We start from the raw sequence: 115,343 nt of genomic DNA on the forward strand, positions 1-115,343 counted from the left end.
CTTCGTGACGGCGGAGGGCGACTGGTGGCTCCTGGATGAGACGTGGATCCTCTACATCCGGTTGAGGGACTTCAACGACGTCATCCGGCTCATCCTCTTCGGCGAGCGGGATATCGGGACGCGGGTGACACTCGAAGGAGAGCAGATTCCTCCCGCGTATCGACGGGACGCCTAGCGAGCCCGTCCGAGCCTGCGCTCCAGTTCCTCGCGTCGACTCCGGCTGACCCGCAGGCGCTGGCCGGTGCTCAGCACCACCACGAGTTCCGTCGCCGAGTCGTGATGCAGCTCGCGGATGCGCTCCACGTTGACGATGACCGAGCGATGGATGCGCACGAAGCGCTCCCCGTCGAGCCGGGCCTCCAGTGACGCCAGGCTCTCGCGCAGCACGTGCTCCTTGTCGCCCACGTGCAGCGTGACGCAGTAGTCGTCCGCGCCAATCCAGTCGATGTCCGACACCGGCACGAGCACCGAGCGCGCCCCCACCTTCACCACCAGTCGGCTCGGGTGCTCGTCCTGTGGCGGAGTGTCGTCCTCCTTGGGAGGAGCGTGCCCCGTGTCCGCGAGCAGGGCCGCGAGCTTTCGTCCCAACGCCAAGGCCTCGTCCTGGCGCAGTCGTTGCCGCGCCCGGCTCAGCGCCTCGTCGAAGCGTTCGTCCGCGAAGGGCTTCACCAGGTAGTCCACCGCGTGCATGTCGAAGGCGCGCACGGCGAAGGAGTCGAACGCGGTGATGAAGATGACCGCGGGCATCCGTGTCACGCCCACCTCGCGGATGACCCCGAAGCCATCCAGCTCCGGCATCTGCACGTCGAGCAGCACCAGCGCGGGCTTCAGCGCGTGGATGGCGTCCACCGCCTCGCGCCCGTCGCGGCACTCGCCGCACACCGTCACGTCCGGATGCCGCGACAGGGCCTGCCGGAGGCCACGTCGGGCGAGCGGCTCGTCATCCACCAGGAGGACGGCGAGCTCAGCCACGCGAAATCTCCGCTCCGAAGACCATGGCCCCGCGATGCGCGCCCCCGTCCCCTGGCGCCGTGCCCATGCCAACGCTCCTTCTCGGGAGGACGCTGTGCCCAACGACGCGCGGCCGCGTTTCAGAAACGGCGTTCATGCCTCCGCTGCCCATGGGGAGGACACTGAGCTCAGCCATGCGCGGCCCCCCGCCCTGAAGGAGCGTCCTCGCGCTGGAAGGGCAGCCACACCGTGGCCACGGTCCCCACGCCCTCCGGCGCCGCCGCCACGCTGACTCGCCCCGCCGCCCCGTAGAGCTGGGACAGCCGCGCCCGGGTGTTGGACAGCCCGATACCCGGGCTTCGCTCCACATCGAAGCCGACAGGCAACCCCGGACCGTCATCCGCCACCATCAGCTCCAGCGCCTCGCCGTGGCGCCGGGCCCGGATGCACAGCGCTCCCGCCGCCGTGCGGGCCGACACACCGTGCCGGATGGCGTTCTCCACCAACGGCTGGAGCACCAGGTGCGGCACCCGCGCGTCCATCAACGCCTCGTCCACATCCCAGTCCACCCGCAGCCGGTCCTGGAAGCGCAGCCGCTGTATCTCCAGGTACCGCTCCAGCACCGACAGCTCGTCCCGGAGGGACACCTCCTGCGTCGCGCCCTGCTGGAGCAGCCGGCGCAGGATGTCCCCCAGCAGCACCAGCATCCTCGCGGCCGTGTCCTTCTCCCCATCCCGCACCAGCACGACGATGGCGTTCAGGGTGTTGAACAGGAAATGCGGATGGAGCTGCACCTGGAGCGCCTGGAGCCGGGCCTCCGCCAGCTCGACGGCGAGCGCCGCGGCCTGCCGCTCGCGCTCACGCTCACGCCGCCGGGCCGCGAGTGACTGCGCCACCCCCACCGTCGCGACGTACGTCATCGCCATCATCGGCAACCAGCCCAGCGCATAGCGCGTCAGCATCACCCCGAAGGACGCGCCTCCCATTCCCGCGCCGAAGGCCCGCTGGCACACCGTGTACACGAGCGCGAACAGCCCGCTCACGCCCAGGCACGCCAGCACGTGCCCCGCCCAGGCCCCCGCGCGGAACGGCCGCCCCAGCCGCAGCCGCCGCGTCAGCGCGAACACCCACGGCGTGGCGGGCACCCACACATACCAGCCGGGAAGCTGCGACAGGAACGCGCGCCACGGTTCTATCGGCCGGGGCGACGACAGGCTGAAGAAGTACGTCTCCAGCGCGGACAGCGTCCCCGGCACGCTCCAGACCGCGACGAGCCCCAGCGCTCGCCGCCACAGGGGGGCAGGTGTCTCTTCCATCGGCGTCACGGTGCCCCGAGTCTAGCGGAGTCGCACCGCGCCACCCATGTCCATCCACGCGAGCCAGGAGGCGGCAGCCGCGACGCACCCTCGCTTGCGAGTCGCCCGGCCGGTGCCCACTTGTCCTCCGAGGAGGACTGACACATGGGACTGGGAAGAACGAAGGCGGTGCCCACGCTGGCGGTGACGGACCTGAAGGCGGCCCGGCGCTTCTACGGCGAGGTGCTCGGGTTCGACGAGGTCAAGGAGATCTCCGAGGAGGGCGCGGCCATGTACCGCGTGGGCGGTGAGTCCTTCCTCCTCGTCTACGAGCGCTCGTCACCGTCCGGCTCCACCGCCACCGCGTGCTCCTTCGCCGTGGAGGACGTGGAGGCCACCGTGGACGAGCTGCGACAGGCGGGCGTGAAGCTCGAGGAATACGACATCCCCGAGATGGGCATCCAGACGAAGAACGGCATCGCGACCATGGGCGACTTCAAGTCGGCGTGGTTCAGGGACCCGTCGGGGAACATCCTGGCCATCGACGACTCGCTCGCCCTGATGGAGCGACGGGGACGGCAGGCGCGCACGAGCGCTCCTTCGGAAGGGCTGCACGCCTGAGCGACACCGGGCACCCCGCTAGGTCGGCAGCTTGATGCCGGACAGCCGCTGGTACAGCGCCACCGCGAAGCCGTCCGTCATCCCCGAGATGTAGTCCGTGACGCACAAGAGCCGCTGGTACATGGACAGCCGCGCGAGCGCGTCACCGATGTCCTCGCTGGTCAGCGGCTTGTCCGGCCGCTGGAACAGCTCCAGGGGCAGCAGCTGCCGCAGCTTCTTCTCCTCCCGGTTGGGCGTGTCCGTCACCACCGCCTGCGCGAACATGTCCAGCAGGCCGCCGAGCGTCTTGAAGCCGGCGCTCTCGATCTGCAGCACGCGCTCGCTCTCGTAGCCCTTGCGACGCGTCAGCTTCTTGATGGCGTCGAGCGGCCCACGGATGTCCTCTCGAGCGGAGACGAGCGGCTTCTCCCACTCGCCCTCCTCCATCTGCTCCACGTGCTCCAGGAACACGCGGACGCTCGCCTGGATGAGCACGCCAATCACCCGCGCGCGCGCCTGCGCCAGGCGCGTCTCCAGGTGCGCGGGTGGCAATCGCGTCGACTTCTCCGGGGGAGGCAGCACCTGGTCCAACAGCTCACAGGCCACATCCATCGGCACCAGCCCCAGCTTCGCGGAGTCCTCCAGGTCGATGACCGCGTAGCAGATGTCGTCCGCCGCCTCGACGAGGAAGGCCAGCGGGTGGCGGGAGAAGACGCCCTCCTCGCGCTCGGGCAGCCCCGCGGCACGGTAGGTCTCCAGCGCCAGCACGTGGTCGTCCTGGAAGTAACCGAACTTCTTCTCCGACACGCGCGCCTTGTTCGCCTCGCGTCCGCCTGGGAGCACCGACGGCCGAGGGTACTTGCTCATCGCCCCCAGCGTCGCCGCGGTGTAGCGCAGCCCGCCCCGCCGCTCGCGCGACTGGAGCCGGTTGAGGATGCGAAAGCCCTGCGCGTTGCCCTCGAAGCTCTCCAAATCCCTCCACTCCTCCGCCTTCGTGAAGGGGCTCGGCTTGCCCGCGAGCGTCTCACCCGGCTTCGCCAACCGCTGCGACACCCAATGCTGGATGGCCGCCTCGCCCGAGTGGCCGAAAGGCGGGTTGCCGATGTCGTGCGCCAGGCACGCCGCCGCGACGATGGTCCCCAGGTGCGAGGGCTCCACCTTCACCCCCTGCGACTTCAGCCCCAGCCCCGCCAGCTGTCCCAACGAGCGCCCCACACACGACGCCTCGATGCTGTGGGTCAACCGCGTGCGCGTGTAGTCGCTCGTCGACAGCGGGAAGACCTGCGTCTTGTCGTGCAGGCAACGGAACTCGCTGGAGAAGACGATGCGGTCGTAGTCGACGTCGAACGGCGTGCGCTCATCCAGCGGCAGGGACACCTCACCCGCGGGCGCCTTCTCCACCCGCGCCTCCACGGGCTTCGGCTCCGAGCCCACCCGGTGCCCCGACAAGAACCGCTGCCACCGCTCCGTCCGACTGCTGCCGCCCACTGAAAGTGCCTCGCTGCCGTCCCTTGGAGAAGGACGACGGGAGCATGCTGCTCCGCCCGTACGCGGAGGCAAGTTTCATGGGACGGGTGGGCACGGCGCCATTGTCCCACCCGGCGAGCGGACGGCGCCCGGGTCGCTCGCCGGGCCTCGTGACGCTGGACGGACGCGCGTGCCCTGGGCAGCCTGCGCCCGGTTCCCTCCTCCAGCGGAACCCAAGGAGTCTCACCGTATGAAGCTCAAGGCGTTGTGCATCGCCGTGTCGCTGTTGGCCCTCCCGGGTGTGGCCGCCGCGCAGAGCCCCTTCGACAACCTCAAGAAGGCCGCGGGTGACGCGGGCAAGTCCACCGTCGAGAAGCGCGTCAACGCCAAGCTCCTCGAGGAGGGCCAGAAGAACCAGTGCAGCTTCAAGACGGGCACCGCGGAGCTGGCCGCCGGCTGCGAGGACAAGCTCAAGAAGCTGACCAACGCCCTCATCGACGCCAAGAAGCAGCTCACCGCCGGCGGGGTGAAGAGCTACAAGTTCGAGGTCTCCGGCCACACCGACTCGACGGGCGACGCGGCGAAGAACAAGAAGCTCAGCGAGCAGCGCGCGGAGGTCATCGTCAAGGAGCTGGTCGCCCGGGGCATCCCCCGCGGTGAAATCGTCGCCGTGGGCCTCGGCTCCGACCGTCCCCTGGTGAAGCCGGACAACACCGAGGCGAAGAAGGCGAAGAACCGCCGCTACGAGCTCCAGGTCCGCCTGTAGCGCACGGACTCAGGACGACAGCCGGGCGGGTCGCGGCGCTTCGTCTTCCCCGGTCCGCGCGTGGGGGATGAAGGTCATGGCTCGCTCGGCCAGCGCGGTGATGGTCAGCGAGGGATTGACGCCCGGGTTGGCGGAGATGGCCGAGCCGTCCACCACGTACAGTCCCTCGTAGCCGAAGAGCCGGTGGCGATGGTCGATGACGCCCGTCGCCGCCGAGTCTCCCATGCAGCAGCCGCCGAGGATGTGCGCGGTCGTCGGGATGCCCAGCACCGTCTCGCTCACCATCGTCATCGGATAGCCGTCCAGCTTGTCCGCCACGCGGCGCGCCAGGTCGAACGCCTCGGGCATGTTGGACGTGGGCGCGGGGCCGGACTGCAGCCCGGTGGACAGCCCGCTCTTCAGCAGCCGACCGCGCCGCATGCGCAGGTGCCCCTCCAGCGTGCGCATGTAGAGCAGGATCAGCGTGCGCTTGGCGAAGTCCGGGACGAACCACGCCTTGAGGAAGCGCAGCGGGTGGCGCGCGAGCAGGCCCACCAGCCGCGCCATCCGACCCAGCATCGACTTGCCGGGCACCTGCGGCGCCATCAGCAGGCGGAAGAAGCCGGAGCCCTCCGAGAAGCGCACGGGCTCCAGGTGCGAGCGCTCGTCGGTGTGCAGGATGGAGCCGATGGCGATGCCCTTCGACAAGTCGTGCTCCGGGCGACCGCTCACGATGCCGATGAGCGCCTCGGAGTTGGTGCGCACGCCGTCTCCCAGCCGGTCCGACAGCCGGGGCAGTCCGTCCTTGTGCTCCTTGAGCCGCAGCAGCAGCGACAGCGAGCCCAGCACGCCTCCAGCGAAGATGACGTTCTTCGCGGTGAGGCGCAGCGTCTGTCGCCCGAAGAGGCCGGCGCCCTTCTTCGCCTCCACCTCGTAGCCACCGTTCGGCAGGGGCCGCACCCACGTGGCCTCCGTGTCCGCGTGCAGCGTCAGGCCGCGCTTCTCCGCGAGGTAGAGGTAGTTGCGGTCCAGCGTGTTCTTCGCGCCGTGGCGACAGCCGAGCATGCACCCGCCGCAGGACGTGCAGCCGGTGCGCTCGGGGCCCTCTCCGCCGAAGTACGGGTCCTTCACCGTGACGCCCGGCTCACCGAAGTACACGGCGACGGTGGACGGCTCGAAGCCCGGGCGGCCCAGCTCCTGGCCCACCTGTTCGAGCACCCGGTCCGCCACGGTGCCGCGCGGGTTGGTGGTCGCGCCGAGCATCTTGCGCGCGGTCGCGTAGTGCGGCGCCAGCTCGTCCTTCCAGGAGGCCAGGTGTCCCCACGAGGAGGCCTGGAAGAAGTCGTCCTTCGGGATGGGGAGCGTGTTGGCGTAGACGAGCGAGCCGCCTCCCACGCCCACGCCGGACAGCACCGTGACGTGGCGGAAGAAGCTCATCTGGAACAGGCCCCGCCAGCCGAGCTGGGGCATCCACATCCAGCGCTTCAGGTTCCAGTTCGTCTTCGGGAAGTCGGAGGGAGCCAGCCGCCGCCCCTTCTCCAGCATCACCACGCGGTAGCCCTTCTCGGTCAACCGCAGCGCGCTGACGCTGCCGCCGAAGCCCGAGCCGATGATGAGCCAGTCGCAGTCCATGCGTCTCCCGTCCTTCGCATTCCCCGGCATCGGCACTCGCCGAGGGCACTCTATGCGAAACACGCTGGGGAACCGCGACTCGCGAAGCACGCTGCCGCCGCCGTGGCGCCCGCTCGTCCTCCGGGCCGGCGCCACGAAGCGGGTTTTCCGGGACGCTCTCCTGCCCAGGCCCGCGTCACGGCCGTGCCACTCACCGACGCCCTGGGCCGCTCGGCGACTCCCGCCACCGTCCGAAGAGGACGTCACACGGCCCCTCCAGGGGCGCGCTACCAAGAGCACCGACGTACCGAGGACCTTGGAGGCACAGAGCCATGAAGCAGCACTTCAGAAGCGCAGTCGCGGTGGGCGCGGTCCTCGTGGGAGGCGTGCTCGCTTCCGGGAGCGCGCGTGGAACCCCCGCGAGCACGCAGGACGTGGTGGGCGCCCGACGCGCGGTGGAGCTGTATCTGGAGGGTCACGCGACGGGCCAGGTGGCCCCCTTCCGCGAGGCGATGCACGACGAGATGAAGATGTTCCTCAACCGGGACGGCGTGCTCGTGCGCAGGACGGCCGCCGAGTACCTGGCCGGCGTCAGCGGGAAGCCCGCCGACGACGAAGCGAAGCGCAAGCGCCGGCTGGTCAGCCTGGACGTCACTGGCGACGTGGGCGTGGCCAAGGTCGAGCTCGACTACCCGGGCGCCTTCATGACGGACTACCTCACCGTCATCAAGACGGACGGGGGCTGGAAGATCATCAACAAGGTCGTCCACGTCCAGAAGCGGTAGCCCCCCGCCTGCGGCTGGGCGCGCGAAGTTTGTGTTTGCCGGGATGGCTCACCACAAGAGGGGCGCGAAAGATTCCCGCGGGTCATTTCCCTCCCGGGGAAGTGGCCTCGGGCGGACGGCCTACGGTCGGCGCATGGCCCACGACGTCTTCATCACCAGCCTGGGGAAGTTCCTCCCGGGCGAGCCCATCCCCACGACCAGATGGAGGACGACCTCGGCAAGGTCCGGGGCAAGCCCTCCCGGGCCCGCGCCCGTGTCCTCGTCCAGAACGGCATCACCCAGCGCCACTACGCCCTCGACCGCGAGCAGCGCACCGTGCTGTGCAACTGGGACCTCGCGGCGAACGCCGTCCAGGATGCGCTGTCGCGCTCGCCCATCACCCTGGGAGAGATGGACCTGCTCGTCACGGCGCCCCCCAGGGCGACCGGGTACTGCCGGGCTTCGCCAGCCAGGTGCGCCGCGCGCTGGGTGGCCCCGCGTGTGAGGTGGCGTCACTGCATGGCATCTGCTCCAGCGGCATGCAGGCCCTGCGCGCGGCGGCGCTCCAGGTCGGAGGCGAAGAAGGCCGTCGTCTGCGCGAGCGAGCTGGTGAGCCGGCTGCTCAAGGCGCGCCACTACGAGGAAGTGACGGCGTACCCTCCGAGGGATGGAGGAGATACGGCGGAGCTTCTCCAACGACGACCTGGATGCCGGGCTCACCGTCTCCTTCATGTTGCGGCTGCTGGCGACGGTGGCGTTCGGGGTGCGCTCCGCGCTCGCGGCCCGGCGCTCGGCGACACCCACGGCGAACGAGACGCCCTACGTCCCCGTGACGGCGGTGGAGGGGCCCTGAGATGACGACCTGGGTGGAGGTGCCGCGACGTGGCTGGCGGCAGGCCGTCCGGGTGGCTCGGCTGATGATTGGGGTGCCGGACTCCGAGGCGTATGCGCCGCACCTGCGTGCGCATCATCCGAGCGCCCGATGATGACCTACGAGGAGTTCTTCGACGAGCGAATGGCGGCGCGCCACCGGGCGCCCCTGTCCCAGGGAGCCCGAGCGGGTCACCCGCCGTAAGGTGCGAGCACGGCGGGTGACGTAGTCCCTCACCGCCGCGCCGCCACAACGCGAGCGCGACGGGGAGCCGGTACGCCTACCGCCGCGTCGCCGTCTTGCGAGCACGACGCGCGGCGGGCGTGTTCGCCACGTACTGCCGACCTCTCCGCGAGGCCGTGCGCTTGCGGCGCTCCGTGGCCTGCTTCTGACGCGCGCTGAGCCGTGACCACGCCTTCTTCGGCAGATAGCGCGCCGTCGTCGCGCCGCGGCGCGCACGCGTGCCACCGGTGCTCGTCTGCCAGGCCTCGCGCGTCCACGTCGTGAGCGACTTCTGGCTCGTGGCCTTCCGTCCGCGATATCCACCGCCGGCCTTCACGTATTCAGCGGCCAGCAGCTGGGCCTTGCGCGCACTCCACTGTCCCGCGCGCCCGCCTCGCGTCCCCGCCATGAGGCGCTTCTTGAGGCGCTCCCTCAGCGCGGGCCGGGTGTACCGGCTGCTCGTCGAGGCACGCGCCCCGGACGCCACGCGACGCCGGGGCGTGGCGGTGGCACGTCGAGGCTTCGACATGCGCGTACGAGAAACCATCCGCTTCTTGGGCATCCCACGGGTGCGCGACGTAGCGCGCGAGCTCTTCTTGGCGACCATCCAGTCTCTCCCCCTCAGTGACTGCACTGCGCGCCTCAGTTGGGGACGGCCAGCGCACCTCGCAATCACCCTGCCTTGCCGCCTGCTCCTCGCGACGAGGGCACGTTCCCTCTCCTGCCCTCGCTCCAGCTCAATCCTTCACACCCGCCAGCGCCGCGGGGCGGAAGAGCGCGCAAGCCCGCACCGGCTGCGGCGGGTACTTCCCCGGCAACAGCGGGCACATGATGAACACCGAGGTCCGTGACTGGACGTAGCGCGGTGGCGCGGCGCAGCGATGGCAGAGGCTGTCCGGGAACGGGAGCGACTCGGGAGGGGGGGGCGTCATGGGCTCTCGACGGGAGTCTTGCCACGGCACGGCCGTCCGCGTGCGTCATGCGGGCTTCCGCCGTGCATGTCTCCCTTCATCTCACAATTCGAGGAAACAAACGCAGACCTGTCCAGACAATCCAGGTGACGAAGCCCCCTCACCCCGAGGTGAGCCGCTATAGCGCGGACTACGCGGCCAAGGCGCTGGTCGCGCAGGGCGCGGGCCAGGGCTACGACTGGGAGCAGGGCATCGACTCCGGCAAGAAGTGGGCGGACCTCAACCCCGAGCAGCAGGGCGAGCTCATCCAGGACGCGTACAAGCAGGGCTACTTCGACGGCAAGCGCCCCTTCATCGGAGAGAGCGGCAAGGACCACACCGCGTATCTCGACGAGGCGGTGAAGCAGATGCGCGCGGGCAAGGGAGACCCGAACTGGGACTTCTCCAAGGCCACGGGCAAGTGGAACGAGGTCAAGGACGCGGTGGTCGACGGCGTGAAGGACGCCGGGAAGAAGGTCTGGGACACCGTCACGGAGCCGCTCGAGCGCGTCAAGGACGGCATCCTCGACCGGCTCCCCTGGCGCTGAGGCTTACGGCACCGCGCCTGACGCGGGGCTGTCCGCCGGTGGGTTCGGTTCACGAAGCCACCGCGCGGCGGCCTGTGCGACGTCGGCCGGAATCGAGTGGCCTCCGGTGAACTCGTGGAACCGCACGTCGAAGCCCGCCGAGCGCAGCTCCGCGCCGATGCGGCGCCCCTCCTCCACGGGGATGGCCTGGTCGGCGTCGCCGTGGGCGATGAACACGCGCGGTACACCGCGAGGCTCCGCCGCGTCCACGAAGCCCGGCGCGAAGGCCACGATGCGGGAGAACACGTCACCGTTCAGGATGCCCAGCGACAACGCATAGGACGCGCCATCCGAGAACCCGGAGACGCTGACATGCTCGGGCGCCACCGCGTAGCGGGAGAAGACCCGCGCGAGCGCCATGTCGATGAAGTCCAGGTCCGCGCCGCCCGTGGCCAGCTTGTGGTCCCACGTCACGCCGCGCGACTCCGGAATCACCAGCAGGAATCCCTCCGACTCCGCGACGGGCGCCAGCGCCTGCAGCATCTGCCGCGCGTTCCCCTTCGCGCCGTGCAGCAACAGCATCAGCGGCGCGGGCTGCTCCGGACGATAGGTGCGAGGCACGTACACGAGCCCGTCACGCGCGCCTCCCAGCCCCAGCGGTTGCTCCCCGACCGCCGCGGACACGTCCGACACCGGGCCCGGACGCGAGCGCACCCGCCCATCCGTGGACACGTGGGCGATGGGCCCCGTCGCCGTGGCCTCACCCGCTGGCGCCACGCTCCGGGGCGCCACACAAGCCACGAGCCCCAGGCACATCACCACCACGAGCCCACGAAGCGAGGGCTCTCGCGGCGAGCGGACCTGAGACCTCCTCGTCGGCATCTTCACGGCGCCTCCTTCGCGGTTCCGACTCCGGGCGGAGGGGTTCCTCGAACGCGTCATCAGCAGGTCCTCGGTCAGGGGCAGCGAACACAGCGGGCGATGCTTCCCATCCAACACAGGAGCCCACGGGCTCCACGAACACTTCGTCTCTCATCCGCGGGCCGGTGAGCCACCGCGAGCCCCAGCATGCGCCCTCCGGGAGCGCGGGCCCGAGCGGTCCTTGCGCCAGGGAGGACACCCACGCGCATGGCGCGCCGCGCCTTGCCACGCCCTTCACCAGAGCGGCGCCATGTTCTCCACGTACTTGAATCCCGTGCCCGTGTTGAAGACCACCACGGACTCCTCGGGAGTCACCTGCCCGGACGCATGGAGCTTGCGCAGCGCGGCCACGCAGGCGCCGCCCTCCGGCGCCGCGAAGAGCCCCTCGGCCGAGGCCAGGTCCTTCGTCCCCTGGACGATTTCGGCCTCCGTGACGGAGACCGCCGTCCCCCCGCTCTCCTTCACCGCGCGCAGGATGAGGAAGTCGCCCAGGGCCTTGGGTACGCGAAGGCCGTGCGCATGCGTCGTCGCGCCCTGCCACATCGGCGCATCGGGCCTGCCCTCCTCGTGGGCCTTCACGATGGGCGCGCAGCCCTCCGCCTGCACCGCCACCATCCTCGGCCGCTTCGAGTCGATGAGGCCCATCGCCTCCATCTCCTCGAATGCCTTCCACATGCCGATGAGCCCGGTGCCGCCGCCCGTCGGGTACAGGATGACGTCGGGCAGCGTCCAGCCGAGCTGCTCCGCGACCTCGTAGCCCATCGTCTTCTTGCCCTCCACGCGGTAGGGCTCCTTCAACGTGGCGCACTCGTACCACCCATGCTCGCGAGCCAGCCCCGCGCACACCTTCCCCGCGTCCGTGATGAGCCCGTCCACCGTCTCGACGTGCGCGCCATAGGCCCGCGTCTCCAGGAGGAAGAGGCTCGCGATGTCGCGAGGCACGAAGACATGCGCCTCCAGGCCACCGCGCGCCGCGTACGCCGCCAGCGCACTCCCCGCGTTGCCCGCCGAGGGCAGACACACCGCCTTCGCTCCCAGCACCTTCGCCATCGACACCGCCGCCGACAGGCCGCGCGCCTTGAACGAGCCGGTGGGGTTGCCGCTCTCGTCCTTCACCCAGACCTGCTTCATCCCCAGCCGCGCCGACAGCCGGGGCGTCGCAAGCAGCGGCGTCCAGCCCTCGCCCAGGCTGAGTCGCTGAGCGGGGTCCGCCACGGGCAGCACCTCGTGGTAGCGCCACATGGAGCGCTCCCGCGTCGCCAGGGCCTCGCGGCGCAGCGTCTTCGCCGCGCGCTCCAGGTCATAGCGCGCGAACAGCGGCGCGTCGCAGGTGGTGCACAGGTTCAGCACGGCGCCCGGCGCATACGTCCGGTCGCACTTCGTACAGTCGAGTCGGAGGACGGACATGGCCCTCCGACTCTACGGCGAACCCAGGCCCGTGGCCTACCGTGCGTCCCCGGCCGTGTTCACCGGGGGCAGCCACTTGCGCAGCAGGGCGGGCGCGGTGGAGCGGTAGATGTTGTCGTGACGCAGGTCCGGTCGGGGCTCCACCTCCCACGTCAGCCCGGCGGGTGCGCTCGCCTGGAGGATGTCGTTCAGCCGCGCCACCGCCGGGACGATGTCCTCCGTCTCGTTCGCGGAGGAGACATACAGCCGCGCGCGCAGCGACGGGTGCTGCGCGAAGAACGTCCCGGCCTGCTTCACCAGCGCCTCGCCGTTCCACCAGAGGCTCGGACTCAGCGCCAGGTACGTGTCGAACAGCTCGGGCTGGAGGAAGAAGGTCTCCATGATGAACAGGCCCGCGGCCGACTCGCCGATGATGGCCCGCTCCTCGGTCACCCGATAGCGCCGGGAGATGTCGGGGAGCAGCTCGTCGCGGATGAACGCGCGGAACGCCGCCGAGCCACCCGAGACAGGGATGAGCTCCCGGTCACTCGCGAGCTCGGTGGGCCCCGTCATGTCGCGCCTGCGCACCGTGTTCTCGATGCCCACGACGATGAGCGGCCGCATCTCCCCCGCGCGGATGGCGGCGTCCACCGCGGAGGCGACGTGCGGGAAGTCCTCCTGGAGCCCACCGTCGGGCATGTACAGCACCGGGAAGCGAGCGTCCTTCGCCGTCTCGTAGCCGGGCGGCAGGTAGACGGTGATGCGCCGCTCCTCCTTCAGCACCGAGGAGGACAGGAGGTACAGCTCATGCGGCGGCACCGGCTCCGGCGCGACGGGTGGCATCCGCCGCACGGAGCAACCCGCCAGGAACAGGCTCAGCCCCACATACGCCATCCATCGTCGCGTCATCATGATGTCCCCCACCCGCTTCAATCCTGGAGTTCCAGCCACACCGGCGCGTGGTCCGAGGGCTGCTTTCCCTTGCGCGCGTCGCGGTCCGTGTCCGCCCCCGTCAGCCGGGGCACCAGCGGCGCCGACACGTAGAGGTGGTCGATGCGCAGGCCCAGGTTCTTCGGGAAGCCAAGGTTGCGGTAGTCCCACCACGAGAAGCGCTGCGTGTCGGGGTGCAGCTTGCGGTACGCGTCCGTCAGGCCGAAGGCGCGCAGGCGCTGGAGCGCGTCGCGCTCCTTGAGCGTGAAGAGCGTCTGTCCTTCCCACAGCTTCGGGTCGTAGGTGTCGATGTCCTCGGGCGCGACGTTCCAGTCACCGCCGAGCACCAGCGGCTCGTCCGGCTGGTGGCGCGTGTCCAGGTAGCGGCGCAGCCGGCCATACCACTCGAGCTTGTACTCGTACTGGGGCGAGTCCACCGACTGCCCGTTGGGCGCGTACGCGCTCACCACGCGGACGCCCTTCACCGTCGCGGCGATGAGGCGCGCGTGCGTGTCGTCCACGCCGTCCGACAGCCCCTTCACCACGTCCCGCGGCTCCTCCTTCGCCAGGATGGCCACGCCGTTGTAGGTCTTCTGCCCGTGGAGGGCCGCGTGGTAGCCGGCGTCGCGCACCGCCTCCAGCGGGAAGTCCGCCTCGGTGCACTTGAGCTCCTGCAAGCACACCACGTCCGGCTGCGCGCTCTTCAGCCACTCGAGCAAGCGCTCCTGCCGGGCCCGTACCGAGTTCACGTTCCAGGTCGCGATTTTCATCGCGGGCACCGTCGCACGGCACCCACGCCCCCGCCACGCTTTTCCCCTCCTCGTGCGGCTACGCGGCCACACCCCGTCCCATGCTCCGGGGCAAGGGCCCTGGCACGCGCATCGCAATGACTCCGGGTGGGAGGACGCCCACAGGTGTCCTCCCGGAGCGCCCTTCCCGGACGCCCCGCCTGGAGTCGAGGTCGCCATGAGCCCGAGGACGAAGAAGACCTCCCGCCGCACCCTGGGTTTCACCCTGCCGCCCACGCTCAAGAAGGCGCTGGTGCCTTCCTGCCTCGCCGCCCTGGGCCTGGCCGCGTGGACCGACGTCCCCCTGCCCGCCACGCTGCGCCCCTGGCTGGCCCTGGCCGAGCACGCGCGCACCCGCGATGCGGTCATCCCCGTGGACCTCGCGCCGGCGTTCGCCGAGGCGCCCCTGCCCATCCCGGCCACCCTCCCGGCCGCCGAGGAGCTCCCGTCCACGCCCGCGCCGCGCGTGGCGGTCGAGGACGCCCTGGCCCTGCCGCACGAGCACACCCGCCGCGTGGACCACCTGGGCCGCGCCCGCGCGCTCAGGGAGCTGGGGGATGTGTCCGGCGCGCTCACCGAGGTGCGCCGCGCCCTGCACGATGAGCCGTCCGACACGGAGGCGCTGATGACGGCGGCCCGGCTGGCGCGGCTGCAGGGCCAGTCGGAGCTGGCGCTCGCGGCCTACGCGCGGCTGGGGAGCCTGATGCCCGAGGAGGCCGGCGCGCTCATCCAGCAGGCCCGCCTGCTGGTGTCCCTGGGGCGCCACGCGGAGGCGGTGCGCGTGGGCGAGGAGGCGGTGGTGCGCGCGCCGGAGGACGCGGAGGGCTACCAGGCGCTCGGCCGGGCCCACCTGGCCTCGGGCGAGCTGTCCCCCGCCATCCTCCGCTTCCAGCAGGCGGTGCACCTGGAGCCGGAGCACGGCTACGCGCTCAACAACCTGGGCTTCGCCTACCTGCGCGCGGGAGAGGACGCGAAGGCCGCGGAGGTGCTCGCGCGGGCGGCGGAGCTGCTGCCCCACGTCGCCTACGTGCACAACAACCTGGGCGTGGCCTGGGAGCGGCTGGGCCGCAAGGAGGAGGCCCGGGGCGCGTATGCCCAGGCCACCCGGCTGTCTCCCCGCTACGTCCAGGCGCGCGTCAACGCGGACCGGATGAACCGCGTCGCCCGGGCGGACCTGGCCCCGAGCGACACCCGGACGCCGGAAGCCCTTTCACCCCTGCCCGAGCCGCATTAGTGCCTCCCCGCCTGGAGACCGACCTCCAGGCGGGCGTCGGGCCGGTTCCCGCCGCCGGCCCATCGGTCTAACGTGCGGCCCCCGTCGAGAAGCACATGACCCTGGCCCCTGTGATGCCCACTCCGCCCGAAGCCCCGCCGCCCTCCACGCCGCCGACCGCGCCCGAACCGCCCCGCCCCGGGCTGGGGGCGCGCCTCTGGAAGTGGACGAAGCGGCTCTTCATCACCGGCGTGGTGGGGCTCGTCCTGGTCCTGCTCGTGTGCGTGGGCGCGTACGTCTACTACAGCCGGGATTTGCCCTCGGTGGACGCGCTGCGCACGTACGAGCTGCCGCAGGTCACCAAGGTGACGTGCGCGGACGGCAAGGTGTGCGCCGAGTATGCCTACGAGAAGCGCACCGTGGTGCGCGTGCAGGACCTGCCTCCGCACGTGCGCGACGCATTCCTCGCCGCCGAGGACGCGGACTTCTACAAGCACGTGGGCCTGGACCCGTTCGGCATCCTCCGCGCGGCCATCAAGAACCTCATCCCCGGCAGCCGCAAGTCCGGCGCGTCCACCATCACCCAGCAGGTGGTGAAGAACCTGCTGCTGTCCCCCGAGCGCAAGCTGTCGCGCAAGATTCGCGAGTGGATCCTCACCCCGCGCGTCGAGGAGGCGCTCACCAAGGACCAGATCCTCAGCCTCTACATCAACCAGTCCTACTACGGGCAGCGCCGCTACGGCGTGGAGGAGGCCGCGCTCTATTATTTTGGCAAGCGCGCCAAGGATTTGAGCGTGGGCGAGGCGGCGGTGCTGGCGGGCACGGTGCAGATTCCCCACCGCATCAACCCGGTGACGAACATGACGCGGGCGAAGTCGCGCCAGCGCTATGTGCTGGGGCAGATGGCTGCGCAGGGCTTCGTGCCGCGCAAGGTGGTGGACGAGGAGCTGGACAAGCCCATCGTCCTGGCGCCGCGTCCGGAGCAGGCCGTGGGCCCGTACTACGCGGAGGAGATTCGCCGCACGCTCATCGAGCGCTACGGCGAGCACGCGGTGATGCAGGGGGGCCTGCGGGTGGACATCGCCATGGTGCCCAGGCTCCAGGTCGCCGCCGAGCAGGCGGTGCGCGAGGGCCTGGAGGCGGTGGACCGTCGCCAGGGCTACCGCGGTCCCAAGGGCACGCTGGAGGACGCGCAGTGGACGCGGCTTCGGGCCATGGTGCTCACCCGCATCGAGGAGGCCGGACGTCGGCAGAAGGACCAGGGCTATGTCGCGGACCTGGAGCCCCTGGCGCGCGTCACCGCGCCGGGAGAGCCCCCCAAGGAGGTGGCCACCGCGGAGGCGGACGTGGACGGCGCGGAGGAGCAGCGGCCGGAGCTGACGCCCGAGGACGAGGCGCCTCCGTCCGAGGAGGAGCTGCTGGTGCGCGCGGTGCGCCTGAAGCCGCTGGAGGAAGGGCTGCGGTTGACGGGCTACGTGACGGAGCTGGACGAGAAGCGCAACGTGGCGCGCGTGGACCTGGTGGGCCGCACCGCGGAGGTGGCCTTCCCGGGCGTGAGCTGGGCGCGGCAGAAGGGCAAGGGCTCGCCGAAGAAGATTGGCGACGTGTTCGAGAAGGGGCAGCTGGTCTTCGTGCGCGTGCTGAAGGCCCCGCCCGCGCCAGCCTTCGTGGAGGCGACGCTGGACCAGGTGCCCGTGGTTCAGGGCGGCCTCGTGGTCATCCGCCCCGACAACCGCAACGTCGTCGCGCTGGTGGGTGGGTATGACGCGGAGCGCTCGTCGTTCAACCGCGCCACGCAGGCCCGACGTCAGCCAGGCTCGTCCTTCAAGCCGTTCCTGTACGCCGCCGCGCTCGCGAGCGGACGCTACACGCCGCTCTCCAAGGTCAACGACGCCCCCGAGACCATCCGCGACCCGTACACGGGCAAGGCGTGGAGGCCGCAGAACTATGACCGCCAGTTCGAGGGGCCGATGACGCTGCGCCAGGCGCTCACGAAGTCGAAGAACACGGTGTCGGTGCGGCTCATCGAGGCGCTCACCCCGCCCACCGTCATCGACTTCGCGCGCCGGGCGGGCATCCGCTCCGCGATGCCGGAGAACCTCACGCTGGCGCTGGGCACGGGCGAGGTGACGATGCTGGAGGCGGTGAACGCGTACGCCACGCTCCAGGCCAACGGGAAGCTGGCCGAGCCGCTCATGCTGCTGCGCGTGCGGGACTCGCGCGGCAAGCTGCTGGAGGACCACCAGCCCGCGTTCGAGGAGACGCTGCCGCCGGCCGTCGCGTACCTCACCACGTCGTTGATGCGCAGCGTGGTGGAGGAAGGCACGGCCAAGGCGGTGCGCGAGCTCAACCGTCCGGCCGCGGGCAAGACGGGCACCACGCAGGAGAGCAAGGACACGTGGTTCTCCGGCTACACGGCGGACTGGGTGGCCAGCGCGTGGGTGGGCTTCGACGACAACTCGCCCTTGGGTGGCAGTGAGACGGGTGGTCGCGCCGCGCTGCCCATCTGGTTGCAGTTCATGCGCGTGGCGCACGAGGGACTTCCCGCGCGCGAGTTCGAGGTGCCTCCTGGAGTGCTCCAGGTTCGCATCGACCCCGCGACGGGGCTGCTGGCCGGCTCGTCCGTGCCGGGGCGACTGGAGCCGTTCCTCGAGGGGACGCAGCCCACCGCCGAGGCGCCGCCGCCCGGACAGGTGACGACGGATGAGTTCTTCCTCGACGACGGCAGGAAGGGTCTGTGAGCCGAACTCTCGTCCTCGCGCCGCTGCTGGCCTCGCTGGCGGCGGGCGCGGCTCCGGCCTCGGTTGGTGAGCTGGCCCCCGCCGTGCGAAGGCTGCCGCCCGAGGCTCCCGCTGCCATGTCGGTGTTCGAGGGAGCAGCCTCTGCATCTGCTGGTGGGGTCGCTACCGCCGTGGGCGCCTGGCCCGCGCTGTCCTTCGTGGCGGCGGGCGCGGCGTCTTCCTCCGCGGAGGGCACATCCGCTGTTCAGCGGCTCGCGGGTGAGCTGGCCACCGCCGTGCGGAAGCTCCCCGCCGAGGCCCCCGTGGGCCTGTACCTGTCGGGGAGCTCGGCGGAGCTGCGGCGGGCGGTGGGCAGTGTGCTCACTTCACGGCTCGCCTCGGCGAACCTCGCCCCCGTCCTGGTGGATGCGCCGAGCGCCGAGGCCGCGGAGTCCGTGGCCCGGGCGCAGGGTGCTCGCACACTGGTGCGGCTGACGCTGGATGTGGAGGCTGGCGCCCTGCGGGCTCGTGGCGATGCGCTGGGCACGTGGGTGAACTTCTGGTCGGGCCGCGTGCCGACGCGTCCGGCGAAGCCCTCGGGCGCGCTCGTCGAGTCGGTGGACGCGGACGCGGAGGTGCTCGCGCTGGCCTCGGTGGGCGCTCCCGCGACCACGCCTCCCGCCGCGGGGGCTCGGAGTGTGCGGTTGTTGGGGGCCGTGCTGGCCCGACTGGAGCAGCCCATCGCCGCGCTCGCCGCGGGCGACCTGGATGGTGACGGGCGGGATGAAATCGCGGTGCTGACGGAGGCGGAGGTCTCCGTCTTCGACGCGGACGGACGCCTGTTGGCTCGACGCGAGCTGGACGGCCTGCCCTTCTCGAATGCGCCCACGCGAGAGCCCTTCGGCGCGCTGGCGGTGCTTCCGGGGCCGCCCCGCCTCGCCGCCTGGAGCACCCGGCGGTCGCAGGGTGAGTTGCTCGTGCTCGACAAGGGGCGCGGGACGCTGCGGCCCGTGGGGACCTTGGACAGTGCCCCGCTGGGCCCCGCCGAGCGCGGGAGCTTCGTCCCCGGACAGACGGCGTTCCAGGCCGAGGTGAGGCTGGCGGACGGCAAGCCCGTGACGCTCTCCGCGCCCTTCACCACCGCCGGCTTCGCGTCCCCGAGGATGTTGTTCGTGCACCCGGATGGCACGGGCTCGCTCTATTCGCGCGCGGGGACAGCGCCCACGCGGTTGAGCGGACTGGGAGCGGGCAGCGCGCTGGGGGACCTGGATGGAGACGGCACTCCGGAGCTGCTCACCACGTCGCCCTTGTTGCAGCCCTCACCGGATGCGCTGCGGGTGCACGCGCTCAATGGCGCCGACCCCACCGTGCATGAGCCGCTGTGGCAGGGGGCGCTGCCTCCAGGGCGCGCGCTGTACGTGGTGACGGCCAACCTGGACGGCGATGCGCGTCGGGAGGTGGTGGTGGGCCTGTTGAAGCCGGATGGCACCGCTGAGCTGTTCCTCCTTCGCCAGGGTGCCCCATGACGCCGCGTCTCGCGCTCGCCAGTCTGGTCCTCCTTGGCGCCTCGCCCTCGCTCGCGGCGGGGCGGACGCGCTATGGCGGAGAGGTGCGCATGGCCCACGCGGGGCCGCCCGAGGTCGGGGAGCCGTCGCTCGCGGACACGCCGCTGGAGGCCACGTTGCTGGGCCTGCTGTCGCGCCCCGTGTGCACGGTGACGCCGGAGGGCGAGGCCCATCCCGCGCTCGCCCAGGAGATGTCGCGTCCCACGCCTCAGGTCTCGCGCCTGACGCTGCCCAACGCCGCCACGGCCGGAGCGCTGGCCCGCGCGTGGATGCGGCTGTCCAGCACGGAGGGCGCCTCGCCGTACCGTGCGCTGCTCTACCCGCTGCGGGGCGAGGGGCGACAGGTCAACGCGAGCGGCGCCACGCTGGAGCTGGCGCTGTCGTTCCCCTGGCCCGACATGGAGCGCGCGCTGTGCCATCCGGCGCTGGCCGCGCCCGTGTCTGGGACTCCGGCGGGGCCGTTCTCGTCGGCGGGGCGCGGCGCGCTCGATGCGCAGACCCGTTGGCCTCGTGGGAGGCCGTACCTGGACCGGCTGCTGCTCACGGCCACCGATGAGCGGGGGCTGGCCCGCCTGTGGTCCTCGCGACAGGTCCAGGTGGAGCTGGGCGTCTCGTCCGAGTCCGACACCGTGTCGGGCGCGATGCTGTACGCGACGTACCTGGCGTTCTCGCCCCGTCGGCTCCCCGCCGACTTCCGCCAGGCGGTGGAGAGCTCCATCGACCGCGAGGACCTCACGCGGCTGTTCGTGCATGGACCCGCTGTGCCCATGCCGCACCTGCTGCCTCCCGCGCTGATGCCGCAAGGTCCTCGCTCGCGGCCCACGGCGCCTCCCTCGGCCCCGTCTCGCAAGGTGACGCTCATCTACGACACGGCGCTCGAGGACCAGCGCGCGGTGGCCGAGCGCATCCAGGTGAAGCTGCATGAGCGGGGCTACACCGTGGCCCTGGAGCCCTTGTCGCGAGCGGCCCTGCGAGCGCGGTGGGCCAAGGGCGACTTCGAGCTGATGCTGCATGCGCTGATGCTGCCGCCCGCGCCGGGGCCCGCGCTGGCCGTGGTGCTGGACGCGGGTGGGCGCAAGGACTTGCTCGGCGTGGAGCTGCCCGCCATCGGCGCCCTGACGGACATGGCGGCGCGCGACGCGAGGGCCCGTGAGCGTGCGTTGGCGCTGGCCGCGACGCTGCCCCTGCTGCCGCTGTATGCACAGGGTCTGGGCGTGCGCGCCATGCCGGAGGTCGGCGGGCTGGTGATGGACACGCAGGGCCTGCCGACGCTCGACGGCGCGTTCCTGCTGCCCGCAGAGGGCGCCGCGGTGGGAGGGCGCCCGTGAGCGTGACGCGATGGGCTCTCCGCGCGGGTGAGCGGCGAGCCGGCGCAGCCGCCATGCGGTGGCGCATTGCCCCAGTCCACCGAGCGCGTCGCGCAGAGAGGCCATCGGTGCGCTCGGCACGACCTCCACATTGCGAAGGTGCGCGGCAACCGAGCTCCGCGGACGTGCATGGGGGCGGTCCTGCTGCCCACGGAGGGCTCCGCGATAGGACGGCATCCATGCACATGTCGCGATGCCCGAGTGGCGTGGATGAGCCACACGCTTGGAGGAGCCACTCTTGAGACTGAGGACCCGGCTGGCGCTCGCCTTCGCGCTGCTCGCGTTGGTTCCTCTCGCGGTGGTCGTCCTCCCCACGCTGTCGCGCCTGCGTGACACGCTCTCGCGCGAGCTGGATGCCCGCATGGAGGCGGCCACCCTCAGCGCGAAGGAGTCGCTGGAGCGCTCGGCCGCGACGGCCCGCCGCGCGGTGGAGGAGCTGGTCGAGAGCCCCGCCATGGAGGACCTCGCCCGCGAGGCGCGCGAGCGCCCCACCCGCGCCATCCAGGCCGGCACGGCGGAAGCGCTGATGAAGACGCGCGGCCTGACGGTGCTCGCGCTCTTCGACCGAGGAGGCACGGTGCTCTCCTCGGGCCACCTGCCCGCGCGGCGCGGAGACCCGGACCCCGTCCTCTTCGCCGTCACCCGCGAGTCGTCCCCCAAGCCCGTCCCCGTCCGCGTGGAGGTGCGCACGTCGTCGGGGCTGCGGCAGATGCCCGCGCTCGTCACCGCGCGGCCCATCGACTACGGAGACCTGCGCCTGTGGGCCGTGGGCGGCGTGCTGCTCGATGACAGCCTGGCGCAGCACCTGGCGCGACTGACGCAGGCCCAGGTCACGCTGGTCTCGGGAGAGAACGAGCTGGCGCGCGCCGGCACCGCGCTGCCACCCACCGTGGCTCGGGAGCTGCCGTTGGGGGACACGGCCACGGTGCGGCTGGTCTTCAGTCGCGCCGCAGCGCGCGAGGCCGAGGAAGGCGTCATGCGCGCGTTCGTCCTGCTCGCGGGCCTGGGCGGTGCGTTCGCGGTGCTCCTGGGACTGCTGGTGTCCCGGTGGATGACGAGGCCCGTGGAGGCACTCACGGAGGGCGCCCGCCGCGTGGCCGAGGGTGCGCTGGACGTCCAGGTGACGGCGGATGCCACGGGCGAGGTGGGCGAGCTGGTCCGGACGTTCAACCACATGACGTCCGAGCTGAAGGCCACCACGGAGCGACTGGTGGCCAGCGAGCGCATCGCCGCGTGGCAGGAGGTGGCGCGGCGGCTCGCGCATGAAATCAAGAACCCGCTCACGCCCATCCGCATGTCGCTGGAGACGTTGCTCGCCGCGCAGGAGGCACGTCATCCGCGCTTCCCGGAGCTCTTCAAGGAGAGCGCGGGCGTGGTGCTGGAGGAGGTGGACCGGCTGCGTCGCATCGTCGACGAGTTCAGCCGGTTCGCGCGGATGCCCAAGCCGCAGCTCGCGCCGGTGGACCTGTCCGAGCTGGCGCAGAGCGTGCTCGCGCTCTACGCCACGCCGCCCGAGGGCATCCAGATTCTTCCCGCCCTGCAGACGGGCGTGGTGGCGCGGGTGGACCGGGACATGCTGACGCAGGTGCTGGTCAACCTGGTGAAGAACGCCGAGGAGGCCATGGCCGGCAAGGGCGGCAACCTGCGCGTGCGCGTGAAGGGCACGGACACCGACGCGCTCATCGAGGTCGAGGACAGCGGGCCGGGCATTCCCCTCGAACACCGGGCCCGCATCTTCGAGCCGTACTTCACCACGAAAGATGGAGGCACCGGGCTCGGGCTCGCCATCGCGGCGCGCATCCTCCAGGAGCACGGCGGCAAGCTCGAGGTCGGCGGAGAGCCGGGTCAGGGCGCGCGCTTCAGCGTCGTGCTCCCCCGCGCCGAGAGCATCGGGACCGTCAGCGCCCGGTAGGCCAAGCGCCTCGAGCCACCGCCCAGCGCGCGGGCCAGGGGACACGAGCCCTCGCGCAGGCGTGGCCCTCGCGACGCACTGCATGTGTGGAACAAGGGGCGGCGAGCCTTCTGCCTCGAATCGATACGAAACGCGCGGACGTGCCTGGAGCCCAACGCACCGGACACGAGCCGCCGCGTGCCGCGGCCCCGGAAACGAACGAAGCCCGAGGCAACCTGCGCCTCGGGCTCCGACTGTCACCTCACGGTGAGCGCCGCGCTCAGTCCTTGACGGGCGTGGCCTTGAGGGCGGCCTTGCCCTCCTTGACGTAGACCTGGAAGCGCACCGTCTTGCACGCGTACTTCTGGACGAGCTGCTCCTTGTTCTTGCGCAGCTTCTGCACGAACTTGTCGTACGTCAGGCCGTCGGCCGGCTCGCCGCAGCGCTCGCGCGTGGTGACGAACTCGCGGAAGACCTCCTGGAAGTGCTGCTCCTCGGAGAGCGCCACCGCGGAGTTGCCCGAGGGCCCCGCGCCCGGCAGCGGAATCGCCGCGGGAGCCGCCCCACCCCGCGCCGGCAACGGAATCGGAGCGTCGGGAGGACGCGCGCTCGCCTGGAGCAGCTCGCGAGGAATCGCCGCGACGCGCGTCGTCTCCGGGTTCTCCGGAGACTGCGCCGCCGCCAGCGCGAACGGGTTGGCCGCCTGCTGCAGCGAGTACGCCGCCGTGGGCTGGTCCTCGAAGGCGAACGCCCCCCGACGCGGCGACGCCGGCGACAGCGACTCCCCATTGGGCTCCGGCTCGAACGGCATGGACGACGCGGAGCCGAACGGCGTCGCGGGCGGCACCGCCGGAGGAGGCGGCGTCGAGGCAGGAGGCGCCGGGAACGGGAACGGCTCCGCCTGGGCGAACGGGTCCGCCCCACCGAACGGGCTGGACGGAGCCGCCGAGGGAGGCGGCAGCGCGAACGGGTCCGCCATCGGCGCGGGCGCCGCGGGAGGAGGCGGCAGCGCGAACGGGTCCGCCCCGAACGGCTGAGCCGTCGCGGGCGCCGGCACCGCATGGGCGAACGGATCCGCCCCGAACGGCTGGGCCGCGGGAGGAGGCGGCGCGGAGGCGAACGGGTCGGGCAGCGGCCCCGGCGTCGGCACGGGAGGCAGCGGCGAGGACGCGAACGGGTCCGGCAACGGTCCCGGCGTCGGAGCCGCGGCCACCGGCTGCGGCGGGGGCGGCGTGGAATGCGCGGCGGGCATGGCCGCCGGAGCGCTCGCAGCCATCGCGGCCGACAGGCTCAGCGTGTCGGAAGAGCCCTGGACCTCGTCACCCGAGGCCCGAGCGCCGCCCATCATCGCCGCCCACACCAGCGTCAGCACCAGCAGGCACGCCAGGGCGAAGAGCGCGCTCTGCTGATAGTCCGCCAGCGCGCCCAGCACCGCCTGCGTCCCGGCCACGGAGAACACCTCCACCGAGGTCCCCTCCAGCGTGCGGCGAGAGGCCACCGCCAGCGGCGCCTGACCGCCCATGACGTCGCCGTCCGTGAGCATCGGCAGCGCGACGGGCCCCAGGCTCTTCACGGCCCCACGGCGCACCACCACGCCGTTCGTGTTCGCGGCCACCTGCGCGAGCGAGCCCTCCGCCAGGAGCTTGTCCGGCCCGAAAGCCGTCACCGAATCACCCTTCACCAGACCGAGCGCCGTGACGCCCGAGGCCTGCACCGCGGCCTCCAGCGCGCCCTCGTCGAACAGCGGCGCGCCCACCACCAGCGTCACCGCCGGCTGCACGCCGAAGTCCCCGCCCCACAACACCGGCACCGCGGCGAACACGTGGGTCGTCCCCAGCGCGTCCACCACCGTGGTGCCCGCCTTCACCAGCGCCGCGACATCCAGCTTCGCGCTGTCGGAGGAGGGCTCCCCGCCGACAACGGCGTGGAACGCCGCGTCCGGAGCGGCCAGCGCCACCACCGCGCCCTTGAGCTCCTTGGGCAGCACGGCCTCGGCGGCGGTGCGGACGGCGGAGAAGCGCTCGGCGGTCAGCGGCTGCAAGCCGGCCTTGTCGTCCTCCTTGTCCTTGTCGCGAGAAGAGGCGCCGTACTGGGGACGCGCGGGCGTCGCGGGCTTGGGCGGCTGCAGCGCGTGCACCGCGCTCGCCACGTCCGGCGTGGCGGCCAGCTTCAGCGCCAGCGCCTGGACCTCCGCGCGACGCGCATCCACGCGGCGCGCCACCTCCGTCACGCCCGAGGCGGACTGAGCCGTGGCTCCTTCCACCGCGCGCGCGCGAAGCGGTCCCGACAACATCGGGAGATGAGCAAGCCCCAGTCCGATGACCAGGAACGCGAAGAGGAGGAACTTGAGGCGGACCATCGCCGTCCTTTAGCCCATGGGTGAAGGGTTCCGCTTATAGCGTTCACCATTCGGACCCAGCAAGATTCGGACAGCGGACAACTGGGGCCCGGCCGCCTGGCCCACAGCCAGGAAGACCGGGCCCTACACCCTGATACGTGTTGCGCTAATAGGTGGGCACGTTCGCCGCCACGTCGTCGGGCAGCCCGTCCGTGCGCACCTCGCGGCGCCGCTCCACGGCCTTGCGCACGCTGCGCTCCAGCCGGTCACGCGCCGCGTCGATGGCCTGGAACAGCGTCTCCGCCGTCTCCGTGACGTGGATGGCCGCGAAGTTCGGCATGCGCACCGTCGCCCGACACTCCTTGTCCACCCCGCCCTTCGGGCCGTTGATGTCCACCAGCGAGATGTCGATCTCCGCCGCCTCGTCGTCCGCGTACCGCTCGATGTGGCTCACCAGATGTTCCTGCAGATAGTCCCTCAGGGAATCCGTCAGGGTCAGATGCACGCCCCGCATCAACACCTTCATGGCATCACCTCCGGGGCCAAAGATGGACAGTCCCCGGCGGATGGACAGCCCATTGCCCCGCGGTGAGGGGCGCTCTTCCGGCCGCCTGCCCTCCGAGCGGCGCGGCGCGGGTGGCGCGGCCTTCGCGGCGGACGTTTCCGACAGGTGCCAGGGTTACCCAGACGCATGGGTGCCGAGCAAATCAAGGTCCTCCTCGTCGAGGACGACGCAGACAGCCGGGAGCTCCTCGCGGAGCTGCTCGAGTTCGACTTCGACGTCGTCACGGCGAGTGACGGCCTGTCGGGCTGGAGGGCCTTCGAGAGCACGCATCCGGACGTGGTGGTGACGGACGAGTCCCTGCCGGGACTGACGGGCACGGAGCTGGCCCGGCGGGTGAAGGCCCGCTCCGCGCGCACGCGCGTCATCCTGGTGTCGGGCTACACGCAGGTGGATGGCGCCGAGCACTGCGACTTGATGCTGCGCAAGCCCATCGACGTGGAGCGGCTGAGCAGCGCCGTGGGCAGGTTGGGGGCGGAGGCCCGCCACTGGTCGGGCGACGACGCCCGGCAGTGAACGGAAGGATGGGCCCCAGGTGCCGCGACGGGACAGCGGCCCTACCATGTCCCTCCAGGACATCCACGGGCAGGAGGGACGGACATGAGATACTGCACCAGCTGCGGCTCGGAGTACCGGGATGACATCGAGCAATGCTCGGACTGCCCGGGCAGCCCCCGGTTGGTCGAGGCCAGCGAGATGAGCCGGCGAGGCCTGCCGCTGCCCCACGAGCTGGACCAGCGCGTCTTCGCGCGCGCGGGCACGACGGACAACCCGCTCATGGTGGAGGTCTTCACCGGGATGCTCGAGGAGCGGGACATCCCGGTGCTCGTGCGCGCGGGACGCTCGGGCGTGGTGGACAAGCTGACCACCGGGAACCTGCTCCCCTGGTGGGAGATTCTCGTGCCCGAGGAGATGCGGGAGCGCGCGGCGCTGCTCATCGAGCGGGAGCGAGCCCAGGAGGCCGCCACCAATGACGAGGCCGCGCGGGCCGCCGAGGAGGAGGAGCGGGAGACCGAGCGCTCCTCGCCCCCGCCGCCCGCCTTCTGACGTCCGTCAGGGCGAGCGCACCACCGCGCTCGCCGGAGCGCTGTCCGGCCTTCGCGCCTCGAAGAGGCTCACGCCGGTGACCTTCCACTTCGCGTAGCGCGAGTTGCGCGTGAGGAAGGTCTCCAGGTCCTCGTCCACCACGCGGTTGTAGCCGCCGCGCGAGGCGTGACGCAGGTAGGTGCGGTGCTTGCGCTGCACCACGAAGCCCAGGTGGGTGATGCGCGTGGCCTTGAGGGGCAGGTCCTCGCGCATCACCACGAGGATGGTGCCGGAGGGGATGTCGCGCGCGTGCGCCATCACCTTCTCCAGCGGAATCATGTCCAGCGCGAACGTGCCCGTCGGCTGACGCTCCCGGGGCAGCTGGAGCGACTGCGACGAGCGCGACTGCCAGGTGGTCTTCGTCAGCGTCTTCGTCACGCTGACGGTGTCCTCACCGCCGAGCGCGCGCGTCACGTCGCGCAGGAAGCCCTTGCGGATGTTGTTGGGCAGCCACTGCGCCTCCATCAGGTGGTTGCGGTCCTCGTACGAGGGCGTCCGGGCGTAGCGGATGTGCTCGAGCAGCGCGCCCACCTCCGGCTCGGAGCGCGCCAGCCCCAGCGCCATCGACTGCTCGACGAAGGTGAGGCAGTCCACCGCGTCCAGGCGGAAGGTCGGGTCGGGGTCCACGCCCGAGCCCTCGCCCAGCGGGGACAGCACGTAGGGCGTGTTGATGAAGCGCGCGCTCATCGACAGGAGCCGCTCGGAGAGGGGCGCCTCCGTCGCCTGGGCCACCAGGGCCGCGAAGCCGCTCGCGTCCAGGCCCGTCCAACCGTTGGCGCGCGCGGGCGTGGCCGTGGCCGCCTGGGCCGCGGCCGAACCGGATTCCACCAGCCGCGCGGCTCCGGGCGCGACGTCCTGCTTCGAGGAGGCCCCCGGCGCCTGGGTGAACAGCGCCGAGGCCAGCACCACCGCCCACGTCATGGCGCCACGCCCGCCCTTCGCAGGATCACCTTGCGGCGATCATCCGGGAGCTGGAGCGTCTCCAGCTCCTTCTCGTACGCCAGCTTCTCGTCGTTCTTGGCGTTCCACGACGCCAGCACCAGCCAGTCCAGCATGGACGGGTCGCCGCCCTGGTAGAGGATGCGCGCGGCGCCCGCGGCCAGCGTGCGGTCCTTGTCCTCCAGGAGCGGCTTGAGCGCGGGGCTCGCCTTCTTCGCCACCACGCCCTCGAACAGATCCAGCCCCTGGCGCCGCTTGAAGCGGTCCGAGTCGCCGAGCAGCTTGTTGGCGAAGGCGAAGCCCTCCGGGGCGCCCAGCCGGCACAGGCCGCGCGCCGCCGCGAAGCGGGTGCTCTCCGAGTCGTTCTCCAGGAACTCCTTGAGGGACTTTGCCTGCTTCGCGTCCCCGGCCTCGCCGGCGGCGGCCAGCATCGCGGCGCGCACCTCCAGCTCCTGCTCCTCCTTGGCGGCCGCCATCAGCGCCTTGCCCACCTTGGGGTTGCGCGAGGCGCCCAGCGCGCGGGCCGCGTCCCGGCGCACGCCGCTGCTCTTGTCGTTCAGCAGCGGCAGCAGCACCTGCACGTTGCGGCTCTTGAGGCGGGCCAGGCCCTGCGCGGCGTACATGCGCACCGTGCTGTCCCCGTCGCCGGCGAGCTTCACCAGCGCGGGCTCCGCCGAGCGCGTGTCCAGCCCCGCGAGCACCGCGACGAGGTTGCGGCGGACCCGCTCGTCCAGGGCGCGGCGCAGGGCCTCGGTGATGAGGTCCGCGGCGAAGGGCTCCTCGCGCAGGTAGCGCAGGCGGGAGACGGCGGCGGGCACGGCGCCGCCCTGCAGGACGGTCTGGACCACCTTCTCCGTCTCGGCCTGGCGCTCGGCGCGCTTCGCGGCGGATGCCTGGGCGGACAGGGCCAGGGGGGACACGAGCAGCGTCAAGAGCAGCAGGAGGCGGGCGGGGAGGACGGGCGGGCGCACGGGAGGGGGACGATGGCAAGCCATGCGCCGGCCGTCAAAGTCCCTGGCGCCGGGCCGCCCCCCCACCAACAGGGTCTGCCCGATTCTTGACCCCCCAAGAGGCGATTGATACGACCGATGCCTCTGTCCCTCCTCTAGAGGCGCCACGCTATGAAGAAGCTGACGGTGCTGGTGTCGGTGGCCGGGGCGCTCGCCGCATGCGGCCCCGTGAAGTCCACCGCGAACATCCTCGACGCCGAAGTCCAGATTCAGGCCGCGCGCACGGCCGGAGCCGACAAGCTGGCTCCGTACGAGTGGACCGCCGCGAACCTGTACCTCGACAAGGCGCGTGAGGAGGTTGGCTACTCCGACTACCAAGCCGGCGTGGACTTCGCGGTGAAGGCGTCGCGCTTCGCCAACGAGGCGCGCGAGAAGGCCATGTCCGTGTCGGGCAGCAGCGACACCGGCGAGAGGACCCCGAACCCGTGACGCTCCGAGTGCTCCCGATGACGCGTCCCTGTCTTGTAGCGCTCCTGTCCCTCCTGCTCGCCAGCTGCGTGAGCGGCAGCAAGATTCGCGCGGACACCCAGGTGCTCGCCGCGGACGTCGAGCGCGCCCGCCGCAGCGGCGCCTTGCGCTGCGCGCCGGTGGAGCTGGCCACCGCGGAGGCCCACCTCGACTTCGCCAAGGGCGAGTTGAGCCAGGGCAACAGCGGCCGTGCCGCCTCGCACGTGCGGCTGGCCGACACGGCGGTGGACCGGGCGCTGGAGCTGTCGAAGAGCTGCGGCCCCCGGCAGGTGCTGGTGCGCGAGCGCCCCGAGGCCCCGCAGGCGACGACGCCGACGACGCCCGAGCCCCAGAAGCCGCCCCAGGTCGTGGTCCGCATCGAGGAGACGGACAGCGACGGCGACGGCGTGCTGGACAAGGACGACCCCTGCCCCGACCAGGCCGAGGACAAGGACGGCTTCCAGGACGAGGACGGCTGCCCGGACCCGGACAACGACAACGACGGCGTGCTCGACGCCAACGACAAGTGCCCGCTGGAGCCCGGCGTGCTGGAGAACCAGGGCTGCCCCGCGCTCGCGCCGACGGACCGCGACGGCGACGGCATCAACGACAACCTGGACAAGTGCCCGGACCAGCCCGAGGACAAGGACGGCTTCCAGGACGAGGACGGCTGCCCCGACCTGGACAACGACAATGACGGGGTCGTGGACATCCAGGACAAGTGCCCCAACGAGTTCGGCCCCATCCAGAACCTGGGCTGCCCGGACCGGGACAACGACGGCGTCAACGACGGCCAGGACAAGTGCCCGGACGAGCCCGAGGACAAGGACGGCTTCCAGGACGAGGACGGCTGCCCCGACCTGGACAACGACGCCGACGGTCTGGCGGACGCCCAGGACAAGTGCCCCAACGAGGCGGGCCCGCCGGAGAACTCGGGCTGCCCGGACAAGGACACGGACAACGACGGCGTGGTGGACCGCCTGGATGCGTGCGTGGACGAGCCCGGCACCAAGGAGCAGCGCGGCTGCCCGAAGCAGTACAAGAACGTGGTCATCAAGAAGGACCGCATCGAGATCAAGAAGCAGATCCTCTTCTCCTCGGGCTCCGCGAGGATCCTCGGCAACAAGCAGAACAACGGCATCCTCGACGACGTGGCGCAGGCGCTGCGTGACGCTCCGTGGATCGCCAAGGTCCGCATCGAGGGCCACACCGACTCGCTGGGCAAGGACGAGGCGAACCTGAAGCTGTCCCAGAAGCGCGCCGACGCGGTGATGGCGCAGCTGTTGCGGCGCAACATCGACCCGGGTCGGATGGAGGCGGTGGGCTTCGGTGAGACGCGGCCCATCGGCCCGAACACCACCAAGGCGGGCCGCGCGCAGAACCGCCGCACGGAGTTCAACATCATCACGCAGTAACTTCCGCTCCACGCGGAAGCAGGCACAGCGCCTCCCGGGCTTCGTCCCGCGGAGGCGCTTGGCTTTCAGGGGTGTGTCACCGCGCGGGACGGACCGCCCCTCGCGAGGACCCAAGGCGCCTGCCGCCGCGCCTGCGTCCTGGGGCCCGTCACCGCGCGGGGCGGGCATCCCTGGTGATGACGCGGGGCCTTCCAGGCGCGGCGCCCACGGCAGGGCCCGCGCCGTCATCCCGGGCGAGCGGCTGGCTGGAGCGCCCGAGCATGAGAAGGGCCTCAAACCCGACATCGGGGCCGTCATCGGATGAGCGCGGTGGCCGCGGGGCGGGCCCCCTGTCCACAGGGCCCGATGGCCCGGGAATCAAGCCTGGTGCAAGCCAGCTCTCGCGCCGGCGGCGATATCGGAACAGGGCGGACAGCGCCGCCTCGACGCCTCCAGCTCAGTCGTCCTTGAGCAGCTCGTGGAGGACCTCGGTGGCGTACGCGCCCCGGGGCAGCTCGAAGGTGAGCCACAGGTCTTCACCTTCGGGCGTCAGCTCGGGCGAGCCCAGGCGGACGCGGTACGGCCTGCGCCCGCCCTCCGTCTCGCCGCCGCCGCGCTTGAAGTCGTCCAGCGTGACGCCCTCGCCCGCGAGCAGCCTCGCCTCCACCTCCGCCACCTCGCCCGCGGAGGCCGTCATCTTCGGGCCGAACAGCGGCCCCGCCGGGCTCACCTCGAACGCGGCGACGCGAGGCCCGTCCACCTCCGGCGCCTCACACACGAAGAGGCCACCGGTCTCCTCCTTGCGCAGCACGTCTCCCAGCAGGGCCGTGGACAAGGTGCCCGCGCGCACGCGGTCCGCGAGCGCCCGGTTGAAGATGCGCGACTGGAAGGCGGAGAGGTAGAGCTTGCGCTGGAAGCGCTCCGGCCGCTTCGGCAGCCGCTGCCCCAGCACCAGCAGGCGCCCCAGGTCCGCGTTGTCACCCGCGCGGCCGAAGCGCTGCTCGCCGAAGTAGTTGGGCACGCCGCCCGCGGACAGCCGCGTGAAGGACTCCCGCGCCGCGCCCACGTCGCGCACGCCGCGCAGGCGCAGGCGGAAGCGATTGCCCTTGAGGTGCCCGGTCCGCAGCTTGTTGCCGTGCCGGCGCGACCACAGCACCTGCACGCCCTCCAGCGCGAAGTCGCCCAGCTTGGGCTCCGCGCGCGCGGGCACCGAGATGAGCTGCCGCGTGACGGCCTGCCGGTCCTTCATGCCCGCGACCCCCACGTCGTCCTCGGACACGCCCAGCACCTGGGACAACGCGCGCACCACCTCGCGCGTGTCCCGGCCCCGCTTCTCCAGCCACAGGTAGAGGTGCTCGCCCTCGCCCGAGGGCTGATAGGCGGGGAGCTCCTCGACCTCGAAGTCCTCGGGGACCAGCTTGAAACCACCACCACAGCCGGGGACATCCGCCGTCAACCGCGGCCAATCCGAATCCGTCGTCACGAGCCCTCGAGCGTCGCCAGCAGCTTCTTCACACGACGGGCGAGGTCCTCGTCCGCGCGCGACTCCAACAGCTCACCGGCCTGGAACAACAAGAAGAACATCACGTCGCTGAGCGCCTGCTTGAAGGAGGCCAGCGGCTCGGAGCCCAGCTGCGCGTGGTGCCGCTCGAAGGACTCCATCAGCTTCGCCTCGGCCAGGCTGCCGTCCGCCTGGAAGGACAGCCCCTCCAACACCGGCGAGGACGACAGCGCCTGCCCGGACAGCGCGGCGTTGGCGGCGGCGATGAACTCGCGGTCCATGCCCTGCTTGGCCACCTCGTCGCGAATCTCCCGGAAGATGAAGTTGAACACGCGCGCCGCCGGACGCGGGTCCACCGCGGGCGCAGCGCTCGCCGCGGGCTTGCCCTGCGCGGTGCCACCCTGCCCCACCGACTGCCCCGGCGTCGGAGCGCTCCCCGTCGCGACGGCCACGGGCACCAGCAGCGGCTTGTCCGTCACCGACGCGAAGCCGCCCTCGAGCAGGCGGAAGACGACCTTGGTGATGTCGAACTCCGACAGCCGCGCCGCGTGCCCCAGCTCCAGGATGGTGCGGCGCCCGTCGACCAGCCCCAGCACCCGGTCCTCGTCCTCCTCCAGCTTGCCGTCGGAGCCGCGCTTCTTGGCCACGTACAGCCGGCCGTGGGGGATGCGCTTCCGGAAGTGCGCCATCTCGTCGATCTTCCGGATGCTGTCCATCAGCAGGCTCTGGGTGGAGAGCTGGATGGAGTGATTCGCCTTCTCATCCACCGGCTGGTCGATGAGGAAGAAGCTCCCCTCCCGGCACAGCACGATGGCGTGGAAGATCTCACTGACCTGGTGCGTGACGCACTTGAAGAGGTCATGCGCCTGCAACAGACCCTTCTCCACCAGCGCGCGGCCCACCTTGGACGGAGGCTGGCCCTTCAGCGCGGCCTCCACCTGGGGACGCTCCACGTAGCCCAGGCGCACCAGCACCTCGCCCAGCCGGTCCGCCGGGTCATCCGACGACGCGCCCCGCACCTCGCCGTCGCGGAACGTCACCGAGCGCTCGCCGCCGGGCGAGTGCACCCGGATGATGCCGCTCCAGCGCGACTGGCTGAGGAAGGCCATCAGGTCCGACAGCGGGAAGCCGCCCGCGTCGCCGGAGAGCACCACCCGGGGCGCGGGGATGCTGCCGCCCTCGCTGGGCCCCCGGGAGAAGATGAGCAGGTCCGGCGCCGTGGGCATCAGCGCGTACGTCCCCGAGCGCCCCGCCAACGGAGAGGGGCTCTGGCGATCCTCGGGGACGAGCTGCCCCGCGTCGATGCGGAACCGTTGCGTCATCTGCCGCGTCAGTCAGCCGCCCAGGCGTTCTTGTTCGTCACCCACTCCAGCTCATCCTCCATGCTGTGGGTGAGCAGCTCCTCCTGGATGAAGCTCAGGTCCAGCGCCCGGCCGTTGAAGTACACCGTCGGAGTGCCCGACAGCCCGGCCGCGCGGCCCTGGTTGCGGAAGCCCTCCAGCTCCTGCTTGTACGAGTCCGACTTGAGCACCGCCGCCAGCCGGTCCTCCTCCAACCCCAGCTTCTTCGCCAGCGCCACCAGGGCCTCCGGCTTGAGGTTGTCCTGGTTCTCGAAGAGCGCGTCGTGCATCTGCCAGAACTTGCCCTGATCTCGCGCCCACAGCGCCGCCTGGGCCGCCGGCACGGCGTTGACGTGGTTGGACAGCGGGAAGGGCAGGTAGCAGAAGCGCACCTGGGAGGCGTTCTTCTTCGCGAAGGCCTCCAGCACCGGCCGCGCCTTGGCGCAGTACGGGCACTCGAAGTCGGAGAACTCCACCACCGTCACCGGAGCGGACGCGGAGCCCATGCACATGCGCTCGTCCACCTTGAACTTCGCGCGCTGCTCGCGGAAGGCGCCGTAGTACTGGGACAGCTGGACGATGACCTCCGTGGCCGGGCTGCCCTCGGACACCATGCGCGCGGCCACCCGCGCCATGCGCTTGGCGTGGCGGCAGCCGGTGTGCGACTTCAGGCAGGCCCCCAGCGTGTGGGGGCAGCCGCAGTAGCAGAACTCATCGCTGAGGACCGTGGCCAGCTCCCGCTTGGAGGCCGCCGACAGCGAGGAGAAGTCCATGCCGGGGATGCCCAAGAGCGCCTGGGAGGGGTCCGCCGGCGGGGCCGCGGGCTCCGGGGGAGGCGCGGGGGGCCGGGCCTGGGCGGCCGGAGCGGCGGGCGCCTGGGTGGAGGCGGGCGCGGAGCCCTCCGGGTTCTTGCAACCCGAGCCGGTCAGCGCCACGGCGACCAGCAGGGGAACGACAGGCTTCCAGCAGGAGAGGAGCACGCGGCGGGTCTTAGCCACGCGCGAGGGGCTTGTAAAGCAACGCAAGCCTTGCCAAGGAGGGCCCCTTGCCCATGCCCAGAGTCCTGCTGCTGCACACCGGAGGCACGTTGGGGATGGCCGGAGGTCGGCCCTCCGCCCTGCGCCCCGCCGCCTTCTTCAAGACGCTCAAGGCCCGCGTCCCGGAGCTGTTCCAGCTCGCCGACATCGAGCTGCAGCTCTTCAGCAACCTGGACAGCTCCGAGATGCAGCCCGAGCTGTGGCAACGCATGGCCACCCACCTGCACCACCAGCTCCAGGACTTCGACGGGGCCGTGGTGACCCATGGCACGGACACGCTGGCCTACACCGCCAGCGCGCTGTCCTTCATGCTGCGCAATCCCCCCTGCCCCATCGTGCTGACGGGCTCGCAGCGGCCGCTGGGCGAGGTGCGCTCGGATGCGCGGCTCAACCTCATCGACGCGGTGCTCTCCGCGGTGAAGGGGCCGCGCGAGGTCACCATCTGCTTCGACTCGCACCTGTACCGGGGCAACCGCACGCGCAAGGTGAAGGTGTCCGAGTACGACGCCTTCGAGAGCCCCAACTGCCCGGTGCTGGGGACGCTGGGCGTGGACGCGACCTTCGAGCCGGGGCTGCGCGCCCGGGGCCCCTTCAAGCTCTACGAGAAGCTGGACCCGCGCGTCTTCATGCTCAAGGTCTATCCCGGGCTGGACCCGGCCCTGCCCCTGCAGCTGTTGCCGCACGTCCGGGGGCTGGTGCTGGAGGCGTACGGGGCGGGCAACTTCCCCATCGCGCCCGAGCTCGGACGCTCGCTCATGCCGCTGTTCGTCCAGGCGAAGGAGCGCGGCGTGCCGGTGGTGGTGGTGAGCCAGGCCCACCGCAACGGCGTGGACCTGAGCCTGTACGAGTCCGGGGCGGCGTCCCTGGCGCAGGGGGCCATCGGTGGCGCGGACATGACCCCCTCCGCGGCGCTGGTGAAGCTGATGCAGGCGCTCGCCTACCACCCCCGCTCCCCGGAGGCGCTGGCGCGGTTCATCCAGACGCCGGTGGCGGGGGAGCTGAGCGTCGGACGGAGGACAGTCGAGCCGGAGGTGCCCAGCCGGCCCCGGACGACGCGGCGGATCCACGCGGGATGAGCGATTGGGCCGCGTGGAAGCCGGCAGCATGCTTGCCGCCATGAAAAAACGGCCCATAAGATGGGTGTTGCGATGTCCGAGGAGAAAACTTCCGTCCATTCCATTTCGGACCTGCTGGGCAACGCCCAGCGGCAGAGCGCTTATTTGATTGTCATCAGCGCCAAGTCCGCGGCGGGCATCGGCCGGATGTTCAAGCTGGACCGCTCCGAGGTGGTGCTGGGGCGCAGCTCAGAGGCGCAGTTCCAGGTGGAGGACGACGGCATCTCCCGCAAGCACGCCAAGGTGGTGGCGCTCGGCGACGGGCGCTTCCAGCTGATGGACCTGGCGAGCACCAACGGCACCTACCTCAACGGCCTGAAGGTCAACGCCGCCCCGCTGTACGACGGCGACAAGATCCAGATCGGCTCCAACACCGTCCTCAAGTTCTCCATCCAGGACGAGCTGGAGGAGCAGTACCAGCGCAGCATCTACGAGTCCGCCACCCGCGACGGCCTCACCCGCGTCTACAACAAGAAGTACTTCCTGGAGACGGTGCGCAAGGAGTTCAGCTACTGCCTGCGCCACCGGGTGCCGCTGTCGCTGGTGCTCTTCGACGTGGACCACTTCAAGAAGATCAACGATGCGTACGGCCACCCGGCCGGGGACTACGTCCTGACGCGCATCGCCCAGCGGGTGACCGACACGGTGCGCACCGAGGATCTGCTCGCGCGCTACGGCGGCGAGGAGTTCGCGCTGATGCTGCGCGAGTCCGCCGAGGACCAGGCCCTGGCTTGCGCCGAGCGCTGCCGCCACGCGGTGGACAAGGCCGACTTCGTCTTTGGCGGCACGCCCATCAAGGTGACCATCAGCCTGGGCGTGGCGACGCTCCTGGACTCGGACTTCTCCCAGCCCGAGGACCTCATCGCCGCCGCGGACAAGTACCTCTACCGCGCCAAGCGCGCGGGCCGGAACCGCGCCGACGCCAAGGCCATCAGCGGCCCGTGAGTCGTCCGTCGGGCGCGGGGACGCCCCCTCGCGCCCGGGCACCGCTGACGTCGGTGCCCGAAGCCTGGCTTGCCATCGCCATCAGGCGCGGGGTTCCCGCTCTCGCCCGGACGTCTGGCCGCGCTTCTGACGTCAGTTCCCGAAGCCCAGCTTGCGCAGGCCCGCGCGGGACACGTGCTTGACGTGGGTGTCCGCGTCGCGCGCCGCCGCGTCGGAGAGCGCCGCCGCGGCATGGGGCCCGCCCAGCCTCCCCAGCGCGAGCGCCGCCGCCACGCGCACATCCGACACCGGGTCCTCGCGCAGGCACGTGGCCAGCACCTTCACATGGGCCGCGCGGCCGATGGCCTCCAGCGCCCGTGCCGCCGCGGCGCGCACCACCGGGTGCTCCGAGCCGAGCAGCTCCGCGGCCATGTCCCCCCGCGTCGACTGGCGCTGCCCCGCCACCACGTCCAGCGCGGCGGCGACCACCTCCGGCGAGCCGTCATCCAGCGCGCGCTCGGTGGCGTCCATCACCTCGGGCTTTCGCACCGACAGCGCGCCGAGCACCCGCACCGCGCCCGCCCGCACCACCGGCTGCGAGTCCTTCAGGAAAGGCGTCAGCGCGTCCAGCCGCAGGCTCTCACCCTCGCGGCAGTCGGAGAGCGACGTCAGCGCCTGGCCCCTGAGCGGCGCGGGCATGCGCGAGTCCCGGGCAGCCTCCAGGAAGAAGCTCCCGCAGCCCTTCTCCCGCTCCATGGCCTCCAGCCACGGCCGGGCCACCTCCAGGTCCTTGCCCTCGAGCCGGCGCTCGGCGGCCACGCGCAAGGACGTGCCCTCCGACTGGGCCATCCGCCGCGCCGCCGAACCCCGCACCTTGCGGTCCACGTCCGTGAGCGCGCGCTCCAGCTCCTTGCGCGCCAGCGGCCCATAGACGCCCAGGGCCAGCACCGCCGCGTCCCGCCGCTGGGGCTCGGGCGCCGTGAGCTCCGGCTGGAGCGACTCCAGCTCGCGCGAGTACACGGCGAACAGCCGGTTCACCAGCACCTCGTCCGCGGGCCGCGCCTCCTCCAGGAGCAGCCGCCCCACCGAGGAGTCCAGGCGCAGCGCCACCGCCTTGAGCGCCGAGGCGCCAATCCCATCCGTCTCCTCGGGCCGCGACGCCGTCGCGTCGAGCAGCACCCGGGCGGGCCTCCGCCCCAGGAAGGCCCCCAGGTGGGCGAGCGCGGTGCCCCGCTCGCGAGGGTCCTCCGAGTACAGCTCCACCTCCAGCGCCTGCCGGATGGCCTCCCGCCGCGCCCACACCCGCGCCGCCGCCTCCGGCCCCCGGGCCCCCGCGTCCCGCAGGAAGGTGGCCGTGGACTGCCCCGCCTCCGCCGCCGCGCGCGCCGCGGTGAGGCAGGCCGCCAGGTCCGAGGACGCGGGAGACCCCGCCACCCACTCGGCCAGCACGCGCTTCTCCGTCAGTTGCCGCGCCTTCGCGTCGGCGCGCACGGAGGCCCAGCGCACGCGCCAGTCGCCATCCTTGCGGGAGGAGGCCAGCGCCTCACGTGGGACGGGCCGGATGTTGCCCAAAGGCGCCACCCAGGAGTCCACCCGCCCGCCGGACAGGCACGAGCCGCACACCCGGGCACGCAGGGCGCGGTCCGCCACATGGCGCTGGCAGGAGTTCCAGCAGTCGGTCGTCCCGGTGCCACCACGCTGACCGGTCGCCAGCAGCACCATCAGGAGGAGGGCAGGGCTCACGCAGGCGACACTCTAGTCCAACCGCGCGCGGCTTTTCCCGCCAGCGTCCTTGCGTTTTACCGGCCACTGGGACATACCGCTCCCCCTTCGAAGTACGCACACATTGACGCATGGCGGAAGGAGGTGAACGCATGCCCGGTATCCGAGTGAAGGAGGGAGAGTCCATTGAGAGCGCCCTCAAGCGCTTCAAGAAGGCCACTGAAAAGGCCGGAATCCTTTCCGAGATCCGCAAGCGCGAGCACTACGAGAAGCCTTCCGTGAAGCGGAAGAAGAAGGCCCTCGCCGCCAAGAAGCGCGCGGTGAAGAAGGCCCGCAAGTCGTTCTAGTTGCGAGGCCGGCGTGTGAGCCGGGGCGCCCCCCAGTCAGGTGCCCTGGCTCCCGTCGTCTGAAATCCCCCGAATCCCAGCCAGCGGAGTTGCGAATATGGCCACCCTCAAGGAGCGGATCGACGCGGACCTCAAGGACGCGATGCGGTCCAAGAACGAGCTGCGCACCACCGTCATTCGGGCGATCAAGAGCGCCGTGAAGTACAAGGAAGTGGAGCCCGGTGCCTCCGCCCTCGACGACGCGGGCGTGATGAGCGTCATCACCGGCCTCATCAAGAAGGGCCGCGACTCCGCGGACCAGTTCAAGGCCGCGGGCCGGCCGGAGCTGGCGGAGAAGGAGGAGGCCGAGATCGCCGTCCTCCAGAGCTACCTGCCGCAGCAGCTCACCCCCGACGAGCTGGTCGCCGCCGTCCAGGCCGCCATCGCCGAGGTGGGCGCCAAGAGCGCCAAGGACATGGGCGCGGTGATGAAGAACCTCTCCCCCAAGCTCCAGGGCAAGGCCGAGGGTCGCGCCATCTCCGAGGCCGTCAAGGTGGAGCTCGCGAAGCTCGCCTGAAGTCCCCTGTCCCACCCCTCTGGAGGCCACCCGGCGCAGGCGGTGGCCCCCTGGGGTGGAAGGCCCGGGGTGAGCGGAAACTTGCTCCCCCGGCCCCCCGTCATTAAGTGCCTGGGCCAGCCCATGGCGTACCGCCCCTGTCCAGGGGAGGTACCCAGCGGGCCGTAGGAGCCCCAACGTGTCCCCACACCCTCACGACGCCTCGCGCCTCCGGTCCTCCGCCCTCGTGGGCGGGGAGAGCCACCGGGTTGGCGGCCGGACGGGCGACGTCAGGCCCGGCTGGCAGGATGCCGGCGGTGCGCCCGCCCTGACGCGGGCCCAGGGGTGGGCGACATGATCCCGGAGCACAAGATCCAGGAAATCCTCGAGCGGGTGGACCTGGTGGGCCTCATCTCCCGGCACGTGGAGCTGAAGAAGGCGGGCCGGGAGTGGAAGGGGCGCTGTCCCTTCCACCAGGAGAAGACACCTTCGTTCTACGTGGTGCCGGAGAAGCGCTTCTATTTCTGCCATGGCTGCCGGGCCAGCGGCGACGCGGTCTCCTTCGTCCAGCGCTACCTGGGCAAGACGTTCCTGGACGCCGTGCGGGACCTGGCGCGCGAGCTGGGCATCGACCTGGAGGCGCAGCAGGACCCCGGGATGCGGGAGCGGCAGCAGATCAAGGAGGCCACGGACCTGGCCGCCGAGCACTTCCGCTCGCTGTTGTGGCACCAGGAGGAAGGCCGCTCCGCGCGGGCCTACATCGCCAGCCGCGGGGTGTCGGATGAAACCGCGCAGGCCTTCGGGCTGGGCTGGGCGCCCCACGCGTGGAGCCTGCTCGCGGAGCGCTGCCAGAAGTCGGGCATGCTGGAGTGGGCCATGAAGGCCGGGCTCGTGCTCAAGCGCAACACGGGGGATGGCTGCTTCGACTTCTTCCGCAGCCGGCTGATGGTGCCCATCCGCGCGCCGGAGGGCAGGCCCATCGCCTTCGGTGGCCGGCTGGTGGGCGCCGACGAGGGCCCCAAGTACCTCAACTCGCGCGAGTCGCGGCTCTACAACAAGAGCGAGACGCTGTTCGGCATGGACCTGGCGCGCGACGAGCTGCGCAAGCGCAAGGCCGCCATCCTCGTCGAGGGCTACTTCGACTGCATCGGCCTGCACCAGGTGGGGGTGCGCCACGCCGTGGCGCTGTGCTCCACCAACCTCACCGCCGGCCACATGCAGCTGCTCAAGCGGGCCGAGGCGCGGGAGCTGGTGCTGCTGCTCGACGGAGACTCCGCGGGGCTCGCGGCCGTGGAGCGGCTCGCGGGCCCCCTGCTCGCCGCGGGAGCGACCGCTCGTGTGGCGCTGCTTCCGCAAGGGGATGATCCAGACACCTTCGCGCGTCGTGTGGGGCAGGACGGTGTGGAGTCGCTCATCGACGGGGCGCAATCCCTCACCACGTACCTGTTCGCCACCCTGCTCCCCCAGGGAAAGGCGGCGACGTTCGAGGAGAAGATGGCGGCTCTGGAGCGACTCAAGCCCGTGGCGGCGCAGGTGCCGGTGGGGCTGGTGCGCTCCTCGCTCTTCGCCGCCCTGGCCGAGCACTTCGGCTGGCGCGCCCCGGACGTGGAGGCCGCCCTGCGCAGCAAGGTCCCCACGCCCAAGCCCGCCTCCTCCCACCCGGGTGCCCAGGACGCCGCGCCTGCCCGCCCGCTCCCCGAGAAGCCGCCTCCGCCCATGGAGGCGCTCTACGTGGCGGCCGTGCTGAGGGAGCCCCGGCTGCTCGGCCGCGACCTCTTCCGCGTGTGTGACGAGCTGTCGCACACCGGCCTTCGAATGACGCTCATGCACGCCACCTCCGGGCGGGGCTCCAACGACGCCCTCTATGAGGCCTCCGAGGGCGTGAAGCGGGCCATCGAGACCTCCTGGCGCCAGCTCCCCTCGGAAGGACAGGAGCTGGAGCAGGCGTTCTCCACCATCTGCCAGGAGATCATGGTGCGGCGCATCAACGAGCGTCTTGCTTATATAACCCGTGCGACGGAGCAGACGCTGGGCGCGTTCGACCTCACGGAGGAGACGCGCCAGCTCCAGGCGGAGCGGGTGGAACTGCTGGCGCTCAAGAAGCGTGTCCTGGAGGAGCTCAAGCCGGCCTCCGCGGGAACAAAGGCGCCCATGCAACCGGTTTGAGTTCGCGTTTGTAAGAAACCCTGACTTTGCGGTAGATCGGCCGGCTCGCCCCAGGCCTCAAGCCCCTGAATTTCTTAAGGAGAAGTACCCGAATGCCGACGCAGAAGCCCTCGAAGGCGTCCGTGAAGCCCACCAAGAAGAAGGTGGATCCGGTGATCCGCAAGAAGAAGGCTCCGGACAGTCCCGCGGCGAAGGGCGCTGGGGTGAAGGCGGGCGAGGAGGAGAAGGAAGTCCTCGAGGCGAAGGAGGCCCCCGCCGAGGCCGTCGTCGAGAAGAAGAAGAAGAAGGGCGTCGCCGCCGTCTCGGAGGACGTGGACCCCGAGGAGGCCGCCGAGGAGGCCGCCGCCGCCGTCGAGGTGGACCCGGACGCCGTCGAGGACGACGTCGAGGAGGACCCCGTCGCCGAGCGCAAGGAGGTCAAGGACCTGCTCGCCCAGGGCCGCGAGAAGGGCTTCCTCACCTACGACGAGGTGAATGACGCGCTGCCCGCCGACATCGTGTCGTCCGATCAGATCGACGACGTGATGAGCATGTTCGGCGACAACGACATCGAGATCGTCGACGCGCAGAAGGCCGCGCAGAACAACGAGATCAAGCCCACCGTCACCGTCGAGGAGGAGAAGGAAGACGTCGACGAGGACGAGAAGGACGAAGACGACGAGCCGGGCGGCAAGTCGAACGACCCGGTGCGCCTGTACCTGCGCAAGATGGGCAGCGTCAGCCTGCTCACGCGCGAGGGCGAGGTGGAGATCGCCAAGCGCATCGAGGAGGGCGAGAAGGAGGTCCTGCGCGCCCTGCTCGCCTGCAAGGTCGCCGTCGAGGAGATCCTCGACATCGGCAACAAGCTGAAGACGGCCAAGCTGCGCGTGCGCGACGTCATCAAGGACGCTCCCGAGGAGGCCCAGTCCGAGGGTGCCGAGGAGGCTCCCGAGGAGGTCGGCGAGGGTGACGCCCCGGCGCAGCTGGCGCAGAGCGAGCTCAACAAGATCGAGCAGATCTGCAAGCAGATCGAGCGCTTCCGCAAGTTCGCCAAGGACTGCGACGTCCTCGAGGAGGAGCTCGCCTCGAAGAAGAAGCTGACCGAGGTGCGCAAGAAGGAGCTCAAGCAGGAGATGAAGGACCTCCGGACCAAGATGATGGAGGTCCTGGAGGAGATGCGGCTGAACAAGAAGCAGGTCGACCGCATCGTCCTGAATCTCAAGTCGCTCATCGAGCGCGTCGAGAAGGCCGAGGACGAGCTGCGCGACCTGGAGCGCCGCTACGGCATCTCCATGAAGGAGCTTCGCCCGCAGCTGAAGGAGTCGCGGGAGAACCCCAACATCGGCAAGAAGCTGCAGAAGCAGCTCAACCTCACGCCCGAGCAGCTCGAGGTGCTGGACCGCGACGTGCGCACCGCGGTGCGGAAGATCAAGAAGGTCGAGGAGGAGGCCAACCTCCCCGTGGATGCGCTGCGCCGCAACTACGACGCCATCCGCCTGGGCGAGAAGCGCGCCGAGCGCGCCAAGAGCGAGCTGGTGGAGGCCAACCTGCGCCTCGTCGTCTCCATCGCGAAGAAGTACACGAACCGCGGCCTGCAGTTCCTGGACCTCATCCAGGAGGGCAACATCGGCCTGATGAAGGCCGTGGACAAGTTCGAGTACAAGCGCGGCTACAAGTTCTCGACCTACGCCACCTGGTGGATTCGGCAGGCCATCACCCGCGCCATCGCGGACCAGGCCCGCACCATCCGCATCCCGGTGCACATGATCGAGACCATCAACAAGCTCATCCGCACCAGCCGCTACCTGGTGCAGGAGATTGGCCGCGAGCCGACGCCGGAGGAGATCGCGGAGAAGATGGAGCTGCCGCTCGACAAGGTCCGCAAGGTCCTCAAGATTGCGAAGGAGCCCATCTCCCTGGAGACGCCGATTGGCGAGGAGGAGGACAGCCACCTGGGCGACTTCATCGAGGACAAGAGCCTCGTGTCGCCCGCGGACGCGGTCATCAACATGAACCTGGCGGAGCAGACCCGCAAGGTGCTCGCCACGCTGACGCCGCGCGAGGAGAAGGTGCTGCGCATGCGCTTCGGCATCGGCGAGAAGAGCGACCACACGCTCGAGGAGGTCGGCCAGGACTTCGAGGTGACGCGCGAGCGCATCCGTCAGATTGAAGCCAAGGCGCTGCGCAAGCTGCGCCACCCGAGCCGCTCCAAGCGTCTGCGCTCCTTCGTGGAGAGCTGACGCGGACGACAGGCCCCAAGGCCTGAAGCAAGAAGGCCCCCGCTCCCATTCGTGGACCGGGGGCCTTCGTGTTTCTAGAGTCCCGCGCGGCATGGCGCTCTTGAGACCGAGGACGAAGACGCGGGTGAAGCAGGCGCAGACAGCGCCGAAGCGTGCGCCCTTCACGGAGGCGGTGTGGCGCACGGTGCGCTCGATTCCGCGGGGAGAGGTCCGCACCTACTCGCAGGTGGCGCTCTATGCGGGGCGGCCGGGCGCGGCGCGCGGCGTGGGGCGGGAGATGGCGATGCTGCCCACGGGGAAGGAAGTGCCCTGGTGGCGGGTGACGCGCGCGGGAGGGGTGCTCGCACCCATGGTGGCCCAGGAGCAGGCGAAGCGGCTGCGCGCCGAGGGCGTCGTGGTGGAGCAGCGAGGGCAGACGTTCCGCGTCAAACGGGACGACGACGCGACACCCAAGGCCAGACGCTGACACGGGGCCGGGTGGTGCTTGCCAGACCTGTGTGCGCGGAGTTATGCCCAGGCCCACGCGGGTTGCACACGCATGAGGGCCCTTAGCTCAGCGGTTAGAGCTGTCGGCTCATAACCGATTGGTCCCCGGTTCGAATCCGGGAGGGCCCACTCCCCTCACCTTCCGCGCGGCAGAGACGTCAGCGCGGTGGAATGCCGTCGCCATGCGCGTGGTCCACTGGCAGCCCCAGGCGCGTGTATGAGAACACCAGCGACGTCTCGATGCGGCTCACCTCCGGTCGGCTCGTGAAGGACAGGATGGTCAACCGTCTCAGGTGGTCGGTGTCCCGGCACACCACGTGGACGAGGAAGTCCGTGGTGCCGCCGAGGCAGTAGACGGCCACCGTCTCGGGCAGCGAGCGCAGGTGGTCTCCGATGTTGCCGAAGGCCTCGCCGACATGGAGGCGGAGCTGGACGGCGATGAGCGCCTGCAGGCCGAGCCCCAGCGCGTTGGCGTCCAGGTCCGCCTGATACCCCTTGATGACGCCCTCCTCCTCCAGCTTCCGCACCCGCGTGAGGCACGACGAGGGCGCGAGCCCCACCTGCGCCGCCAGCTCCTTGTTGGACAGCCGAGCATTGTTCTGGAGGGCGGTCAGAATCGCGCGATCGATTCGGTCGAGCTGGGGCATCGAGGTCTCCCGGGCGAATTCCATTCGATGGAGGGACGACAATCCGCACTCATATTCTGCCTTCATGCCCAAGAACAGAATCGGTGTGCTCGCCTTCCTCGTGGCGGGCCTGGCCTCCGCCGCCACTCCCGCCAACCCGTTGCTGGAGCCCTGGACGGGCCCCCATGGCGGAGTGCCCCCCTTCGACCGGGTGAAGGTCGAGCAGTTCGAGCCGGCGTTCGAGGTCGCGATGGAGGAGAACCGGCGCGAGCTCGCCGCCATCCTCCGCACGAAGGAGGCGCCGACCTTCGAGAACACCATCGCCGCGCTGGAGGACGCGGGGCGGACGTTCACCCGCGTCTACGAGGTCTACAGCGCCTGGTCCAAGGTGATGAACACGCCCGACTTCCAGCAGGTCGAGCGCACCCTGGCGCCCAGACTGGCGGCCTTCTGGGACGAGCAGTCGCAAGACCTCGCCCTCTTCCAGCGCGTCCAGGCCGTCCACGACTCGCCCGAGATGGCGCGGCTGACGCCCGAGCAGCGGCGCCTCGTCCAATACTACTACCGGGACTTCGCCCGCTCCGGCGCGAAGCTCGATGCTCCAGGCCGCAAGCGCATCGCCGAACTCAACCAGCGCTTCGCCGCCCTCTACACCTCCTTCCGTCAAAACGTGCTCGCCGACGAGGCGAACGCGGTGGTCATCGACGACGAGGCGCTCCTCGCGGGACTGCCGGAGTCCCTGCGCAAGGCCGGGGCCACCGAAGCCGCGGCACGCGGCCTGAAGGGCCGGTGGGTGGTGTCCAATACCCGCTCGGCCGTGGCGGACTTCCTCACGTACCTGGACGACAGGGCGCTGAGGGAGAAGGTGTGGCGCAACTACGACAGCCGGGGTGACCACGGCGACGCGCACGACAACAACGCCATCGTCCGCGAAATCCTCACCCTGCGCGCCGAGCAGGCCCGGCTGCTGGGCTTCCCGACCTACGCGCACCGGCAGCTCGAGGGGACCATGGTGGCCACACCCGAGCGCGCCATGAAGCTGCTGATGGACACGTGGGCTCCATCCGTCGCGCAGGTGCGCGCGGACGTCACCGCGATGCGAGCGCTGGCGCGGCGCTCCGGCGTGACGGAGGACCTGGCTCCGTGGGACTACCGCTACTTCGCGGAGAAGGTGCGCAAGGCGAAGTACGACTTCGACGACACCGAGGTGAAGCCCTACCTCCAGTTGGAGAAGCTGCGGGAGGGCATGTTCTGGGTGGCCGGCGAGCTGTTCGGCTACACCTTCGCGCCCGCGGCCCACGTGCCCGTCTACCACCCCGACGTGCGAGTCTTCGAGGTGAAGGAGCGCGCCAGCGGGCGTCACGTGGGGCTCCTGTACTTCGACCCCTATGCACGCCAGGGCAAGTACAACGGCGGACAGACGGACCCGTACCGTGTCCAGGAGCGGTTCCGGGGAGAAGTCACCCCCATCGTGACGAACAACCTGCCCTTCGTGAAGCCAGGGCCTGGCGAGGCGGCCCTGGTCGGCTGGCGCGACGCCCAGACGCTCTTCCACGAGTTCGGCCACGCGCTGCACGTGCTGAACTCCAACGTGTCCCATCCCTCGCTGAGCGGCGGCCGCGTGGTGCGCGACTACGGGGAGTTTTCGGGCAAATTGCTGGAGCGCTGGGTGGCGACGCCCGAGGTGCTGGGACGCTTCGCGGTACACCACGAGACAGGCAAGCCGATGCCGCCGGCCCTGCTGGCGAAAATCCAGAAGGCCGCCACGTTCAATCAGGGATTCTACCTGGTGGACTTCCTCACCTCCGCGCTGGTGGAGATGAAGCTGCACCTGGCGAAGGAACAGCCCCTGGACCCGGACGCGTTCGAGCGCGACACGCTCCGGCAGCTCGGGGCCCCGGCGGAGGTCGGCATGCGCTTCCGGATGCCGCACTTCACGCATGTCTTCGAGGGCGACTCGTACGCCGCCGGCTACTACATGTACCTCTGGGCGGACGTGCTGGCCGCCGACGCGTTCGCGGCCTTCAGACAGGCGCGGCGGCTGCACGACCCCAAGGTGGCGGCGCGGCTGCGGCAGCACGTGTTCTCCGTGGGCAACACCGTGGACCCGTTCGAGAGCTACCGCGCGTTCCGCGGCCGGGACGCCACCAGCGAGGCCCTCCTGCGCGAGCGCGGCATCCGCTGACACCCGGCGCCTCGCGCCCACGTCCCCGGAAACAATCGCGGAGGTCCCTCTTCCAGGAAGGCCCGCCGCCATCCATCTGAAGCGCTGGGGCCGGACTACCCGCCGTTCAGCCCCACCACCTGCACCGGCGTGACACGCCGGACGGTGAAGCCATCTCCCAGTCGGCCGCCATCACCACTGCCCCAGGCCCACACCGTCTCATCGGAGCGCAGCGCCAGCGAGTGCAGGCGGCTCGCCGACACCGACACCACGCCCGTCAACCCCGACACCTTCACCGGGCTGCGGCTGTCGTTCATGGACCCATTCCCCAGCTGGCCGTCGTAGCCGCTGCCCCACGCCCAGACGGTGCCATCCGAGAGCACCGCCAACGAGTGCGCGTAGCCCGCCGACACCGACACCATGCCGCTCAGCCCCGGCACGCGCACCGGCGTGTGGCGGTCCACCGTGGTGCCGTCTCCCAACTGGCCATTGGAGTTGTCACCCCAGGCCCAGACGCCGCCGCTCGCATGCACCGCCAAGGTGTGGTTGTCCCCGGCTGAGAGACGGGCATGGACCTGCAAGCCCTGCCGCGCGACGCCCAAAGGCGCCTGGGCTCCTGCCTCGGCAGGGGCCTGCCCGCACGCCATCGCCAGAATCAATCCAAGCCAGGCCACCGACAGCCGGCCGGCCCACCTGTTCGCACCGTCTCGCATCCGCCAACCCTGTCTTTGTTTCACGACACGTTGAACTGAATCGCCCAGGGCACCCACGGATTCTTGGAAATGGATGCGGCCCGAGCGGAGCCTCGTGGGCCCTGTCACCACTGGAGAACGCAGGCCGCGGAAATGTCGCGCGCGCACTCCGCGAAAGCCCATCGACCGCGCCTTCATCAACCTGTGTGAGGCGCATCTGGAGTCGTAATGGGCGGCCCCGGGCGAAAGGCGATGGCCGCCGCATCGCCACCACCATGTGTCACAGGTTCGCCCCCACCCACGAACAACAGCATCAAGGCCATGAGACCCAAGAGGCCTGCTCACGTTGTCATGGATGGGGCCATTCCGCGTGGCGGAGAGGCGGCGTCTCAGGGACCTGGGGGACAGAGCAGGTCGACCGACTTGATGCGCATCGCGCCATCCACGTTCGGGTCCTCGGTCTGCTCTCCGATGGCGAGGGTGCCATTCGACGTGAAGTTTTTCCGCGTGAGCTTCGCGACACCGTCAACCACCGGGAACGCCGCGGACTGCGTTTCGTCCGCCCACCCGATGGCCGCGCCGTCCAGGTAGGCCATCTTCGACCGCTCCACGGCGGTGCCGAACGGGGGGGTATTCCAGCGGCCGGTCATCGGGCCGACGTCCCCGCCGCAGCGTTGTGACACGGAACGCTACTCAGCCTGTGACACGCGACGCTACTCGCCGAGAAGTCAATCAACACCCATTGTGAACACCTCCTGAGACAGTCAGGCTGCATGTGCAACTCATTGACGGAGGTCACACATGTCCCCCTCGCAGTCGGGCCTGATTCGTTGCACGTCGAGGCTTTCATTGCTCGGGTTCCTCGCGACCCTGAGCGTCGTCACCTGGAGCACTCCCGCCCAGGCGCGCACGCCCGGCGGTCTCATCGGCGTCGGATATCAAGGCCACATCGGCCCACCGGAGTGGGTGGAACGGAGCTGCAAGTACACCGCGGTCTACTCCCCCTGTCACTGCCCACCCCCTACCGTCGCCAACTTCGACACCGCGAAGGGCTGCTCCAACGAGAGCCAGGAGTGGGCCAATCGGGACGCCTTGAACACCTGCATCAATCTCTGCGCGAAGGCCGCCAAGGACTCTCCGGGCGCCGATGGCGGTATCAACGGCGGCGTCCTGGGGCGCCCGGGGAGCTCGACGAAGGGCGGCATCTCGATTGACGGCGCGGGCACCGTCGCGGCCCTGGGAGCGGAGGGCTTCGTGGCGTTCATCCCCTTCCGCACGGAGCCCCTCTTCGGCACGAAGAAGGAGCAGCTGGCCGACGCGGTCGCGGAAGCCACGCGCGTCCCCTGGGTGTTCCTCGATGGCATGGGCGAGTCCATCTCGTGGGAAGACCCGCACGGCTCGGCGGCCTTCGTCCAGGCCTACTGGAACGAGCACGGCGCGCCCCGCCCCATCGGCCACTGCAAGCACTCCCTCCAGGTCTCCTGTCCGCTCGAGAGCGTGAAGCTCGGTGACAGCCTCCAGGTCTGCTCGGGGGAGAGCGAGGAGGACGCCAAGACCATCGCCGAGACGAGCTGCGCGCCCCTGCGCTACGACGCGCTGAGCCGCACCTGGAAGGCGTGGGGCCTGTTCGGCATCCCCGACGAGGGGCCGTATCGCGTGCCGACCGCCACCGTCCTCGCCGTGGGTCCCCAGAAGTTCCTCGGCTTCATGCCCGCCAGCCTGGAGGCCGTGGGCCCCTACGAGGACTGGAACAAGCTGGCGGAGGAGCTGCTGGAGCGCACGGAGGGCACCACCGTGTGGCTCGCCGGCCCGGTGAAGCACTACTCCCCCCAGGAATAGCGGCCCACCTCGGCCCGCCTCGCGGCTCCTGCGCGAGGCGGGCCCCCACACGGTGCGGCGCGGCCTGTCACGGGTTAGGAGGCTCGTACGTCCTACGCTCCAGGATGACCATGACCACGCCCCCTCCCCCGCCGACCGTCGAAGACCTGCAGCGCCACCGCCCGCGGCTGCTGGGGCTCGCCTACCGGATGCTCGGTGAACTGGCCCCCGCGGAGGACGTGGTGCAGGACGCCTTCCTGCGCTGGCACCAGGAGGGCTCGCGGGACATCCAGAGCGCGGAGGCGTGGCTGGTCACGGTGGTGAGCCGGCTCGCGATCGACCGGCTGCGCCGCGCCGCCACCGAGCGCGCCGCCTACGACGGCCCCTGGCTTCCAGAACCCGTGCTGACCGAGGTGACCACTCCGGAACAGACCGCGGAGCGCGCCTCGGACCTGTCGGTCGCGCTGCTGGTGTTGCTCGAGTCGCTGAAACCCGAGGAGCGCGTGGCCTTCCTGCTGCGCGAGGTCTTCGGCGAGGAGTATGAGACGCTGGCGCGGGTGCTGGGGCGCAACGAGCCGGCGGTGCGGCAGCTGGTCCACCGGGCACGCGAGCGGGTGCGGGAGGGCCGTCCGCGCTTCCCGTCCCCACCCGGGGTGAAGGAGCAGCTCCTGCAGCGCTTCCTCTCCGCGCTCGGCACGGGAGACCAGGCGGCGCTGGTCTCGATGCTCGCTCCAGGCGTGACGTTCACCAGTGATGGAGGCGGCAAGGCGTACGCGGCGCGCAAGCGCATCGACGGCGCCGACCGCATCATCCGGATGTTGCTCGGGCTGCGGCAGAAGCTGAGCGGCACGATGGAGCACCGCATCGTGTCGCTCAACGGGCAGCCCGCCGCGCTCACCTTCCGCGACGGGCTGCTCTTCCACGCCACGATGCTCGACGTGGATGGCGAGTACATCCGCGCCATCTACCGGGTGCTCAACCCCGACAAGCTCCAGCGGCTGGAGCGCGACGCCATTCACCTCGCGTGAGTCACGGCCCCGGGTGGTGTGCGCAAGGGCACGGCGATGCGGTTGAGCGCGTTGATGAGCGCCACCTGTGCGACCAGCGCCGCGAGTGAGGCTTCATCGAACGCCGCCCGCGCCGCGTCCCACACCGCGTCCGGTACGCCCTCGGGACCCAATCGGGTCGCAGCCTCGGTGTAGGCGAGCGCGGCCCGCTCCGCGTCGGTGAAGAGCAAGGACTCGCGCCAGACGACGACCTGGTGGAGGCGCTCGTCGGATTCCCCCAGGTGGCGCGCTTCACGCACATGCATGTCCACGCACAGGACGCAGCCGTTGTGCTGTGAGGCGCGAATCTTCACCAACTCACGGATGCTCGGAGCCAACGGGCCCTCGCGGAGCGCCGCATCCACGGCGAGGAAGGCGCGGTAGGGCGCGGGGGCAAGCCGGGCGATGTCCAAACGGGGACGCGGGTGTGACGTGTCGTTTCGAGGTGTCTGCATCGGATGGTCTCCTGATGGGTTCGCCCCAAGAGACGCGCGACCCCATTCGCCCGTGACAGCCCGCCGAACCGACGCTTCCTTCCCCCAAGGCGCCCACGCCCCCTGCCCCGCCCCGGCCCAAACGGTTGCCTGCGGCAACCACTTACACCAACCAACCCCAGCCTCGACACGCCACCCAGATTGATTGCCTCAGGCAACCACTCTCACACCCACCCTTGCCAACCCATTGAATCCATGCTTTTCTTGATATGCCTGCATCAGTGGCGGGCGCAAGCAGCACACCCTCACCTGAAAGGAAGAGCCATGTCTGTCATGGGACTGCGTCGTCTTGCCCTGTGGGCAGGACTGGTGTTGATGGCCGCATGTGGAGGCCCCCTCCCCGAGGACGTGGACTCCTCCGAGTGGGTCTCCCAAGAGGAGATGTCCCAGGAGGAGCTCTCCCAGGAGGACCCGGACCTGGAGAGCGCGCTTTACGAGAACGCTCAGGCGACCTGCCCCTACCAGGGTGGCGAGGCGTGCAGTTGGAAGCCCATCTGCGCTGCCTATTGCTGTGATGGCTCGCGGCACCGCCGGTATCTCGCGTGTGGCGAGTGCACCGCCTTCTCCCTCAACGTGTGCGCCTCGCGAGGCGGGCTCTGGCGCATGGAGTGGCACGAGATCTGACCACCTCCGCCATGGTCACGGTCTCACCCGCCATCGCGCATTGATTACCCAGCGGAAGCATGGGGTCGCGATGGGATGTCGCGTCCCCTCGGGGGTGGCTCGCGCCAGCGGGCCATCCGCCCGCGCACGCACCTGGAGTCGCCACCCTGGGAAGAAGTTTTCCCATCCCCCTCGGGCATGCGCATTGCTGCGTATCCGGCGACGGCGGCGAAAGTCCGGGAGGATGGATGCACGGCGGATGGCGATGGGCAACGGCAGTGGGCATGGCGGTGTTCCTCGGCGCATGCGGTGAATCAGCGGACCTCGACTCACCCGACGGCCCCGGTCCCTGGCCGATGGACGCGGTGAAGGACTACGCGACGGCGTTCGGCATCGGCGCGGGGGTGCGGAGCATCGGCGTCGACGAGGGCCACAACATCTGGCTGCTGAAGGGCGACGAGATTGGCGTGCTGCGTCCCGGCGACACGGCGCCCACATGGACGCGCGGAGTGGGACAGGCGGCGGGAGGCTTCGGGCGGGATAAAAAGGCGCTCGGCTCCACCGTCATCTGCGGGGGTGAGGCGGGGCGTGCCTACGTGGGCTACCACACGTACGAATTACAGCCGGAGATACCGGACAAGCCCCACGCCTACATCCCCGCTCCTGAGGAGCCGCACTACACCGAGGCGCGCTTCGCGGAGTACCAGAAGGGCGACCTGGACGCGGTGCGCGTGGAGTCCGACGGCACGGTGGTGCTGGAGGAGCACCTGTGGCGCAGCGCGGGTGTGTCGGGTGGCCAGCAGCAGCTCGGCATCCGCAACACCAACGACTTCCACTACGACGAGGACCGCTCGGTGCTCGCCTGCCAGCGGGTGATGCGCGGCAGGGACCGGGGTGATGTCTACATCGGCACCAACCACGGCGTGACGTTGATTCGAGACCTCACGTACAACAGCCACCGGCACGCGGCCTGGTATCTCGAGACGCCGCGCGCGGACGGCAGCGTGTCCCAGTCACTCCAGGCGGGGTTCAACTGGGGGCTCGGCATCGGACCTGGCGGTGAGGTGCTGGTGGCCAATGACTGGCTGGTGGGCATCCTGCAGCCGAACGGCGTGCTCGCGGACTTCGACCGGGAGCTCACCTGGGAGGGGCCGGTGCCCTGGAGCTACAAGGGGCACAACGCGCAGCTCAACAGCCTGGAGGCCTTCGACCACTGGCGCGCCATCGCTCGCACGAAGGCGGGGACGACCTGGGTGGGCAGCCGCGACTTCGGCCTGTGGCGCATGGAGCAGACGGACCGCTCCAGCGCGAACTACACGCGCATCACCACCCTGCCCTCCTCCAACGTGACGGCGCTCGCGGCCACGGATGGGGGCATCGTCTACGTGGGCACGCAGGACCAGGGCCTGTGGCGAATCGAGGAGGATGGGGCGACGCTCACGCGCGTGGAGACCGTGAACGGGCGACAGGTGCTCCAGCTCGTCTACGACCCCACCGTGGCACCGGCCATGCTCTATGCGCTGACCGACCAGGGGCTGACCGTGCTGCGGGAGTAGCACGCCCGGGTCGAGCCACGCGTCACGAAGCCACGAGTTCGCGCGTCGCGGGCTGCCTGCGTGACATGAGGTAGGCCACGCCGAGGTTGGGGACCCAGCAGAGCCACGCGACGATTCGGTAGGCCGTGACGAAATCGCCCAGCGCGTGGACCAGCACGGGCATCCACAACCTCAGCGTGACCGCCGCGAAGCAGGCCGCGAAGCTGTAGGTCATCATGAGCCGGTGCTCCTCGACCCGCCGGTTCCTGATGAGCCACCAGGCAACGGCCGTCGTCGCCAGCCAGATGACGCCCAGGCTGACGAAGCCCGCCGCGGCGACAATGCCTCCCGTGGCGAAGAAGCCGATGTACACGCCCGCGAGCCCGCTCAGGAAGACGGCCCCGACGTAGACCTTCCCGAGGACCCGGTGTGTCCTCGGAGACCTGAGCCGCAGCCTCGGGACGAACTGCGTCCAGCCGACCGCCAGCGCGAGCCCGCCCATCCCGATGTGGATGTAGAAGGCCGCGTTCCACACGACGTCCATCAGCAACGCCTCGTCCTTCGAGCCGCGAATCCCGAAGCTCGAACCCGCGAGGAAGTAGCTGACGGGGTACAGCCCCACCGCCACGCAGAGGAAGCCGAAGAGGAACCAGCGTGCCTTGCGTGTCATGGTGGAGACCCAGGGTTCGACGTGGAGCGGCGCCGCGCGAGAATCCATCGCCCCCGGTTACGGACCGCACCCCGCTCCATTGCATTTCACTCCTGAGCAGAGGGCGCACGCAGCTCCATCCGCAGCGGCTGCTTGCCCACCCACTCACCTCGCAGCAGGTTCTTCCCCACCTCCAACCGCAGGCTCGCCGCCGGGTTGCCCTCCGCATCCCGCTCCTGCAGCTCCAGCTTCCCGCCCTCCACCCGGCCGTCCAGCTCGATGGGCTTGCGGTGCTTCTCGTAGAAGTACACGCCGGAGACCGAGTCGTCCCTGTGCCGCTCCAACATCATGACGATGGGCAGCTTGCCGATCCGCCCCCGCAGCACCTGGCCGAAGACGTCGCCGGACACCCCCTGCCCCTCTCCCAACAGCGCCCTCTTGCCGTAGGCCGTCAGATGGGGACGCAGCGAGGCATACGGCAGCGCCAGGGTGACGCTGTCGACGTCGTCGAGCGCACGTGAGGCGTGGTTGCTGCAACGCTCCGCGGTCATCCGCGCTTCCGTCCCGGTGAACTCCCAGCGCTCATGGAACGTGCTCCGGGTGCGCGCCTCCTCCGCGTTCGCCTCGACGCCCTCCAGGCACTCGCGATTGAACGCGAGGCGCTCCTCCAGGTCCTCCACCGTGCCGCTCGCGGGCGCCTTCTTGTTCGACGCCTTCAGCTCCCGCTCATGCTTCGCAATCTGCTCCCGGTAGAGCCGCAGCTTCTCCTTGTTCATGCGCAGGACCAGCGCGCGCACGCCAGCGGGGGTGAACAACTCCCGCGGAGTCAACTGACGCCCCGTCCGCACATCGAAGCCATAGGCCACGCTGTACGTCTCGCAGTAGGCCCCGCAGCCCTCGATGTCGAAGTGAATCGTGAGCAGGCGCCCATCGTTCCGCGTCACGCTGAAGCGCTGCTCGGAGAGCCCCGACAGGTCCAGCCCGTCGGCCGGCAGCCGCGCCTCCACCTTCGTGGGCGTCAGGGCCTTGAACCGCCCGATGAACAGAACGTCGTTGATGTTGGCGGCCACCTCCGGCTTCTCGTGCGTGACGAACGCCATCTGGAGGTCCCCCACCGGGAAGACACTCTCCGCCTCCGGCTTGGGGATGACCGTGAGCGAGCGCACCTCCACCCCCTCCGCCCAGGCCCTCCCGGTGAGCAGCACGGCCAGGACGGGGAACAGCAGGAGACCCACGGGAAGACGCTTCATCGGGAGACCTCGGACAGGACGACCACGCCGGCATCCTGCCTCAAGGCCCCGCCGGAGCACATCCCAAGGAGCGCGCCTCGAGTCATCAAAGGATGTTCACGACCTTGGCCGGGGTGTATCAGACCGCCAATCCCAGACACATCGTGTCGACACGGGAAGTGCGACACGCCTTGATTCATTCCACTTCGGGCGCGGCCTCATCCAAGGACTCGCGAGAATCACGGGCCGGCTGAACCCGTGGCCGATACGCACCTTCGCGGGTCCGTGCGGGAAATGCCCGCTGTGCAAGTCGCCGGCCAGGGTGGCCTCGAACCCGGGCTTGGCGCGCCCTGCGGCCGGAGTCCCCTTCGTGGCGCAAACACTCCCGAGCCCTGGGACAACGGCGCCCTGAGCCACCCCGTGGACGGGCACACTCCTCGGTTCTCCCCATCCCGAGGTCCTTCCGTGACACGCACCTATCGCACCCTAGGGCTCCTTCTCTCGACGTTGTGTCTCGCATCGCTGGCGGGTTGCGACGAGGACACACCCTCCCCGCCCGACGCGGGCCAGGACGCGGGCCTCGATTCGGGCTCCGACTCGGGACACGACGCGGGTCCCTCCGAGGACCCCGACGCGGGGCCGGACGCGGGCGGCGACGCGGGCCCCTATGTCTGGGATGGCACCTACGTCCCGCTCGAGGAGACGGGCGACATCGAAGACAAGGGCCTGCTGGCCACCTGCAAGTACGACCCGAGGACCGTCCCCGCCACCATCTGCAACGAGTTGGACCGCGCCGACCTCTTCGACTTGTCGCCATGTGACCTGACGACGCTGGGCGCGCTCCCCCAGGCGGGCATCTACCAGGCCGAGCTGCGGGGTGAGCGACTGCTGGCGGACGGCGGCACCCGCATCGTCCCGGCCGGGACCGGCTTCCACCTGAAGGAGGATGGCGGGACGAGCACCCTGTATGACAACCCCCTGCTCAAGCTCGACATGGAGGGAGACCGCTTCGTCCTGCAGGGCCAGCAGGCCCGGACCCAGACCGTCATCAACCTGACGGGCTGCGAGACGAAGGCGCCCAACATCCTCACCGGCTGCTTCGCGTATTGCTCCCGCGGCAGGTTCTCCTTCGGCGGCACCTTCGAGGCCCACCGCGTGGCGCTGCAGGACGCCGAGCCCGAGTCCTCGGGCGGGCTCGAGCTGTTGTCCGAGCGCGCGGTCCCCACGGGCCACGCCGTGGACGTCCACGTCGCCAAGGGCCACGCCTACGTCGTCTCCACCTCCTTCCGGCAGGAGCAGGGAGGACTCGCCGTGTTCGACGTGAGCAACCCGCGAAGCCCCGTGCAGACCGCCGCCATCAGCCTGCCCGGGGACAACTTCTGGAACAGCGTGTGGGCCAAGGGCGACGCGCTCTACATCGCGAGCAGCGCCTCGGGCTTCATCGTCTACGACATCTCCCGGCCCGCCGAGCCGCTCTTCGTGCGCAGCGTGGCCACCGGTGGCTCAGGAGGCGCGCACACGGTGCTGGTCGAGGGCAACTTCCTCTACGCCATGGACCCCATCTCCGGGACCTTCATCTACGAGCTGACCGACCCCTTCGACCCGGTGCTGCGCGCCGTCATCCCGGGAGGCCCCCATGACGCGTTCGTCTACGAGGGGCGGCTCTACCTGAGCGACTCCTTCGACGGCTACGCCATCCACGACCTCTCCAACCTGGAGGACATCCGCGAGCTGGGCCGCTTCACCCGTCCGGACGGCTTCTCGCACCACAACGCGGTGGGCACCTTCGGCGGGAAGACCATCGCCTTCGAGGGCGGCGAGTTCAACGCCTCCCACGTGCGCGCGCTCGACGTCAGCGACCCCGCGAACATCGCGAAGATCGGCACCTACAAGCTGCGGCGGGTGACCTCCATGCACAACCTCATCCTGCGCGGCAACCTGCTGTACATCGCCTGGTACCACGAGGGCCTGCGCGTGGTGGACGTCTCCAATCCCACCCAGATGCGCGAGGTGGCGCACCACCACGTCTTCCGGGAGGCGGACCCGCGCCGGGCCGACAGCATCTTCGAGGGGCTCTTCGGCGTGCGCCTGCCGGGCGACGGCTACGTCTACACCGCCGAGTCCTCGCGCGGGCTGATGATCTTCAACGAGCTGTGAGCCTTGCTGGCCTCCGGGGTGAGCCCGGGGGCCGGAGGCGAGGCGCGCCGATATCCCAGACATCGGCGGCCGCGACGGACGGGTGGGGTACGCTGCGGCCCGACTCCGTCAGCGAAGGTACCGCCATGACCGCGCAGCTCCACGACACCGTCGAGTACCGCAAGCACGTCTTCGAGCTCGCGGGCATCCAGGGCACGGACCTGTTCGAGCCCTCCGCCCACGGGCTGAGGCCCTGGGCCATGTCGACGGCCTGTCAGCGGGGCTTCCTCTGCCGCTACCGCGTCGCGGACAAGCGGCTGCTGCTGGAGGAGCTGCGCATCGGCTTGTCCGCCCAGGAGGAACAGGCCGTCCGGGAGGGCCACGGCCCGGCGCTGTCCGGGCAGCTCGCCACCTATTCCAGCGAGCCGCACGAGCGGGTCGTCTACACGCGCCTGCGCGCGCCCGTGGCCTTCACCGGGGGCCTGTTGCTGGTGGACGGCTTCAGCCGACGCGCGCCCTTCCACGAAGGGCTCCACCCCGCCTGGGGGCGCAAGCGCGCCCAGGAGCTCCTCTTCGAGGGAGGCCGACTGGTGGAGGAGCGGGACTGCGACGGAGTGATGGCGCGGGTGCACGAGCAGGCGCGCGAGAAGTCCCTGGAGCTGGAGCTCGCGCCCCACCGGGCGCTCGTCGCCCAGTGGCTCGCGGATGCGTTCCGCAGGAACTACGGCGCGGACTGAGCCGGGGCGCGCGCTGTCGGACCTGTCTCAGTTGCAGCCCTGGCCGGTCAGCCAGTCCACGCCCCGGGTCCGCGAGGCCGTGCCGCCCGAGCCCCCTCCATCCGTGTTGGAGAAGGACAGCGCCACGCTCGCGCCCGACGTCTGGTTCCTGATCTCCATCGTCAGGGTGTTGGGAATCAGCGCCGTGGTGTTCGGATAGCTCGCGCCGATGGTGTAGCGCAGCCGGCCGCTCGGCAGGCTCCCGCACTTGGCCATCTTGTTCTCGAGCTGCAGCCAGTTGCCGCGATTGAAGTTGGCATCCTGCGGCACCAGGTTCGCCCGGCCACCCCAGCCCCCCAGCTGCGAGCCGATGAGGTGCCCCCCGTCGTAGTCATTGCTGGGGTTCTCCGCATCGCCCCACTGCCCCACGCTCGTCTGACAGGCGTCGATGCGCGGCGCCGCGACGATGGCCGGCAGGTTCTTGTACGCCCGGCTCGGACGGCCCGCGGTGTCCAGGAAGTAATACTCGCCATCGAAGTCGTGCCAGAGGTTCCGGTCACTCGACGGGAAGTACTTCGGACAGTCCCGGATGGCCGCCCCGGTGACGTCCCCGTGGCGCACGTAGCCGACGCCGTACGGCGCCAGCGCCCCACGTATCTGCTCCTCGGTGTGGCTGTCGAAGAAGGCCATCAGGCCACCAGGCCCACCGAAGTCCTGCTCCAGCTGGCCGACGACGTCATCCCCGCCCAGCTCCAGGCCGGGGTCTCCACAGCCGCCGAGCCACAAGACAGACACCACCGCAACGGAAAGCTTGCTCAGGATGCGCATCCTCTTGGCTCCCTCTGGGCCGACCTGCGTGACATCGGGCAGCGTGTTGACCAGGAGACATAGAACCGAAATGCGTGAACTTCCAAAAAACTGAGAAGAACCGCGCCGCCCCTCCTCCAGCGCTCGTTGGCACCCGACGCTCACGGCTTCCGCCGCAGGTTCAAGGCTCCAACAGCACGCGACAGCGCGGTAGGCCGAGGTGTGCGGGCCCACGCACCGCTCACGTGCATGTCACGTCATCGCGCTTGCGAACATGCTTTCAATGTAAAACGAGAAAGCATCATTCCCCCTCCACGCGGCCCCCAGCGGCGTGAACCTGTTCGACCGGGAGAGACAACAATGCAAACACAGGCAAGCAAGTGCACAGGCCCAGGGTGGCCCAGGCCGCTCACGCTCGTGAGCGTGGCGCTTCTGCTCATCACGGGTTGTTCGACGCCGCCGACGGAGCCCTCGGAGCTCGCGGGCTCGAGGGCGGGCGCCGTCATCCAGGATGCCAACTTCGCCGACTCGGTCTTCGTCACCGGCCTGAGGGGTCCGACCACGATGACCTTCGCGCCCGACGGGCGCCTGTTCATCTCGGAGAAGAGCGGAGCGCTGCGCGTGGTCCAGAACGGCCAGCTGCTGGCGACGCCGTTCATGACGCTCGCCGTGGACACCGGCAACGAGCGGGGCCTGATGGGCGTCGCGTTCGACCCCAACTTCGAGAGCAACAACTATCTGTATGTCTATTACACGTCGGTGGACGGCACCATCCACAACCGGGTCAGCCGCTTCACCGCCAACGGCAACGTGGTGGTGCCCGGCAGCGAGCTGGTGCTCGCCGACCTCCCGACGCTCGACGCCGCCAACCACAACGGCGGCGCGGTGCGCTTCGGGCCTGACGACAAGCTCTACGTCTCCGTGGGCGAGAACGCGGTCTCCTCCAACTCGCAGAGCCTGAACACGCCGCTGGGGAAGATGCTGCGCTTCAACTCGGACGGCACCATCCCCACGGACAACCCGTTCCACGCGACGGCCACCGGGCTCGCGAAGGCGACCTGGGCCATGGGGCTGCGCAATCCGTTCACCTTCGACTTCCAGCCCGGCACGGGGCTTTTGTTCATCAACGACGTGGGTGAAGGCGGCTGGGAGGAGATCAACCGCGGCCAGGCCGGGGCAAACTACGGCTGGCCGATGACGGAGGGCTACTTCACGAACCGCCCGGGGCTCACGCAGCCGTTCTACGCGTACCCGCATGGCCCCGGCACGGCAGCCGGCAACTGCATCGCCGGGGGAGCCTTCTACAACCCGCGCGTCTCCGCGTTCCCCGGTGCATACCTGGGGCAGTACTTCTTCGCGGACTACACCAACGACTGGATTTCGCGCATCAACCCGACCACCGGCGCCGTCTCCCTGTTCGCGACGGGCGTCTCGGGCCCGGTGGACCTCGATGTGGGTCCCGACGGCGCGCTCTACTATCTGGCGCGGGGCACGGGGCAGGTGGGCCGCATCGCGTACACGGCCGCGCTGCCGCCGACCATCGCGCAGCAGCCGGCGGACCTCCTGGTCTCCGTGGGCACCCCGGCGAGCTTCACGGTGTCGGCGAGCGGCGAGCAGCCCCTCACCTACCAGTGGCAGCGCAACGGCGTGGCCATCTTAGGCGCCACGTCGGCGACCTATACGCTGAGCGCCGCGCAGCTCACCGACAACAACGCGCGCTTGCGCGTGGTCATCACCAACGGGATTGGGACGGCCACCAGCACGGAGGCCGTGCTGACGGTGACGTCCAACAAGCCGCCGGTGGCCACGATTGTCACGCCGGCCGTGGGGACGACCTACACCGCCGCCACGAACCTGGTGTTCTCCGGCTCGGCCAGCGACGAGGAGGATGGCGCGCTGCCGCCGAGCGCCATGACGTGGAGCATCGTGTTCCACCACGACACCCACACGCATCCCGCCATGCCCGACACCACCGGCATCGCGAGCGGCGACTGGCCCATCCCGAACATCGGCGAGAGCTCGGCGAACGTCTGGTACCGGGTGTGGCTCACGGTGCGGGATTCGATTGGCCTCACCCACACGACGTATCGCGACGTGCACCCCGTCACCGTCCCCATCACGGTGAGCAGCGTGCCTGGCGGGCTGCAGGTGTTGATGGACGGCCGTCCCGTCCCCTCGCCCCACGCCACGACGGGCGTGGTCGGCGTGCTCCGCTCGGTGGGCGTCGAGTCCCCGCAGTTCGCGAACGGGAAGCTCTGGGCGTTCTCGTCGTGGTCGGACGGCGGCGCGCAGTCCCACGCCTTCACCACGCCGGCCAGCGCGGTCAGCTTCACGGCCACGTTCACGGAGACCGCGAGCGGCAGCTGCTACCGCATCCAGAGCGAGCGCAGCGACAAGTGGCTCGCGGTGGATGGCGCTGGGAAGGTCGTGGCCAGCAGCACGGCGCAGACGGGCGGGCAGATCTTCCAGCTGGTCCCGGTGGGCTCACGGTTCAAGCTCAAGGGGACGGGTGACACGTTCATGACGGGGGTGGACAACCAGCTGTCGATGACCGGCAACTTCACCAGCGGGGAGTCGTTCACGCAGCACCCCTGTGGCTATGGCGGGCGCACGCGCGTCGGCTTCCAGGCCTCGGTGGGGACGGCGCCCCACTGGAAGGAGACGACGCCAGATGGGCCCATCCAGAGCGGCGACGGTGGCAACGGCGGCGCCTGCAACCCGGCGGATGGCGGCACGTGGGAGGGGTTCTATCTGGAGCCGGTGGCCTGCTCGGGTGGCACCACGAGCCCGGTGTGCGGCAACGGCGTCCTCGAGAGCGGCGAGCAGTGCGACGACGGCAACACCCAGTCCGGTGATGGCTGCAGCGCGACGTGCACCCTCGAGAGCGGCAGCGCGGGCTGCGTGCGCATCCAGAGCGAGCGCAGCGACAAGTGGCTCACCGTGGATGGGGCGGGCAAGGTGGCCGCCATCAGCACGACGCAGGCCGGGGGCGAGGTCTTCGAGCTCGTCACCAGCGGCACGAAGTACAAGCTCAAGGGGGCGAGCGGCGCCTACGTGGCGGTGGTGGCGGACCAGCTCACGGTGAACGCCACGCTCGGCACCGCGGAGGCGTTCACCCGCCACGCGTGCGGCACCTTCGGTGGCCGCAATCGCTACGGCTTCGAGTCCTCGACGGGCACCGCGCGCAACTGGAAGGAGAACACGCTCGCCGCGCCCATCCAGAGCGGCAACGGCGGCAACGGTGGCATCTGCAACCCCACCGACGGCGGCTCGTGGGAGGGCTTCTACGTCGAGCCCGCGACCTGCCCGGTGACGGGAGGCTGAAGGCCCACGTCCCGGGGAGGCCCGCTCAACCGCGAGCCTTCCCGGGGCGCAGCAGCGCCCAGCCCAGGCAGATGCCGTAGAGGGCGGCGGAGCCGTGGACGGCGAACGCATAGGCGAACGACACGCCCTGCCCCATCACCGTCAAGGCATCCGTGACGGGCATCACGATGGAGGCGACCACGAAGATGCCCGCCGCCTTGCGCTGACGCGCGGCCACCAGGCCGAAGAGCGCCAGCGCGATGCCGAAGTCCCGCCCGGCCTTGACGCTCATCCACGCAATCGCCTCCGTGCCCGTCAGGGGCAACCCGAAGCCACGAGCGGCCTCCACCGGGTTCAGCAGGCCGCCCACGCTGAGGTAGAGCATGAAGCCCCCCAGGAGCAGCGTGAACAGGGCCGTGGGGGAACCGAGCCTCCAGGACAAAGGCGCTGACGTCGTATCCATGGCATCTCCTCGTGCTTCGAGCCGTGTGTTCATGCGGACAATCTGCCGCCCGGGGCTCGAGGTCGCCATCTCCGGCCGTCTCGATTCTTTGTCTGGAACGCTCATCACCTGAGCGCCTCGGGCAGCCCACGGCTATACTGGAGGCCTGGACCCCACCCCTGGCTCCGACCTGCTCGGGCAGATCCTGGAACACACGCGGCTGAGGGGACGGCTCTACTGCCGCACCGTCGCGCGGGCCCCCTGGGGGCTGCGCATGGCGCCCACGCGGACGGCCACCCTGCACCTGGTCGTCGCGGGCACCTCCGTCCTCGTCCAGGGAGGCGAGACGCTCCCCCTGGGCCCCGGAGATGTCGTGCTGCTGCCGCGCGGAGACGGACACGCGCTCGCGGACTCGCCGCGCAGTCCGAAGATGGCGCTGGAGACCTGGCTTGAGACCCGGAGCGAGGACGCCTCCGCCTATGTGCTGGGAGGCTCCGGCGTGGAGTCCCGCCTGCTCTGCGGCTCCTTCGCGTTCGACGACCCGGGCGCGCACCCCGTGCTCCGCCTGCTCCCCGAGCGGGTGCATCTGCGGGGCGCGTCCGAGGAGGCACGGGCGCTGCTGCCCACCGTGGCCCTGCTCGACAGCGAGGCCTCGCGGGGCGAGCGCGGCTCGTCGCTCGTGGTGTCCCGGCTGCTCGACATCCTGCTGGTCCAGGTGCTGCGCGCCTGGGCCGAGACACAGCCTCCCGGCGGCGCGGGCTGGCTGGGCGCGCTCGGGGACAGGACGCTCGCGAGCACGCTGGGCTGGATGCACGCGGAACCTGGACGGAGCTGGACGGTGGACGAGCTCGCGAAGCGCGCCGGCACGTCACGGGCCACGCTGGCGCGTCGCTTCACCCACGCGGTGGGAATGGCGCCCCTGGAGTACCTCACCCAGCTGCGGATGCAGGAGGCGTCGCGCCAGCTGCGACAGGGCCAGGAGGGGCTCGCGGCCATCGCCAGCCGGGTCGGCTATGAATCGGAGTTCGCCTTCAACCGCGCGTTCCGCCGACACATGGGCGTGCCCCCTGGCGAGTACCGGCGGACCGCCCAGGGATGACGCGCGAGTTCGGCGCCGATGGGTCAACACCTTCGCCGGTGGCACCACGATGCGAGCGGTGACGTCCCGCTCGGACTACGTCTTCAAACCCGACCACTCCTTCCAGTTCAAGGACGTGGGGGGCTCGGGGCCCGCGGGGGCGATGACCTTCGGCACCGAGTCGGACACGGGGACCTGGAGCGTGAAGCACGACGTGCTCACGCTCGCCGGGGCGCAGCGCACACGCCGCTACCTCCTGATTGGCGCGGCGCGCACGCCCGAGGGCAAACGCACGCTCTTCCTCATGCCCGAGCACTCGGGCTGGTCCCTCCAGCCCGGAGCCATCGGCATGAGCGGCGAGCTGTACGTCGAGAAGGAGTGAGGCCTCCCGCGGGGCCGCGCGGGAGCCCTCGGTCGTCATTGGATGAAGAGGACGAACGTCTCCCACGCGCCGATGGCGGAGCGGTTGGCGTTGACCGCGCCCGAGGCATTACCGCCACCGCCGTTCTCCGCCACCACGTACTGGCCATTGGAGGCCTGGAGGGCCACGCGGTCCCCGGCCTGGAAGCGGCTCCTGCCCTCCAGGTTGATGAAGCGGAAGGTCTCCCACCCCTGCGCCGCCGCGCGGTTCGCGTTGACCACGCCGCCACCACCGTTCTCCGCCACCACGAACTGGCCGTTGGCCGCGCGCAGGTTGATGAGGTCGTTGTTGAGCAGCTCGCCGCCGTTCAGGTCGACGTAGCCGAAGCGCTCCCAGTCACCGATGGCCGTCCGGTCGGCGCCCACGAACGTGCCGCCCCCATTCTCCGCGACCAGGAAGTTCCCCGTGGCGGTGCGGAAGGACAGCCGCGTGCCCGCGGCCTGCGGATACAGCGCGAGCAGCGCCGTGACGTCGCTGCCCGTGAACTCGCCCGTCTCCGCCGAGCGGAAGCACGAGTTCATGATGGAGCCCCCCACCGACGCCGTGGTCGGCGTGCCCGGGATGTGGATGGCGCCGACTCCGCCATCGCCCTCGTTGCCTCCCGTCCCGCAGCTGATGGCCCGGTTGTAGAAGTCCGTGTGGCGGAAGCCGAGGGTGTGCCCGAGCTCGTGCGTGATGACGTGCTCGATGACGTCGACACCGTACTGGCTGAGCCGTCCACCGATGGTGATGGAACCGAATGGCAGGCCATTGGCCGGGAACCCCGCGACGCCTCCGTTCATGTTCGGGTCGAGGTTGGCCTGGATGGTGAAGCTGCAGCCGGTGCTCGGCGCGCGCGCCATCGTGAAGCGTGGGGAGCGCTCGTTGTAGTTCTGGATGGCCAGGTCCAGCGCCGTGCTGAACACCCCGGTGAAGGCGGGGCCGTTGACGCAAATCCTCGTCACGGCCGCGCCGACGAGGTTCGTCGTGCGGTACTGCTCCTCGGAGGAGTCGGAGGCCGTCGACAGCTCGCGCGAGGCCTCCAGGGTGACCTCCGCGTCCCTGCCGACAAAGACTGTCTCACCGACGACCTGGATGTCATTGGCGGGGAAGCCCGCCTGAATCAGGTTGTCGACAATCTCCTGCGTGGGTGCGGGCTGCTCGCCACAGCCCCACGACAGGACACTGCTCGCGGCGATTGCGAAAACGAGAGACTTCAAGGACTTGGGGGTTGGAGACACGGGGCAACTCTTCGTGAAGGCTGGGCGACTGAAACATGCGGCTGCTCGAGCCTTCTCGCGAGCAGGCCGCCATCGCCCTATCCCTCTCCCCACGCCCGCCGCGACGAAATCGCGTGAGCCGGGTGTCCACGTGTCGACTGGCGCTCACGGCGTCACGACGCCACGCAGCCAGCTTCCTCGACTTCACAATGTATCGGTATCGCGGTCCGAGAGCGGACGCCCCCACGTCAGCTCGCGCGCGCGTAGCGCCCCGGAGACTGGCCCACATGGCGACTGAAGGCCGTGGTGAAGGTGCTCGCCGAGCTGTAGCCCACGCGCTCGGCCACCTCGTGGATGCTCAGCTCCCGGCCACACAGCAGCCCCCGCGCGACGGCCATCCGCCAACCGAGCAGGTACTCCATGGGCGCCAGCCCCACGGTGTGCGAGAAGCGGTCGAAGAACGCCGAGCGGGAGAGCGCCGCGCTCTTCGCGAGCTGCGCCACGGTCCAAGGGCGTGACAGGTGACGGTGCATCTGCCGTATCGCGGGCGCGAGCCGCGCGTCCGCCAGTCCGCGGAGCAACCCCGGAGGCATGTCGTCGCCCGACGTCGCGCGCAGCGCTTCGATGAGCAGCAGCTCCACCAGCCGCGTCAGCACGAGCTCTCGCCCCGAGCGCTGCTCGCCTGTCTCATCCCCGACGAGCCGCACCAGCATGGAGAGCCGCTCCACGCCGCGCACGTGCACCACGGCCGGGAGCAGTGACACCATCAGGGCCCCGTCCGGTGAATCGAAGACGAAGCAACCACCGAGCAGACGCACGTCCGGGCGCCCTCCCCGTCTGCCATGGCGCACCTCGCCCCGGGAGACACGGCGACCTTGGGGTCCACACGCTCGGCCATCACCGGCTCGAACCCGGAGATGGTGAAGCCCGGCGTCGCCGGCAGCAGGACGAAGTCGCCCTCCTGAAGCGCGATGGGCGCCTGTCCGTCCACGGCGAGCCGACAGCTTCCTTCCAGCACGGCGCGGAAGCTCGGCTGGCCGAAGTCCGATTAGCGGACGCCCCAGGCGCCGGCGCCGCTGATGCCCTTCGAGAAGACGCCCCTGGGCTGGAGCAGCGCGATGACTTCCGACAGCGGGGCGCTCATGGACTGGACTCTAGCAAAAGAAATCCGGACGCCGTGTGGTGGAGCGTCCGGGAGGCCGCGCGTACCTTGGGTTCATCGACGCCGCGAACCGCGGCAGGGAGTCGACATGACGGCAATGTACGAAGTCACGGGTGGATGCCATCAGGAGGCTCGCTCATGAAGACGGTGCTCATCACGGGGTGCTCCTCCGGCTACGGGCTCGAGACCGCGCGCCACTTCCTCGGCCTGGGCTGGAACGTGGTCGCCACCATGCGGACACCGCGGTAGGACCTCCTCCCGGCCTCGGAGCGGCTGCGGGTGGTGCCGCTCGACGTGACGAAGCCCGGGAGCATCGCCGCGGCGCTGGAGACGGCCGGCCCCATCGACGTGCTCGTCAACAACGCCGGCTCGGGCAGCCGACCGCCGTGACGCGCGAGTCCGACGTGGCGGAGGCCGGCTGGCGCGCCGTGAACGACACTTCAGGGGCGCTCCGTTTCCCCGCAGGCCCCGACGCGGTGGCCCTGGCCCTGGCCCGCTCGGCGTAACCGGGCTGCGGGCCGGTCCCCGCCCGTGTTTCATGAAACAGACATCCGGCGGCCGAGACACCTGGCCCGCCACCTCCCCCGCATCGCCCCAGGAGGACCGGGACGGATTGCACCAAGGTCAACTGGTTGGAGTTGCAGGCAGGACACAAACTCTCTCAATGAGTCCTCCAGGACTCGAACCCCCACCTGTCTGGCCATGCGACAGGGGCCTCACCGCTCCGCCGCGGGCGCCAGGGGACTCACGGAGAGAGGAGACGCTTTGAGGCTCTCGGAATGGCTCAGCGGGACCCGCCCCAGGTCATGGCGCGGCTTCGGCATCCACGTGCTCATCTTCGTGGCCGTCGCCGCGCTGTTCACAGGATTCTGGGCGTTGAACAACCGCCCCGTATCCGCGCCGGACTGGCCGGAGCGCATCTCCGGCTTCACGTACTCGCCCTACCGGCTCGGCGAGAACCCGAGGAAGGGCCGGTACCCCACCGAGGCCGAGCTGCGCGCGGACCTGGTGCAGCTGAGCCAGTGGACCGACCACATCCGCATCTACACCGTCCAGGGCTCCCAGGCGGAGGTCCCGAGGCTGGCCGAGGAGCTCGGCCTGCGGGTGACGCTGGGCGTCTGGATCTCCGACGATTTGGAGCGCAACGAGCGGGAGCTTGAGAAGGCCATCTCGCTGACCCGCGCCCACCCGAACATCGTGCGCGTGGTGGTGGGCAACGAATCCATCTATCGCCTGGACGTCACCTTCGACGAGCTCGTCGCCTACCTCGACCGGGTGCGCGCGGCCGTCACCGTCCCCGTGACGACCAGCGAGCAGTGGCATGTCTGGCGGGGGATTCCGCGGCTGGCCGAGCATGTCGACCTCATCTCGAGCCACGTCCTGCCCTACTGGGAGGACGTGTCGATGCAGGCCGCTCCGGGCTACGTGCTCGAGCGCGTGAGCCTGCTGCGGGAGATGTTCCCGGACAAGCCCCTGCTGCTGGGGGAGGTCGGCTGGCCGAGCAACGGCGGCGTGCGCGGCAGCGCGGTCCCCTCCGGCGTCGACCAGGCCGTCTTCCTGCGCACCATGGTCGACCTGCTCAATCGACACGGCTACGACTACTTCGTCATCGAGGCCTACGACCAACCCTGGAAGGACAGCATCGAAGGAGCCGCCGGCCCCTACTGGGGCGTGTTCGATGCCTTCCGTCAGCAGAAGTTCAACTTCGTGGGCCCCGTGGTGGCCGTCCCGAAGTGGCGCTCCCTGGCGCTCGCCTCGGCCATCCTCGCGCTCGTCACCCTGGTGCTGCTGCTCATCGACGGCTCGGCCCTGCGACAGCGCGGCCGCACCTTCCTGACCGTCACGGCCTACTGCTTCAGCACGGCGCTGGTCTGGATGGGCCATGACTACAGCCAGCGCTACCTCCACGGGGTCGGCCAGGCCGTCAGCCTGCTGCTGCTCCTGAGCACGTTCGGCGTCCTCCTCGTCCTGCTCACCGAGGCCCACGAGCTGGCGGAGACCGTCTGGGTCCCCAAGCGCCGCAGGGAGTTCATCCCCGTGAGGGCGGACCGGGCCTACCGGCCGAAGGTGTCGGTGCACGTGCCCTGCTACAACGAGCCGCCGGAGATGGTCCGCCAGACGCTCGACGCGCTCGCCGCCATGGACTACCCCGACTACGAGGTCCTGGTCATCGACAACAACACGAAGGACCCGGCGGTGTGGAGGCCCATCGAGGCGCACTGCGCGCGGCTCGGCAGGCGCTTCCGGTTCTTCCATGTCGCCCCGCTGGCCGGGTTCAAGGGCGGCGCGTTGAACCACCTGATTCGGCACACGGCCCCGGACGCCGAGGTCATCGCCGTCATCGACTCGGACTACCGCGTCGAGCGCGACTGGCTCAAGCACATGGTGCCCCACTTCGCCGACCCGCGAATCGCCGTGGTGCAGTCACCCCAGGACTACCGGGACCACGACGAGAGCGCCTTCAAGCGGCTGTGCTACAGCGAGTACCGGGGCTTCTTCCACATCGGGATGGTCACCCGGAATGACCGCGACGCCATCATCCAGCACGGCACGATGACGATGACGCGCCGCTCGGTGCTGGAGGAGCTGGGCTGGGCCGAGTGGTGCATCTGCGAGGACGCGGAGCTGGGCCTGCGCGTGTTCGAGAAGGGCTACTCGGCCGCCTATGCGCATCAGAGCTACGGCAGGGGACTGATGCCCGACACGCTGGTCGACTACAAGAAGCAGCGCTTCCGCTGGGCGTATGGCGCCGTGCAGATCATCAAGCGGCACGCCGTCATGCTGCTGTGGGGTGGCAGCAGCGAGCTGACGGCGGGCCAGCGCTATCACTTCCTCGCCGGCTGGCTGCCGTGGCTCGCGGACGGGCTGAACCTCTTCTACACGCTCGGCGCGCTCGTCTGGTCGATGGTGATGGTGGTGGTGCCGCACCGGGTGGCGCCGCCCATGCTCATCTTCACGATTCCGCCGCTGGCGCTGTTCCTGTTCAAGGTCGGCAAGACCTTCTTCCTCTACCGGCGCGCGCTCTGCGTCGACTTCCGGGACGCGCTGGCCGCGGCGCTGGCCGGGATGGCGCTCTCGCACACCATCGCCAAGGCGGTGGTGTATGGGTTCTTCACGAGCACCCTGCCGTTCATCCGCACGCCGAAGAACGCGGACCGCCATGGGCTGTGGATGGCCCTCTCCGAGGCGCAGGAGGAGTTGGCGCTGCTCGTCCTGCTGCTGGGGGCGGCGGCCGGCGTCTACGCGGTCCACGGGCTGACCAGCCGGGGCCTGTGGTTCTGGGAGCTCCAGCTCCTGGTGCTGTCATTGCCCCATCTGGCCACGGTCATCATGGCCGTGCTGTCCAGCCAGGGGCAGCAGCAGCGCCGCGCGAGGCTCCCGCTCGGAAGCAGGAGCGTGCCGGCGGGCCACTGAGCGCACGCTCAGGGCTTGCGCCACCGGACATCCAGGCCGCGCACCCAGGCCTCGCCCCGGCCGCCGCCCCGGTCCTCGGCGTGGAACACGACCTCGCCGGCCTCGGCCTCGAAGACACACAGCTTCGACCGCGGCTGGGGGTCGTGCACCTCGAACGTCGCGAGGACTCGCGCTCCCTGTCGCACCACCAGCCGCCCACACCATTCGTGGGCGTGTGCATTCACGCTCACCGTCCCCGGGCGCTCCAGGGTGACGGTCGCCGACTCGTGGGCCCCCGCGAGCACGAAGAGCATCCCGTCCCGCTTCGTGTACGTCCCCCTGACGTCCCCGAGCGGGTTCGGCTTGCGCAGCAGCGTCAGGCAATCCAGCTCCGCAATGCCATCCCAGGTCAGCACCTGCTGCGAGAGGACCCGCAACCCCTCCTTGTGCGCGTAGTGCGCGAAGAGGTCCTTGCTCATGAAGTTGCGGATGCTCGGGTTGTCCATCCACCGCCCGGTGGGGTTCGCGGTGTAGTTCGAGTGATGGATGAACGCATGCGCATCCGGCGCCAGGACGCGGGCGAACTCGCGCAGGTAGGCCCGCACCACGTCACTGTCGAAGTGGACCATGGCGTCGAAGCTGTAGACCAGCGTCACCGACCCGGTGGGCACTCCAGCGAGGCTCGTGCCGTCATTGACGACATAGGAGATCTTCGAGTCGCGGCCCTCGAACCTCCGACGACAGACGTCGATGTTCTCCGGATTGATGTCCACCACGTGAAGGCGCCGAGCCAACGGCAGCAGGTACTCGGTGTTCCGGCCGTGCCCCGCGGCCAGGTCCACCGTGGTGGAGAAATCACACGCACCAATCATCGGCCAGATGAGCTTCTCCCAGGCGGCGGGGATGAGCCCCTCGACCTCGTCGTAGTACGCGTGCTGCTTCCAATCGTCTCCAACCTCCTTGGCCAGCGCGAGGACTCCTTCGTTCGACATGGGGCGGACTCTCCAAGGGGTTGGCGGACGCCGAGCAGACACAATCCACTCCAACACGACAAGTGAACCTGTCTGTTTTCCAGCGTCAGGGCCCGCGGGCTGTCCAAGCGCACTGAAGCCTTACACGCGTCTCGGAATGACGGCCCCAGGGTGACGTGATACCCTCCGCCGCCGCGGCGCTGTCGGACCCACCTGCTCCCCATCGCCGACCGTCACCGGGAGTGGGCCCGGTCCTGAAGGGCTCCGCATCAGGGGGGAAGCATGAGCACACGTCGAGTTGGAGGAATCGAGGCGCGTTGCGCCCTGGTGGCGCTCTGCCTCCTGGGGCTGTCCTGCGTGAAGCGCCCGGTGGACTACGCCCGCGAACATGCGCAGACGCTCGCGCCGGCGAAGCTGGAGTCCACGGCCAAGGCCACGGTGGGCGCCGTCCGGAAGCTCCGGGTCCGTGTCTACGCGGATTCGGATTACCGGGAGCAGGTGGTGCGCTGGCGCAGCAGCATCGTGTCCCAGTTGCAGCGCGCGAGCGCGGTGGTGCGGGGCCCACTCGGCGTGGAGTTCGAGCTCGAGTCCACGCGTGAGTGGGCGCACCGCGGCGTCGAGGGCGAACTGGGGGGCTCGCTGAGCGCGCTGGAGCTGGTGGACCCGGGAGAAGGCGTGGACCTGGTCGTGGGGCTCGTCTCCACGCTCAAGTTCTACACCGCCTCGCACCATGAGCTGGGCATGGCGCGGCTGTTCGGACGCCACTTCGTGATTCGGGAGATGGGCAACCCCGACGAGGTCCGCGCCATCATGGAGGCGCTCGTGCACCTGCCCCAGGACGAGCAGCAGACGCTCTACCAGCAGCGCAAGCAGCACAAGGAGACGTCCGTCTTCCTCCATGAGTGGGCGCACACGCTGGGAGCGTTCCACGTGCACGACTCGCACTGGATGATGTCCCCCAACTACGGCTCGAACCAGGGCGCCTTCTCGCCGCAGACCCTGTCCTTGCTCGCCACCAGCCTGAGGCATTCCTCCAAGGCCCAGCACGACGAGGCGGCCGCGCTCGCCTGGGCGACCGAGCTGTGGGAGTTGCTGACGTCGACCTCCTGGCCGGAGTGGGAAGGGCCCCAGAAGGACGCCATCGTCGACTGGCTCGCGAAGGTCCGCGCGGGCGCCGCGCCCCTCACCCAGCAGCCTCCCAAGGCGAGCACCCTGTCCGCGGACGACCGGCGCCTGCTCGACTCCATCCTCGCGCTCGACAAGGAGGGGCGCGTCGAGGTCGCGGCGCAGCAGATGGAGCCCCTGGCGCTCTTCCATCCGGAGGACGCCCACATCCAATCGCTGGCCTGCTACCTGGGCACACGGGCCGCGCCCACGCTGCCGGCGACCCGGGAGAAGTGCGCCTCCGTCGCGGAGAAGTTCTCCAAGAACCCCTCTCCCCTGTTCCAGCTCGCCGTCCTGGACGCCCAGCAGGGCCGCCACCTGGAGGCGCAGGGTCACCTCGTGCGAGCCCGGCAGCGGATGGAGGCGGACCCTGGAACCACGCCGGACGTCTGGGGAGACCTCGCGGCGCTCTTCAAGCAGACCTCCTCGCTCACCTGGACCGAGCAGGCCCTCGCGAAGACCGGCGACGAGTCACGCACCCGGGCCGTACGGAGCTGGACCGTCCAGACCCGGCGGTGGATGGCCTTGCCGGTGGACCCTTCCGTGAGCGGCGTCGCCGTGGAGCGGGAGGGTGAGCTCATCCGCGCGGCGAAGGACGTGGAGGCGGCCCTGGACAAGGGGCCCGCGGTGAAAGCACCGACGCGCCTTGCCTGGCTGAAGCGGGAGTTTCCACGCGCGGCCGTGCGGCACGTGCTCGACTGCGAGATGAACCTGCGCGCAGGCAGGCTGGGGCCCGCGAAGACATCGTGCCGGAAGGCGGTCGCCGCGTATGACGAGGCGGTGCAGGCGCACTTCATCCTGGGCTGGATGGCCTCCATGTCCGGCGCCCGCGAGGAGGCGCGGACCCACCTGGAGCGCGTGGTCACGCTGGAGCCCCTGCACACCGAGGCGTGGCGACTGCTCGCGGAGCAGTACCGCGCCGCCGGCATGCAGGAGGCGCTGAAGACACTCCAGGGCCGCTATCGCGAACAGTTCGCCCAGGAGCTGCGCTGAGACGCCCCAGGCTCCGGCCAGCCTCGAACACCAGGACACACGGCCGACTTCAACCGCGCGCCGGCCCGTCCCGGCGACGACGGCTCAGCCCCAGCACCAGCACCATCAACAGCGCGGACAGCGAGAACAGGCCGGCCACACGAGAACGAACGGAGCCAGGAGGGTGCAGGGTGACGCCCTGAACGCACCCACGTGATTTGCTTCGCCCGAAAAGGCGCCCGCTACTTCGGCATCTCGGTGGGGGCCTCGCCGAAGGTCCGCCCCCTCTGGTCCCCCAACCAGAAACCGCGGTACTCGAGGCCGTACTGGACACCCCCCGAATCGAGGAACACGGGGACCGTCTTGCCGTCGGTGTCACGGGCCTCGAAGTCGGCGTAGTGGTTCTCCAGCCCCGCCCCCGCCTTCACCCGCAGGGACCTGGCGCCGCTGAGCGGCACCTCGAGCCGGCCCTTCACCTCGTTGACGGCGGGCCCGTTCGCGTCGAAGAACACATACAGCGGGCCGCTGAAGCCCTTGGGGACGATGAAGTGCACGGGCTTCGCGGTGCGCGCGGCCCACCAGGACGCGGTCAGGTCATCGAACACCACCGCGAACAGCCCCACGCCGCCCACCACCACCAGCACCAGCCCGATTCCGACCGACGCGGCCATCGACAGGTTGAAGAGCTTCTTGATGAGCAGGGCGACCCCCATCCCGACAGCGCCCCCCACGACCACCAGGAACAACATGCCCAGCATCACGCCCAAGGCCATCCCACTGTCCGGACCGTTCACGTCGCACGACTCCTCGCCCCCTCGGGCTGCAATGGGCACGAGGTTATACGCAAACCGTGACACTGGGGATGACACCCATCGGGAGACATGAGTCACCCGTGACTATCCAAGAGCCTCTGTCTTTGGGTTGAATGGCAGGATGGCCCCAGCCGCACCCCAGCCGCCGCCCGACTCCCGGAGGCGGGGCGTCGCGAAGAACCTGCTCTTCGTCATCGCCTGTCTGCTCGTGGGTGGCTCGGCGGCCTTCGTCGTGCTGCACCAGGACAGGCCCCCGGACGGCCTCCCCATCCCCGAGGTGGCCGTGCCGAAGGCCGAGGCGCCGAAGGACCCGCCCCCCGTCACGAAGCCGCTCACCGGCCCCTATCGCGACCCTCGAATCCCCCAGCGGATGCCACCAGGAGACGAGCTGCGCCGGCCCACCGAGGACGTCTGGTGCGAAGGCCTGTCCGTGGAGCGCTGCGACGACTTCCCCAAGGACTGCGAGCTCGCGGCGTATTGCGACGGCGTGAGGTTCTGCAGGACCCAGCCGATGTATCCGAACAAGGCGGAGTGCGCGGAGGAGGGCGTCCTGGGCGCCAGCGTGGCGTGCTGCCCCGGCCTCGTGCCGCGCTGTGGCGCCCTGGAGCACCACGTCGGCCCCAGGTGCGACCCCATCGAGGGAACCACCCTGGAGTCGGTCTGCGTGCGCTGCGGCGATGGCGTGTGCGGGAAGTTCGAACAGGTCTGCAACTGCCCGGAGGACTGCGCCCGATGAGCCTCGTCCATGTCCAGCGGCTCACGCCCGTGACGCTCGTCGTGCTCCTGCTCGGCGGCTTCGCCGACGCGCGTCCCAAGTACCTGTCCCAGGCCCGCTTCATCGAGGACACGCCGGTGATGCAGGCGGCGCTCGACGGGGATGCGGCGCGGATGAAGGACCTGCTCGACAACAAGTCGGCGGTCAACATCACGGGCCATGTCACGAATGGCTACCCCCACATGACCCCGCTGATGGTGTCGGGGGAGAAGGACGACGTCGCCCTCGTCCGGATGCTGCTGAAGGCGGGCGCGGACCCGCTGCTGCGAGTCCCCCGACACGACAACAGCGCCTGGCCTCCCTTCGGCTGGTCCGCGCGGTGCTTCGCGCGCTCCACGGGTGCGGCTCGCGCGGAGAAGCTGCTGGTGAAGGCGGGCTCGCGCGGTGACGAGGCGTGCCTCGTGGAAGCGGACTTCCTGGCGGCCGTGGCCAAGGAGCAGGTGCGGAAGGTCGAACAGCTGGGCCAGCGCGCGAAGGGGCGCATCCAGCAGCGCGTGCTCGCGGACGCGCTGAGCCTCGCCATGGACCAGAAGAGCGTGCCCATGGTCCGCGCCATCGAGGCGTCCGGGCTCTCTCCCCGGGGAGGCCTCAACCTCAACATGGCCGTGCCCGCCGGCGCCGACGTGTCGATGCGCCTCCGCTCACGCGTCACCATCACGCCCCTGCCCGCCGTGGAGGTGGCCCTGCGAGAGGACGACGAGAAGGCCCTGCTCGCCCTGGTGAAGAAGGGCGCCGCGCCGCCTCCGCTCTCCCAGCTCGTCGAGAAGCGGATGCGCTCGGTGGTGAAGCACCTGCTGAAGACGGGCGCCAATCCCAACGACACGCTGCCCTGGTCGGACACCGCCCTCATCAAGGCCGTGCAGGCCCGCGATGGGGGCCTCACGGAGGCCCTGCTCGCGGCTGGCGCGGACGTCAATCTCGCGGGGGCCAGCGCGGCCACGCCCCTGCTGACCTCGATGCAAGGCAATGAGCCCGTGGACACCACGCTCGTGCGGCGCCTGGTGGAAGCGGGAGCGGACATCGACAAGAGCGACAGCACCCGGCCTCCCTTGCAGCACGCGGCGGGCATCTGCCTGCCGGACATCGTCTCCCTGCTCCTCCAGCGCGGGGCCCGGTGGAACCGGCCTCCGCGCGGCGGCACGGGGCTCTACGAAGACGCGCTGCGGCCTCGCGCCCCCTGCACCGAGGAGGACACCCTCCGCGTCGTCCAGGCCCTCCGCGCCGCAGGCGTCCTCATCCACGCACAGGAGCTCCTGGACCCGGGGCACTTCCACGAGCGCGCGCGGCAGTCCCCGGCCCTGGGCGCCGAGCTCTTCGCGGCAGGACTGGTGCCAGAGCGCAAGCAGCCGAAGTCCCGTCACCCGGAGGGCAGCCCCCTGCGAAACCTGGAGGACCTGGGTAGGGCCGTTCGGACCACAACGCCTCTCATCGAGTGGGAACGCTACAACCCCTGGCTCTGGGGAACGTGAGACCGGTGTGCGATTGACGCTCCCTGGCAATGGGCGACATAGACCCGCCCATGCCGACAAAACGGAATAACTTCACATCACTGCTTATCCTGGCAGTGGCCTGCATGTCCGCGCAGGCGTTCGCCGCGACGCTGAGCTCCGCGTCCTCCACCGTCTTCACCTTCCCCAATGGGACGTTCGAAATCCCGGCGCTCGCGGCCTCGCCGGGCTACCAGTACGCCCCGGCGGGCTCGGGCTGGACGTTCGTCGATGGCGCGGGCCTCACGCGCAACGGCACCGCCTTCACGTCGGGCAACCCCAGCGCGCCGCAGGGCGCCCAGGTGCTGCTGCTGCAGGGCGTGGCCTCAGCCTCGCGGGCGGTCAACATCCCCGCCGGCTACTACGTCTTCAGCTTCGCCGCCGCGCAGCGCGGCAACATCCCGAGCACGCAGCGGGTGGAGCTGCGAGTCAACGGCGCCACGGTGCTGGGCGTCACGCCCGCGGGCAGCACGTACCAGCGCTTCACCACGGGCCCGGTGCTGCTGGGCTCGGGCGCGCACACGGTGGCGATGCACGGCACCAATCCGCAGGGCACCGACAGCACCGCCTTCGTGGACGACCTCACGGCGACGCGTGTGCGGGACATCGTCATCAGCGGCTTCGAGTCCCCCGCCCTGCCCGCCTCGCCCGGCTACGCCTACACCCCCACGGGAGGCCCGTGGTCCATCAACCCGGGCGCGGGCCTGGCCCGTAACGGCAGCGCCTTCACGGTCTCCAATCCCAACGCGCCCGAAGGGAGCCAGGTGCTCTTCCTCCAGGGAGACTCCTCCGCGTCGACGTCGGTCAACATCCCCATCACGGGCCACTACCGCCTGCGCGTCAGGGCCGCGGCGCGCGCCAACAGCCCCACGATGCCTCCCGCGAAGAACCTCCTCGTCAGCGTGGCCGGCACCCAGGTCGGCGCGTTCCGCCTGACGGCGACGCAGTACGTCGAGCAGGTGTCCATGCCCATCTACCTCGCCGCGGGGGCCACCGTGGTGAGCCTGGCGGGCCTGGACACGGCGGGCGGCGACCACACGGCGCTGGTGGATGACCTGCGGATGGAGCTGGTCCACGACTGGAGGGACCCGCAGGTCTGGGGCGGCGCGGTGCCTGGACCGAACGACACCGCCACCGTGGGGGCCGGCAGCGCCGTGTGCCTCCGGGGCTCCGTCAGCACGACGTCCATCACCGTCGGAGGGGAGCTGCTCGGCGTCCAGAACCAGGGCTTCGACGTCACCACGCGCTACGTGATGGTGATGGGCAGCGGCGCGAAGCTCGAGGTGGGTCAGGAGCTGACGCCCTTCCCGAACGCGGGCGTGTTCACGCTCGTCGGCGCGCCGGCCGACCCCGACGTCATGGGCATGGGCAACAAGTTCCTCGGCGCCATGAGCTCCGGCGTCATCCGGCTCCACGGCGAGGAGCGCGTGAGCTGGTCCCAGCTCGGCGCGAACGCAGCCGCGGGGAGCACCTCCCTCCTCCTCAAGCAAGCGGTGGACTGGCGCGTGGGAGACACCCTGGTCGTGGTCTCCAGCCACCTGAACCCGAACGAGGCGGAGAAGCGGACCATCACCGGCCTGTCGGAGGGGAACACCCGGGTGGCGCTGTCGAGCCCGCTCACCTTCGCGCATACCGGCGTGGTGATGACCTATACCCAGGGCTCGCGCACGTGGACGGCGGATCTGCGCGCGCAGGTGGGCCTGCTCACCCACAACCTCAAGGTCCAGGGGGATGCCGCCTCCACGGCCACCCGACACGGGGGCCATGTCATGGTCATGACCGACGCGGCCGCGTACATCAGCGGCGTCGAGCTGTACAACATGGGCCAGAAGAAGCTGCTCGGCCGCTATCCGTTCCACTGGCACATGCTCGGAGCAGCGGGGGCGGGCCAGTACTTCAAGAACTCCAGCATCCACCAGTCCTACAACCGGGCCATCACCATCCACGGCACGGAGAGCACGCTGGTGGAGAACAACTTCTTCCATGACCACGTCGGGCACGGCGTGTTCCTGGAGGACGGCAGCGAGCGCTTCAACGTCATCAAGAAGAACGTGACGCTGCTCACCCGGCGCCCCGCGCCCGGCGACCAGCTGACGCCCTCCGACAACGAGTTCGTACAGCTCCAGAACCGCACGCCCGCCAGCTATTGGATCACCAACCCGCAGAACACGTTCGAGGACAACGTCGCCGCGGGGACGGAGGGCACGGGGTTCTGGTTCGCCTTCCCCAAGAAGCCCATGGGGCAGTCCGCGACCGATGGGCGCTTCAGCAGCCTGGAGCCCTGGCGGCTGCCGATGATTTCGTTCAAGGGCAACAGCGCGCACAGCACCGGCTCCGGGTTCGACATCTTCGACGGGCTGTCCCCCACCCACGCCATCCAGCCCAACCTCGGCTGGGATGACCCGGCGCTCCACCTCATCGAGGACAGCACCTGGTACGCGAATGACCTGGCCATCTACACCGGCATCGGCGCGGGCGGCCCGTCCGACAACCTGGTCTTCCGCAACAACATCTTCGTCGACAACCACACCGCGGCGATGATGGCCAGCTACAGCATCATCGACCAGAGCCTGTTCGTGGCGAACTCCGGTGAGTCGCTCTACACCGGAGCGCAGCATGCCTACCGGGTGTACGACGGCGCGGGCCAGGTCCGGGACTCGCACTTCGTCGGCTGGAACGCGGCCAACGCCAACCTCCTCATCAACACCGGCGCCGCCATCAAGCACCCCAACCACCTGTTCACCGGGAACACGGTGTCGCCGGCGGGGACGCCGCGCATCAGCCTGGGCAACTACGACCTGCCGCCCAAGGCGAACACCGACGCCAACGACAACGAGCACCCGCGCTTCTGGTCCATCGCGCTGCGCGACCTCACGGGCGGCATCAGCGGCAAGCCGAACACCACCATCGTCTCCAGCCATCCCTTCATGCGCGTGGGCGACGAGTTCCGTCCCGCGAACTGGGAGAACGCGTACCGCAGCGACCACCGCTTCGTGCTGTCGCGACTCACCTATGGCGTGTCCTTCGAGCAGACGCCCGACGTCGCCGTCACCCGGGAGAAGGTGGGGACGCCCACCGCGCACGTCTATTACATCCACGGCTATCGGGAGTGGCACCAGCTCCCGTTCCTGGTGAACGAGGGCTTCGAGTACACGTATGCCTATGCGTCCCTGCCCTCCGTGAGGACGGTGGCGATGAACATGGAGGACGCCAGCGTGGGCGACACCTACGTCGCCCGGTTCAAGGACTTCGGGAAGCTGGGGGGCCTGGGTGTCGCGTCGTCGCAAGCGGGCTTCGGCTCGCGCACCTCGCTGGCCAACCTGCGGGCCTCGGCCAACTCCGCGTACTTCGTGCAGCAGGGCGGGGACCTGTACATCAAGGCGGTGGCCACCGGGAGGGCGCAGAACTTCGTCATCCACTGGAGCACGGACTTCGCGGTGCCGCCGCTCGACACGGACGGGGACCAGATGTCGGACGCCGCCGAAATCGTCGCGGGTCGCCACCCGTTCGACGCGGGAGACCTGGGCGCCGAGTTCAACGCGGCGGGGGACGTCGAGGGCTGGAGCGCATCCGCGAACGTCTCCGGGCTCGCCGTCACGGGGGGCGTGCTGACCGGGACGGGCTCGGGCACCGGCGACGCGCAGGTGGTGAACACCGCCTATCACTTCCGCGCCAGCCGCGTGGCGAAGGTCCAGGTGCGGATGCGCGCGACGCAGAACACCACGCTGGAGCTCTTCTTCGCCACGGCCACCCTGCCCGGCTTCTCCGGCACGCGCGCGACGAGCACCGTCTACACCGGCAATGGCGCGTACCAGACGCTCACCTTCGAGGTGGCGGGACATGTCGCCTGGACGGGCACCATCACCGACCTGCGCCTGGACCCGGTGAGCAGCGTGGGAAACCCGTTCGACATCGACTGGATTCGCGCCGTGCCCGCGCCCGGCGTCACCCGGGACTGAGCCGGACCGGGTGACGCGCGGGTTTCTTCGCCTTGCGCGTCACGAAATCGGACGTGGGGGGTGCCCCGGGAAGGGCCTTGTCGCGCACGGTGGGGCGTCGCCGTGCGAGGGGAAGTCCCGGGATGCACCGCCGGCCACCCCGCGCTCGCGAGGACCGACAGCGCGGCCACCAGGAGGCCCTCCCCGGCTGTTTTCCGAGGGGTGTCTGGCCATGTCGCGCGTCACCTCGCGCGCGGTGGGAAGGGGGTCATCAATCCCGTCGTCGCCCTTGGAGGGAGCGTGCATGATGAACGCGCGCCCCGCCCGGCTCGTCGAGGAGGTGCTCCGCGTGTGGGCGGGGCACGCTCCAGGCTCGCGTGTGGTGGCGGGTCGAGGAGACAGCGGACATGACGACGGAGCGCGGGATGGACACGGAGGTGGTGGAGCGGCTCGTGCGCGAGGAGTCGTTCGCGAACGAGACCTTCGTGGGGCTCGACCTGCAGGGCGTGGTGCTGACCGACAAGGAGTTCTATCGCTGCACGTTCGAGAACTGTCAGCTCCAGGAGAGCCGGTGGAAGGGCTCGCGGCTGGAGAACTGCGCGGTGCGCGGCAGCAACCTCACGCGGGCGCAGCTGCCCTCCACCGCGCTCCGGGACGTGCGCTTCGAGGGCTCGAAGCTGATGGGCATCGACTGGAGCAACCTCGCGTCGAACCCTGAGTTGGGGTTCGTGGAGTGTGGCCTGTCGTATTGCTCGTTCGTCGGGCTGAGCCTGCGGAAGACGGACTTCCTGCGCTGCATCGCGCGGGAGTCGAACTTCTATGATTCGGACCTGACGGACTCGGACTTCACCGGCACCGACCTGAGCGGCAGCAACTTCCGGGGCTGCATGCTCGCGCGCGTGGACTTCCGGGAGACGGTGGGGACGTTCCTGGACCCACAGCACAACAAGCTCAAGGACGTGAGGGTGCCGGTGGAGACGGCGGTCGCGCTCGCGCGGAACCTGGGCATGTTGGTGGCGGGCTTCCACGACGAGGCACCCAAGCGCGCGCCGAGGAAGGCCCGGTAGGGACTCAGGGGCGGCCCGCGCGCTCCAGGAGGGGCTCGAGCACCGCGGCCAGGTCTCCCATCACGTTGATGCTCCCCGTGAGGTAGCGACGTGTCTGGGGGAGGTAGAGCATGAAGCTCTGGTAGCCCGCGGTGGTGCCCAGGTGGCCGAGGGCGACGACGCCCTGGGACTCGAGCCGCATCACGCCGAGCCCGTAGCCCACCAGACGTGACTCGGGCTCGGGCGCGGACTGGAACGCGAGCATGGACTCCAGCGTCTGCTCGCGCTCGAAGAGGGCGCCCGCGCGCAGCTTCTTCCAGAAGGTGAGCAGGTCGGCGACGGTGGTCTCCAGCGCGTGGCCACCCGAGGCCCCGGCCATGGAGGGGTCGACGACGGTGAGGTCGGCCATCTCCTCATCCATGGGGACGTAGCCGCGTGCGCAGGGCGCGGGGCAGGACAGGTCTCCGGGCTCGGGCGCACGGGTGTGGGAAAGGCCCGCGCGCTCGATGACCCGCTCGCGGACGACCTCGCGCCAGCCGCGGCCCTCCACGGCGGAGAGGATTTCGCCGAGGAGCACGTAGTTCGTGTTGGAGTAGCCATATTGGGAGCCGGGAGGGAACGCCGGGGACTGCGCGCCGGAGATGCCGAGAATCTCCTCGAGCGACCAGACGTGCTCCGGGTCCATGACGATGGCCAGGTTCGTCTCATCGGTGACCCACTCGGGGATGCCCGAGCGGTGCGCGAGCAGCATGGCCACGGTGATGGAGGAGGCGTTCGCGATGCGCGCCGTCACGCTCGCGGGCAGGTGCTGCGTCAGCGTGTCCTCCAGGGTGAGCTTGCCCTGCTCGACGGACTGGAGCACCGTGGTGGCGACGAAGGTCTTCATGATGCTGCCCGCGCGAAAGCGGTGCTGCGCGGACATGGGCTGCTGGCTCGGGAGGTCACCGACACCGGCGGCGCCCGACCAGGTCGACCCCTCGTCGGAGGCGACGGCCAACGCAATGCCAGGAGTCAGCCCATGGGTGACGGAGTCCTCCATCAGGGCCTGGAGGTCCGCGTGCAGCGTCGAGGGCTCCTCGTCGTCATTGCACGCCGTGACGGTACCGGTCAGTGCGAGGAGCAGGAGGAGGGAGGAGAGTCTCTGTCTCGAACAGCCCCCGTGGTGCGCGAGTGAGGCACCACGGGGAAGGTCCGTACTCCGGGAGTGGATGCTCATGCACAAGGAACACCGCTCCACACCGGCGGTGTCACCTCAGGGATGGAGCAACACGAGGCTCGGTGGCACCGGATTGGCCCCCACGAGACAGAGCATGGTCCAGAGCTTTCCATCCGCCGCGATGGCGAGCGCGGCCCCTGCCGAGTAGATGCGGGTCCCATCTCCAGTCTTCACCTGGAACTCCGGGTCCAGGGCGCCCGAAGGCGTCAGACGCACGAGCAGCCCGCCGAAACCGCTCTCCTCCGTACCGAATCCAGCGGTGACATAGACACGGCCCGCTGCATCCCGGGTGAATGCTCGAATACGGAATGGACTGGCCGTGGTCCCCGTGACCTCCTTGATGTTCACGGCCCCGTTGGTTCCGAACGTCACGTCTGGCGTGCCGTCGGCGCGATACGCGAAGAGACTCTCAAGGTTCCGGGCGATGAACGTGTCGTCGGCGCCGACATGAAGGGCCAGCCCCACACCGGGAATCTCACCGCCCTGCCCGAAGCTCGTATCGAGGGCACCCGAGGGAAGCAGGCGGATGAGTTTGTCGGGGGTGCCCGCCCCGATCGGCCCCAATGAAACCAGGATGCGACCATCGGACTGGGCCGAGATCGAGTTCACGCTGTCAAAGTCCCCCAGGATGCCGTCGGTCCCAAAGCTGCTGTCTCGAGCGCCACTCGCGGTCAACTGGACGAGTTCGGCCCCCCCGCCACTCGTGCTCAACAGGATGGAGCCAGAGGGGAGCGCGATGATGTTGTCGACATTTCCATAGCGCATGTCCGTGAATGACACGCATCCGCCGTCACCAAACGTGGGGTCGCGCGTCCCCTCGCTCGCAAGGAGCCGGCACACCTTCAGCAAGAAGGCCCCCTCGACACTGCCGACGGCGGTCAAGACGCGATCCTGGGCATCCCGACCAATGGCTCCCTGTGTCGACACCGCGCCGTCGAGCAGGACCGTCTGCGAAAGCCCCGCCTCACCCACGGTGTAGCGGACGAGGTCGACCCAACCTCGGACGTTCCTTGAGTTGACGTACGGCTGACCTCTCCCGACGACGCCACCAGAGGCCAGGGGAACGAACTGCACCGGCTGGTCATCGATCCTCTGGGGCCACCCCTCCACGAAGTCGCCCGGTCGGGGTCCGGTGGGCTCCGGCTCCGAGGACGAACACGCAAAATTCAGGATAAACAGGGCTACCGCCCAGGAACGAAGAGACTTGAACAAGGAAATCCCCCTGCACTGACACCTTCACCGGCCCTGGAGTGGAGCCTGCCTGGAAGGCGGGTGTGACGCAATGCAAATCATTGCATCCCCAGAACACAGCCTCGGTGTAAGACGCGGCCATGCGCCCCAACCCAAGAGAACCTTCCCGAAGTCGCAGATTGCTGCTGGCGGGAGGGCTCGCCGCACTGGGCGTGGTCCTGCCCCAGCTCTCCGCCGCGGACCCCGCGTGCGTCCCCGCCGATCCCCGCCCCATCTGCAATACCACCGACCCCGAGGACCCCTCCGAAATCCCTCCTGAAGGACCCTTCTGGATTCACGAAGGCAAACGCTTCTTCGTGATCGGGGTCTTCGACTATCCCACCACGGCCAGCACGCCAGATGGCGGCCCTGCTAGAGACAGACCCAACATCAACAAGTCAGACCTCGCGCAGGGGGAATTGGGGCGCGTGGGCTTCAACACCATCATCCACGAACTCCCCGACCTGACCGCCGCCGACCTGGACAAGTTCGAACAGCATGGCGTGCACGTCCTCGGCAAGGCCTGGAATTGGAAGCGTCTCGAGGAGGCAGGCAGCGAGCGGCACTGGGTGCGGGAGAAGGATGCCCAACACCATGTCGGCAGCGACCTGGACCTCAAGATCCAGGAGCTGAAGAACAAGCCAGCGCTCCTCGGCTACGACTCCATGGACGAGATGGGCTGGAACATGGAGGGCGGCGGACAGCTCGTGCGAACCGACGGCGTCATCGACGCGGGCGCGACCGCCGCGCTGAGAGCGCGCCTCCCCACCTTCGACGCCGCGGTGAGCTTCCGCCAGTTCGTCAACAGCCGGGATCCTGCCCATCCCGTCTATTACACGGAGGTCGCCGCAACCAACGCGTCCGTGGGAGTCCCGCCGTGGGCGGACGTGCCAGGCTTCCCACCCGCGCAGTATCGCAAATGGATGGCCGCCGCGAACGCCTGGGGACAGGACCGGTATCCCGTCCCCCTCCTGCCTGACGGTACCTCCCCGCCATTTCCCCTGGCGCCCCTGAATGCACCCGCGGAGACCGCCGAGGCCATGCGCGCGCTCTACGACGATGACTTCGTGGCCCCCTATACGCCCAAGGGGCCCATCCTGATGGTGCTCCAAGGGCAAGGGATTGCGGAGTGCTGTGATTGGGACGAAGTGAACGACAAGTTAGGCCGGCGCCCCAACTACACGGAGACCCGCTACATGGCCTATTCCTCCATCATCCAGCGCGCGCGCGGCATCTTCTGGTGGGGAACGGATGTCATCCCGCGGGACTCACAGCTCTGGTGGGACATCAAGAAGGTCGCGGCCCAGCTTCGCTTCCTGGAGCCCGCCCTGGTTTCCGACATCCGAGGGGCCGTGACGCTCCCCACCGGGCTCGTGGGCATCCAGCGCAAGGTCGGGCACCGCCGCACCGTCATCGTCGCCAACAGCACGCCGACCCCGGTCACCGGCAATATCGTGCCAGTGGGCTGGAACGCCGGGACGCCAGCCCGCGTCCTCTTCGAGCAGCGCGGCCCCATCCCCTACAGCACCCCCCTGAATGGCTGGACGGACACCTTCGGCCCCTGGGAGGTCCACGTCTACACGGACCTTCCCCAGCAGCGGCGCAAGGACGACTTCGACGGAGATGGGACGTCCGACTTCACGTGGTACTGGCCATCGCCCATCCTGCCCCAGGCGGGCATGCTCACCGTCCAGGCCAGCTCGCTGCCACGGCTCATGCGCTTCGCGGGCGGAATGCCTGGAGATGTCTCGCTCACGGGTGACTACGACGGAGATGGCATCGCGGACTACGTCGTCTACACCCCGGCCCCGGACGCCGGGACGCCCGGGTACTTCACGGTGTGGCGGAGCCGGGGGCAGCACTGGAGCTGGTTCGACCTGGGCAAGCCCGGCGCCATTCCGCTCGCCGCGGACTACGACGGAGATGGCATCACGGACATCGCGGTCTACGAGCGCTTCGCGACCCCGCAGTTCCAATCCGAAACGTCCCAGTGGATGTATGGCCAGTTCGTCTGGCACTCGAGCCTGACCGGCGGCCCCCCTCGGACGTTCCTCATGGGCGAGCCCGACGACACGCCGGTCGTCGGTGACTTCGATCACGACGGCAAGGACGACTACGCCCTGCACAAGGCCAAGGACGGCTCGGGCTGGGGCGGCTGGTTCACCGTGAGGAAGAGTCAATCCGCGATATGGGATTGGGACACGATGGGACAGGTGGGGGACCTCCCCGTCGTGGGCGACTACGACGGCGACGGGTTCAGCGACCTGGCGGTCTACACCCCACGCTGGCCGGCGAATGACGGAGGGGGCTACTTCACCGTCATCCACAGCTCCACGGGGACATCCCATGTGAAGTTCCTCGGAGGGGTCGGTGACGTCCCCGTCACGGGCGACTACGACGGCGATGGGAAGACGGACTTCGCGGTCTACCGGCCTCGCACGAGCACTCCCGCGGCGGGGGGTGACTACACCGTCACGTCCTCGAGAACCGGGCTCACGAGCGTGGTGAGCCGACCCGGCGTGCGTCCGGGCGAGCTGCCCATGGGCCGAGCCGGGCAGCAGTAATCCTCCTGCCTGGCGTGGTGGACTCGAACGTCCACCCCGCCGTGCGGCGGCGTGTGTCATCCGCCTTCGTGTAGCGGGCCTCGCCACAGCGGCCGAGGGTCGTGTGTCCCCGGAGGTGACAGCACGGGGCGCCCCTCGTTCCGCAATCCGAGTCCACGTCCCATGGCACATGGAGTGCTTCGTGTCGCGAGCCCCGCGCAACCCCGCGCGGGACTTCCCCTCGAGGCTCTTCATGCAAAGGTCCGCCCCTCCCCTGCTCAGGCTGTGCACGCTCGTGCTCGCGCTCGTGCTGCCCACGGTCTCCCACGCCGCGGTGGTGACGTTCTGCGCGGGAACGCTGGCGAACTCCGGCCAGAACTTCGTGAACTACAGCGGCACCTCGTCCGGGCTCGCGACGGGGATGTACCGGATGACCCTGTCACAGTCCGGCGCCTTCACCGTGCAGAACCTCCAGGCCGCCTGGAATGGCATCGCCGTGGGCGCCTTCCAGCCCATCTCCGGCTCGGCGACCGTGTCCCTGAGCGGCATCATCCCCTCCGGACTCGCGCCGGGCCAGAGCGTCACGGTGACGCTCTCCATCCAGAACATCATGGGCCAGCTCATCGACCAGAGCACCACCACGGTCGCCGTCAACGGCCAGAGCCCCGGCTGGAACAAGGTCTGGACGGCGACGAGCCAGGGCGGCGTCGCCGCCTATGCGAAGCACTATGTCGGTGACTTCGATGGCGACGGCACCGAGGACCTGCTCGGCGTGGACACCAATGGCTGGATGACGATGTTCCACTACCGCAACGGCGACTGGCAGTGGGGCTGGAGCAACAACGGCTCCCCCAGCGCGGGCGGCGGCATCTACGACTATCGCAACAACCTGGTCATCGGTGACTTCGACGGGGACGGCAAGGACGAGGCCCTGGGGGTCGCCTCCTGGGTCACGCTGTTCCACTTCGACAACGGCACCTGGAACTGGGGCTGGAGCAGCTACGGCAGCACGTCCGACCAGCTCTTCGCCCACTCCAACGGGGGCGGTTACCTCGTCTCCGGCAACTTCGACCTGGCGGCTCCCGCCCAGAAGGATGAGCTTGTCGGCGTGAGCGCGAGCGGGTGGATCACCCTCTTCCGCCTCAACGCGGCGGGCACGGGCTGGGATTGGCTCTGGAGCACCCAGGGCAACACGGCGCATGGCATGTACGGCTACCGCCACCACCTGCGCAACGGCGGCGACACCAACGGTGACGGCAAGGAGGAGCTGCTGGGGCTCGCCAGCTGGGCGACGACCTTCCACTACGTCAACGGCGAATTCGCGTGGGGCTGGAGCACGTACGGCGCCAACCACATCGGTGGCGTGGGCTATCCGCAGGGCCCCCAGGACGCGCTCCTGACGGGCAACCTCGACTCCGTGGATGGACGGGACGAGTGGTTCTTCATCCAGGGGGGACCGACGGCCTCCTGGGCCATCACCGAGGACTGGGCCGGCAGCGGCTTCTCCTGGAACTGGTCCAACCACAACTTCACCCCGGCCGCGCCCTTCATCGGTGACTGGCCGCTCGCGAACAATGGCGGCAGCAACGCCAGCTACCTGCTGGTCCGCGCCGTCGCCGGGCAGCCCAAGCACCTGGTCGCGCGCCGCACGTTCTGCGCCCACCGCGACATGCGCATGTACGTGATTTCCAACCCCTGGGCCAACTACTGAACCAGACGCGGGACACCTGGAGCCGGGGCCCATGCGGGCCCCGGCTTCGGCTTGTTGCCCCTCCGGCGAAAGGCTCATCTCGACAGTCCCAGGCAGGGGCCCGCCTGGACAACGACAAGGGAAAGGAAGAATAGTCACCCGCAAAGGCAGTCGAACCTGCGCGAGGCCCCATGAGCGCCAGTGGACGCGTCTCGGTCGGACACCCTGTGGACGTCGCGTCAGGGGTTCTCTTCAACACCTGGCTCGACTTCGCCATCCCAGGCACGCTTCCGCTCGTCTTCGAGCGGTTCTATAGCACCGCGCTCATCACCCAGACCGCCGAGGCGCCGCTGGGCCCCGGGTGGCGCCATGGCTTCCAACACGAGCTCCGTCAGACATTGGAGGGGTTCGCCTATCTCGACCCGCAGGGGGTCGAACACCCGCTCGAGGACTCGAAAGGCAGCTTCGACACCTGTGGCAAGCTGCTCAGCCCTGCGCATCAGATGGAGCTGCGGGGCACCCGAGACGACCTGGAGCTCCAGCACTACGGCGGCCCGCATCCCCAGTGGGTCTTGCACTTCAGGCGCCGCCCCAAGTCCACGCGCTACCGATTGGAGTCCCTGGGGCTCAGTCCCCAGGCCCGATTGCGCTTCGAGTACAGCTCCACGGGCCCGCTCAAGCGGGTCATCCATGCACGCTCGGGTCGCGCGCTCCGCCTCGAATCCACCCCGCAGGGCCGCCTCGTGGCGGTCTGGCTCGAGGGGCCGCCCAAGGAGCTCGTCGCGCGCTACACCTACGACGCCCGCGGCAATCTCATCCAGGTGACCGACCGCATCGGCGTGGTGGCGGACTACGGCTATGACGCCCACCACCGGATGCTCTCGGAGGCCAAGGCCACGGGCGCCGTCTATACCTTCCGCCACGACGCCCAGGGGCGCTGCATCCAGGCCTCCGGCACGGACCGCTTCGAGGAGCGGCTGCTGCGTTACGACCCGGCCCGCAGAGTCACCGACGTCTCGGACAGCCACGGCGAGCGGACCCGCTACGAGTACAACGAGGCCGGCCAGGTGACGAGCCTGCTCACGCCGCTGGGCACCCGCGCCGCCTATACCTTCGATGACCTCGGGCGACTGGTGGCCATCACGGACGTCAATGGGAACCGCAGCACCCTGCGTTATGACGAAGCGGGGCATCCCTGCGCCGCCTCCTATCCGGACGGGCGCGAGCTGTGTATCGAATACGATGACCGGCACCGCCCGGTGAAGTTCACGGACCACTCAGGCAAGTCCTGGCGCTATGCCCATGATGCGTGGGGTGCCTGGTGCACTCCATCAACCCGCTGGGCCATGAATGGCACTACGAATACAACGCCTCGTGCGAGCTGGTGCGCATCATCAACCCGCTCGGCGCGATGACCCAGCACCTCTGGGATTCCCACGGCAATCTCCAGCAGACCCTCGACCCGGATGGTCACGCCTGGTCCGCGGAGCATGACGGGTATGGGCGCCTCACGCGCCTGAGGGACCCTTCGGGTGGCACCTCGCGGACCACCTATGACCGAGCCGGGAATGTCGAGTCCTTCGAGGACCCGAACGGCCAGGTCGTCCACTTCGAGTACGACGCGGGAGGACGGCAGACGCTCAGCCGAGACGCCACCGGCAGGACCGCCCGACGACGCTACAACGCCTGCGGCCAGGTCATCGAAGCGGTCCAGGCGGACGGGACCCGGCTGCACTTCGAATGGGACACGGAGCCGGGTCGGCTTCTCTCCATCACCGACCCCCGTGGAAACCAGCTCCAGTGGTTCTACGACGTGCTGGGCCGCCCCATCGAGCGCCGCCACTGGGACGGCACCGCCATGAAGTATGAGTTCGATGCCGCGGGCAACCTCGTCGCGGTGGAGGACACCACGGGCAGCCGCGTCGAGTATGGCTATGACAGCTGGCACAACCTCGTGAAGCGCCGGATGCCGGACGGGGCGGAGACCGTCTACACGTACGACGCCAACTGCCTGCCCATCTGCATCCGGACCGACGAAGCCGAGCTTCGCTTCGAGCGGGACCTCCATGGCCGGGTGACCGCTGAGATTCAGGCGGGGCAAACGGTCCGCAGCACCTTCGACGCCACGGGTCGACGCATCCGGCTGGAGTCCGACCTGGGGGCCCAGGCGAGGTTCGACTGGAGCCCTGGCGGACGCTGCACCTCCGTCCAACAGGCCCACAACACCCTGCGGTTCCATCACGACGCGCGAGGGCGGGAGGTCCGACGGGAGCTGCCCGGAGGAGGCGCCTATGAGCAGCGCCACGACGCCGGGGGGCGTGTCCTGGAGCAATGGTACGTCGCCCCGAACAGCGGAGCCCGTCGCCCCGGGAGGACCACCGCGAGCCCCAGCGCCCCTGCCAGCGTGCACCGCAAGTACCACTACGACCCCAGCGGCCACCTGGACTTCGTCGAGGACTCGATGCGGGCTCCGCCCGCTTCGTGCACGACCTGCTGGGCCGCCTGCAGGCCGCCATCCCCACGCAGGGCCTCGCGGAGCTCTTCGAGTACGACGCGGGCGGCAATCGACGCCACACCGCGCGACTCCCCTCGGCGCGGCTGAAGGACCCCGAGTCGATGCTGGTGCGGGGCTCCCTGGGGCCGGACACCCTGGACCTGGCGGAGCTGCACGCCCAGGGCGCCCAGGTGGAGGAGCGGCTCACCGCCCAGGGCAACCGCACGCTCCACTTGAGCAGGCCCGGAGAACACCTCCGCTACGAATACGACGCGCAGGGCCGGCTCGCGCGCAAGCACGTCGACCAGGACTCAGCGGAAGGCACCGCGACCTGGACCTATGAGTGGAACGCGCTGGGGCAGTTGCGCGGCGTCGTCCGACCCGATGGTGAACGCTGGAGCTACGACTACGACGCCATGGGACGGCGGGTCGCGAAGCATGGACCCCGAGGAACCCATCGCTATGTCTGGGATGACGCCCGGCTGCTCCACGAAGTCACCCCGAGCCAGCAGCGGGTGACCTTCCTCACCCATCCCGAGCAGGCGACCCCGTTGTTGAGGGCGGATGACACCGCCACGTTCTACGCCCTGCACGATGCCTTGGGCAGCACGAGCGAGTGGGTGACCGAGGACGGCAGCCTCGCCTGGAGCGCCCGCCGCGGAAGCTGGGGCGAGCCCCTGGAGGAGACCTTCGATGGAGCCCCCGGCTTCCCGGGGCAGAGCTACGACGCCGAATCCGGTCTCTATTACAACTTCGCGCGCTATTACGACCCCGTCCTCGGCCGATACATCAGCCCGGACCCCATCGGGGTGCTGGGAGGATTCAACGACTACGCCTACGTCCCCAGTCCCGTCGAGTGGATGGATGTCCTTGGTCTCTACACGACCGGTGGTCCCTTCCAATGGAGTCCCGCCGCGACCTCCGGCTCCGGCGCTCCGGACCTGCTCGGCCAGGGGCAGCGCTATGTCATCAATCCGGCGACCGGAAACAGGCATTCCGAAAGCCAGCGCCGAAGCCTTCTCACGATGGCTGGATGAGGTCTGTCCGCTCCACCAAAGCACCCGCGCGCCCTGCGTCCTGGAAGCAGACGCGCCCGCGCGCGTGAAGGCCCTCTGGGAGGCCACGGGTTGGAGCACCGCCACCGGAGGCGGCGGCACCGTGCCCGTGTCCATACGGCCGGAGCGGGAAGCAGGCCTCGCCGTGGCCCGGCCCGTGTTCGAGCGCTGGTTCGACAACGCCCGGACCCGCGCCAGTTGGGGATTGAAGGCCGACGAGGGGCCGCCCTGGAGCAGGCTGCCCCGCAAGCTTCGCATCGTCTATGCCTTCACCTCGGCCCTCGCCTATGCGGACGAAACCTCCGACGCCGAAGACCCTCCTGTCTTCGAAGTGCGACCGGAGTCACCCACGCCGGTGATGTCGTGCCCCAGCTATGTGGATGCCGTGGTCCATGCCACCATCCTGAGGGTGATGTCGCTGCGCAGGGCCCTGGTGCTGCCCGGTCCCCCGTTGAAAGGACCCGCCCCCTTCGCACCGCTCTTCACCGGCCTCTGGGAGCTGGGCGATGGCGTCTGGGGATTGGGCCACGACCCACGCCACCTCCACGGCAAGCCGCCGCCTCCCCAGGCCTTGACGAACTTCGTCTTCCGCTCGTTCGCCCACTACGTCGACTTCGCCCTCTCGGTGCCCACGGAGCAGCTCCCCACCCTGGGCCCTCCCGGCTCCGGCTTCACCTTCATGACAGACGGAGGCAAGGAGCTGGAGCCCGAGCACCCCACCCTGCCAGGACTGCGAGCCTTCACCTCCCAGTCGTCCCCGAAGGAAGCGCCGCGCCATCATGCCTTCGGCATCATCGACGGGATGCATGTCTGGATATCCCGGCATCCCCCCTCCCCCACGCTCAGCGTGCTCGTGGAGGCGCAACACGGCCCCCAGATGCTGGAATGGCTCAAGGCCCACAAGGCTCGTGTCCGGCAGAAGGTTGCTCCGAACAAGGACCCCTGGGCGGGCCCCCCACCTGAAGCACCCGCGCCCTCCACACGGGCCCCTCGGAGCAAGCGCCCCGCGAAGGCCCCTGCCGTCTCTGAGGAGGCCCTGACCATCCGTCAGGAGGCGACCGGGTTGCACCAACTGCTCGCCACCCGGTTGAAGGACTTCGCGTCGTCTCGCAGGGACGTGGAGCTGGGCGACAAGGAGCCCGCCACGCTCCGCGCCTTCTGGGAACCGGTGGGCTGGTCTCCGCTCTTCGCCGGGTTCCTCGGTGAGCCGGAGCTCGCCAAGGGCCGCAAGGAAGTGAAGCGGCTGCTGACCGAGTACCGCTCCTGGAGCGACACGTTCCGGCTCGACCTCGAGGACCTCCCCAGACAGTTCCGGCTCGCCTACGAAGACCCTCAGGGCGTCGGCTTCGCCATCACCGACGAGTCGACCCATCCCGAGCGGCCCTCCATGCTCGGAATCTCGGCGGACCGGGGCACGCTGGAGCCCAGCACCCCTGACTACCTGAGCTGGGCGGGCACGCAGCTGCTCTCCCTGGCCTTCTCCGACTGGCTTCACACGACCTGGCGGAGCAAGCCTTCACCGGACCAGTTGCCAGGGGCCACCCAGCCTTTTCCCAGACTGTCTCCCGGCACCCTCCAGCTCACCGAGGACGTGTGGGCCCTCCCCTCCGAGGCCTGGTCCCAGCGTCCCGGGGAGCGACTGGTGTTCCGGACCTTCGACGCGCTCATCCATTGGATGACCCACGCCCAGGGGCTTCAATCCCTCTCATTCGAGCCACTCCCTGGCGACAGCATCCCGCTCCGCACGAGCCCGGGTGCCAGGGAGCTTCCCGCGACGGTGAAGCACCTGCCCGGCCTGGAACCGGGACGGTCCTACCGCGCGGGCGCATGGGAAGACATGAACATCCTCCTCGAATCGAAGGGGGCCACCGTCCGACTGGCGACCTCGCCTCGTGACCATGAGCGCCTGTCCACCCTCGTGAAGGAGCGCGGCTGGCGTTGACGGCGGGGCGGCGCGATAGAGTCACGGCATGACGTACCTGGACCACGCGGCCTCCACGCCCGTGCATGAAGCCGCACTGGAAGCCATGCTGAGCGCGATGCGCGAGGGCGCAAGCAACCCCTCCTCCGTGCACGCGGCGGGACGCAAGGCCCGCGCCGCGCTGGACCAGGCCCGCATCGAGGTGTCCAGCTACCTGGGCTGCCTCCACGCCGAGCTGCGGTGGGAAGCCAGCGGCTCGGCCGCGCTGGGACGCGCCTTGCGCTCGGCCCTGTCCCTCTGCTCGGGCCCCCTCGTCTCCAGTCGCCTGGAGCACCCCGCCGTACGAAACGTCGTCGAGCAAGCCGAGTCCTCCGGCCGTGAGGTGCGCTGGCTGTCCCAGCCGGGCGGAAGCCTGACGCCCACCGTCGCCGCTCCGCTGCTCGAGGGCGCCGCCGTGGTGGCCCTGTCCGCGATGAACCAGGAGCTGGGCACCGCCCCCGACCTCGCGCCGCTGCTGGCGCTGGCTCCCAGCGCCTGGTGGGTGGTGGACGCGGTGCAGGCGGCGGCCTGGAGAGACCTCCGCCCCCTGCTCGCGCCTCGCGTCTTCCTCGCCTGCGCCTCCCAGAAGCTCGGAGGACCTCCGGGTGTCGCGGCGCTGCGCGTGCCTCGCGAGCTGGCCTTCGCTCCCGCGGGCAGACGCGAGCCGCGCTTCCCCGAAGCCCCCGGGACACCGCCCTGGATTGCCGCCATCGGCATGGGCGCGGCCTGCCGCGTCCGCGCCCCTGCCCTGCGCGAAGGACTGCCGCGAGCGAGGGCCCAGGCGGAGCGGCTGCTCGCGGGGCTCCAGCGAAGCTGCCCGGACCTCGTCCACAACACGGGGCCCGACTGGGTGGGCCCCATCCTGGATGTCTCGGTGCCTGGCGTGGAGGCACGCAGGATGGAGACCGCGCTCGACCTGCGCGGCCTGTGCGTGGCGAGGACCTCCGCGTGTCAGCAGGCGCGCGTGGTGGCCTCTCCCGTGGTGGCCGCCGCGTTCCCCGGGGCGCCATGGCGCGCGGACTCCGCCCTGCGCTTCAGCCTGGGACTCCAGACCTCCGAGGAGGACCTCGACGCCGCGCTGGAGGCCTGGAGCTCGGCCCTGTCGGAGCTCCGCCCCGCGACGTCCACCGGGAGCACATGAAGTCCCGCACGCGCCGGTGAGGGGAATTCCGGGCGAGCTCCGTTCAGGGACAAGGGACGAGCCCATTCCGGGCACCTTCCCCGAGAAGGAGCTTCCGTCCATGTCGCCGATTCCATCCCGGCGTCTCGCGCTCGTGTGTCTCTCGTTGGTGGCCGCCACGGCCTGCATGACCGGCCCGCACAACGGCACCACCACCGGGGACCCGGTGATTGGCGAGACCTTCCGGTTCGAGGGCTACTACCCCGAACCCAACATCCCCATCTCGCTCCAGGTCATGAACAATCCAGGCCTGGACCCGACCCTGGACTCCAACTGGACCCAGTTCGCCACGGCGACGACGGTCACCACCCCCACCTCGTTCAACAGCACCGACCCGCTCTTCCACTGGAGCGTCACCGCCGCGCCGGTGCCGCACATCGGCTTCTCGCTGCGCTGGTCCACCGGCGGCCTGGTGAAGGTGCGCGCGGTGGCCAAGGACCCCGACGGCGACACCACGCTCTACACCTTCGACGACATCACCTACCCGGACTGCTTCGCCGCCAACGTCAACGAGCCCTGGAACGTGCTCGGCACCGAGTGCCAGGGCGTGGGCCTCAACCGCTCCGCGCTGGTCTCCACCCGCAACAGCCCCGTCGACGCGGCCCCGGGCGCGCGCACGGTGTTCCTGGGCAAGAAGCAGAGCAACCTCCCGAGCGCGGCCGCGGAGGAGGCGGAGACGCTGCAGTACTACGCGCAGATCCAGGCGCCCGCGACGCTCGCCGCCTTCCGCACGAAGTTCGGCTTCCCCAACAGCGAGGTCACCGCGACCTACTACAACGACGGTGACCTGGGGATTGGCCGGGAGATGCACTGCCGCTCCTTCCCCGTGCCGTCGCAGCCCAATGGCGTCGCCTGCTACGTGAGCAACTACGCCGAGCAGCTCAACGGCGTGCCCGTCTTCGGCGGCAGCTCCGCCATCGCGCTCGCGGACGCGGTGAGCCGGACGAACGAGTTCGCCACCGTGGCCATGGTCTTCACCCCGCCCGCGAACACCGCCAACAGCGTCCAGTTCATGGTGTACGACGCCCAGGGCGCGCTGGCCCCCAAGGCGCAGCTCGACAACGCGGCCGACAACACCTTCGTGCCCGGCAACTGCCTGACGTGCCATGGCATCCGGGCGACGTACAACCCGGTCAACAACTCCGTGTCCGGCCAGGCGAAGTTCCTGCCCTTCGACGTCTTCAGCTTCCGGTACTCCAACGCCCCGGGCTTCACCTACGCCGAGCAGGCCAACGCGCTGCGCTCCCTCAACGACCTCATCACCAGGACCTCGCCCACGGCGGCCATCACCGACTTCATCACCGGCATGTACGCACCCAAGGCGGTGAGCGACGTGACGGCGATGGCCAATGACACCTACGTGCCCCCTCAGTGGAAGCAGACGAAGCAGAAGGGACTGGCGCTCTACAACGGCGTCGTGAAGCCCTACTGCCGCACCTGCCACATGTCCGCGGGGGACGGCAGCGCGTTCCTCGACCAGGCCGTCTTCGAGGCGTACGCACCCATCATCAAGACGGAGGTCTGCGGCTCGGGCACCACGCGCACCATGCCCCAGGCAGAGCACGTGATGCGCAAGTTCTGGAAGAGCGGCGCGCGCGCCTACCTCGACCTGGGCCTGGACCTGCAATCCCACTGCAGGCCGTAGCGCCCACACGCCCCGCTCCGGAAGGCACCGTCCCTCCGGAGCGGAGGTGTCACAGGGACTACGGCCCCGTCAGCCGGCTGAAGGTGAACGACGGGCGGTTCCACGTCCCACCCGGGAAGCTCAGCGATAGGGACGAGGACACGGCGCCGGGCGCTCCCACCGAGCCGGAGACGGAGAGCGTGCCCACGGGGATGGACGACGTGGACGGCGTGCCGCCGCAGCCCGGGCAGAGGTTCGTGCCGGTGACATACGTCAGCGGGAACGACAGCGTCGTAGAGGGGCTGGTCGCCACGCCCTGCACCCACACGGGCGTGCTGCCCTGATAGACGGTGACGTTGGCGAAGTGGGTGTTGCCCATGCTGTGGACCGTGGCGCCCCAGCCGGACTCGGTCGCCTGGTACCAGGCCCCCGTCAGGTTCATCACCGGCGTGCCGCTGGCGAACGCGAAGAACTGCACCGGCTCACTGCCCGACAGCGCCCCCAGGCTCCAGTGGAAGGTCCACGCTCCGGCGCTGTGCGTGAAGCGCATGCCGCCCACCGTCGTCAGCGTCGCGCTCGAGCCATTCCACGACGCGCGCAGCAAAGCTCCCCGCCACTCGCCGGGCTCGGCCTGCAGGTGGCTCACGTACCAGATGGGGGTGCCCGAGGCGGTGTACGTGTACCAGGTGACGTAGAGCGCGTCGGGCGCGGTGTGCTGGATGTCCAGCCCGTTGCCCGGGCGCGAGGCGTTGTACCAGGTGCCCTGCTGGGGGCGCGGCGGCAGGTTCGTGTAGACGGCCGCGGCCGCGTTGATGAGGCCGGAGCCGCAGTGGGAGCCACAGCCCGGAACCAGCGTCGCCGTGCTCCTGAGGCGCGCGGCGACCTGCGCGGGGGTCATGGACGGCTTCTGCGACAGGATGAGCGCCGCGAGGCCCGCCACGTGCGGCGCCGCCATGGACGTCCCGCTCAGGTAGCGGTGGCAGTAATCCCCTGTCAGCAGCGCGCCGTGCGGCTTGCCGATGGCCCAGGGCGCGACAATCTGGTCCGTGCCCGAGTACGGGTCCCACGTGTTGGGGTCATTGGCGGGACAGCCGATGCCCTCGCCGAAGAAGCCGGAGCTGGCGGTGCCGCCCGGCGCCATCAGGTCCACCCGGGAGCCCCCGTTGCTCCACGCCGCCCGCGTGTTCGTCTTCGTGGTGGCGCCCACGGCGAGCACGCCGTTGCAGGAGGCCGGCGTGACGTTCGCGGCCTGGAAGCCCTGCACGCCGTCATTGCCCGCGGCGGCCACCACCACCACGTTCCTGGAGACGGCGTAGCTCACCGCGCTCTGGATGTCGGGATAGTTCGAGCAGGGATAGATGGCGGAGGGATTGCCGGCGTCATACGCCGTGCCGAAGCTCATGTTGATGACGCGCGCGCCGTGGTCCGCCGCGTACCGGATGGCCTCGTCCACGGTGGCCAGGGTGACGCCGTTGCCCGTGTTGGAGACCTTGACGGGCATGAGCTGACAGCCCCAGCAGATGCCCGCCCCGCCCACGCCGTTGTTCGCGCGCGCCGCGAGGATGCCCGCCACGTGGACGCCGTGGTGGTAGGTGTTCGTGTCGTAGGGGTCCGCGTCCCCCTCGCCGAAGTCGTAGCCCGGGGTCCACGCGCCCTGCAGGTCGGGGTGGTCCAGCCGGCCCGTGTCCAGCACGGCGATCTTCACGTTGCCCGTGACGGTGTTCCACGCCGAGGGCAGGCCGATGGCCGGGGCGTTCCACTGCAGCGGGTAGAGCGGGTCCGACGGCGTGGCGAAGAACTCCAGGTACAGGTTCTCGTGCGCGTACTCCACGCCCGGGTCCTCGCGCAGCGCGGCGATGGCCTCCAGCGTGCGCGCCTCCTCCTCCGCGATGGACGCCGCCGGGCGCCCCGCCTCCGGCTCCAATGACATCACCACCGCGCCACTCGAGAGCGCCTGGACGTGCGTGGAGCGGAACCCTCGCACGGTGGGGAGCGCGTCACCGGAGAGGCCCCGGACCGAGTCCTTGAGCTTCACGATGGCCTGCCCCGGGACGAAGCGTCGCTTCGCGGCGCTCGGGGCCGGCGGCGCCTCCGGGGGCGCGGCGGGTTCGGCGCCACAGGCGCTCCACAAGAGGGATGTCAGCATCAGCGGGACAAGACACACGCGTGCCAGGTTCGTCACTCGACCTCCACTGAGAGGGGATGGAAGAGACACCAAGCCAGACGGACACGACGTGGGTCAACCCCGCGCCAGGGTGGAAATCCTTATCATCCAGAGCAGGGCCCCTCACCCCGAACGGGGCATGGCACGTCCCAGGTCGCGTCCAATCACAGCCATCCGCCCATCCCTCAAGTCGCGCCCCCCCGAGGGGCGGCGCCCCGGTCAAGCCGTGCTTCGGCGTGAGGCCTCCCGGGTCTGTTCCACGGCGGCCAGGAGCGCCACCTTCGCTACGGCGAGGTGACACACCGTCACCTCGGAACCCGAGAAAACATGCATCCAGCACCTTGTCGCGGCACCGGTTCTCTCGCAGGCTGAGCCACGCAATACCCATCTTCAGACACCCTCCAAGGAGCAGCGGCGATGAACGTTCGCGGTTCGATGTGGATTCTGGGTTGTGGCATCCTGCTCTCATGCGGGGCTCCGATGCAGGACGAGGAAGCGGAACCGCTCGCCACGCGGAGAGAGGGGCTGTCCCAGGTCTTCACCCAGCAGGTGGACTTCACCGCGGCCACCGGGGCCACCTTGCTGCCATTCCCCGTGAATGCGTTCGACGCGTACCCCGACCATCCGTCGGGCGCCGCCTCCAGTTGCGTGCGGACGCCGCCGGGGGTCGACCTGCCGTGGGGCGCCAGCGCGCCCACCGTCAACGTCCTGGCGCCCCGCGCCAGCACGAACAACTGGCTCTGCTTCGTCGGGCCCGGCTGGAACCACAACAACACCAACCCCCTCCCCGTGAAGCCCACCCTCATCGTCAACGGCGAGGACGACTTCGAGCTGGCCTTCCTCAGGCCCGTCTCGGCGGTGGGACTGGAGCTGCTCACCAACCATCGGGCGGTGCACAAGGTGACGTTGACCTTCACGGACGCCACCCAGGAGGTCATCGAGGACGCGGCCCTCGACACGAACACCCACACCTTCGAGTTCGTGGGCTTCCAGTCGAGCAAGCCCATCCGGTCCCTCTTCGTCGACACGACGGGTGGCGCCTCCGAGAACGAAGGCATCGCCGCCATCTGGACCGCGCCCTGAGGTCCACTCCAGCGCCCGGAGCCACCCCGCTCCGGGCGCTGCCGCGCACGGCCGTCAATCGAACTCGAGCGCCCGCTGGAAGTCGGCGGGGTTGGAGGCCGCGCTCTGCGCCGTCTCCAGGGTGATGATGCCCTCGCGGTACAGCTGCGTCAGGTGCTGGTCGAAGGACTGCATGCCGAACATGTCGCGGCCCTTCTCGATGACATCCTTGAGCTCGCTGGCGCGGTCATCCCGGATGTACTGCTCCACCGTCTTGGTCTGCACCATGATCTCCAGCGCCACCGTGCGGCCCTTGCCGCTGGCGCGGGGCAACAGGCGCTGGGAGATGGTCCCCTTGAGGCAGTCCGCCAGGCGCATGCGCACCATGGTCTGCTCCTCGGCGGGGAACACCGACACCAGGCGGTTGATGGTGCGCGAGGCGTCCGTGGTGTGCACCGTGGAGAGCACCAGGTGGCCCGTCTCCGAGGCCTTCAGCGCGATGTCGATGGTCTCCGTGTCGCGCATCTCGCCCACCAGGATGACGTCCGGGTCCTGGCGCAGCGCCGCGCGCAGGGCGATGGCGAAGCCCTTGGTGTCCGGGCCGATCTCCCGCTGGGAGATGGAGGACTTGATGTTCTTGTAGATGAACTCGATGGGGTCCTCGATGGTGAGGACGTGCAGGTTCTCCGTGCGGTTGATGTGGTCGATCATCGACGCCAGCGTGGAGCTCTTGCCCGAGCCCGTCGCGCCCGTCACCAGCACCAGCCCGCGCTCGTTGCCTGCGATCTTCTTGAGCACCTGCGGCAGGCCCAGCCCGTCGATGGTGGGAATCTCATCCGGGATGATGCGCAGGATGCACGCCAGCGAGCCGCGCTGCCGGTAGATGTTGACGCGGAAGCGCGCGACCCCCGGGAGGCTGTACGAGGCGTCGCACTCCTGCAGCTGGTCGATCTGCGGCTTGATGGCCGGGTCGGAGATGACGTGGATGGCCACCTGGCGGGTGTGGTCCGCGTGGAGCTTCTCCATCTTCAGCGGGCGCAGCACGCCGTTCACCCGGTAGATGGGCGGGTCGCCGGGCCTGAAGTGGATGTCCGAAGCGCCGTTCTGTACGCCAACCGTCAGGAGCTTGTTCAGTGTTGCCAGGTCCAGGTGAAGACCTCTCGGATGTGGAAGGCTTTGACTCTAGGCGAACCCGCAAACCCTGCCCACGGTGGGCATCGGTGCGCGCCAGACGCCCTTGTCAGCGCTGACCCGCCTGGGTTGGGGAGGATTTCAAGGCCTCGCCCTTCCCGAATGATTGCCCAGACACCCCGCCCTCCCCTGGAGCCTCTCGCATGCCCAGCCGCCAACGCCTCGCGTCGCCTGCCCTCGTGGCGGGCCTCCTCCTGCTCAAAGCCACGCCCGTGCTCGCCCAATCCCTGCACTCCGAGCGCGGAGGACTCCACACCAGTCCGCTCGCCCATCGCGCATCCCTCACCGCGACGACGCTGGACCCGCTGCGCTCGCTGGCCCTCTCCGACCACGCCACCGTGTCGCCCATCACCGCGCGCCGCGTGTTCGAGCAGCTGGTGCGGCAGGCCGGGGGCACGGGCTTCACCGCGGAGCAGCTCTTCCGCCAGCTCTGGGACACGCAGAACCCCGCGCCCGGCCAGCCGGACCTTCCCGGAGGTCCCCATTGCTCCGACGACGGGAACACCGTCAACGGCGCGCCCTATCCCTGCCGGACCCTCGAGGGCACCGAGGCGAGCACCACGACGGCCGCGCTCGACCGGTATGTGCTCGTGGGCCTCTTCAACCGCTTCGACCTGGCTCCGGTGGACGGCGCCCACTGCGGCGAGTACCGCATGTCCTTCGCGCGGTTCGTCCCGGCCCCGCAGGTGCGCTCCCGCAACCGCTTCATCCTGGAGGGCGCGCTCCCCAATCCCTCACCCGAGCTGGGGCTGGAGGGTTGCCGTCCGGTGGCCCAGGCGTGGGCAGCACTCTCCACCCTGGAGGACGCCGCCGAGCGGCGGGCGCTCCTGGACGCGCTCTTCTTCGAGGGCCTGGCCCCGGGAATCCCGCCCGTCATCCACCCCCAACACTATGGGGACAACCCCGCGGGCCTCGGGCAGGTGCGCGTCAACATGTTCATGCAGGCGGGCATCGGCGCGCCCAACCCGTGGATGCTGCGCGAGTTCAAGCTGAAGCGGCAGTGCGACGCCACGGGCTGCACCTTGCGATTCCTCCCCACCACGGTGAAGTCGACGCCCCGGGGAGACTTCTTCAACCTCCAGAATACCCACCCCCTCGCGGTGGCCTTCCGGGACTTCTTCGTCACCCAGGTGGAGGCCCTCGCGGTGGATGACTTCAACCGCTTCAACTACGCCGTCCCGGACGTCTTCAACGCCGCGCAGAGCAGCTCCATGCCGTCCTTCGGCAGCGTGGACGACTTCCTCGCCGAGTTCGACAAGACCGCCGCGCCCACCCCCTTCACCGAAGCGCTCCAGGCCGAGCTGCTGCGCATCGGCAGCCCGCTGACGCCCCGTCACCTGGTGGCCCGCGCCCAGGCGCTGTCCTGCGGCGGCTGCCACGACCTCAGCCGGGGCACGGAGCTGGGGGGAGCCCCGGGCGTCTTCCCTCTCGCCTTCCTGCGCTTCGTCCAGACACAGGACATCCTGTCACCACTGCCGACGCCCGGACCGGACTCGCACTACCCCCTGTCCCCGTCCCTGACGACGGCCTTCCTCCCCTTCCGCCAGCAATTGCTCGGCGCCTTCCTGGACACGCCCGCGCTGGACGCACGCGTCGTCACCACCGAAGGGGCGCTCGAGGTCCAGGCCGGCCAGCCGTTCCAGGGAACGGTGACGCTGGAGAACACCGGCACCACGGCCTGGAGCGACCGCGGCGGCCTGCGCGCCACGTCGCTCGACCAGACCGCGGACCTGGGACTCTCCCCGGGGGAAGCCATCCACCTGGGGCAGCGGAAGACGTTCGTCTTCACTCACACCGCGCCGACGTCACCGGGACGCACCACCTACCGCTGGAGGCTGCACCGCGACGGTCAGGCCTTCGGCCCACCGCTGTCCTTCACGGTCGACGTCCCCTGAGGCCCGCGCCAGGGGCCCCGCGCCTACTGGATGGTGATGGGGATGTTGTAGAGGAAGCACACGGGGACCTTCTGGGGCTTGTACTCCCAGCCCGACTTGAGCCCCTTGATGATGTCCTCATCCGCGCCGGGCACGGACTTCACCGGCGTGACCTCATAGACGCTGCCATTGGTGGCCACGCAGACCTTGTAGATGCCCTGCAGCGTCTGCCCCCGGTGGCCCTGCTTGAAGACCTCCGACAGGCGCGGCGCCGTCTGCCGCACCACGTCCCGCTGGATGACGAAGGGCGGGACGTTCTTGGGCTTCACCGGCTCGGCCGGCCCCGTGCCACCCACGGCACCGCCCACGACGCCGCCCACCACCCCACCCACCACGCCTCCGGCGACACCGCCCTCCACCCCACCCTCCACGCCGCCTTCCTCTGGCGCCGCGGGCTCCGGCTCGGGCTCAGGCTCCACCTCGACCGGCTTCTGCTCGACAACGGGTTTGACCTCAACCGGTTGACGCAGCTCCGTCTTGGGCTTCTTCACCTCCGTGCGCGGCGTCGTCTTGCGCGCCGCGGGGGGAGGAGGAGGCGGAGGGGGCGGAGGAGGGGCCTTGACGAGGTTGAGCACCACGTCGATGGGCTCCTCCGTCTCGAGGACCATGGGCTTCACGAACAACACCAGCGCGGCCACGACTCCGACGTGGACCGCGACGGAGAAGGCGGCGAAGCCGAGGATGCGTGAGGAATGAGGGTCGGTCTGCTGCGCGAACATGCCGGGCACGCCTTACCACAAGCCCGACAAGCGTCGTCGGGATGTAATCCTGCTGCATCAGCAGAATCGTGTGAGTGTCATGGAGACGGCACGCAACTGATACCTCTGGACCGGCCACTCGTGCTAGAGGGCCGCCACCTCGTCCCCATCCCCAGAGGTATTTTCCGTGCAGACAAAAATGAAGTGCGCGCTCGGGCTCGTGGCAGCCCTGAGTGTGTCCTGTGGTGAGTCGACCGATGAGGTCGGCGACCGTTACCAGGGCGTCATCGATGCCTCGACGCTCGACACCAAGTTCCGGCCGACCAGCGGCAACTACCGGCCCACGACGGCCCGGGTGCGGGGCACCAACGTGCCCTTCTACAACCTGGGACAGGTCGCCACCGAGCGCAAGGACGACCGGGGCGTCATCACCAACGCGGGCGTCCCCGTGGACGCGGACGGCCGGCCGTACGTGCCCGCCGCGCGCGCGGTGAACACCTCCTATGAGTTCGCCGAGGGCTGTGTCACCGGCAAGGCGGACTTCGACGTCCGCACCGACAACTACCCGGAGACGGTGCAGTGGCCCGTCTTCACGAACCTGCCGCTGACCGTCACGGGCAACACGACGCCGCCGGTGGTCCCGCTGGTGAAGGTGACGCGCTGGAACGGCACGTCCTCCGAGCAGTGCAACGCCATCAAGGACGCGGCCTCCCTCACCAAGGGGAACTTCGGCGGCGGCGCGGGCGACACGACGATTGCGCTGCGCGCCATCATCGACGTGTCCGCGAACCTCAACCCGCTGCGCGCCGACTCCGCCTTCACGTCCCAGGGCGGCTGGTACCGCGGCCTGCAGCTGGCGTACCTGGACGGCGGCGAAATCCCCGTGGATGACCAGGGCAACCTGAAGGTGATGGACGGCGTGCTGGTGAGCCCGCCGACGGGCGCGCCCACGTCGGAGACGCCCGTGTACCTGTTCTCCGCGCTCCCCGGCGAGGAGGGCTGGTCCCCGGTGGTGCGCCTGCGCACCTTCACCGCGACCACCGCGAAGCCCGCCTCCAGCTACACCGGCCTGTGCACGGACGTGTGCGCTGAGACGGAGCTGAACATCAGCACCCTCACCCGGTACTCCGGCGTGCTCTTCGCCGTCGGGAGCTCCCTGTGAGCGCCCCTTCCCCTGTCCCGAGCCCCTCCATGAAGACGCTTGTTTGCCGTGCCGGTGGCGCGCTCGCGCTGCTGCTGCTCGCGCTGGTCGCGAGCCTCCCTTCCCCCGCGCTCGCCGCCGGCCAGAACTACGGCCGCATGGCCGGCTATGTGTATGACCCGACGGGCGCGCCGCTCGCCGAGGTGCCGCTCACCGTCACGGGCCCCGCGCTGCAGCAGCCCCAGTCGCGCACCAGCGGCGAGGACGGCCGCTTCGAGTTCGACACCCTGCCCCCGGGCGAGGGCTACGTCCTCGAGGTGAACGTCCCGGGCTTCGCCCCCATCAAGAAGGCGGGCATCACCGTCCTGCTGGGCCAGGCGACGCAGGTGGACGTGAAGCTGGAGGTGTTCACCGAGCAGGCGGCGGTGGCCACCTACGAAATCGTGGAGAAGGTCAACCCCATCATCAACCCGGACTCCGCCCAGATGGGCGCGGTGATGACGGCGGAGAAGGCGGCCACCTCGCCCGTCTTCACCCAGGTGCAGGCCATGCCGCAGCTGGTCGCCGGCGTGGGCAACGGCAACGCGCCCAGCCTGCGCGCCGGCCTGTCGCGCTACGGCAAGTTCTTCATCGACGGCATGGACACGTCCGACGTGGTGGACGGCAGCATCAGCTCCCCGATGAGCTTCTACGCGGTGGAGAACTTCGAGGTCATGACCGGCGGTCTGGACGCGCAGTACAACTCGCTGGGCCTCATCCAGAACGTCGTCAGCAAGAGCGGCTCCAACAAGTTCACCTACGACGTGACGATGATTCTGTCGCCGGCGTGGGCCAACGCGAAGTACCGGGGCGCGGCCAACCAGAACCCCAACGTGGCCAACTACACCCAGAACGAGGTGCCGCTCTCCGAGACGGCCTTCTACAGCCCGCTGGTGGGCGTGGGCGGTCCCATCATCAAGGACAAGCTGTGGTTCTACGTCTCCGGTCAGTGGAACTTCTCCAAGCGTGACACGCCGCTGGGCGAGGAGAGCCGCACGTCCGACACCCAGACGCGCCTGGCCCGCCTGAAGCTCACCTGGCAGCCCACGACGAAGGACCGCCTGTCCCTGGCGTTCAACTACGACAACAACACCATCACCAACCAGGTCTCCACCACGTTCGTGACGCCGGAGGCGGAGACGCAGGTCGACCGCGGCGGCTTCTTCGCCATCGTCAACTACGACCGCAACATCTCCGACAACGTCCTCTTCCAGCTCCAGACGGGCCTCACCTACAAGGACATCTGGAACGGGCCGATGAACGAGGACTCGCAGGACATCGCCCACATCTACAACAGCACCACGTACCGCAACGCCGGCGCGCTGCGCAACGAGGTGGGCAACCTGGTCACCGAGAAGCGCATGCGCTACCAGTTCGACCCGACGCTGCTCTTCAAGGTGAAGAACCACCAGATGAAGGCGGGCTTCCAGTTGAGCTACCTGAGCGGCGACAAGACGGCGCAGGTGATTGGCAACCAGCGCTTCAACGACCGCAACGGCGAGTGCAACCCGGACGACCCGGAGACGTTCGCCTTCTGCAACGAGCGCATCGACTTCTACAACAGCGAGGGCGTGCGCGGCCCGCTGACCACCGAGGCCGGGACGCTCATCTCCGGCGCGTTCGTGCAGGACCGCTGGAACGTCAACCGCTACCTGACGCTGGTGGCGGGTCTGCGCGCCGACGTGGGCCGGCTGTACGGTGACAACAACCAGTTCATCACCAACCTGGTGGGCATCGGCCCGCGTCTGTCCGCGACGGTGGACCCGTTCGGCAACCGCACCACGCTCATCAAGGCGCACTACGGCCGCTCCAACGAAGTGGGCGACGTGTTCATCGCGCAGCACGCCAACCCGGAGCTGCTCCAGGTGCGCTCCACGTTCGCCAACGGCGCGTTCGCGGACTGTACGCCGGACACCGTGGGCAACCCGCAGTGCAGCGTGGCGGGCGGGGCGTCGGGCCGCTTCTTCGACAAGACCAACCACACGCCGCCGCACGTGGACGAGCTGGCGCTCGGCCTGCACCACGCCATCAACGAGGGCGCGGTCATCGGCATGGACCTCACCTACCGCAAGTACTCCAACATGTGGGTGGACGAGGAGGTCAACCGCATCTGGGACCCGTCCGGCACGCGCGTGGTGGGCTACGCGGACGGCATCAACCACACGGTGGTGAAGATCCACAACCCGGACGACGCGTGGCGCGACTACCGCGGCATGGACCTGTGGGCGCAGGGCCGCACGGGCCCGTGGGACCTGCTGGCCAGCTACACCCTGGCGTTCAGCAACGGCACGGTGGGTGACTACTTCGACGGCTACGGCGCCAACCCGCGCTTCAAGCACTTCTTCGAGGGCCCGTCCCCCGAGGACATCCGCCACACGCTCAAGGGCGCCATCGGGTACACCACCCAGTTCGGCCTCGACTTCGGCGTGCGCTTCAACTACCGCACGGGCGCGCCCATGTGGATGTTCCAGGAAGGCTCCGTGGACCGTCAGCGCGTGGTGCGCTCGGACCGCGGCACCGGTCACTCGTACAACACCAGCACGGGCATCCCGGACTTCAATGACCCGGCGGCCATCTCCGAGCTGCGTCAGCCGAGCCAGTTCCTGTTCGACGTCCAGGCCCGCTACGACCTGAACCGCGTCATCAAGACGAAGGAGACGAAGATGGAGCTCACGCTCATCTTCTTCAACGTCCTCAACAACAGCGACGTGACCTTCGTGCAGGAACAGTGGCGCGCCACCAACAACCGGTTCGGCACCGCCACGGGCCGCCGCAGCCCGATGCAGGCCGAGCTGCTCTTGCGCGTGCGCAACTAGCCACATCGCCGCACCACACGGGGCCCTCGCTTCCATGCTGGGAGGCGAGGGCCCTTGAATCAGACGGGGCCGCGTTCTAGAGGGGCGTGTGACTTCCGCCCTCCGTCCGCTCCGCCTCGGGCTCCTGTCGGCCCTCGTCGTCTCCTGCGCCTCGCATCCGCCCGCGCCGGAGGCTCCCCCCACGGCCCCCGCCGCCGTCAAGGTCGCGCCCGAGCCGGTGCGCCTGAGCGTGGTGGGCACCAATGACTTGCACGGCTGGGTGATGCCGTCGCGCGGGAGCCTGGCGGACGGCACGGCCGTGGAGCAGGGAGGGCTCGCCACGTTCGCGGGCTACCTGTCCATCCTGCGCGCGGAGAACCCGGACGGGGTGCTGCTGCTGGATGGTGGCGATCTGTTCCAGGGCACGCTCGCGTCCAACCTGACCGAGGGCGCGGTGGTCATCGACGCGATGAACACGCTCGGGTACGTGGCCTCCGCGCTGGGCAACCACGAGTTCGACTACGGCCCGGTGGGGCCGCGCTCGGTGGCGATGGAGGGGGATGACCCGTTCGGCGCGCTCAAGGCGCGCATCACCCAGGCGCGCTTCCCGATTCTCGGGGTGAACGTCACCGACGCGCAGACGGGCGTGAGCCCCACGTGGCTGGGGAACACGGGCACGCTGCTGGTGGAGCGGCGCGGGGTGAAGGTGGGCGTCGTGGGGCTGGCGACGCCGCACACGCCGGAGGTCACCAACCCGGTGAACGTGGCGAGCCTGCGCTTCGCGCCGCTGGCGTCCTCGGCGCTCGCTGCGGCCAACGATTTGCGTGCGCGCGGGGCGGAGGTGGTCATCGCGATTGCGCACGCGGGCGCGGTGTGCAAGCGGCAGGACGACCCTCGGGACATCTCATCGTGCGACCGGGGCGACAGCGAGATCATCGAGATGCTGGAGGCCCTGCCGGAGGGCACGCTGGACGCGGTGGTGGCCGGGCACACCCATCAGCCGGTGGGGCACTTCGTGCGGGGCACGCCGGTCATCGAGACGTCGGGCCGGGGCCGGGCGTTCGGCCTGGTGGAGCTGTTCGTGGACCCGACGACGCGCAAGGTGCTGACCGAGCGCACCACGCTGCAGGGCTCCGTGCCGGTGTGCGAGCGGGTGGAGGCGACGCTCGGGACGTGTGACGAGCGCAAGCTGAAGGACCGCAACAAGGTGGAGCTGGTGCCGGCGACGTTCCGTGGGCAGCCGGTGGTGGCGGATGCGGCGCTGGGGACGCAGCTGGCCGGGGCGCTCGCGAAGGTGGAGGAGATGCAGAAGCGCCCGCTGGGCGTCAACGTGCCGGCGAAGCTGACGCGCGACTACGACGCGGAGAGCCCGCTGGGCAACGTGCTGGCGGACGCGCTGAACCAGCTGGGCATGACGGGCATCGCCGTCATCAACAGCGGCGGGCTGCGCGCGGACCTGCCCGCGGGCGAGCTGACGTACGGGGCCGTCTTCGAGGTGCTCCCGTTCGACAACACGCTCTCGGTCGTCACCCTCACCGGGGCCCAGCTGACGAAGCTCCTGGAGGGGGCCTACTCGCGCAAGGGAGGCACGCTCCAGGTGGCGGGGCTGAAGGTGAACCTGGAGCAGTGCAACGGCGTGACGCGGATGGTCTCCGTCACGAAGGCGAACGGGAAGCCCCTCGAGCCCAACAAGCTCTTCCAGGTGGCCATGCCGGACTTCCTCGCGCGGGGTGGCAGCGGGATGGACGAGGTGCTCAAGACGCTGCCGCCCGGGAGCGTCAACCTGGGCGAGCAGCAGGCGCTGACGCTGCGCGACGCGCTCGTGGAGCACTGGAGGAAGCGGGGCAAGCCGCTGGTGGCGCCGACGCCCGGACGCATCCTGCGTCAGCGCGCGGCGACGGGCTGCGCCGTGAAGGCCTCGGGTCGGGACTGAGGTCGTGAGGCAGGGCGCCGCGACGTCGGCGGCGCCCCACCGAAGGCTTTTCACGCCCCTCGTTCAGGTGGCTGCAACCCTGAACGAGGAGTCCCCCGACATGTCGAACCACCCCACCCCGCGCTCGCGGGCCATGCTGTCCTCCGCCCTGTGCACCCTGCTGCTCGCCGCCTGCGGTCCCCAGGGCACCGAGGCGCCTCCCGCCGAGGCCCCCGCGCCCGAGGCCACCGAGCAGGGCACCGTCCTGCACGAGCTCAAGCTCAGCAACACCCGCAGCGTGCGCTTCATCGAGTCCGCCCCGGGCGAGGTCTTCGTCGCCGAGTCGGGCCACATGGACCTCGACGCCGCCCACCTCCGTGAGGCCATGAAGACAGGCTCCACCCAGGGCCAGGAGCTGGCGGACGTCTACCTCGCGCTCGTGCCCGGAGCCACCCGTGAGGACGTCCCCGCCGCCCTCGTCGCCGCCCAGGGCCGCGTCGCCATGGCCCGCCACCTCCAGGAGCGCGAGGCCGCCCGGAGCGAGGGCCGCGCCGCGGCGAACGCCCCGCTCGCCGAGGGGCCCTCCGCCCTGAACACCGAGCGCGGCCCCTTTGCCGCGAGCCTCAACGACACCTGGGATTGGGTCGGCGACAAGCAGTGGTTCACGAGCAACTTCTGTGCGACCACCGCCACCCAGGGCCGCACCTGTATCACCGACTACTGGTACGGCTCGTACAGCGGCGCGAAGGACAACACCGTCTACTTCCGCGCCGTGGGCCTCGCGGCCGGCTTCGACTCCACCGCGTACTTCTATACGCAGTACAAGTCCTGCGGCTTCTGGCCCTGGGATGGCTGTGAATGGAAGGTGAACTACAGCACCACCCTCCAGGCCCGCCACTACATGATGGTCACCTGGGACACGGGCCCGCGCTCGCGCTGGGCCGGCATCGACCAGAGCTCCGACCGCGTGTACCTCAGCACCATCTGGAGCACGTCGTCCTCCACCCCGCCGCCCGCGCAGGAGCCGTGCACCGTCTACGCCCGCGCCCACGCCACCACCTGCTACAACCTGGACGGCACCATCTCCTCCATCTCCAACACCCTGTGCGGTGACGCCTGCGCGGGCACGTACGCCACCGCCTCGCAGTGGGCCACCCAGGCCCTCGGCACCCAGACGTGCCTGGGCGCCTACGCCGGCTGCTGCCTCTACTACGTCGACCAGAACTTCAACCGCTGCGGCGGGTGAGCTGTCTGGGCCTGCTCCCCGGCGACCTGCGATGCTCCCGCCATGGAACGCTTCGTCCAGGTCGCCGAGGGAGTCTCGCTGTGGGTCGAGTCACGCGGGCCAGAAGACGCGCCCGCCATCCTGCTCATCATGGGCTCCACCGCGTCAGGCCTCGTCTGGCCCGACGCGCTGATGGACGCCCTGGCCCGACACCACCGGGTTCGTCCCCGCGCTTGCCCAGGCGCTCCTGGGCCACGTGGAGGCCGCGGCGGCCTACCCCTTGCGCAACCCCACCACCTCGCCGTAGCCGCCGGGGATGAAGAACTGGTGCGTCTGCATGCCCATGATGCGCAGGGCCGTGGTGACGACGTCCGCGGAGCGGGGCACGCGCTTCTGCGTCTGTCCCGTCTCCTCGATGATGTCCACCGGGGTGCCGAGCCCGCGCGTCGTGTACGTGCCCACCTGCCGGTTGTGGGCCACGTTGCCACCGGCGAAGACCACCGAGGTGTACGGGTGGTGGTCGTCCGGCAGGCTGTAGCTGCCGTCACTGCCGCGTGACGCCCAGCTCCGCCCGAACTCGCTCATCACCAGCACCAGCGTGTCGTCGAGCAGCGTCTTGCCCGGCTTGCCCGGGGCGGGCGTGGCCTTCATCTCGCCCAGGAAGCGCGCCACGCAGTCCATCAACCCGCGGCCATGCGCGCAGCTGTAGGCATGCCCGCCGCCGTTGTGCGTGTCGAAGTCGAGCCTGAGCGACACGTGCACCGACGTGGCCAGGTCCGACTTGAGCAGGCGCAGCGCCATGTCCATCCGCGGGTCCAACCCCACCAGGTGGAAGTTCGCGTTGCCGAACGTGTACGTGAAGGACTCGCTCAGATAGCTCGACAGGTACGAGGGCCGGTTCGTCTTCAGCGCGTCGATGCCCTTGGTCTTCTCCAGCACCGACACCACGTCCGTCGCCAGCACGCGCGAGACGCTGTTCAGCGAGCCGTGCAGCCCCTCCAGGTAGTTGTCCACCTTCGCCGTCGAGCGGCCCAGCCGGGGCCTGGCCTGCCCCAGCGAGTAGCGCTCCACCGTGGTCGTCTTCAGCTGGGCCCCGGTGGGCTCGCCCTTCGCGTTCAGCTCCGGCCCCTCGGTGCGCGCTTCCAGCCCGTTCCACCAGGCATTGTCCGCCGCCTTGCCGGAGAGCATCGGCTTGAGCGCGTCGATGGACGGCACCCCCACGGGCCCCGCGTGCGACGGCAGGCCCATGCCGGACGGCATGCCACGCTCGCCCGCCACCACCACGAACGGCAGCGGCCGGCTCTCCCGGTGCCGCTCGTACAGGTGGTTGGCGATGACCGAGTGCACCGCCGGCGCCCGGTAGTCCGCGCCCGCCACGCCGCACATCGCGGAGATGAAGGCGCTCGCGTGGTCATTGGTGCCCTGGTCGATGCCGTGCAGCACGCTCAGCTGCTCGTGCAGCGCATAGTGCTGATAGCCATACATCAGCGGGCTGAAGTTGCCGCGGGCGGCGGGGTTCGCCGGGTCCCACGACTGCCAGGTCCGCAAGGGCTTGTACGGGCCGTTGGGGGCCGCCAGGTCCACCACCTTGCTGGCGTCGAAGAAGACGGGCTCGCTGCTGAAGCCCGCGGGCGCCGGGACGCAGAGCGGAATCTCCGCGTCCTCCATCGGCGTGAAGTAGTACGCCGGACGGAAGCCGCCCGGGACATAGAGCACCACGAGCCGCGAGGGGACATCCGCGTCCGCGGCGTGCGCGGTGCCGGAGCCCAAGAGCCCCGCCTTCTCCAGGAGCGCCAGCTGGCTTGCGCCCAGGGCCCACTTGAGCAACGTGCGTCGAGAGGTGTTCAGCATGGGGTCCTCGGCTCAGTACGTAATCCACAGCGGGTGACGGATGAGCGCCGCGCAGGTGCCCACCCAGGCCAGGCGCGTGTTCTGCGCCTCCAGCGGGAGGTAGACCTGCTCGTACAGCTCCTTCAGCTCCGCGTCCGTGGGCGGCTGCCCGAGCATGCGGAGGTAGAGGTTGCGCAGGTTCTTCCGCACCGCGTCCGGGTTCTGGGTGGACGTGTCCGCGAGCGTCACGTAGCGCAGCACCGCCTTGTTGTTCTGCTTGTCCACCGCGCGCCCGCACCAGGCCTGGGACATCTGCACCAGCGCCTGACCGGCGGAGGGGCCGAACATCGGGTTCTTCTTGCGGTACTCCAGGGAGTTGCCGCCGCCCAGGGCCTCGTAGCGCTCCGGCGCGCGCGAGTCGGAGACGTACTCGCCGGAGATGCCGGGGGCCCAGTCCCCGGGCCACACGAAGAACTTGTTCCAGTTCACCACGTAGGCCCGGTTGCGCCAGTCGGGGTTGCTCGTGCTCACGAAGTCCTCGAGCGTCAGGCCCAGCTGGTCCATCAGGCTCACCACCATCTCGTCCGCGGCCAGCCGGCGGACCTGGAACTCCGTGGGTGACGGCGTGTCCATCGGCTCGGGCGGCGCCTTCAGGTCCCGAATCCAGTCCTCCACCTGGGCGATGGTCATGGTGACGCGGCCATTGGCGACCAGCTGCTCGTAGGGCTGGCCCGGCGGCATCTGCGCGTAGCTGCCCGGGGCGTTGCCCTTGAGCATCTTGATGAGCAGGCTGCCCTCCGGGTCGCCGCGCTTCACGAAGCGCTCGTCGTAGACCAGCCCGCTCTCGAACGCGGCGAGCGAGGCGAAGAAGGGCTTGTTGCCGTTGATGTGGCAGCCCTCGCACGCGGGCGCGAGCGCGAGGCGGACCGCGTCGTTGTCGCTCGCCGCGGCGCAGGTCCCCGAGTCCGGCCCATCCGAGCTGCCCTGTCGGTACGAGCTGTCACCGAAGCAGGCGCCCAGGTTGAGCGCGAGCACCGCCAGCGCGGCGGCGCACACGAAAGAAGTCGACGTGCGCATCACAGGCCCCTCCGCAGCTCGGACTGCTCGAACAGGTAGCGGATGAAGGGGCGCAGCTTGCGCTCCCCCGCGACGAACTCGCGCGCGAGCTTGTCGATGAAGCCCTTCTCCGTGGCCGGGTTCAGCTCCCGGCCGATGAACATCGCGTAGAGCTTGCGCGCCGCGCAGCGGTCGAACTCACCCGAGCGCACCAGCAGCTTGCCGAAGCCCAGGGGGCCCATGGTGCCGTCGCCGTGCTGGCCCAGCAGCGTGTACGACTCCGGCATCGTGTCCAGCAGCACCGCCTCCGGGTTCGCCTTGAGCTCTTCGGGCGTGACGGGCGTGAGCACCGTGTTCGGCAGGAAGGCGTTTTTCCACCGCAGGCCCGGCGCGTTGCCGGTGTGCGGGTACTTGCCGGACAGCCACTCCGCGGTGACGCGCTGGTTGCCCATACCGCCGATGAAGGGCCAGGGGACGTAGTAGCTGGGGAACGGCGTGAAGTCCCAGCGCTTGAAGGCGATGGCCGCGGGGTCCAGCGTCTTGTGGCAGTGCAGGCACGTGCCGCCCGTGGCCGGGTCGATCTCCAGCGGCGGGAAGTGCACGTCCGCGGGGGGCGGCGAGAAGTTCTGGTAGGCGAAGATTTCCAGGAAGCGCGCCGCCCGGACCCGCTCGCGCGGGAACGAGGACATGGAGCCCATCATCGTGAGCACGCCCGCGGCGGGCAGCCCCAGGGGCGCCTCCGTCGTCGTGCGCGGGTCGAAGCGGTAGGTGCGCTCCATGCTGCCAGAGCGCGACTTGTCGGGCGTGAGCGCCAGGTGGAAGGGCTCGAGCTGCTCGACGACGAACTCCCGCCACGCCTGCGGGTCGTTCGGCGTGGGGTGCATCGGGTCGCGCGGCTCGTTGCCCACGTCCGGGCGCCACCAGGTGGTGTTCTGGTCCACCACGGCGTTGCCCATCTGCCGGCCAAAGCGGACGTACAGCGCCCGGAGCCAGTTGGTGCCGACGGTGTAGTTGCCGACGACCAGGTCCGACAGCGGGCGGTCATGCCACGCCAGGTGCGCGAACAGGCGCGCGGGCTCCTCGTAGGGGTGGCGACGCTGACCGTTGAGGCTGCCGGTGCCCCCGGACCCGAGGCCCGCGAGCGGCGAGCACCAGATGAGGTTCGGTCCGCAGCCACAGCCCCGGTTCAGCGCCGGGTCGTAATAGCCGCCGGAGGCGACGCCGCAGTCCAGCACCTTGCCGGTGCGGGTGTCGGTGACGGTCTTGGTGTCACCGCCCGCCTTGCCCAGCACCTGGACGGTGGTGCCCGGAGCCCACCAGGGCTCGACGGTGTGCACCTCCGGGACGGCGGGATTGCCAGCGCCATCCTTGTCCTGGCACTGCTGGTTCGGGTTGCCGCTCTCGAACTCGTTGACCGCGTAGTACGCGCCCGGGTGCAGGCTGTTGTCGTCACAGCGGTGCAGGTGCCCGGACATGTCGCCCTGGTACGCGTCCCCCTGGGCGCCGGTGGTGAAGGCGCCCACGGTAATCCACTCGTGCCCGAAGCGGACCATGCGCTCGTAGAACTTCGGGGAGGCGAGCACCTCGTCGAGCGTGGAGCGCAGGAGCGTCGCGCGAGCCGCGGGCGTCGCCGCCGCCTCCATGGCCTCGTACTGCTCCAGGGTCGGGGTGGTCCCGGTGAGACCGAGCACGATGCGCCGCAGCACGCGCGTGTCGCTCATCGGGTCTTCGGGAGGGTCCTCCGGGGCCGTCGGCTCGGGCTCACATTGCTGCGCATGCGCGTCGGACACGATGAGCCCGGACATCGCGAACAGCACGCCCGCGAGGGCCGCGCTCTTCAGGTGCAGGTGCCAGTGCATGCGTGCGACGGTAGCATCGATTGTCGCAACGACACACAGCAGAACCCTGTCTGTCATTCAGCGAGAATGAGGGGTGGACTGCCCTCCACACCTGATTGTCTTTCCGGCCCCCCGGACGTGAGCCGGGCCCCCGCTGAGGTGGACTCCCCACCACACCTGGGGCTCCGGGCCCGCGCTCCCCGGAGTGCGTGGAGGTGTGTCTCGCGCACTCCGAGGGGACGAAGTCGCTACGGCTGGGGGAGCTCGCGGAAGACGAGCAGGCCTCGCGAGGAGTCCGCCGCGTACACATACCCGTCGCCGGGGACGCGGATGCCGAGCAGTCCCTCGAAGGGGCTGTCGGTGCGGTCCGGGTCCGAGTCTCGGAAGGTGTTGTAGTGCGCCACCTGCCGGGGCCTGGTGGGGTTGGACACGTCCAGCACGCGCACGCCGTCGTGGTACCAGGCGATGTAGAGCAGGTTGCCGCGCAGGATGATGTTGTGGATGGAGGTGAAGGGCCGGTGGGTGCGGAACTCGCCGATCTTCACGATGCGCGCCGGGTCGGTGACGTCGAGCACGCGCAGGTGGGAGTGCTGGAACTCACCGCCCTCGAACGCGAGGGTGCGGCCGGCGAAGGTGCCCACCGCGCTGTGGTGCGCGAAGCTGAAGTCCGGACGGACGTACCCGCCCAGCTCGCGGACGTCGTCCAGGTTCGTGACGTCCATCACGAAGTAGCCGCGATACGACTGGCTGACGTAGAGGCGGTTCTCGTACACGAAGGCGTCATGGGGACCGCCCAGCGTGGCCACCTCCGGCGAGGCGATGACGGTCCGCAGCTC

Annotated in this window: 94 protein-coding genes, 1 tRNA gene and 1 pseudogene (3 of these 96 only partly in view); 56 read left to right on the forward strand and 40 right to left on the reverse strand. The window is 69.8% G+C overall.

Going from position 1 to position 115,343, the window contains the following annotated elements; all coding sequences use genetic code 11:
* Positions 1-39, forward strand: partial view of a hypothetical protein gene (locus tag AC6JA9_RS30310; RefSeq protein ID WP_426745587.1) — the 3' end only. Its footprint begins 288 nt before the window's first position; only the last 39 of its 327 coding nucleotides appear in the window; its start codon lies off the left edge, out of view; its stop codon occupies positions 37-39.
* Positions 1-175, forward strand: partial view of a hypothetical protein gene (locus AC6JA9_RS30315; protein WP_497958232.1) — the 3' portion only. 26 nt of this gene lie to the left of the window's left edge; only the last 175 of its 201 coding nucleotides appear in the window; the start codon falls outside the window, past its left edge; it ends in the stop codon at positions 173-175. Before AC6JA9_RS30310 ends, AC6JA9_RS30315 begins: the two co-directional genes overlap by 65 nt.
* Here the strand turns inward: AC6JA9_RS30315 and AC6JA9_RS30320 are convergent.
* Both AC6JA9_RS30320 and AC6JA9_RS30325 read right to left on the reverse strand, forming a co-directional pair.
* Positions 172-972 (reverse strand): LytR/AlgR family response regulator transcription factor, encoded by an 801-nt coding sequence (locus AC6JA9_RS30320; RefSeq protein WP_426745585.1) that lies wholly within the window; start codon positions 970-972, stop codon positions 172-174. The genes AC6JA9_RS30315 and AC6JA9_RS30320 overlap by 4 nt on opposite strands.
* A gap of 167 nt (positions 973-1,139) precedes the next feature.
* Positions 1,140-2,267 carry a sensor histidine kinase gene (locus AC6JA9_RS30325; protein ID WP_497958233.1) on the reverse strand — a complete coding sequence of 376 codons (1,128 nt, stop codon included), beginning with the start codon at positions 2,265-2,267 and terminating at the stop codon, positions 1,140-1,142.
* Positions 2,268-2,411: 144 nt separating this feature from the next.
* Between AC6JA9_RS30325 and AC6JA9_RS30330 the strand changes: the two genes are divergently transcribed.
* Entirely contained in the window at positions 2,412-2,867 is a 456-nt protein-coding gene (locus tag AC6JA9_RS30330; RefSeq protein ID WP_223782005.1) for a VOC family protein, read from the forward strand.
* 18 nt (positions 2,868-2,885) lie between these two features.
* Here AC6JA9_RS30330 and dgt read toward each other — a convergent pair whose 3' ends face one another.
* On the reverse strand, positions 2,886-4,280 hold the full coding sequence (gene dgt, locus AC6JA9_RS30335; protein ID WP_141325604.1) for a dGTP triphosphohydrolase: 1,395 nt from the start codon (positions 4,278-4,280) through the stop codon (positions 2,886-2,888).
* Positions 4,281-4,563: 283 nt separating this feature from the next.
* Between dgt and AC6JA9_RS30340 the strand changes: the two genes are divergently transcribed.
* Complete coding sequence (locus tag AC6JA9_RS30340; RefSeq protein WP_141325585.1) at positions 4,564-5,079, forward strand: OmpA family protein; 516 nt, start codon at positions 4,564-4,566, stop codon at positions 5,077-5,079.
* Positions 5,080-5,088: 9 nt separating this feature from the next.
* Here AC6JA9_RS30340 and AC6JA9_RS30345 read toward each other — a convergent pair whose 3' ends face one another.
* Positions 5,089-6,690: a GMC oxidoreductase gene (locus AC6JA9_RS30345; RefSeq protein WP_497958234.1), complete on the reverse strand. Its 1,602-nt coding sequence runs from the start codon at positions 6,688-6,690 to the stop codon at positions 5,089-5,091.
* A gap of 311 nt (positions 6,691-7,001) precedes the next feature.
* Here AC6JA9_RS30345 and AC6JA9_RS30350 point away from each other — a divergent pair, with 311 nt between their 5' ends.
* The 3 genes from AC6JA9_RS30350 to AC6JA9_RS30360 all read left to right on the forward strand — a co-directional run bounded on the left by AC6JA9_RS30350 (position 7,002) and on the right by AC6JA9_RS30360 (position 8,419).
* A complete protein-coding gene (locus tag AC6JA9_RS30350) occupies positions 7,002-7,454 on the forward strand; it encodes a nuclear transport factor 2 family protein (protein ID WP_194869192.1) in 453 nt (150 codons plus the stop codon).
* Positions 7,455-8,100: 646 nt separating this feature from the next.
* A complete protein-coding gene (locus AC6JA9_RS30355) occupies positions 8,101-8,286 on the forward strand; it encodes a hypothetical protein (protein WP_497958235.1) in 186 nt (61 codons plus the stop codon).
* A gap of 1 nt (position 8,287) precedes the next feature.
* Positions 8,288-8,419, forward strand: coding sequence for a CstA-like transporter-associated (seleno)protein (locus AC6JA9_RS30360; RefSeq protein WP_274622654.1), 132 nt, complete (start codon positions 8,288-8,290; stop codon positions 8,417-8,419).
* Between the two features lie 165 nt (positions 8,420-8,584).
* On the opposite strand, the gene AC6JA9_RS30365 is transcribed toward AC6JA9_RS30360, so the two are convergent.
* Together AC6JA9_RS30365 and AC6JA9_RS30370 are read right to left on the reverse strand one after the other, a co-directional pair.
* Entirely contained in the window at positions 8,585-9,055 is a 471-nt protein-coding gene (locus tag AC6JA9_RS30365; RefSeq protein WP_497958236.1) for a hypothetical protein, read from the reverse strand.
* 208 nt (positions 9,056-9,263) lie between these two features.
* The gene (locus AC6JA9_RS30370; RefSeq protein ID WP_426745581.1) at positions 9,264-9,458 is read right to left on the reverse strand and encodes a hypothetical protein; all 195 of its coding nucleotides are present in this window, start codon (positions 9,456-9,458) and stop codon (positions 9,264-9,266) included.
* A gap of 125 nt (positions 9,459-9,583) precedes the next feature.
* Here AC6JA9_RS30370 and AC6JA9_RS30375 point away from each other — a divergent pair, with 125 nt between their 5' ends.
* The gene (locus AC6JA9_RS30375) at positions 9,584-10,024 is read left to right on the forward strand and encodes a hypothetical protein (RefSeq protein ID WP_483578395.1); all 441 of its coding nucleotides are present in this window, start codon (positions 9,584-9,586) and stop codon (positions 10,022-10,024) included.
* A gap of 3 nt (positions 10,025-10,027) precedes the next feature.
* Here AC6JA9_RS30375 and AC6JA9_RS30380 read toward each other — a convergent pair whose 3' ends face one another.
* The 4 genes from AC6JA9_RS30380 to xth form a co-directional block, all read right to left on the reverse strand.
* On the reverse strand, positions 10,028-10,885 hold the full coding sequence (locus AC6JA9_RS30380; RefSeq protein WP_267700112.1) for an alpha/beta hydrolase: 858 nt from the start codon (positions 10,883-10,885) through the stop codon (positions 10,028-10,030).
* A 273-nt stretch (positions 10,886-11,158) separates the two neighbouring features.
* Entirely contained in the window at positions 11,159-12,331 is a 1,173-nt protein-coding gene (locus AC6JA9_RS30385; RefSeq protein ID WP_223745471.1) for a threonine synthase, read from the reverse strand.
* Positions 12,332-12,367: 36 nt separating this feature from the next.
* Positions 12,368-13,219 carry an alpha/beta hydrolase gene (locus AC6JA9_RS30390; protein WP_141325605.1) on the reverse strand — a complete coding sequence of 284 codons (852 nt, stop codon included), beginning with the start codon at positions 13,217-13,219 and terminating at the stop codon, positions 12,368-12,370.
* Positions 13,220-13,239: 20 nt separating this feature from the next.
* On the reverse strand, positions 13,240-14,010 hold the full coding sequence (gene xth / locus AC6JA9_RS30395) for an exodeoxyribonuclease III (protein WP_473568022.1): 771 nt from the start codon (positions 14,008-14,010) through the stop codon (positions 13,240-13,242).
* A 196-nt stretch (positions 14,011-14,206) separates the two neighbouring features.
* Here xth and AC6JA9_RS30400 point away from each other — a divergent pair, with 196 nt between their 5' ends.
* The 5 genes from AC6JA9_RS30400 to AC6JA9_RS30420 all read left to right on the forward strand — a co-directional run bounded on the left by AC6JA9_RS30400 (position 14,207) and on the right by AC6JA9_RS30420 (position 22,805).
* Positions 14,207-15,262, forward strand: a complete 1,056-nt coding sequence (locus AC6JA9_RS30400; protein WP_497958237.1) for a tetratricopeptide repeat protein — start codon at positions 14,207-14,209, stop codon at positions 15,260-15,262.
* A gap of 95 nt (positions 15,263-15,357) precedes the next feature.
* Positions 15,358-17,982 carry a penicillin-binding protein 1A gene (locus tag AC6JA9_RS30405; RefSeq protein ID WP_497958238.1) on the forward strand — a complete coding sequence of 875 codons (2,625 nt, stop codon included), beginning with the start codon at positions 15,358-15,360 and terminating at the stop codon, positions 17,980-17,982.
* Between the two features lie 116 nt (positions 17,983-18,098).
* Positions 18,099-19,487, forward strand: a complete 1,389-nt coding sequence (locus tag AC6JA9_RS30410; RefSeq protein ID WP_497960782.1) for a VCBS repeat-containing protein — start codon at positions 18,099-18,101, stop codon at positions 19,485-19,487.
* On the forward strand, positions 19,484-20,854 hold the full coding sequence (locus tag AC6JA9_RS30415; RefSeq protein WP_497958239.1) for a periplasmic substrate-binding domain-containing protein: 1,371 nt from the start codon (positions 19,484-19,486) through the stop codon (positions 20,852-20,854). Before AC6JA9_RS30410 ends, AC6JA9_RS30415 begins: the two co-directional genes overlap by 4 nt.
* A 277-nt stretch (positions 20,855-21,131) precedes the next feature.
* Positions 21,132-22,805 carry an ATP-binding protein gene (locus AC6JA9_RS30420; protein WP_223745465.1) on the forward strand — a complete coding sequence of 558 codons (1,674 nt, stop codon included), beginning with the start codon at positions 21,132-21,134 and terminating at the stop codon, positions 22,803-22,805.
* A 259-nt stretch (positions 22,806-23,064) separates the two neighbouring features.
* Here AC6JA9_RS30420 and AC6JA9_RS30425 read toward each other — a convergent pair whose 3' ends face one another.
* Positions 23,065-25,143, reverse strand: coding sequence for an MXAN_5187 family protein (locus tag AC6JA9_RS30425; protein ID WP_497958240.1), 2,079 nt, complete (start codon positions 25,141-25,143; stop codon positions 23,065-23,067).
* Positions 25,144-25,288: 145 nt separating this feature from the next.
* The gene (gene hpf / locus AC6JA9_RS30430) at positions 25,289-25,648 is read right to left on the reverse strand and encodes a ribosome hibernation-promoting factor, HPF/YfiA family (RefSeq protein WP_223745463.1); all 360 of its coding nucleotides are present in this window, start codon (positions 25,646-25,648) and stop codon (positions 25,289-25,291) included.
* A gap of 165 nt (positions 25,649-25,813) precedes the next feature.
* Between hpf and AC6JA9_RS30435 the strand changes: the two genes are divergently transcribed.
* Complete coding sequence (locus tag AC6JA9_RS30435) at positions 25,814-26,200, forward strand: response regulator (protein WP_223745462.1); 387 nt, start codon at positions 25,814-25,816, stop codon at positions 26,198-26,200.
* A gap of 84 nt (positions 26,201-26,284) precedes the next feature.
* The gene (locus AC6JA9_RS30440; RefSeq protein WP_223745461.1) at positions 26,285-26,731 is read left to right on the forward strand and encodes a putative signal transducing protein; all 447 of its coding nucleotides are present in this window, start codon (positions 26,285-26,287) and stop codon (positions 26,729-26,731) included.
* A 6-nt stretch (positions 26,732-26,737) separates the two neighbouring features.
* Here the strand turns inward: AC6JA9_RS30440 and AC6JA9_RS30445 are convergent, their stop codons facing one another.
* Positions 26,738-27,691: an N-acetylmuramoyl-L-alanine amidase-like domain-containing protein gene (locus AC6JA9_RS30445; protein WP_223745460.1), complete on the reverse strand. Its 954-nt coding sequence runs from the start codon at positions 27,689-27,691 to the stop codon at positions 26,738-26,740.
* Positions 27,688-28,704, reverse strand: coding sequence for a HEAT repeat domain-containing protein (locus AC6JA9_RS30450; RefSeq protein WP_497958241.1), 1,017 nt, complete (start codon positions 28,702-28,704; stop codon positions 27,688-27,690). The genes AC6JA9_RS30445 and AC6JA9_RS30450 overlap by 4 nt, the downstream gene beginning before the upstream one ends.
* A gap of 126 nt (positions 28,705-28,830) precedes the next feature.
* On the opposite strand from AC6JA9_RS30450, the gene AC6JA9_RS30455 reads away from it, so the two are divergent.
* Together AC6JA9_RS30455 and AC6JA9_RS30460 are read left to right on the forward strand one after the other, a co-directional pair.
* Positions 28,831-29,148: a DUF4398 domain-containing protein gene (locus AC6JA9_RS30455; protein WP_223745458.1), complete on the forward strand. Its 318-nt coding sequence runs from the start codon at positions 28,831-28,833 to the stop codon at positions 29,146-29,148.
* 17 nt (positions 29,149-29,165) lie between these two features.
* Positions 29,166-30,581 carry an OmpA family protein gene (locus AC6JA9_RS30460; RefSeq protein WP_223745457.1) on the forward strand — a complete coding sequence of 472 codons (1,416 nt, stop codon included), beginning with the start codon at positions 29,166-29,168 and terminating at the stop codon, positions 30,579-30,581.
* Positions 30,582-31,017: 436 nt separating this feature from the next.
* Here the strand turns inward: AC6JA9_RS30460 and truD are convergent, their stop codons facing one another.
* Genes truD through AC6JA9_RS30475 form a run of 3 tightly spaced genes read right to left on the reverse strand, consistent with a single transcriptional unit; the run spans position 31,018 to position 34,399 of the window.
* Entirely contained in the window at positions 31,018-32,043 is a 1,026-nt protein-coding gene (truD, locus tag AC6JA9_RS30465; protein ID WP_141333014.1) for a tRNA pseudouridine(13) synthase TruD, read from the reverse strand.
* Positions 32,040-33,383, reverse strand: a complete 1,344-nt coding sequence (locus AC6JA9_RS30470) for a DUF4388 domain-containing protein (protein ID WP_223745456.1) — start codon at positions 33,381-33,383, stop codon at positions 32,040-32,042. Before AC6JA9_RS30470 ends, truD begins: the two co-directional genes overlap by 4 nt.
* Positions 33,384-33,391: 8 nt before the next feature.
* Complete coding sequence (locus tag AC6JA9_RS30475) at positions 33,392-34,399, reverse strand: DsbA family protein (RefSeq protein ID WP_370640298.1); 1,008 nt, start codon at positions 34,397-34,399, stop codon at positions 33,392-33,394.
* A gap of 53 nt (positions 34,400-34,452) precedes the next feature.
* On the opposite strand from AC6JA9_RS30475, the gene AC6JA9_RS30480 reads away from it, so the two are divergent.
* Positions 34,453-35,514: an asparaginase gene (locus AC6JA9_RS30480; RefSeq protein WP_223745455.1), complete on the forward strand. Its 1,062-nt coding sequence runs from the start codon at positions 34,453-34,455 to the stop codon at positions 35,512-35,514.
* Between the two features lie 72 nt (positions 35,515-35,586).
* Positions 35,587-36,498 (forward strand): GGDEF domain-containing protein, encoded by a 912-nt coding sequence (locus AC6JA9_RS30485; RefSeq protein ID WP_046715247.1) that lies wholly within the window; start codon positions 35,587-35,589, stop codon positions 36,496-36,498.
* A gap of 132 nt (positions 36,499-36,630) precedes the next feature.
* On the opposite strand, the gene AC6JA9_RS30490 is transcribed toward AC6JA9_RS30485, so the two are convergent.
* On the reverse strand, positions 36,631-38,220 hold the full coding sequence (locus AC6JA9_RS30490; RefSeq protein ID WP_408889693.1) for a HEAT repeat domain-containing protein: 1,590 nt from the start codon (positions 38,218-38,220) through the stop codon (positions 36,631-36,633).
* Positions 38,221-38,351: 131 nt separating this feature from the next.
* On the opposite strand from AC6JA9_RS30490, the gene rpsU reads away from it, so the two are divergent.
* The 6 genes from rpsU (at position 38,352) to AC6JA9_RS30520 (ending at position 44,081) form a co-directional block, all read left to right on the forward strand.
* A complete protein-coding gene (rpsU, locus tag AC6JA9_RS30495) occupies positions 38,352-38,546 on the forward strand; it encodes a 30S ribosomal protein S21 (RefSeq protein WP_002614080.1) in 195 nt (64 codons plus the stop codon).
* Between the two features lie 97 nt (positions 38,547-38,643).
* Positions 38,644-39,102: a GatB/YqeY domain-containing protein gene (locus tag AC6JA9_RS30500; RefSeq protein WP_223745453.1), complete on the forward strand. Its 459-nt coding sequence runs from the start codon at positions 38,644-38,646 to the stop codon at positions 39,100-39,102.
* Between the two features lie 333 nt (positions 39,103-39,435).
* Complete coding sequence (dnaG, locus tag AC6JA9_RS30505) at positions 39,436-41,247, forward strand: DNA primase (RefSeq protein WP_408889692.1); 1,812 nt, start codon at positions 39,436-39,438, stop codon at positions 41,245-41,247.
* A gap of 92 nt (positions 41,248-41,339) precedes the next feature.
* Positions 41,340-43,466, forward strand: coding sequence for an RNA polymerase sigma factor RpoD (gene rpoD, locus AC6JA9_RS30510; RefSeq protein ID WP_141325686.1), 2,127 nt, complete (start codon positions 41,340-41,342; stop codon positions 43,464-43,466).
* A 91-nt stretch (positions 43,467-43,557) separates the two neighbouring features.
* Entirely contained in the window at positions 43,558-43,932 is a 375-nt protein-coding gene (locus tag AC6JA9_RS30515) for an MGMT family protein (RefSeq protein ID WP_267700102.1), read from the forward strand.
* Positions 43,933-44,008: 76 nt separating this feature from the next.
* Positions 44,009-44,081, forward strand: a tRNA-Ile gene (locus tag AC6JA9_RS30520).
* A 29-nt stretch (positions 44,082-44,110) separates the two neighbouring features.
* Here the strand turns inward: AC6JA9_RS30520 and AC6JA9_RS30525 are convergent.
* Positions 44,111-44,599 (reverse strand): Lrp/AsnC family transcriptional regulator, encoded by a 489-nt coding sequence (locus AC6JA9_RS30525; protein WP_223781992.1) that lies wholly within the window; start codon positions 44,597-44,599, stop codon positions 44,111-44,113.
* Positions 44,600-44,663: 64 nt separating this feature from the next.
* Here AC6JA9_RS30525 and AC6JA9_RS30530 point away from each other — a divergent pair, with 64 nt between their 5' ends.
* Positions 44,664-46,763 carry a M3 family metallopeptidase gene (locus AC6JA9_RS30530; protein ID WP_497958242.1) on the forward strand — a complete coding sequence of 700 codons (2,100 nt, stop codon included), beginning with the start codon at positions 44,664-44,666 and terminating at the stop codon, positions 46,761-46,763.
* A 95-nt stretch (positions 46,764-46,858) separates the two neighbouring features.
* Here the strand turns inward: AC6JA9_RS30530 and AC6JA9_RS30535 are convergent, their stop codons facing one another.
* Together AC6JA9_RS30535 and AC6JA9_RS30540 are read right to left on the reverse strand one after the other, a co-directional pair.
* Entirely contained in the window at positions 46,859-47,632 is a 774-nt protein-coding gene (locus AC6JA9_RS30535) for an RCC1 domain-containing protein (RefSeq protein WP_497958243.1), read from the reverse strand.
* A 191-nt stretch (positions 47,633-47,823) separates the two neighbouring features.
* Entirely contained in the window at positions 47,824-48,084 is a 261-nt protein-coding gene (locus tag AC6JA9_RS30540; protein WP_497958244.1) for a hypothetical protein, read from the reverse strand.
* 151 nt (positions 48,085-48,235) lie between these two features.
* Here AC6JA9_RS30540 and AC6JA9_RS30545 point away from each other — a divergent pair, with 151 nt between their 5' ends.
* Together AC6JA9_RS30545 and sigJ are read left to right on the forward strand one after the other, a co-directional pair.
* Positions 48,236-49,273 (forward strand): hypothetical protein, encoded by a 1,038-nt coding sequence (locus AC6JA9_RS30545; RefSeq protein ID WP_483578407.1) that lies wholly within the window; start codon positions 48,236-48,238, stop codon positions 49,271-49,273.
* A gap of 110 nt (positions 49,274-49,383) precedes the next feature.
* A complete protein-coding gene (sigJ, locus tag AC6JA9_RS30550) occupies positions 49,384-50,280 on the forward strand; it encodes an RNA polymerase sigma factor SigJ (protein WP_223781987.1) in 897 nt (298 codons plus the stop codon).
* On the opposite strand, the gene AC6JA9_RS30555 is transcribed toward sigJ, so the two are convergent.
* Positions 50,268-50,753, reverse strand: a complete 486-nt coding sequence (locus AC6JA9_RS30555; RefSeq protein WP_223781986.1) for a carboxymuconolactone decarboxylase family protein — start codon at positions 50,751-50,753, stop codon at positions 50,268-50,270. The genes sigJ and AC6JA9_RS30555 overlap by 13 nt on opposite strands.
* A 303-nt stretch (positions 50,754-51,056) precedes the next feature.
* Here AC6JA9_RS30555 and AC6JA9_RS30560 point away from each other — a divergent pair, with 303 nt between their 5' ends.
* Entirely contained in the window at positions 51,057-51,416 is a 360-nt protein-coding gene (locus tag AC6JA9_RS30560; RefSeq protein WP_223781985.1) for a hypothetical protein, read from the forward strand.
* Between the two features lie 704 nt (positions 51,417-52,120).
* A complete protein-coding gene (locus tag AC6JA9_RS30565; protein WP_483578408.1) occupies positions 52,121-52,951 on the forward strand; it encodes a hypothetical protein in 831 nt (276 codons plus the stop codon).
* 22 nt (positions 52,952-52,973) lie between these two features.
* Here the strand turns inward: AC6JA9_RS30565 and AC6JA9_RS30570 are convergent, their stop codons facing one another.
* Entirely contained in the window at positions 52,974-53,600 is a 627-nt protein-coding gene (locus tag AC6JA9_RS30570; protein WP_497958245.1) for a DUF2306 domain-containing protein, read from the reverse strand.
* Positions 53,601-53,686: 86 nt separating this feature from the next.
* On the reverse strand, positions 53,687-54,829 hold the full coding sequence (locus AC6JA9_RS30575) for a hypothetical protein (RefSeq protein ID WP_483578409.1): 1,143 nt from the start codon (positions 54,827-54,829) through the stop codon (positions 53,687-53,689).
* Positions 54,830-55,273: 444 nt separating this feature from the next.
* Between AC6JA9_RS30575 and AC6JA9_RS30580 the strand changes: the two genes are divergently transcribed.
* Together AC6JA9_RS30580 and AC6JA9_RS30585 are read left to right on the forward strand one after the other, a co-directional pair.
* On the forward strand, positions 55,274-56,965 hold the full coding sequence (locus AC6JA9_RS30580; RefSeq protein WP_483578410.1) for an LVIVD repeat-containing protein: 1,692 nt from the start codon (positions 55,274-55,276) through the stop codon (positions 56,963-56,965).
* Positions 56,966-57,090: 125 nt separating this feature from the next.
* On the forward strand, positions 57,091-57,681 hold the full coding sequence (locus AC6JA9_RS30585) for a hypothetical protein (protein ID WP_497958246.1): 591 nt from the start codon (positions 57,091-57,093) through the stop codon (positions 57,679-57,681).
* Between the two features lie 27 nt (positions 57,682-57,708).
* Here the strand turns inward: AC6JA9_RS30585 and AC6JA9_RS30590 are convergent, their stop codons facing one another.
* The gene (locus AC6JA9_RS30590; protein ID WP_223745433.1) at positions 57,709-58,488 is read right to left on the reverse strand and encodes a DNA/RNA non-specific endonuclease; all 780 of its coding nucleotides are present in this window, start codon (positions 58,486-58,488) and stop codon (positions 57,709-57,711) included.
* A 402-nt stretch (positions 58,489-58,890) separates the two neighbouring features.
* On the opposite strand from AC6JA9_RS30590, the gene AC6JA9_RS30595 reads away from it, so the two are divergent.
* Positions 58,891-61,791 carry a PQQ-dependent sugar dehydrogenase gene (locus AC6JA9_RS30595; RefSeq protein ID WP_497958247.1) on the forward strand — a complete coding sequence of 967 codons (2,901 nt, stop codon included), beginning with the start codon at positions 58,891-58,893 and terminating at the stop codon, positions 61,789-61,791.
* A gap of 25 nt (positions 61,792-61,816) precedes the next feature.
* On the opposite strand, the gene AC6JA9_RS30600 is transcribed toward AC6JA9_RS30595, so the two are convergent.
* Positions 61,817-62,233 (reverse strand): DUF4267 domain-containing protein, encoded by a 417-nt coding sequence (locus AC6JA9_RS30600; RefSeq protein ID WP_473567165.1) that lies wholly within the window; start codon positions 62,231-62,233, stop codon positions 61,817-61,819.
* A 169-nt stretch (positions 62,234-62,402) separates the two neighbouring features.
* On the opposite strand from AC6JA9_RS30600, the gene AC6JA9_RS30605 reads away from it, so the two are divergent.
* Together AC6JA9_RS30605 and AC6JA9_RS30610 are read left to right on the forward strand one after the other, a co-directional pair.
* Positions 62,403-63,311, forward strand: coding sequence for a cupin domain-containing protein (locus tag AC6JA9_RS30605; protein ID WP_497960784.1), 909 nt, complete (start codon positions 62,403-62,405; stop codon positions 63,309-63,311).
* A 49-nt stretch (positions 63,312-63,360) separates the two neighbouring features.
* A complete protein-coding gene (locus AC6JA9_RS30610) occupies positions 63,361-63,672 on the forward strand; it encodes a hypothetical protein (RefSeq protein WP_483578413.1) in 312 nt (103 codons plus the stop codon).
* A gap of 35 nt (positions 63,673-63,707) precedes the next feature.
* Here the strand turns inward: AC6JA9_RS30610 and AC6JA9_RS30615 are convergent, their stop codons facing one another.
* The 3 genes and pseudogenes from AC6JA9_RS30615 to AC6JA9_RS30625 all read right to left on the reverse strand — a co-directional run.
* Complete coding sequence (locus AC6JA9_RS30615; RefSeq protein ID WP_497958248.1) at positions 63,708-64,910, reverse strand: M57 family metalloprotease; 1,203 nt, start codon at positions 64,908-64,910, stop codon at positions 63,708-63,710.
* A gap of 248 nt (positions 64,911-65,158) precedes the next feature.
* Positions 65,159-65,503 carry a helix-turn-helix domain-containing protein gene (locus tag AC6JA9_RS30620; protein WP_483579352.1) on the reverse strand — a complete coding sequence of 115 codons (345 nt, stop codon included), beginning with the start codon at positions 65,501-65,503 and terminating at the stop codon, positions 65,159-65,161.
* A gap of 75 nt (positions 65,504-65,578) precedes the next feature.
* Positions 65,579-65,928 (reverse strand): annotated as a pseudogene (locus AC6JA9_RS30625) (cupin domain-containing protein); the annotation flags it as partial.
* Positions 65,929-66,210: 282 nt separating this feature from the next.
* Between AC6JA9_RS30625 and AC6JA9_RS30630 the strand changes: the two are divergent.
* Positions 66,211-66,321: an SDR family NAD(P)-dependent oxidoreductase gene (locus AC6JA9_RS30630; protein ID WP_223781977.1), complete on the forward strand. Its 111-nt coding sequence runs from the start codon at positions 66,211-66,213 to the stop codon at positions 66,319-66,321.
* 516 nt (positions 66,322-66,837) lie between these two features.
* Positions 66,838-69,486: a glycosyltransferase gene (locus tag AC6JA9_RS30635; RefSeq protein WP_483578415.1), complete on the forward strand. Its 2,649-nt coding sequence runs from the start codon at positions 66,838-66,840 to the stop codon at positions 69,484-69,486.
* Between the two features lie 8 nt (positions 69,487-69,494).
* Here AC6JA9_RS30635 and AC6JA9_RS30640 read toward each other — a convergent pair whose 3' ends face one another.
* A complete protein-coding gene (locus tag AC6JA9_RS30640) occupies positions 69,495-70,457 on the reverse strand; it encodes a class I SAM-dependent methyltransferase (RefSeq protein ID WP_408889678.1) in 963 nt (320 codons plus the stop codon).
* Between the two features lie 261 nt (positions 70,458-70,718).
* Here AC6JA9_RS30640 and AC6JA9_RS30645 point away from each other — a divergent pair, with 261 nt between their 5' ends.
* Positions 70,719-72,593: a hypothetical protein gene (locus tag AC6JA9_RS30645; protein WP_483578416.1), complete on the forward strand. Its 1,875-nt coding sequence runs from the start codon at positions 70,719-70,721 to the stop codon at positions 72,591-72,593.
* A gap of 221 nt (positions 72,594-72,814) precedes the next feature.
* On the opposite strand, the gene AC6JA9_RS30650 is transcribed toward AC6JA9_RS30645, so the two are convergent.
* Positions 72,815-73,366: a hypothetical protein gene (locus AC6JA9_RS30650; RefSeq protein WP_223745423.1), complete on the reverse strand. Its 552-nt coding sequence runs from the start codon at positions 73,364-73,366 to the stop codon at positions 72,815-72,817.
* Between the two features lie 139 nt (positions 73,367-73,505).
* Between AC6JA9_RS30650 and AC6JA9_RS30655 the strand changes: the two genes are divergently transcribed.
* The 4 genes from AC6JA9_RS30655 (at position 73,506) to AC6JA9_RS30670 (ending at position 80,651) form a co-directional block, all read left to right on the forward strand.
* Entirely contained in the window at positions 73,506-74,120 is a 615-nt protein-coding gene (locus tag AC6JA9_RS30655; protein WP_223781972.1) for a hypothetical protein, read from the forward strand.
* Positions 74,117-75,628 (forward strand): ankyrin repeat domain-containing protein, encoded by a 1,512-nt coding sequence (locus AC6JA9_RS30660; RefSeq protein WP_483578417.1) that lies wholly within the window; start codon positions 74,117-74,119, stop codon positions 75,626-75,628. The genes AC6JA9_RS30655 and AC6JA9_RS30660 overlap by 4 nt, the downstream gene beginning before the upstream one ends.
* 104 nt (positions 75,629-75,732) lie before the next feature.
* Positions 75,733-79,605: a G8 domain-containing protein gene (locus tag AC6JA9_RS30665; RefSeq protein ID WP_497958249.1), complete on the forward strand. Its 3,873-nt coding sequence runs from the start codon at positions 75,733-75,735 to the stop codon at positions 79,603-79,605.
* Between the two features lie 386 nt (positions 79,606-79,991).
* A complete protein-coding gene (locus AC6JA9_RS30670) occupies positions 79,992-80,651 on the forward strand; it encodes a pentapeptide repeat-containing protein (RefSeq protein ID WP_408889671.1) in 660 nt (219 codons plus the stop codon).
* Positions 80,652-80,655: 4 nt separating this feature from the next.
* On the opposite strand, the gene AC6JA9_RS30675 is transcribed toward AC6JA9_RS30670, so the two are convergent.
* Positions 80,656-81,846, reverse strand: coding sequence for a serine hydrolase domain-containing protein (locus AC6JA9_RS30675; protein ID WP_497958250.1), 1,191 nt, complete (start codon positions 81,844-81,846; stop codon positions 80,656-80,658).
* Positions 81,847-81,882: 36 nt separating this feature from the next.
* The gene (locus AC6JA9_RS30680) at positions 81,883-83,058 is read right to left on the reverse strand and encodes an NHL repeat-containing protein (protein WP_497958251.1); all 1,176 of its coding nucleotides are present in this window, start codon (positions 83,056-83,058) and stop codon (positions 81,883-81,885) included.
* 158 nt (positions 83,059-83,216) lie between these two features.
* Between AC6JA9_RS30680 and AC6JA9_RS30685 the strand changes: the two genes are divergently transcribed.
* From AC6JA9_RS30685 to AC6JA9_RS30720, 8 genes are all read left to right on the forward strand, one after another.
* Entirely contained in the window at positions 83,217-85,640 is a 2,424-nt protein-coding gene (locus AC6JA9_RS30685) for an FG-GAP repeat domain-containing protein (protein WP_408889668.1), read from the forward strand.
* A 232-nt stretch (positions 85,641-85,872) separates the two neighbouring features.
* Positions 85,873-87,330: an FG-GAP repeat domain-containing protein gene (locus AC6JA9_RS30690; RefSeq protein WP_497958252.1), complete on the forward strand. Its 1,458-nt coding sequence runs from the start codon at positions 85,873-85,875 to the stop codon at positions 87,328-87,330.
* Positions 87,331-87,500: 170 nt separating this feature from the next.
* Complete coding sequence (locus AC6JA9_RS30695) at positions 87,501-88,724, forward strand: DUF6531 domain-containing protein (protein WP_255652570.1); 1,224 nt, start codon at positions 87,501-87,503, stop codon at positions 88,722-88,724.
* A complete protein-coding gene (locus AC6JA9_RS30700; RefSeq protein WP_497958253.1) occupies positions 88,631-89,911 on the forward strand; it encodes a hypothetical protein in 1,281 nt (426 codons plus the stop codon). Before AC6JA9_RS30695 ends, AC6JA9_RS30700 begins: the two co-directional genes overlap by 94 nt.
* Positions 89,800-90,840, forward strand: a complete 1,041-nt coding sequence (locus tag AC6JA9_RS30705; RefSeq protein WP_497960785.1) for an RHS repeat domain-containing protein — start codon at positions 89,800-89,802, stop codon at positions 90,838-90,840. The genes AC6JA9_RS30700 and AC6JA9_RS30705 overlap by 112 nt, the downstream gene beginning before the upstream one ends.
* A gap of 64 nt (positions 90,841-90,904) precedes the next feature.
* Entirely contained in the window at positions 90,905-92,800 is a 1,896-nt protein-coding gene (locus AC6JA9_RS30710; protein WP_497958254.1) for a hypothetical protein, read from the forward strand.
* 28 nt (positions 92,801-92,828) lie between these two features.
* Entirely contained in the window at positions 92,829-93,959 is a 1,131-nt protein-coding gene (locus AC6JA9_RS30715; RefSeq protein WP_223745414.1) for a cysteine desulfurase family protein, read from the forward strand.
* Positions 93,960-94,059: 100 nt separating this feature from the next.
* Positions 94,060-95,643 carry a hypothetical protein gene (locus AC6JA9_RS30720; protein WP_223745413.1) on the forward strand — a complete coding sequence of 528 codons (1,584 nt, stop codon included), beginning with the start codon at positions 94,060-94,062 and terminating at the stop codon, positions 95,641-95,643.
* Positions 95,644-95,701: 58 nt separating this feature from the next.
* Here AC6JA9_RS30720 and AC6JA9_RS30725 read toward each other — a convergent pair whose 3' ends face one another.
* Positions 95,702-97,804: a S8 family peptidase gene (locus tag AC6JA9_RS30725; protein WP_497958255.1), complete on the reverse strand. Its 2,103-nt coding sequence runs from the start codon at positions 97,802-97,804 to the stop codon at positions 95,702-95,704.
* A gap of 399 nt (positions 97,805-98,203) precedes the next feature.
* On the opposite strand from AC6JA9_RS30725, the gene AC6JA9_RS30730 reads away from it, so the two are divergent.
* Entirely contained in the window at positions 98,204-98,869 is a 666-nt protein-coding gene (locus AC6JA9_RS30730) for a hypothetical protein (RefSeq protein ID WP_223781965.1), read from the forward strand.
* A 54-nt stretch (positions 98,870-98,923) separates the two neighbouring features.
* Here the strand turns inward: AC6JA9_RS30730 and AC6JA9_RS30735 are convergent, their stop codons facing one another.
* Complete coding sequence (locus tag AC6JA9_RS30735; RefSeq protein ID WP_141325658.1) at positions 98,924-99,997, reverse strand: type IV pilus twitching motility protein PilT; 1,074 nt, start codon at positions 99,995-99,997, stop codon at positions 98,924-98,926.
* 185 nt (positions 99,998-100,182) lie between these two features.
* Between AC6JA9_RS30735 and AC6JA9_RS30740 the strand changes: the two genes are divergently transcribed.
* On the forward strand, positions 100,183-101,934 hold the full coding sequence (locus AC6JA9_RS30740) for an NBR1-Ig-like domain-containing protein (RefSeq protein ID WP_497958256.1): 1,752 nt from the start codon (positions 100,183-100,185) through the stop codon (positions 101,932-101,934).
* Between the two features lie 23 nt (positions 101,935-101,957).
* Here the strand turns inward: AC6JA9_RS30740 and AC6JA9_RS30745 are convergent, their stop codons facing one another.
* Positions 101,958-102,692, reverse strand: a complete 735-nt coding sequence (locus AC6JA9_RS30745; RefSeq protein ID WP_223745410.1) for a PaxA — start codon at positions 102,690-102,692, stop codon at positions 101,958-101,960.
* Between the two features lie 199 nt (positions 102,693-102,891).
* Between AC6JA9_RS30745 and AC6JA9_RS30750 the strand changes: the two genes are divergently transcribed.
* From AC6JA9_RS30750 to AC6JA9_RS30765, 4 genes are all read left to right on the forward strand, one after another.
* The gene (locus tag AC6JA9_RS30750; RefSeq protein WP_223745409.1) at positions 102,892-103,833 is read left to right on the forward strand and encodes a hypothetical protein; all 942 of its coding nucleotides are present in this window, start codon (positions 102,892-102,894) and stop codon (positions 103,831-103,833) included.
* A 29-nt stretch (positions 103,834-103,862) separates the two neighbouring features.
* Entirely contained in the window at positions 103,863-106,667 is a 2,805-nt protein-coding gene (locus AC6JA9_RS30755; RefSeq protein ID WP_497958257.1) for a TonB-dependent receptor, read from the forward strand.
* Between the two features lie 88 nt (positions 106,668-106,755).
* Positions 106,756-108,579, forward strand: a complete 1,824-nt coding sequence (locus tag AC6JA9_RS30760) for a bifunctional metallophosphatase/5'-nucleotidase (RefSeq protein WP_408889658.1) — start codon at positions 106,756-106,758, stop codon at positions 108,577-108,579.
* Positions 108,580-108,679: 100 nt separating this feature from the next.
* On the forward strand, positions 108,680-109,804 hold the full coding sequence (locus tag AC6JA9_RS30765; RefSeq protein ID WP_408889657.1) for a hypothetical protein: 1,125 nt from the start codon (positions 108,680-108,682) through the stop codon (positions 109,802-109,804).
* 252 nt (positions 109,805-110,056) lie between these two features.
* On the opposite strand, the gene AC6JA9_RS30770 is transcribed toward AC6JA9_RS30765, so the two are convergent.
* The 4 genes from AC6JA9_RS30770 to AC6JA9_RS30785 form a co-directional block, all read right to left on the reverse strand.
* Positions 110,057-111,634 (reverse strand): DUF1501 domain-containing protein, encoded by a 1,578-nt coding sequence (locus tag AC6JA9_RS30770; protein WP_483578432.1) that lies wholly within the window; start codon positions 111,632-111,634, stop codon positions 110,057-110,059.
* 12 nt (positions 111,635-111,646) lie between these two features.
* Positions 111,647-112,690 carry a hypothetical protein gene (locus tag AC6JA9_RS30775; protein WP_497958258.1) on the reverse strand — a complete coding sequence of 348 codons (1,044 nt, stop codon included), beginning with the start codon at positions 112,688-112,690 and terminating at the stop codon, positions 111,647-111,649.
* Positions 112,690-114,528, reverse strand: coding sequence for a hypothetical protein (locus AC6JA9_RS30780; RefSeq protein WP_497958259.1), 1,839 nt, complete (start codon positions 114,526-114,528; stop codon positions 112,690-112,692). Before AC6JA9_RS30780 ends, AC6JA9_RS30775 begins: the two co-directional genes overlap by 1 nt.
* 227 nt (positions 114,529-114,755) lie before the next feature.
* Positions 114,756-115,343, reverse strand: the end of a protein-coding gene (locus tag AC6JA9_RS30785) for an LVIVD repeat-containing protein (RefSeq protein WP_497958260.1). It continues 1,044 nt past the right edge of the window; 588 of the gene's 1,632 nt are visible here — the last part of the coding sequence; its start codon lies beyond the right edge, outside the window — the gene reads right to left on this strand; its stop codon occupies positions 114,756-114,758.

The sequence above is a fragment of the Myxococcus sp. MH1 genome, from assembly GCF_059738865.1.

Excerpts from the sequence above, each read along its gene's own strand:
- AC6JA9_RS30325 (WP_497958233.1), bottom strand. The coding sequence starts at position 2,267 with ATGGAAGAGACACCTGCCCCCCTGTGGCGGCGAGCGCTGGGGCTCGTC.
- AC6JA9_RS30330 (WP_223782005.1), top strand. The coding sequence starts at position 2,412 with ATGGGACTGGGAAGAACGAAGGCGGTGCCCACGCTGGCGGTGACGGAC.
- AC6JA9_RS30340 (WP_141325585.1), top strand. The coding sequence starts at position 4,564 with ATGAAGCTCAAGGCGTTGTGCATCGCCGTGTCGCTGTTGGCCCTCCCG.
- AC6JA9_RS30345 (WP_497958234.1), bottom strand. The coding sequence starts at position 6,690 with ATGGACTGCGACTGGCTCATCATCGGCTCGGGCTTCGGCGGCAGCGTC.
- AC6JA9_RS30350 (WP_194869192.1), top strand. The coding sequence starts at position 7,002 with ATGAAGCAGCACTTCAGAAGCGCAGTCGCGGTGGGCGCGGTCCTCGTG.
- AC6JA9_RS30355 (WP_497958235.1), top strand. The coding sequence starts at position 8,101 with ATGGAGGAGATACGGCGGAGCTTCTCCAACGACGACCTGGATGCCGGG.
- AC6JA9_RS30360 (WP_274622654.1), top strand. The coding sequence starts at position 8,288 with ATGACGACCTGGGTGGAGGTGCCGCGACGTGGCTGGCGGCAGGCCGTC.
- AC6JA9_RS30365 (WP_497958236.1), bottom strand. The coding sequence starts at position 9,055 with ATGTCGAAGCCTCGACGTGCCACCGCCACGCCCCGGCGTCGCGTGGCG.
- AC6JA9_RS30370 (WP_426745581.1), bottom strand. The coding sequence starts at position 9,458 with ATGACGCCCCCCCCTCCCGAGTCGCTCCCGTTCCCGGACAGCCTCTGC.
- AC6JA9_RS30380 (WP_267700112.1), bottom strand. The coding sequence starts at position 10,885 with ATGCCGACGAGGAGGTCTCAGGTCCGCTCGCCGCGAGAGCCCTCGCTT.
- AC6JA9_RS30385 (WP_223745471.1), bottom strand. The coding sequence starts at position 12,331 with ATGTCCGTCCTCCGACTCGACTGTACGAAGTGCGACCGGACGTATGCG.
- AC6JA9_RS30390 (WP_141325605.1), bottom strand. The coding sequence starts at position 13,219 with ATGACGCGACGATGGATGGCGTATGTGGGGCTGAGCCTGTTCCTGGCG.
- xth (WP_473568022.1), bottom strand. The coding sequence starts at position 14,010 with ATGAAAATCGCGACCTGGAACGTGAACTCGGTACGGGCCCGGCAGGAG.
- AC6JA9_RS30400 (WP_497958237.1), top strand. The coding sequence starts at position 14,207 with ATGAGCCCGAGGACGAAGAAGACCTCCCGCCGCACCCTGGGTTTCACC.
- AC6JA9_RS30405 (WP_497958238.1), top strand. The coding sequence starts at position 15,358 with ATGACCCTGGCCCCTGTGATGCCCACTCCGCCCGAAGCCCCGCCGCCC.
- AC6JA9_RS30410 (WP_497960782.1), top strand. The coding sequence starts at position 18,099 with ATGTCGGTGTTCGAGGGAGCAGCCTCTGCATCTGCTGGTGGGGTCGCT.
- AC6JA9_RS30415 (WP_497958239.1), top strand. The coding sequence starts at position 19,484 with ATGACGCCGCGTCTCGCGCTCGCCAGTCTGGTCCTCCTTGGCGCCTCG.
- AC6JA9_RS30425 (WP_497958240.1), bottom strand. The coding sequence starts at position 25,143 with ATGGTCCGCCTCAAGTTCCTCCTCTTCGCGTTCCTGGTCATCGGACTG.
- hpf (WP_223745463.1), bottom strand. The coding sequence starts at position 25,648 with ATGAAGGTGTTGATGCGGGGCGTGCATCTGACCCTGACGGATTCCCTG.
- AC6JA9_RS30435 (WP_223745462.1), top strand. The coding sequence starts at position 25,814 with ATGGGTGCCGAGCAAATCAAGGTCCTCCTCGTCGAGGACGACGCAGAC.
- AC6JA9_RS30440 (WP_223745461.1), top strand. The coding sequence starts at position 26,285 with ATGAGATACTGCACCAGCTGCGGCTCGGAGTACCGGGATGACATCGAG.
- AC6JA9_RS30445 (WP_223745460.1), bottom strand. The coding sequence starts at position 27,691 with ATGACGTGGGCGGTGGTGCTGGCCTCGGCGCTGTTCACCCAGGCGCCG.
- AC6JA9_RS30450 (WP_497958241.1), bottom strand. The coding sequence starts at position 28,704 with ATGGCTTGCCATCGTCCCCCTCCCGTGCGCCCGCCCGTCCTCCCCGCC.
- AC6JA9_RS30455 (WP_223745458.1), top strand. The coding sequence starts at position 28,831 with ATGAAGAAGCTGACGGTGCTGGTGTCGGTGGCCGGGGCGCTCGCCGCA.
- AC6JA9_RS30460 (WP_223745457.1), top strand. The coding sequence starts at position 29,166 with ATGACGCGTCCCTGTCTTGTAGCGCTCCTGTCCCTCCTGCTCGCCAGC.
- AC6JA9_RS30470 (WP_223745456.1), bottom strand. The coding sequence starts at position 33,383 with ATGACGCAACGGTTCCGCATCGACGCGGGGCAGCTCGTCCCCGAGGAT.
- AC6JA9_RS30480 (WP_223745455.1), top strand. The coding sequence starts at position 34,453 with ATGCCCAGAGTCCTGCTGCTGCACACCGGAGGCACGTTGGGGATGGCC.
- AC6JA9_RS30485 (WP_046715247.1), top strand. The coding sequence starts at position 35,587 with ATGTCCGAGGAGAAAACTTCCGTCCATTCCATTTCGGACCTGCTGGGC.
- rpsU (WP_002614080.1), top strand. The coding sequence starts at position 38,352 with ATGCCCGGTATCCGAGTGAAGGAGGGAGAGTCCATTGAGAGCGCCCTC.
- AC6JA9_RS30500 (WP_223745453.1), top strand. The coding sequence starts at position 38,644 with ATGGCCACCCTCAAGGAGCGGATCGACGCGGACCTCAAGGACGCGATG.
- dnaG (WP_408889692.1), top strand. The coding sequence starts at position 39,436 with ATGATCCCGGAGCACAAGATCCAGGAAATCCTCGAGCGGGTGGACCTG.
- rpoD (WP_141325686.1), top strand. The coding sequence starts at position 41,340 with ATGCCGACGCAGAAGCCCTCGAAGGCGTCCGTGAAGCCCACCAAGAAG.
- AC6JA9_RS30515 (WP_267700102.1), top strand. The coding sequence starts at position 43,558 with ATGGCGCTCTTGAGACCGAGGACGAAGACGCGGGTGAAGCAGGCGCAG.
- AC6JA9_RS30525 (WP_223781992.1), bottom strand. The coding sequence starts at position 44,599 with ATGCCCCAGCTCGACCGAATCGATCGCGCGATTCTGACCGCCCTCCAG.
- AC6JA9_RS30530 (WP_497958242.1), top strand. The coding sequence starts at position 44,664 with ATGCCCAAGAACAGAATCGGTGTGCTCGCCTTCCTCGTGGCGGGCCTG.
- AC6JA9_RS30535 (WP_497958243.1), bottom strand. The coding sequence starts at position 47,632 with ATGAAGGCGCGGTCGATGGGCTTTCGCGGAGTGCGCGCGCGACATTTC.
- AC6JA9_RS30540 (WP_497958244.1), bottom strand. The coding sequence starts at position 48,084 with ATGACCGGCCGCTGGAATACCCCCCCGTTCGGCACCGCCGTGGAGCGG.
- AC6JA9_RS30545 (WP_483578407.1), top strand. The coding sequence starts at position 48,236 with ATGTCCCCCTCGCAGTCGGGCCTGATTCGTTGCACGTCGAGGCTTTCA.
- sigJ (WP_223781987.1), top strand. The coding sequence starts at position 49,384 with ATGACCACGCCCCCTCCCCCGCCGACCGTCGAAGACCTGCAGCGCCAC.
- AC6JA9_RS30555 (WP_223781986.1), bottom strand. The coding sequence starts at position 50,753 with ATGCAGACACCTCGAAACGACACGTCACACCCGCGTCCCCGTTTGGAC.
- AC6JA9_RS30560 (WP_223781985.1), top strand. The coding sequence starts at position 51,057 with ATGTCTGTCATGGGACTGCGTCGTCTTGCCCTGTGGGCAGGACTGGTG.
- AC6JA9_RS30570 (WP_497958245.1), bottom strand. The coding sequence starts at position 53,600 with ATGACACGCAAGGCACGCTGGTTCCTCTTCGGCTTCCTCTGCGTGGCG.
- AC6JA9_RS30575 (WP_483578409.1), bottom strand. The coding sequence starts at position 54,829 with ATGAAGCGTCTTCCCGTGGGTCTCCTGCTGTTCCCCGTCCTGGCCGTG.
- AC6JA9_RS30585 (WP_497958246.1), top strand. The coding sequence starts at position 57,091 with ATGACCGCGCAGCTCCACGACACCGTCGAGTACCGCAAGCACGTCTTC.
- AC6JA9_RS30590 (WP_223745433.1), bottom strand. The coding sequence starts at position 58,488 with ATGCGCATCCTGAGCAAGCTTTCCGTTGCGGTGGTGTCTGTCTTGTGG.
- AC6JA9_RS30600 (WP_473567165.1), bottom strand. The coding sequence starts at position 62,233 with ATGGATACGACGTCAGCGCCTTTGTCCTGGAGGCTCGGTTCCCCCACG.
- AC6JA9_RS30610 (WP_483578413.1), top strand. The coding sequence starts at position 63,361 with ATGCGAGCGGTGACGTCCCGCTCGGACTACGTCTTCAAACCCGACCAC.
- AC6JA9_RS30620 (WP_483579352.1), bottom strand. The coding sequence starts at position 65,503 with ATGCCTCCGGGGTTGCTCCGCGGACTGGCGGACGCGCGGCTCGCGCCC.
- AC6JA9_RS30630 (WP_223781977.1), top strand. The coding sequence starts at position 66,211 with ATGAAGACGGTGCTCATCACGGGGTGCTCCTCCGGCTACGGGCTCGAG.
- AC6JA9_RS30640 (WP_408889678.1), bottom strand. The coding sequence starts at position 70,457 with ATGTCGAACGAAGGAGTCCTCGCGCTGGCCAAGGAGGTTGGAGACGAT.
- AC6JA9_RS30645 (WP_483578416.1), top strand. The coding sequence starts at position 70,719 with ATGAGCACACGTCGAGTTGGAGGAATCGAGGCGCGTTGCGCCCTGGTG.
- AC6JA9_RS30655 (WP_223781972.1), top strand. The coding sequence starts at position 73,506 with ATGGCCCCAGCCGCACCCCAGCCGCCGCCCGACTCCCGGAGGCGGGGC.
- AC6JA9_RS30660 (WP_483578417.1), top strand. The coding sequence starts at position 74,117 with ATGAGCCTCGTCCATGTCCAGCGGCTCACGCCCGTGACGCTCGTCGTG.
- AC6JA9_RS30665 (WP_497958249.1), top strand. The coding sequence starts at position 75,733 with ATGTCCGCGCAGGCGTTCGCCGCGACGCTGAGCTCCGCGTCCTCCACC.
- AC6JA9_RS30670 (WP_408889671.1), top strand. The coding sequence starts at position 79,992 with ATGACGACGGAGCGCGGGATGGACACGGAGGTGGTGGAGCGGCTCGTG.
- AC6JA9_RS30675 (WP_497958250.1), bottom strand. The coding sequence starts at position 81,846 with ATGAGCATCCACTCCCGGAGTACGGACCTTCCCCGTGGTGCCTCACTC.
- AC6JA9_RS30690 (WP_497958252.1), top strand. The coding sequence starts at position 85,873 with ATGCAAAGGTCCGCCCCTCCCCTGCTCAGGCTGTGCACGCTCGTGCTC.
- AC6JA9_RS30695 (WP_255652570.1), top strand. The coding sequence starts at position 87,501 with ATGAGCGCCAGTGGACGCGTCTCGGTCGGACACCCTGTGGACGTCGCG.
- AC6JA9_RS30715 (WP_223745414.1), top strand. The coding sequence starts at position 92,829 with ATGACGTACCTGGACCACGCGGCCTCCACGCCCGTGCATGAAGCCGCA.
- AC6JA9_RS30720 (WP_223745413.1), top strand. The coding sequence starts at position 94,060 with ATGTCGCCGATTCCATCCCGGCGTCTCGCGCTCGTGTGTCTCTCGTTG.
- AC6JA9_RS30730 (WP_223781965.1), top strand. The coding sequence starts at position 98,204 with ATGAACGTTCGCGGTTCGATGTGGATTCTGGGTTGTGGCATCCTGCTC.
- AC6JA9_RS30740 (WP_497958256.1), top strand. The coding sequence starts at position 100,183 with ATGCCCAGCCGCCAACGCCTCGCGTCGCCTGCCCTCGTGGCGGGCCTC.
- AC6JA9_RS30745 (WP_223745410.1), bottom strand. The coding sequence starts at position 102,692 with ATGTTCGCGCAGCAGACCGACCCTCATTCCTCACGCATCCTCGGCTTC.
- AC6JA9_RS30755 (WP_497958257.1), top strand. The coding sequence starts at position 103,863 with ATGAAGACGCTTGTTTGCCGTGCCGGTGGCGCGCTCGCGCTGCTGCTG.
- AC6JA9_RS30765 (WP_408889657.1), top strand. The coding sequence starts at position 108,680 with ATGTCGAACCACCCCACCCCGCGCTCGCGGGCCATGCTGTCCTCCGCC.
- AC6JA9_RS30770 (WP_483578432.1), bottom strand. The coding sequence starts at position 111,634 with ATGCTGAACACCTCTCGACGCACGTTGCTCAAGTGGGCCCTGGGCGCA.
- AC6JA9_RS30775 (WP_497958258.1), bottom strand. The coding sequence starts at position 112,690 with ATGCGCACGTCGACTTCTTTCGTGTGCGCCGCCGCGCTGGCGGTGCTC.
- AC6JA9_RS30780 (WP_497958259.1), bottom strand. The coding sequence starts at position 114,528 with ATGCACTGGCACCTGCACCTGAAGAGCGCGGCCCTCGCGGGCGTGCTG.